This is a genomic window from Pseudomonas sp. MYb541 (assembly GCF_037479595.1).
GTDB classification, from domain to species: Bacteria; Pseudomonadota; Gammaproteobacteria; order Pseudomonadales; family Pseudomonadaceae; genus Aquipseudomonas; species Aquipseudomonas canadensis.
This window is the reverse complement of the sequence record NZ_JBBGYS010000024.1, coordinates 1-94,400: the sequence shown is the minus strand read 5'-3', so window position 1 is coordinate 94,400 and position 94,400 is coordinate 1. Positions and strand designations below refer to the sequence as shown.

The window sequence follows — 94,400 nt, the reverse complement described above, 5'->3', positions numbered from 1 at the left end:
CAGCTCCCACATTTTGATCACTGTTTGCCTGGGAAGTCTTTGTGCAGCTTTTCCAGCAGTTGGTCCTTGTCTTCCCACAACCGATTGATCCACCCCTGGAACGCCAACCGATACGTCCCATCCTGCTCATAATTCTTGCCAATGAACTCAGCCGGAATCAGCACTTCCTCAAAGTGCACCACCACATCCTTCACATTCCCACACAGCAAATCCCAATACCCAGGACGCCCGGCCGGGTAGTGAATGGTCACATTGACCAGTGACTTCAACTGCTCACCCATGGCATCCAGCACAAACGCAATCCCGCCAGCCTTGGGCTTGAGCAGGTAGCGAAACGGCGAGTTCTGCTGGGCATGTTTGCCCGGCGTAAATCGTGTGCCTTCGGCAAAGTTGAAAATGCCCACCGGGTTGTCGCGAAATTTCGCACAGGTCTTGCGGGTGGTTTCCAAGTCCTTGCCTTTCTTTTCCGGGTGTTTTTCCAGGTAGGCCTTGGTGTAGCGCTTCATGAACGGAAAGCCCAGCGCCCACCACGCCAGGCCAATCACCGGCACCCAGATCAGCTCCTGCTTGAGGAAAAACTTCAGCGGGCGAATACGCCGGTTCAGCACGTATTGCAGCACCATGATGTCGACCCAGCTCTGGTGGTTGCTGGTCACCAGGTATGAGTGCTGATAGTCCAGACCTTCCAGGCCGGTGAGGTGCCAGCGCGTGCGCCGCACCAGGTTCATCCAGCCCTTGTTGTTGGTGACCCAGGCCTCGTGGGTGTGGTTCATCAGCCATTCGCTGAAGCGCTTGGCAAACGGCAGCGCCTTGAACAGCGCGACGATGAACAGGAACGAGCACAACAGGATCGTGTTCAGTGCCAACAACAACGAAGCGATCACCCCGCGCACGGCGGCAGGTAAAAAATCCAGCATTTAGATATCCATAGGTCGGTTGGCGGCTTGGATCGCGGTGAGCGCGATGGTGTACACGATGTCGTCTACCTGGGCGCCGCGCGGCAGGTCGTTGACCGGTTTGCGCAGGCCTTGCAGCATTGGCCCCAGGCTCACGCAGTCAGCGCTGCGCTGCACGGCCTTGTGCGTGGTGTTGCCGGTGTTGAGGTCGGGAAACACGAACACCGTGGCCTTGCCGGCGACCTGGCTGTTGGGCGCCAACTGCCGGGCCACGTTTTCGTTGGCGGCGGCGTCGTATTGCAGCGGCCCGTCGATCAGTAGCGAACTTTGCTGCTCGTGGGCAAGCAGGGTGGCTTCGCGGACTTTTTCCACTTCTTCGCCGCTGGCTGAATCGCCACTGGAATAGCTGATCATCGCCACGCGCGGGGTGATGCCGAACGCTGCGGCCGAGTCGGCGCTTTGCAGCGCAATCTCCGCCAACTCCGCCGCGCTCGGGTGCGGGTTCATCACGCAGTCGCCGTACACCAGCACCTGCTCAGGGAACAGCATGAAGAACACCGACGACACCAGCGTGCAGCCCGGCGCCGTTTTAATCAGTTGCAGGGCAGGGCGGATGGTGTTGGCGGTGGAGTGAATGACCCCGGAAACCAGGCCGTCCACTTCGTCCAGCGCGAGCATCATGGTGGCGATCACCACCGTGTCTTCCAGTTGCTGCTCGGCCATCGGCGCGTTGAGGCTTTTGCTCTTGCGCAGCGCCACCATCGGCTCGACGTAGCGTTGGCGAATCAGGTCCGGGTCGAGAATCTCCAGGCCTTCGGGCAGTTCGATGCCCTGTGCGCGGGCGACCGCTTCCACGTCCGCCGGCTTGGCCAGCAACACGCAGCGGGCAATGCCCCGCGCCTGGCAGATGGCGGCGGCTTGCACGGTCAGTGGCTCGCTACCTTCGGGCAATACGATGCGTTTGTTGGCGGCCTGGGCACGCTGGATCAACTGGTAGCGGAACACCGCCGGCGACAGGCGCATTTCCCGTGGTGTACCGCAACGTTGGTGCAGCCAGCGCGCATCCAGATGGCTGGCGACGAAATCGGTGATGATCTCCGCGCGTTCGCGGTCATCAATCGGGATTTCCTTGTTGAGGCTGTTGAGCTGGTTCGCCGTGTCGTAGGAACCGGTGCTCACCGACAACACCGGCAGCCCGGCCTGGAATGCGCCACGGCACAATTCCATGATGCGCGGGTCGGGCAGGGTGTCGCTGGTCAGCAACAGGCCGGCCAGGGGCACGCCGTTGATCGCGGCGAGGCTGACGGCGAGGATGATGTCGTCGCGGTCGCCGGGTGTCACCACCAGTACGCCGGGCTTGAGCAGCTCCACGGTGTTACGCATGGTACGGGCGCAGATGATGATTTTGGTCATGCGCCGGGTTTCGTAGTCGCCGGCGTTGAGGATCTGTGCGCCCATCAGGTCGGCCACGTCGCGGGTGCGCGGGGCGTTGAGTTCCGGTTGATAGGGAATGCAGCCGAGCAGGCGGAAATCGCCGCTGCGCAACAGGGGCGAATGTTCTTTGAGGCGCGCCGCGAAGGCTTCCATGCTTTCGTCGGTGCGCACCTTGTTGAGGATCACGCCGAGTACTTTCGGGTCTTTCGGGCCGCCGAACAGTTGGGCCTGCAATTCCACGCGGCCGGAGAGTTCGGTGAGCACTTCGTTTTCCGGGGCCGAGACCAGGATCACTTCCGCATCCAGGCTCTTGGCCAGGTGCAGGTTGACCCGCGCCGCATAGCTGGCGCTGCGGGTTGGCACCATGCCTTCGACAATCAGCACGTCCTTGCCCACGGCGGCTTGCTGGTACAGCGTGATGATTTCTTCGAGCAGTTCGTCGAGCTGGCCGTCGCCGAGCATGCGTTCTACGTGGGCCAGGCCCAGGGGCTGTGGCGGCTTGAGGCCGTGGGTGCGCGCTACCAGCTCGGTGGAGCGCTCGGGGCCGGTATCGCCGGGGTGCGGCTGGGCAATCGGCTTGAAGAAACCGACTTTCAGTCCGGCCCGCTCAAGGGTGCGCACCAGCCCAAGGCTGATGGAGGTCAGACCCACACCAAAATCGGTGGGCGCGATAAAAAAAGTCTGCATGCGAATTCTCTGAAGGTGCATGGCTTCGGTGAGGTTCTATGGTTGAACGTCTACCGGGAATCAGGCGCCAAGGTTATCGTTATTCGTGTGCTTGCGCACACCAGCCGCAGGCAAAGGGCTGGCCTATTTTTTCAAGGCGTTGCGCGGGGTCGAGTACCCAGGCGCGGGACTGCCAGGGTGGCTGGTGGCGCAGGTGCTGGGTGTGGCCGCAAGAGAGCTCGGCGACCCAGTGTTGATCGTCATCCTGGTGGAACCCGATGATGAAGGATGCCGTTGATCGGTCCCGTCTGTCCGGGTTCTGTTCGCTTTCGGGCAAATCCTTGTTTAGACTTGTCCGTTCTTCATTCTTATGCAAAAGGTCTCGCCCCATGACGATCGCCGCTAACAAGGCTGTCTCCATCGACTATACCCTGACCAACGACGCTGGTGAGGTCATCGACAGCTCCGCCGGCGGCGCGCCGCTGGTCTACCTGCAAGGCGCAGGTAACATCATCCCAGGCCTGGAGAAGGCACTGGAAGGCAAGAACGTCGGTGATGAGCTGACCGTTGCCGTAGAACCTGAAGATGCCTACGGCGAGTACTCGGCCGAACTGGTCAGCACCCTGAGCCGCAGCATGTTCGAAGGCGTTGACGAGCTGGAAGTGGGCATGCAGTTCCACGCTTCCGCGCCGGACGGCCAGATGCAGATCGTGACGATCCGTGATCTGGACGGCGACGACGTGACCGTCGACGGCAACCACCCTCTGGCTGGCCAGCGCTTGAACTTCCAAGTGAAGATCGTTGCCATCCGCGACGCCTCCCAGGAAGAAGTGGCTCACGGCCACGTCCACGGTGAAGGCGGTCACCAGCACTGATTGATGTAGTGATCAGTTGCTAGCAAAAACGCCCCGACTGGTTCGGGGCGTTTTTTTGCCTGTGTTTTTTGGCGGATCGGTTTCCTGTGGCGAGCGGGCTTTTTGTGGTGAGCGGGCTTGCCCCGCGCTGGGGTGCGAAGCGGCCCTAAAACCTGAGATTGAGTTCTGTCTGGAGGGACGCGTTGAATGTATTGGGGCTGCTGCGCAGCCCAGCGCGGGGCAAGCCCGCTCACCACAGAAGCTTCCCAGCACAAGAGGGTTTCTAAGGCACAAACAAAAATGCCCCGGACCTTTCGGTACGGGGCATTTCTTAACTGTTACGCAACCTGGGTTGCGATGCAGTTGTTACCACTTAGGCTGCAGCAGCGACGCTCAGAGCCTTGATGTGGCCATTCAGACGGCTCTTATGACGAGCGGCCTTGTTCTTGTGGATGATGCCTTTATCGGCCATGCGGTCGATAACTGGCACAGCCAGAACGTAAGCTGCTTGAGCTTTTTCAGCGTCTTTGGTGTCGATGGCTTTAACTACATTCTTGATGTAGGTACGAACCATGGAACGCAGGCTGGCGTTGTGGCTGCGACGCTTCTCAGCCTGTTTTGCACGTTTTTTGGCGGAAGGTGTGTTGGCCACCGTCGAGCTCCTCGAAAGACTTTTTAGGAAATAGCAAACAAAATAGGCCGCGAATCATGCCGATGACTTGATGTGTTGTCAAGGGCGGCTGATGCGAACTGCTGAGTGGTCGATCTGAAGAGGCGGGTGATTTATTTCCGGCGCTTGACCTGTAAACTCGCGAGCTTTGGCTCTGTGCTGTTGCAGGCGCGCAGTATCGCATAAGTAGGCGCTTTGTTCGCCTGCTCTTTATCTAAAGGCGCAAACTCTTTCAATGAATCTGCTCAAATCGTTGGCCGCCGTCAGCTCTATCACGATGATCTCCCGGGTTCTGGGGTTTGTACGCGATACGCTGTTGGCGCGTATTTTCGGCGCCAGCATGGCCACGGATGCTTTCTTTATTGCCTTTAAACTGCCCAACCTGCTGCGGCGGATCTTTGCTGAAGGCGCATTTTCCCAGGCATTCGTGCCGATCCTGGCCGAATACAAGACCCAGCAGGGCGAGGAAGCCACCCGCACCTTTATTGCCTACGTCTCGGGCCTGTTGACCCTGGTGTTGATGTTGGTGACCGTGCTCGGCATGCTCGCGGCTCCCTGGGTGATCTGGGCCACGGCGCCCGGTTTTGCCAATACCCCGGAAAAATTCGCGCTGACCACCGACCTGTTGCGCGTGACCTTTCCTTATATATTGCTGATCTCCCTTTCATCCCTTGCCGGGGCGATCCTCAATACCTGGAACCGTTTCTCGGTGCCGGCCTTCGTGCCGACCCTGCTGAACGTCAGCATGATTATTTTCGCGCTGTTCCTTACGCCGTACTTTGATCCACCGGTGATGGCACTGGGCTGGGCGGTACTGGCCGGCGGCCTGGCGCAATTGCTCTACCAACTACCGCACCTGAAAAAGATTGGCATGCTTGTCTTGCCGCGCCTGAACCTCAAGGACACCGGCGTATGGCGCGTGATGCGCAATATGCTGCCAGCGATCCTCGGTGTGTCGGTCAGCCAGATTTCCCTGATCATCAATACCGCGTTCGCCTCGCTGCTGGTGTCTGGCTCGGTGTCGTGGATGTACTACGCCGACCGCCTGATGGAATTGCCGTCCGGCGTACTGGGCGTGGCGCTGGGCACGATTCTGCTGCCAACCCTGGCGCGCACTTACGCCAGCAAGGATCGCCAGGAGTATTCGCGCATCCTCGATTGGGGGTTGCGCCTGTGCTTTGTGCTGGTGCTGCCATGTGCGCTGGCGCTGGGGATCCTGGCCGAACCGTTGACCGTGTCGCTGTTTCAATACGGTCAGTTCGATGCCCATGACGCCTTGATGACCCAGCACGCGCTGGTTGCCTATTCCGTCGGGCTGCTCGGCATCATCGTGATCAAAGTGCTGGCTCCCGGCTTCTATGCCCAGCAAAACATCCGTACGCCGGTGAAAATCGCGATATTCACGCTAATCGTCACGCAACTGCTCAACTTGGTGTTTATCGGCCCGTTGGCCCACGCCGGCCTTGCCCTGGCGATCAGTGCCGGTGCTTGCATCAACGCCGGGCTGTTGTTTTACCAATTGCGTAAGCAGCAGATGTTCCAGCCGCAGCCAGGCTGGGGCCTGTTTGCCCTCAAGTTGCTGGTGGCGGTGGCCATGATGTCGGCCGTGCTGTTGGGCCTGATGCACTTCATGCCGGCGTGGGATGAAGGCCATATGCTGGAGCGCTTCATGCGTCTTGGCGTATTGGTTGTCGCGGGTGTGGTGGTGTACTTCGGGATGTTGCTGCTGCAAGGCTTCCGCCTGAGGGATTTCAATCGCAAGTCCCTGGGTTAGAGAGTTTGCCGCGATAAAACGGTTGTTTTATCGATTCGATCCATTTGGCCTGTGCTGTTGCCTGTCGTCCGGGGCCGGGTGTGGTTATAATCGACCACTTTATGAGCAAGAAGCGCGTTATGCAGCTGGTTCGAGGTCTCCACAACCTGCGCCCCGAGCATCGGGGCTGCGTCGCCACTATTGGCAACTTTGACGGTGTTCACCGTGGCCACCAGGCTATCCTGGCTCGGCTGCGCGAACGCGCGGTCGAGTTGGGCGTGCCCAGCTGCGTGGTGATTTTCGAGCCACAGCCGCGGGAATACTTTACCCCCGAGACCGCGCCGGCCCGCTTGGCCCGCCTGCGGGACAAGCTGCAATTGCTGGCTGAGGAGGGTGTGGACCGTGTCCTCTGCCTGGCCTTCAACCAGCGTTTGCAAAGCCTGAGCGCCGCCGAGTTTGTCGACCGCATCCTGGTTGATGGCCTGGGCGTGCAGCATTTGGAGGTCGGTGACGACTTCCGCTTTGGTTGCGACCGCGTCGGGGATTTCGATTTCCTGCAGCATGCGGGCGTCAACCAAGGGTTTACCGTCGAAGCCGCACAAACCGTCGAACTGGACGGCCTGCGCGTGAGCAGTACCCAGGTGCGTAATGCCCTGGCCGCTGCCGACTTCGCCTTGGCCGAGCGTTTGCTCGGTCGCCCGTTCCGCATTGCCGGACGGGTCCTGCACGGCCAGAAGCTGGCGCGCCAATTGGGCACGCCAACCGCCAACGTGCAACTCAAGCGCCGTCGTGTGCCGCTGACCGGGGTTTACCTCGTCAGCGTCGACATCGACGGCCAATCGTGGCCCGGAGTCGCCAACATAGGCGTCAGGCCCACGGTTGCAGGTGATGGCAAGGCCCACCTGGAAGTACATCTGCTGGATTTTGCCGGTGATCTGTATGACCGGCGTTTGACGGTGGTTTTCCACCAGAAGCTGCGTGAAGAGCAGCGTTTCGCCTCCCTTGAGGCGTTGAAAACGGCGATCAATGCGGATGTCGCCGCCGCCCGTGCACTAGCCGCACCTAGCGCCCATCGCTAACCGAAGAGCCTTAAATGACCGACTATAAAGCCACGCTAAACCTTCCGGACACCGCCTTCCCAATGAAGGCCGGCCTGCCACAGCGCGAACCGCAGATCCTGCAGCGCTGGGACAGTATTGGCCTGTACGGAAAGTTGCGCGAAATTGGCAAGGATCGTCCGAAATTCGTCCTGCACGACGGCCCTCCTTATGCCAACGGCACGATTCATATCGGTCATGCGCTGAACAAGATTCTCAAGGACATGATCCTGCGCTCGAAAACCCTGTCGGGCTTCGACGCGCCGTACGTGCCGGGTTGGGACTGCCACGGCCTGCCGATCGAACACAAAGTCGAAGTGACCTACGGCAAGAACCTGGGCGCGGATAAAACCCGCGAACTGTGCCGTGCCTACGCCTCCGAGCAGATTGAAGGGCAGAAGTCCGAATTCATCCGCCTGGGCGTGCTGGGCGAGTGGGACAACCCCTACAAGACCATGAACTTCAAGAACGAGGCCGGGGAAATCCGTGCCTTGGCCGAAATCGTCAAGGGCGGTTTCGTGTTCAAGGGCCTCAAGCCCGTGAACTGGTGCTTCGACTGTGGTTCGGCCCTGGCTGAAGCGGAAGTCGAATACGAAGACAAGAAGTCCTCGACCATCGACGTGGCCTTCCCGATTGCCGACGACGCCAAGCTGGCCGAGGCCTTTGGCCTGTCTTCGCTGGCCAAGCCAGCCGCCATCGTGATCTGGACCACCACCCCGTGGACCATCCCGGCCAACCAGGCGCTGAACGTGCACCCGGAATTCACCTACGCCCTGGTGGACGTCGGTGACCGCCTGCTGGTGCTGGCTGAGGAGATGGTCGAGGCCTGCCTGGCCCGCTACGAGCTGCAAGGTTCGGTCATCGCCACCACCACCGGCTCCGCGCTGGAACTGATCAACTTCCGCCACCCGTTCTATGACCGTCTGTCGCCGGTGTACCTGGCTGACTACGTTGAACTGGGTTCGGGCACCGGTATCGTTCACTGCTCGCCTGCCTATGGCGTAGACGACTTTGTGATCTGCAAGAAGTACGGCCTGGTCAACGACGACATCATCAACCCGGTGCAAAGCAACGGTGTTTACGTGCCGTCGCTGGAGTTCTTCGGCGGCCAGTTCATCTTCAAGGCCGATCAGCCGATCATCGAAAAGCTGCGCGAAGTCGGTGCGCTGATGCAAACCGCAACCATCCAGCACAGCTACATGCACTGCTGGCGCCACAAGACCCCGCTGATCTACCGCGCCACCGCGCAGTGGTTCATCGGCATGGACAAAGAGCCAACCAGCGGCGACACGCTGCGTGTCCGCTCGCTCAAAGCCATCGAAGACACCCAGTTCGTCCCGGCCTGGGGCCAGGCGCGCCTGCACTCGATGATCGCCAACCGTCCGGACTGGTGCATCTCCCGCCAGCGTAACTGGGGCGTGCCGATCCCGTTCTTCCTGAACAAGGAAAGCGGCGAGCTGCACCCACGTACCGTCGAACTGATGGAACAAGTGGCCCAACGCGTTGAACAGGAAGGCATCGAAGCCTGGTTCAAGCTGGACGCCGCCGAACTGCTGGGCGACGAAGCGCCGCAGTACGACAAGATCAGCGACACCCTTGACGTGTGGTTCGACTCCGGCACCACTCACTGGCACGTGCTGCGCGGCTCGCACCCGATGGGTCACGAAACCGGCCCGCGTGCTGACCTGTACCTGGAAGGCTCCGACCAACACCGTGGCTGGTTCCACTCGTCGTTGCTGACCGGTTGCGCCATCGACAACCACGCGCCGTACCGCGAACTGCTGACACACGGTTTTACCGTCGACGAGACGGGCCGCAAAATGTCCAAGTCGCTGAAGAACGTGATCGAGCCGAAGAAGATCAACGACACCCTGGGCGCCGACATCATGCGTCTGTGGGTTGCGTCGACCGACTATTCGGGCGAAATCGCCGTGTCGGACCAGATCCTGGCCCGCAGCGCCGATGCCTACCGCCGTATCCGCAATACCGCACGTTTCCTGCTGTCGAACCTGACCGGCTTCAACCCGGCCACCGACATCCTGGCGGCTGAGGACATGCTCGCCCTCGACCGTTGGGCCGTGGACCGTACCCTGTTGCTGCAACGCGAGTTGCAGGAAAACTACGGTGAGTACCGCTTCTGGAACGTGTACTCGAAGATCCACAACTTCTGCGTGCAGGAGCTGGGTGGTTTCTACCTCGACATCATCAAGGACCGCCAGTACACCACCGGCGCCAACAGCAAGGCGCGCCGCTCGGCGCAGACCGCGCTGTTCCACATCTCCGAAGCGCTGGTGCGCTGGATCGCGCCGATCCTGGCCTTCACCGCCGACGAACTGTGGGAATACCTGCCGGGCGAGCGCAACGAGTCCGTGATGCTCAACACCTGGTACGAAGGCCTGACCGAACTGCCGGCCGACTTCGAACTGGGCCGCGAGTACTGGGAAGGCGTGATGGCCGTGAAGGTTGCGGTGAACAAGGAGCTGGAAGTGCAGCGTGCGGCCAAGGCCGTCGGTGGCAACCTGCAAGCCGAAGTCACCCTGTTTGCCGAGGAAGGCCTGACCGCCGACCTGGCCAAGCTGAGCAACGAACTGCGCTTCGTGCTGATCACCTCTACCGCGAGCCTGGCGCCATTCGCCCAGGCCCCGGCGGACGCGGTCGCCACCGAAGTGCCGGGCCTCAAGCTCAAAGTGGTCAAGTCGGCCTTCCCTAAGTGCGCCCGTTGCTGGCACTGCCGTGAAGACGTCGGCGTGAACCCTGAGCATCCGGAAATCTGTGGTCGCTGCGTCGACAACATCTCGGGTGCTGGTGAGGTTCGCCACTATGCCTGATACCAGTCGTTTCGGACGTCTGGGCTGGCTCGTACTGAGTCTGCTGGTCCTGGTCATCGACCAGGTCAGCAAGGCTCATTTCGAAGGCTCCCTGCAGATGTTCCAGCAGATCGTGGTGATCCCGGATTACTTCAGCTGGACCCTGGCCTACAACACCGGCGCCGCTTTCAGCTTTTTGGCGGATAGCGGCGGCTGGCAGCGCTGGCTGTTCGCCTTGATCGCCGTGGTCGTCAGTGCGGTACTGGTGGTGTGGCTCAAGCGTCTTGGCCGTGATGACACCTGGCTGGCGATCGCCTTGGCGCTGGTATTAGGCGGTGCGCTGGGCAATCTTTACGACCGCATTGCCCTCGGCCATGTGATCGACTTTATCCTGGTGCATTGGCAGAACCGCTGGTACTTCCCGGCGTTCAACTTTGCCGACAGCGCCATCACCGTCGGTGCAATCATGCTGGCGTTGGACATGTTCAAAAGTAAGAAAACCGGAGAGACCGTCAATGACTGATCAGGTATTGGCTGAGCAACGCATCGGCCAGAACACGGAAGTCACCTTGCATTTCGCACTGCGCCTGGAGAATGGCGATACGGTCGACAGCACGTTCGACAAAGCCCCGGCCACCTTCAAGGTCGGCGATGGCAACCTGCTGCCGGGTTTCGAAGCGGCCCTGTTTGGCTTCAAGGCTGGCGACAAGCGCACCCTGCAGATCCTGCCGGAAAACGCCTTTGGCCAGCCCAACCCGCAAAACGTGCAGATCATCCCGCGTTCGCAGTTCCAGGACATGGACCTGTCGGAAGGCTTGTTGGTGATCTTCAACGATGCGGCGAATACCGAACTGCCTGGTGTGGTAAAAACCTTCGATGACGCGCAAGTGACCATCGACTTCAACCACCCGTTGGCCGGTAAAACCTTGACGTTCGACGTTGAAATCATCGACGTTAAAGCGATCTGACTGACAAAACCGGCGCCTGCGGGCGCTGGCTTGTGTGGGAGCTGGCTTGCCTGCGATAGCATCATCCTGGTGTACCTGATGCACCGAGGTGTCAGCATCGCAGGCAAGCCAGCTCCCACAAGATCCAATTTCTTGCCGAGCAAGACACGAGGCACAGCATGCAAATCAAACTCGCCAACCCCCGTGGCTTCTGCGCCGGCGTGGACCGGGCGATCGAAATCGTCAACCGCGCCCTGGAAGTCTTCGGGCCGCCGATTTACGTGCGTCATGAAGTCGTCCACAACAAATTCGTGGTCGAAGACCTGCGCGCGCGCGGCGCCATCTTTGTCGAAGAGTTGGACCAGGTGCCGGACGACGTCATTGTCATCTTCAGCGCCCACGGTGTTTCCCAGGCCGTGCGTACCGAAGCGGCTGGCCGTGGCCTCAAAGTCTTCGATGCCACCTGCCCGCTGGTCACCAAGGTGCATATCGAAGTGGCGCGCTACAGCCGTGACGGTCGAGAGTGCATCCTGATTGGCCATGCCGGCCACCCGGAAGTCGAAGGCACCATGGGCCAGTATGACGCCAGCAATGGCGGGGCGATTTACCTGGTGGAAGACGAAAAAGATGTTGCCAGCCTGCAGGTGCACAACCCCGAGCGCCTGGCATTCGTGACCCAGACCACCTTGTCCATGGACGACACCAGCCGCGTGATCGACGCGCTGCGCAGCCGCTTCCCGGCGATTGGCGGTCCACGCAAGGACGACATCTGCTACGCCACTCAAAACCGGCAGGATGCGGTCAAGCAACTGGCCGATGAATGCGATGTGGTTTTGGTTGTCGGCAGCCCTAACAGCTCAAACTCCAACCGCCTGCGTGAGTTGGCTGAACGCATGGCAACGCCGGCGTACCTGATCGATGGCGCCGAAGATATGCAACGCAGCTGGTTCGATGGCGTCGAGCGTATCGGTATCACGGCGGGCGCTTCGGCCCCGGAAGTGCTAGTGCGCGGCGTTATCCAGCAGTTGCATGCCTGGGGCGCCACTGGTGCCGATGAGCTGGCTGGCCGTGAAGAGAACATCACCTTCTCCATGCCCAAGGAGCTGCGGGTTCGCTCGCTGCTCTGAGTACCTGTGTGCCGGAGTAGCTCCGGCACAACGCCTGCTCGGCACGCTCGCTGCGCAGGCTGATGCGCCCGCTGGGCGCCAGTACGACCTGATACAGGCTCTGCGCCTGATCTGTGGCGCATACGTGCACGGTGCCAGCGCGAAAACCTCCTCCTGAAAACACCGGTTCGCCTAGTCCGCTGAAGCGCACCTGATTCTTGACAGGCCCATTGCCAACGATCGCCACGCCGCCATTGTCCTGGTGCTCCAGCAGTACTGGGTTGTCGTCATCCAGATAGCCGCGTCCGCTCACATCCACAATGACCCGCCAGCCCTGGCTCCAGTCGTCTTCCCGCGCATGAATGACCACTGGTTGGTTACGGGCGATGGCTTCAGTCCGGGCGTAGCGCAGGCCTGCGGCCAAGGATTGCGCGACGCCCTGTCGCTGCTGTGATTCCAGCAAACCCTTGAAGCTGGGGGTGGCCAGGCTGGCCAGGATGCCGCTCACGATCAGCCCGAGCAGCAGTTCGATCAGGGTGAAGCCTTGTTGGCGCATGTATCGTCCGTCCTTGGATTCAGGTGAAGCACTAGGTATAGCGCCCAGTACGTTGCGCCGAATGATGGCCTTCATGTCCAAAGTATTTCCCTTTGTTCCGGGAGCAGCGCGAGCGAAAAACCGACGCTAGTCTTGGGCCGTACAGCAGATTTCTCCTGCTTTTTTCGGACCTCGACACGGATGACGACGGTAATGCTTGCTTGCCCCAACAGCGGTTTCCCCGAGGATTTTTCTAGGCGCCAAATCGGCATGACGCTGATCGAGGTGCTGGTTGCAGTGTTGATTCTCGCCATGGGCCTGCTGGGTGCGGCGGTGATCCAGCTCAATGCGCTCAAGTACACAGACAGTTCCAGGATGACCAGCCAGGCGAGTTTCATTGCCTACGACATGCTTGACCGAATCCGCGCCAATTCCGCTGTCGACTACTCCTGGGGGCGAGCCGAGCGTGCTCCTGTCAGCAGTGCGTCCACCAGCGTGCGCGACCTGGATTTGCATGATTTCGATGCCAATATCCTCGGTTTTGCCGGGGCGACCGCCAAAGGCTCGGTGTCGGTCAGTGCGGGCGAGGTGACGGTCAGCATCAGTTGGGACGATAGCCGGGGCGCAAACAGACCGGGTGCCCGGGAAACATTCACCCTGACCAGCCGCATCGATGATGAGTCGAGGGGCGCGCAATGAAATGGAGCGTTAGGGGATTCAGCCTGGTGGAGTTGCTACTGGCGTTGGCCATGGGCCTAGTAGTGGTGCTTGGGGTCACCCAAGTGCTGATCAGTTCCAGAGCCACTCACGCCAGCCAGCAGGCCGCCATGTTGCTGCAGGACGATGCACGGTTCTTACTGGGCAAGATGACCCAGGATATTCGCCAGGCGGGCATGTTTGGCTGTTTGGCCACGGCGTCTATCGACAATGCTCCACCCGCTTTTGATCAGCCTGTCAGTTGGAAGGCCGAGGCGGGGGCGAAGTCGCTGTTGCTGGTGACAACTGATGTCGGACTGGAAAGTGGCAAGCCTGACTGGACCGTATTGTCCGACTGCACGGGGACCGCCCAGGCTTATGTTGGCAGTGCGCCAGCGCCTGCCCCCGGACAGATCCGTTTTGCGCTGCGCCAGATCACCTACACCTTCGAAGCCGGCCAATTGAGAGTCAGTACGCCTGCGGCGCCTGCCAAGGCCGTGCTGGTGGATAACGTGCAGGCTTTCGATATCAGCTTTGGCGTGGCTGCCAAACCATCGTCGACGGAGGTGGCGCGTTACGACGCGAGTCCGGCGGACCTTGCCTTGATACGCAGTGTGCGCATCCTGATGACGCTGCAAGACCCAGCCGGACGCGTGAAGGATCAAACCTACAGCGTCGTGGCGGCGCTGCGAAACCGGCTGGGGTAGGGCGGCCATGATGCTTAAAGAGCCTATTCGTCTGCGGCAGGCGGGCATGGTGCTGCTGATCAGCCTGGTGTTGTTGCTGTTGTTGTCGCTGATCGGGCTGTCATCCCAGCAAGGGGCGGTGAGCCAGCAAAAGGTCACCGCTAGCCTCTGGCACCGCAATCAGTCGCTGCAAAGCGCCGAGAGTGGCTTGCGGCGTGGGGAGTCAGTCGTAAAGCGATCATTTGCGATGCTGCCGCCTTGCCGGTCGGTTGTCACCTGCGCACCTCCGGCCGCCGCCTATTCGGTGGTTGGGGCGGGGCTGGACCCTGTTTCGGGGATCACTTGGGCTGCACTGGACGGCGGTCTATACGGCATTCAATCCCTGGGACCCTCGGTGGGGCTGGCGCATTTGCCACCACACACCGTGGCCGACGCGTATCGAGTGACGGCTGTCGGGTTAAGCGGCCAATTGCGCACGGTGCTGGAGAGCGTCTATGCGCATGTAGAAGAGGAGGGCGGCTCGCGTTTCCGGCGGGTGGCCTGGCGGCAACTTCAATAAGGAGCGTTGAAATGGGCATGGACAGCCAGGGCTTTACCTTGATTGAGTTACTGATCGCCGTGGCGATCATTGCGGTGCTGGCCGGGGTTGCTTACCCCGGCTACACCAGCCATATGAAAAAAGTCTATCGCGTGGAAATCGTCGCGTTATTGACCGATCAGGCTCAGCATCTGGAGCGTTTTTATACAAGGAACGGTACTTTTATTGATGCAAGCGGCGTCAGCGAGGGCAATGATCGCTATAGAATCACCGCAGCATTGAACCCTCAGGATTTCCAACTGGTGGCTACGCCTGGCGTCCGCTCGGTGATGACCGGCGATCCTTGCGGCGACTTCAGCCTGGCCAGTACCGGTGCGCGGACCAATCCGGGCGCGGCACCTGAAATGTCGCGCAAGCTGTGCTGGGGGCAATGATGAGGGTGCTGGATGACTGGGCGCCAAGTGCGCGTGTTCCTATTTATCGGCTGGATCAAATGATGGCAGAGCAACAGCAGGTAGTGATTGTCGGTGGTGGGGTCATCGGCTTGTTGACGGCGTTCAACCTGGCGACCCAAGGGCAAGCCGTGGTGCTGCTGGAGCGCGCGGGGTTGGGGCAGGAGTCCTCCTGGGCGGGCGGTGGCATTGTCTCGCCGCTGTATCCGTGGCGCTACAGCCCGGCCGTCACCGCACTGGCCCATTGGTCCCAAGACTTTTATCCTCAGTTGGCACAGCGCCTGTTTGCCCAGACCGGTGTCGACCCGGAGGTGCATACCACGGGCCTGTACTGGCTGGACCTGGACGACGAAGCCGAAGCCCTGGCCTGGGCTGCGCGAGAAGGCCGCCCCTTGAGCAAAGTGGATGTCTCGGCTGCCCATGATGCCGTTCCGGTGCTGGGCGGCGGGTACTCCAGCGCGGTCTACATGGCTGACGTCGCCAATGTGCGCAACCCGCGCCTGGTCAAATCCCTCAAGGCGGCACTGCTCGCGTTGCCCGGCGTGACCCTCCACGAGCAGTGTGAGGTGACCGGATTTGTTCTGGATGCGGGCAATGTCGTGGGTGTGAATACCGCTGATGGGCCGATCTTCGGTGATCAGGTCGTACTGGCGGCCGGCGCGTGGAGCGGCGAACTGCTGGGTACTTTGGGCCTGTCGCTGCCGGTCGAGCCGGTCAAAGGCCAGATGATCCTGTACAAATGCGCCTCGGACTTCCTGTCGAGCATGGTCCTGGCCAAGGGGCGTTATGCGATCCCGCGGCGTGACGGGCACATCTTGATCGGCAGTACCCTGGAGCATGAAGGCTTCGACAAGACCCCTACCGAAACGGCGCTGCAAAGCCTCAAGGCATCAGCGCTGGAGTTGATTCCCGCGTTGGCGGACGCCGAGGTGGTTGGGCACTGGGCCGGATTGCGCCCTGGTTCACCGGAAGGCATCCCCTATATTGGCCAAGTGCCGGGCTTCAAAGGCTTATGGCTCAACTGCGGCCATTATCGCAATGGCCTGGTGCTTGCGCCGGCATCCTGCCAGTTGTTTTCCGACTTGCTGCTGGCGCGTACGCCGATCATCGACCCCGCGCCTTATGCGCCAGAAGGTCGGATCAACGCTGGATAGACTTCGGTCCTTGTTCCAGATGCGCTTGGGTGCAATACCACTCCTGGCGCGAGCTCAGGGCGCGATCCTGTGGCAGGTGTACACCGCAGTGGGCGCAGCGCACCATCAGGGCAGCGTCAGGCTCGCTGGTACGTTGCTGCTTGGCGGCCGGGCTTTTGAATTTGCGCCAGAACCATACTGCGGCGGCAATGACGGCAATCCAGAACAATAGACGAAGCATGATGGGCAGTTTCTCGACAAGGAATGCGCCAGTTTAGCCAAGGACGTGCCAGGCGCACAGCGCAATAAATATCACCCACAAAAAAGGAGCCTCGAAAGGCTCCTTCTTGATGACGCCGGGTGCAATCAGTCGAACACACCGAAGGTCATGTAGCTGAACCACGAACGATCCTGGTTGTTGCCCAGGGCCTGCGGCTCTTCCTCTTCGATCACGTCGCCGTTCTCGTCATGCGGCTTGAGCTCCGAAGGAATGGCGTCCTTGGCGTCCTGGTACTGCTTGATCACGTCCTGGTTGGCGCGGGTTTCGCCCGGCGGCAGCGGTGGACGGGATTCGATCAGGCCCAGGGTGTACTTGCTCAGCCACGAACGGTTGTCGGCTTCAGCAACCTGAGGCACGAACTGGCCGTCTTTCAGGCTTGGGTGATCCGGGTAGTTGAGCTTCAGGGTTTCCAGGCTGGTGCTGGCCAGCTCGTCCAGGTGCAGACGCTGGTAAGCTTCGGTCATCACCGCCAGGCCGTCACCCACAGAAGGGGTTTCCTGGAAGTTTTCTACCACATAACGACCACGGTTGGCGGCGGCTACGTAGGCCTGACGGGTCAGGTAGTAGTGCGCCACGTGGATCTCGTAGGACGCCAGCAGGTTGCGCAGGTAGATCATGCGCTGCTTGGCATCCGGTGCATAGCGGCTGTTGGGGTAGCGGCTGGTCAACTGGGCGAACTCGTTGTAGGAGTCGCGGGCAGCACCCGGGTCACGCTTGGTCATGTCCAGCGGCAGGAAGCGCGCCAGCAGGCCGACGTCCTGGTCGAACGAGGTCAGGCCCTTCATGTAGTAGGCGTAGTCGACGTTCGGGTGCTGCGGATGCAGACGGATGAAACGCTCGGCGGCGGACTTGGCAGCTTCCGGCTCGGCGTTCTTGTAGTTGGCGTAGATCAGCTCGAGCTGGGCCTGGTCGGCATAGCGCCCGAACGGATAACGCGACTCCAGTGCCTTCAGCTTCGCTGTGGCGCTGGTGAAGCTATTATTGTCCAAGTCTTTCTGAGCCAGTTGGTACAACTCGACTTCGCTCAGGTTTTCGTCGACGACTTCCTTTGTTGACGAGCAAGCAGCAGTCATGGCGAGGATGGCGATCAGCAGCAGGTGTTTCACTTGCATGGCGGCTTGCGTCCCTATGACGGCCGCTGTCTTGGGCGGGGCCGTCCTGTTATGATGAGCGCCCCGTTGAAAGCCTCGGGGCAAAAGACGCCGTATTTAACCACAAGCGCGCAGCCGAAACCAAAGGCTACGCCACGCCTAGTCTGAGCATGTCCGATAAAATTGAACTTCGCGCAGAGGTGCCGTCCGAATTGGGCGGCCAACGCCTCGATCAAGTCGCCGCACAATTATTCGCTGAGCACTCGCGCTCGCGCCTTTCCGCCTGGATCAAAGACGGCCGCCTGACTGTGGATGGAGCGGTTATCCGCCCGCGAGACATAGTCCATGGCGGTGCGATTCTTGAGCTGACTGCCGAGCAGGAAGCCCAGGGAGAATGGGTCGCCCAGGACATCGAGCTGGATATCGTCTATGAAGACGACGACATCCTGGTCATCAACAAACCCGCAGGCCTGGTGGTTCACCCGGCGGCCGGGCACGCTGATGGCACCTTGCTCAATGCCCTGCTGCACCACGTGCCGGACATCATCAATGTCCCGCGCTGCGGCATCGTGCACCGTCTGGACAAGGACACCACCGGTTTGATGGTGGTGGCCAAGACCATTCAGGCGCAGACGCAGTTGGTCACACAATTGCAAAGCCGCAGCGTCAGCCGGATCTACGAGTGCATCGTGATCGGCGTGGTGGTAGCGGGTGGCAAGATCAACGCCCCGATCGGTCGCCACGGCCAGCAGCGCCAGCGTATGGCGGTGATGGAAGGCGGCAAGCAGGCCGTTAGCCATTATCGTGTGCTGGAGCGTTTCCGTTCCCACACCCACGTGCGGGTCAAGCTGGAAACCGGCCGTACCCACCAGATTCGCGTGCACATGGCGCACATCAACTTCCCGTTGGTCGGAGATCCGGCCTACGGCGGTCGCTTCCGTATTCCGCCTGCGGCCAGCCAGACCATGGTTGAATCGTTGAAAACCTTCCCGCGCCAGGCCTTGCATGCACGTTTCCTGGAGCTGGACCATCCGACGAGCGGTAAACGGATGAGCTGGGAATCGCCGCTGCCGGACGATCTGGTCTGGCTGCTGTCGCTGCTCAAGCAGGATCGCGAGGCGTTTATCGGATGAGTGACTGGCTGATTCCTGACTGGCCTGCGCCGGCTCAGGTCAAAGCCTGCGTCACCACCCGTGCGGGCGGCGTCAGCCTGACGCCGTTCGACAGCCTCAACTTGGGCGATCACGTCGAGGACAGCCTGGGGGCCGTCCTTGAGAATCGCCGTCGTCTTAGCGATGCCTTCAATATTCAGCCGGCTTGGCTGCGTCAGGTTCATGGTGTGACTGTGGTCGAAGCCGACCCAAATCGCACCGTCGAAGCGGATGGCAGTTGGACCAGCACCCCCGGCATTGCCTGCACCTCCATGACCGCCGATTGCCTGCCTGCGTTGTTCTGCAACCGCGCCGGCACCCGTGTGGCGGCAGCCCATGCCGGTTGGCGTGGCCTGGCGGCGGGCGTGCTGGAAGCTGCCTTTGAAAGCCTGGATACCGATCCGGTTGAAGTGCTGGTCTGGCTTGGCCCGGCGATTGGCCCGCAAGCCTTTGAAGTCGGCCCGGAAGTGCGTGAAGCCTTCATGCAGCAATTGCCGATCACCGCCGAAGCCTTCGTACCCAGCCGTAATCCCGGCAAGTTCATGGCCGACATCTATAAGCTGGCCCGTTTGCGCCTGGCCGCACGTGGCGTCACTGCTGTTTATGGTGGTGGGTTCTGCACCGTGACCGACCCGCGCTTCTTTTCTTACCGCCGTAGCCCACGCACCGGTCGGTTTGCCTCCCTTATCTGGCTGGAACGCTAGACTCATCTGATCTGCGTCAACTGTCCGTAGCTTGAATCTCCCAGAATCCACCCCATCTATAAGGGTATCTGGCAGGTTTCTTCATTCAGGATGTTTTATAGCTCCGGCCTGCTCAAAAGGAAGGTGACTAATGCGTATAGATCGTTTAACCAGCAAATTGCAGTTGGCGTTATCTGACTCTCAATCCCTGGCGGTGGGCCTCGACCACCCAGCCATCGAGCCTGCACATTTGATGCAGGCACTCCTGGAACAGCAAGGTGGTTCTATCAAGCCCTTGCTGATGCAGGTGGGCTTTGACGTCAACAGCCTGCGCAAGGAGTTGAGCAAAGAGCTCGACCAACTGCCGAAAATCCAAAACCCGACCGGCGACGTGAATATGTCCCAGGACTTGGCGCGCCTGCTTAACCAAGCGGACCGCCTGGCCCAGCAAAAGGGCGACCAGTTCATCTCCAGCGAACTGGTGTTGCTCGCGGCCATGGACGAAAACAGCAAGCTCGGCAAGTTGTTGCTGGGCCAGGGCGTGAGCAAGAAAGCCCTGGAAAACGCCATCAACAACCTGCGTGGCGGCGACGCGGTGAACGACCCCAACCATGAGGAGTCGCGCCAAGCCCTTGATAAATACACCGTCGATCTGACCAAGCGCGCTGAAGAAGGCAAGCTTGACCCGGTGATCGGCCGTGACGATGAAATCCGTCGCACCATCCAGGTCCTGCAACGTCGCACCAAGAACAACCCGGTGCTGATCGGTGAGCCTGGCGTGGGTAAAACCGCGATTGCCGAGGGCCTGGCCCAGCGCATCATCAATGGTGAAGTGCCGGACGGCCTCAAAGGCAAACGCCTGCTGTCCTTGGACATGGGGTCGCTGATTGCCGGCGCCAAGTTCCGTGGCGAGTTCGAAGAACGCCTGAAATCCCTGCTTAATGAACTGTCGAAGCAGGAAGGGCAGATCATTCTGTTTATAGACGAACTGCACACCATGGTCGGCGCCGGTAAAGGCGAAGGCTCCATGGATGCGGGCAACATGCTCAAGCCAGCCTTGGCGCGGGGCGAGTTGCATTGCGTCGGTGCCACGACGCTCAACGAATATCGCCAGTACATTGAAAAGGACGCGGCCCTTGAGCGTCGCTTCCAGAAAGTGCTGGTGGAAGAGCCGAGCGAAGAGGACACCATTGCGATCCTGCGTGGCCTGAAAGAGCGTTATGAGGTCCACCATAAGGTGGCGATCACTGACGGTGCGATCATTGCGGCGGCGAAATTGAGCCACCGCTATATCACTGATCGTCAGTTGCCTGACAAGGCCATCGACTTGATCGACGAAGCGGCCAGCCGCATCCGCATGGAGATCGACTCCAAGCCGGAAGTGCTCGACCGTCTGGATCGGCGCCTGATTCAACTGAAGGTTGAGTCCCAGGCCCTGAAGAAAGAAGAAGACGACGCGGCGAAAAAACGCCTGGAAAAACTCCAGGAAGAGATCGTTCGTCTGGAACGCGAGTATTCGGACCTGGAAGAAATCTGGACCTCGGAAAAAGCCGAAGTGCAGGGCTCTGCGCAGATCCAGCAAAAGATCGAGCAGTCCCGCCAGGAGCTGGAAGCCGCGCGCCGTAAAGGCGACCTGAACCGCATGGCCGAGTTGCAGTACGGGGTGATCCCCGACCTGGAGCGCAGCCTGCAGATGGTCGACCAGCACGGCAAGCCTGAAAACCAGTTGCTGCGCAGCAAGGTGACCGAGGAAGAAATCGCCGAAGTCGTCTCGAAGTGGACCGGCATTCCGGTGTCGAAAATGCTCGAAGGCGAGCGCGACAAGCTGCTGAAGATGGAAAGCCTGTTGCACCAACGTGTGATTGGCCAGGAAGAGGCCGTGGTCGCGGTGTCCAACGCGGTACGGCGTTCGCGGGCCGGTTTGTCCGACCCGAACCGTCCGAGCGGCTCGTTCATGTTCCTCGGCCCGACCGGTGTGGGTAAGACCGAACTGTGCAAGGCCTTGGCCGAGTTCCTCTTTGATACCGAAGAGGCCATGGTGCGGATCGATATGTCCGAATTCATGGAGAAACACTCGGTGGCTCGCTTGATCGGTGCACCACCAGGCTATGTGGGCTACGAAGAGGGCGGTTACCTGACCGAAGCCGTGCGGCGCAAGCCTTACTCGGTGATCCTGCTGGATGAGGTCGAGAAGGCGCACCCGGATGTGTTCAACATCCTGCTGCAAGTGCTGGAAGATGGACGCCTGACGGACAGCCACGGGCGTACCGTGGACTTCCGCAACACGGTGATCGTGATGACCTCCAACCTGGGCTCGGCACAGATCCAGGAGTTGGTGGGTGATCGTGAAGGCCAGCGCGCTGCCGTGATGGATGCGCTGACCAGCCACTTCCGTCCGGAGTTCATCAACCGGGTCGACGAAGTGGTGATCTTCGAGCCTCTGGCACGGGATCAGATCGCCGGCATCACTGAGATCCAGTTGGGCCGCCTGCGTGGTCGCCTGGCAGAACGCGAGCTGGACCTGGTGTTGAGCGGCGAGGCGTTAGACAAGCTGATCGCGGTTGGTTACGACCCGGTGTATGGCGCACGGCCTCTGAAACGTGCGATCCAGCGCTGGATCGAGAACCCGCTGGCCCAGCTGATCCTGTCCGGCAGCTTCATGCCGGGCACCAGCGTCGAGGCGACGGTGGAAAACGACGAAATTGTCTTCCACTGATCCCCGTCTGTTGGGTATTAAGAGAAGGCCCCGCATTGCGGGGCCTTTTTTTTTCGATAGGGCGTTGAACTGTAAGGCAAAGGCTTGTAAAGTGCGCCCCGCAGCAACGTCAGCCCACGGGTTTCTTCTCCCCAAGAAGAAATCAGAAACAAGCGCAAATCATTGTCTTAAAAGCAATTTAAAGGGTTGACAGGGGTTTTTAAGATTGTAGAATAGCGCGCCTCAGAGACATGAACGTAGCGATACGGACAAGTCGAAGAGAAGGTAGTAAGCAACAACGTAGTGCTTTGAAATATGTAGTTCCGTGATAGCTCAGTCGGTAGAGCAAATGACTGTTAATCATTGGGTCCCAGGTTCGAGTCCTGGTCACGGAGCCAATTTCAATATCGGGGTATAGCGCAGTCCGGTAGCGCGCCTGCTTTGGGAGCAGGATGTCGGGAGTTCGAATCCCCCTACCCCGACCATATTTGGGTCGTTAGCTCAGTTGGTAGAGCAGTTGGCTTTTAACCAATTGGTCGTAGGTTCGAATCCCACACGACCCACCATTTTTGAGACCAGTTAACGCTGGAATCGAATCTTAAGATCAGAGGCCAAAAGCGCTGATCGAAGAAGGCGACTGAAAGGTCGCCTTTTTTTTACCGGGGTATAGCGCAGTCCGGTAGCGCGCCTGCTTTGGGAGCAGGATGTCAGGAGTTCGAATCCCCTTACCCCGACCATATTAAAAATCCTCGTATCGAAAGATACGGGGATTTTTTTTGTGCGCTTAAAACTCAAGAACACTGGAAATCAAAATGTGGGAGGGGGCTTGCCCCCGATGGCGGTGGACCAGTCACTGATTTGCCGACTGACACACTGCAATCGGGGGGCAAGCCCCCTCCCGCGTTGATTGAGCTCCTGAGGGGCTGTGGTGTTAATGCAATTTAAGACGCGGCTCGGTGCCACGCCCAATCTTGCTCCCCAGCATCAACATCGCCGTACGGAAGAACCCATACAGCGCCATCTGGTGCATGCGGTACAGCGACACATAGAACATCCGCGCCAGCCAGCCTTCGAGCATCACACTGCCGGTGAGGTTGCCCATCAAGTTACCCACCGCCGAGAAGCGCGACAGCGAGATCAGCGAGCCATAGTCGGTGTACTTGTAGCTCGGCAGGTCCTTGCCTTCGATGCGCAGCTTCAGCGACTTGGCCAGCAACGAGGCCTGCTGGTGAGCCGCCTGGGCCCGTGGCGGCACGTTGCGGTCGGTGCCCGGTTGCGGGCAGGCGGCGCAGTCGCCGAAGGCAAAAATGTTCTCGTCGCGGGTGGTTTGCAGCGTCGGCAAAACCTGCAATTGATTGATGCGGTTGGTTTCCAGGCCGTCGATGTCCTTGAGGAAACCTGGCGCGCGAATCCCGGCGGCCCAGACCTTGAGGCTGGCGGGAATCACCTGGCCACTGCTGGTGATCAGCGCATCGGCCGTCACTTCACTGACCGCCGAATTGGTCAGCACGGTCACCCCAAGTTTCTCCAGGGTTTTATGCACAGGCCCGCCGATACGCTCCGGCAGGGCTGGCAGCACCCGTGGGCCGGCTTCGATCAGGGTGATGTGCATGTTTTCCGGCTTGATGCGGTCCAGGCCGTAGGCGGCCAGCTCATGGGCGGCGTTGTGCAGTTCGGCGGCCAACTCGACCCCGGTTGCCCCCGCGCCGACGATGGCGACGCTGATCTTTTCCACCACATCCGTCTGCCCGGCATGGGCGCGCAGGTAGTGGTTGAGCAATTGCTGGTGGAAGCGCTCGGCCTGCTTGCGGGTGTCGAGGAACAGGCAGTGTTGCGCCGCGCCTTCGGTACCGAAGTCATTGGTGGTGCTGCCAACTGCAATCACCAGGCTGTCGTAGCCCAGCACGCGTGCGGGCACCAGCTCACGACCTTCTTCGTCGAGAGTGGCGGCCAGCTGGATTTTCTTCTGTTCACGGTCAAGCCCGCTCATGCGCCCCAGTTGGAACTCGAAGTGGTTCCATTTGGCTTGGGCGACATAATTGAGTTCGTCTTCCGAAGAATTCAGCGAACCGGCGGCCACTTCATGCAGCAGGGGCTTCCAGATGTGGGTCAGGTTGGCGTCTACCAGCGTGATGCTGGCGGTGCCGCGCTTGCCCAGAGTCTTACCCAGGCGGGTAGCCAACTCCAGGCCGCCGGCGCCGCCGCCGACGATAATAATACGATGGGTCATGGGGATATCTCGCAAGGCTAAAAGAAATCGGAGCAGTTACCCCCGCGAGCGCCAGGCAGCTCATAGCGTCAGGTAACTCAAAAGTCGGCTCAGCAAGCCCAGGCCGATCACCACAACAAGCACCACACCCAGGAGCAGCCACGGCCGGAAAGGCTTGCGCTCGACTCGGTTTTGGGAGAGTTGCAGGTACTCTTCGACATGCTGTTGGTCATCGGGGTTCAGGCGGCTGGTCATAAAGGCCTCGTCAGGTAGACGTTGCAAAAGGGCGCCACGTTACAGTCCGGGGGATCAGAGGCTGATGCCCACATCGAACACTATGCTGCGGCCCAGGTTGTTGCGCAAGAAATCCGGTGCGTCGGGGTGAGCGAACAAAACCCGTGCAAAGGTCGGCCCCACCAGCGACAACGAGCGCCAGCCCTGGCGCAGGTATTCGGTCGGCGGCGGAAAATGACTGTTGAGGTCGAGTACTTCGCGCTTGAGGCTGGTGAAGGCGACGATATCCAGCTCCCCCAGGTCCATCCCGCGTTCTTTATAGTTATGCGCCTTCTTGCGCAGTGTAGGTGCCAGGCGCAATAAAAATTCGTGGGCCGGAATGCGCCGCGGCTTGGCTTCGCGCCGCACCAATTGGCTCAGGGAGAAGGCGCTGCGCCGACGCAGCAACTCGTCGCGCCATTCGTCGTTCAGGCGGCGGCCCTCATCCAGTACGAAAAACACCTCGAAGCTGGCATCGCGAAACAGTACGTCCGGCGGCTCTTGCCCGGCGGCATGAAACTCTTCGGCTCGGTAGGGCACGTTCAAGCCTTGCAGCAGGCGCTGGCAGACCCAACGCTCACGCTCCCATTTGCGGGCATTGGACAGGAACGCGTTGGCTTGTTCGGCTGCTACGGTGAGCAGGCGCAAGTAATCTGAGTCATCCATAGCTAGCAGCTTAGCGCTCAAATGATGACCGCAGGAAGTCCCGCTATAAAACGTCGGTGTAGACTGACAATCCGACTGATTTTCCAACATGGAGCGTGCTGCCGTGATCAGTGCCGCGATGCTGGCTCCGACGACCCTGGGCGTCGGCTGGCTGTTATATGCGCCCGTCGTGCTATGGGCGGTCATACGGTCACCTTGGGTCGAATTGTTTGCCGACCGTCGACGCCAACATTTGCTGTTCGGCACCGTCTTCGCGTTGTTCATGCTGTGGCTGGTGCGGCGGGATTTTGATACCGGCGTGTCCTACCACTTCATTGGCATGACCGCCGTGACCCTGCTGCTGGATTGGCCCCTCGCCATCGTCGGCGGCTTTGCCGCCCAGGTGGGCTTGATGGTGTTGGGTCGCCAGGACTTGGCCGCCCTTGGCATCAACGGCCTGTTGCTGATCGGGCTGCCGGTGCTGGTCACCGAGGCCTGCGCGTTGCTGGTGGAGCGAGCGCAACCGCGCAATCCCTTTGTGTATATCTTCTGTTCCGGTTTTTTCGCAGCTGCTCTGTCGGCGCTGCTTTGCCTGCTGTTCGGGCTTGGGCTGCTCTGGTTCGACGGTCGTTTCGCCATGCCGGAATGGCTGGAAGATTTCATCGGCTACCTGTGGCTGATCATTTTCCCCGAAGCCTTTATCAACGGCATGGTCATCAGCGCCTTGGTGGTGTTTTGCCCGGAATGGCTGGAGACCTTCAATCGCACGCGCTACCTCTCGGCACCTTGGAAGGATGACGATTCGCAGCGTTGACCCAGATCAAATCCAGCGCACGCAGCCAGGCCCATGCTTTGCAGAATTTTTCAGGAGCATGAAACATGAGTGTGTACGAGTGGGCGCGGCAGGAGTTGCGCAGAAGCCAGGATGCGGCACAGGAAATCGGTTTTGACCCAGGCCTGACCCTGCGCGCCATGCTCAGCGCAGTGGTGCAGCAGAGCAAGGGAGTGCGCAGTTTCGAAGACCTGGCCGACGAGCTGCAATACCTTGCAGAGAACCTCGACGACCAGCAGGAATACGCCTTTATGCGCCCTTAGTGGCGTGGCGGCAGGTCTTCGGAAAACAGCTCGTCTTCGGCATCCGGGGCCACGGGGATCTTGTGTTCCTCAGCGGCCCAGGCGCCCAGGTCAATGAGTTTGCAGCGGTCCGAGCAGAACGGCCGGTTGAGGTTGGTCGCTTTCCATTCCACGGGTGCGCCGCAGGTTGGGCAGTCGACGGTCAAGGGTTGGCTCATGATCGGCCTCCACGCAAAGTAAGGTAAAAGTGGTGCAGTCGCTCGACCTCGCTGTGCAGCCAGGCAAGGTCCTGGTCATTGGCCAGTACGTCATCGGCATGTTTCAGGCGGTCTTCACGGCTGGACTGCGCCTTGAGAATCGCCTGCACCTGCTGTTCGTTGATGCCGTCGCGCTGCAGGGTACGCTGAATCTGCAGCGATTGCGGCACGTCGATCACCAGGATGCGCTGGGTCATGCTGTACTGGCCCGACTCGATCAGCAGTGGCGACACCAGAATCGCATAAGGCGACGTTGCCCGTGCCAGGTGGCTGCGAATTTCTTCAGCGATCAACGGATGCAGCAGGGCTTCGAGCCAGCGGCGCTCTTCGGGGACTTCAAAGATCAGCGTGCGCAAGGCGGCGCGATCCAGCTGGCCGTCAGGTTGCAGCACGCCGGCACCAAAGTGCTCAGCGATGCGCGCCAATGCCGGGCGGCCAGGCTCGACCACCCAGCGGGCGGCGTGATCGGCGTCCACCAAATCGATACCCAGGTCGATAAAGTGCTGCGCCGCCGCGCTTTTGCCGCTGCCGATGCCGCCGGTGAGGCCGAGAATCCAGGGTGTTGCAACAGAGGTGGTCATCTGAAACCGACAGACTGCAAATAGAAGTCGGTTATTTGACCACCCCAGAGCAATGCAATCCAGCCGGCAATTGCCAGATACGGACCAAACGGCATCGGTGCCGACGCCTGGGCCTTGCGCAGGCGCATCAGGATCAAGCCGACGAACACGCCGACCAACGACGACATCAACAGCGTCATCGGCAGGATCTGCCAGCCGCCCCAGGCACCGAGCAGTGCGAGTAACTTGAAGTCGCCGTGGCCCATACCGTCCTTGCCGGTAGCCAGCTTGAACAACCAGAACACGCTCCACAGGCTCATGTACCCGAACACCGCGCCCCACAGGGCGTCGGGCAATGTCGTCAGCAGGCCGAACCCGTTGACGATCAGCCCCAGCCACAGCAGTGGCATCACCAGCACATCCGGCAACAGTTGATGGTCGGCATCGATCAGGCTCATCGCCAATAAACCCCAGCTCAGCACCAGCACTGCGCCCGCCTGCCAGCCAAAGCCGAAATGCCAGGCGACCCAGGCCGAGATCAGTCCACACGCCAGTTCAGTAAGCGGATAGCGGGCACTGATGGCACCTTGGCAATGGGCACAGCGACCTCGCAGGAACAGGTAGCTGAGCAGTGGGATATTTTCCCACGGACGTATCGGATGGTTGCAGTGCGGGCAGCAGGAATTGGGGTGCATCAGGTTGTAGGTCGGCCCAGCGGGATCGGCGGGTAGACCGAGCACTTCATGGGCCTGGGCGCGCCATTCCCGTTCGAGCATTTTTGGCAGGCGCCATACCAGCACGTTAAGGAAACTGCCGACGATCAGCCCCAGTACACCCGCCATCACGACAAAAGCCCACGGATGCGCAGCCAGTAACAGGCTCAAAACGCGCTCCCCAGCTGGAAGACCGGCAAGTACATGGCGATTACCAGCGCACCGACAATGCTTCCCAGGATCACCATGATCAGCGGCTCCATCAGGCTGGTGAGGTTGTCGACCAGGTTGTCCACGTCGGCCTCGTAATGGTTGGCGACCTTTTCCAGCATGCGGTCCAGTGTGCCTGACTCCTCGCCGATGGCAGTCATCTGGATTGCCATACGAGGAAACAGACCGCTGGCGACCATGGATTGATTTAATGCCATGCCGGTGGATACGTCCTGTCGCATATGCTCGATTGCCTGTTTGAACGGCCCTGAACCGACGGCGCCGGCCACTGAGTCCAATGCCTGAGCCAATGGAACACCCGCTGCGAAGGTCGTGGACAGTGTGCGTGCGTAGCGGGCCACGGCCGATTTTTTCAGCAGTTTGCCTGCGAGTGGAGTTTTCAACAAACCGGCGTCCAGCCAGCGTCGAAAAGCAGGGACGGCGCGATAGGCGTGGCGCAATCCCACGCCTCCCGCGAGAACGCCAAGCGCTACGCCCCACCAGGCCTTCTGCATGAACTCGGACAGGGCGATCACCTGCAAGGTAAAGCCGGGCAGCGTGCCGTCGACGCCGGCAAACAGATTCTGGAATTGCGGCACAACGTGGATCAACAAAACGCCAGTGACAAGACAGGCCACCGCCAGCACCGCGATCGGATAGGTCATGGCTTTTTTGATCCTGGCCCTTAACTGCTCACTCTTTTCCCGATGAATCGCCACGCGCTCCAGCAGGGTTTCCAGTGCACCGGCCTGTTCGCCGGCGGCCACCAGGTTGCAAAACAGCTCATCGAAGCAGCGCGGCTTTTTGCGCAAGGCGTCGGACAGGCTGGAGCCGGAGGCAATCGCTTGTTTCAGTCCTTGCACCAGCTCACGCACAGCGCGGTTGTCGAAGCCTTCGCCGATGATGTCGAAGGCTTGCAGCAGGGGAATCCCGGCCTTCAGCAGCGTCGCCAGTTGGCGAGTGAGCAGGGTGATATCCGTCGATTTGATCGGCGGTGTGAGTCCCCGTAGAACGGAGGATTTCTTGCGCACATGCCCTGGGCTGATGCCCTGTTGGCGCAACTGGGCCCTGACCCAGGCAAGATTGTGCCCCGTGGTTTGCCCGCACACCCTGCGTCCTTTGCGATTGATGCCTTCCCAGGCGTACAGCGTTAAAGCGTCGTCCATGTCACCGTTCCGCACAGAGGTCGTCGAAGATTTATAGCTTAGTCAGGTGACGGATTCGGGCTGGCAGGTGCAGCAGGATAAAATGTCAGAATGTGCGACTTGTACGCGATTGAGCGGCTGCGCATGAGTACACTGGCGCCGCTGCACAACACGGGGCGCAGGACGCGCCTTGTCATGAGTTCTATCCTGGAGAGTGAATGTGATACGTCAAAAAGGTTTTACCCTGATCGAGTTGTTGATCGTCGTGGCAATCATCGGCATTTTGGCCACCATCGGCCTGCCCATGTACACCACCCACCAGGCCAAGGCCAAATTCACCGCCGGCCTGGCTGAAATCACCGCGTTGAAGCCAGGGTATGAAGACACCCTCAACCAGGGCACGGTTCCTACGCTGGCATTGATCGGCGGCACCAGCCCGACAGCCAACTGCAAGATTGGCGTGGCTGGGGACGTTGCCACGGGCGCAGGCTCGATCAGTTGCGAACTAATTGATGCGCCGGCACCGGTGCTGGGCAAGACCATCAGCCTGACGCGCGATGCCACCACCGGTTGGAAATGCACCACCACCGCTGACGCAAAATATGTCGCCAAAGGCTGCGGCGCCGACGGCGCTTAACTGCTAAACCCTCCACAGGGAAGTTGAGGTGGCCGATGGTGTTATCCCTAGAGCAGCGTGGCAGTATTTTTCTGGTGGCGGTGGTGTGCCTGCTGGTTGTCGGGATCTGTGCTCCCTTCAGTGGGCATGATCTGCAGCGGGTGATGCAGATTGCCATCGGGGCTTGCGCGGTGCTTTATGGGCTGTCGGTCGCCCGCGTTGAACGGCTGGTTGACCGGCCCACAGCCTTGGGCCTGATGCTCATCATCGGGTTGGGGCTGGTGTCGTCAATGCGAGCTCACCAGCCGCTGTGGGCACTTGTCGAAGTGGCATTGTTCATCAGCTGCGGCGCGATTGCCGTAGCATTTGCCTTGGCGCGGCGTCAGGGCGGTCAGTCTTTGGATCGCGCCTTGATTGTGTTCGTGGTGCTGCTGTGCCTGATCAAGTCGATTCAATACACCTACGTCGGTGCTCTGGCGTTCATCAATGCGGAGCGGACGCTGGATCCTGACTTGTTGCTGTCTGGCTTTTCCAACAAGCGTTTCTACGGCCAGTTCCAGACACTTACCTTGCCGCTGCTGGCGCTCCCTTTGTTGATCCCCACGCTTTCTCGCCCACTCAAGGCCGCGGTGTTTGCGCTGCTGTGCGCGTGGTGGCTGATTGCAGTGGGGGGCGGCACGCGTGGCACCTGGCTTGGCATGGGGGCGGCCAGTGTGGTGCTGGCGGTGCTAGGACCATGGGGCCGGCGCTGGCTGGGTTGGCAATTGGCCGCAATGCTGGGGGGACTGTTGTTGTATTGGCTGGTGTTCAAGGTGTTGGCGGATTACCTGGGGATCGAAATCGCCAATGCCGCCAGCGATCGCCTCACAACCACGTTGTCGGGACGTGGTCCGATTTGGTGGCAGGCCTGGCATATGCTCGTCGAACGGCCTTTGCTGGGGTTCGGGCCAATGCAGTTCGCCGATATCGCCAACAGTATCGCCGCTCACCCTCATCAGGCCATTTTGCAATGGGCCAGTGAGTGGGGTGTGCCATCCGCGTTGTGCGTCGCCGTGTTGGCATGGCGCGCAGGTTGGGCCACGCTCGGTGTATTGCGTGAGCGCGCACTGAGCACCGAGTGGGCAGACCTGCTGCGGCTCTGTCTGTTTGCGGCGTTGGTCGGTGCATTAGTGCAGTCCATGGTCGACGGCGTGATCGTGATGCCCAACTCCCAGGTCTGGCTGGCGTTGGTGGTGGGCTGGTTGATGGCGCTGCATGTCTGGCGAACCCCGCAAACCGGCCAACTGCCATTGGCCTGGGGCGCTTGGAAAACCCTGGGGCTGCTGGCCGTTGGTCTGTTGATCGTTATCGCCGTGCGTGACGTCCCTCACATCGCGCGAGCCCAGCAGCAGTACCTGAGCAGCCATGACAACATGCTGCAACCACGCTTTTGGGCTCAAGGCGTGATTGCCCGCTGACGGCGGCAAGTTGCCGGACTCCCGATGCGGTGCTAGCTTTAGCCCACCGCCCGTGTAGCTCAGCCGGTAGAGCAGCGCACTCGTAACGCGAAGGTCGCAGGTTCGATTCCTGTCTCGGGCAAAAAGGCAACATCGGCAGCACTGTTTTCCGTTGATCCCAGAATGGTTCTGAAGGCCAGACGAGCTGGCATTTGCGCCCGCTCTTTTGTATCTGCGCAACCTTGATGACCCAGATGCATCCCCATTCCTCGATCTAAGAGAACGACATGACCACGACTGAAATGACCCAGGAAGCTCGGCACGAAGAAGCACTCAAGAAGTACCTTGAGGACACGCCGCAGCTTAAAGAAGAGATCAAGGACCTGAGCGCCGATGATCAGCGCGACCAGATCCAGTGGGCATTCGAGGACGAGGCCGAGAGCCAGAGCCTCCAACCTTGGGAGCTGACCCTCAAGTACACCTCGACCCCGGAAGAGTTCGAAGCGGCACGGCTGGCCTTGCACAAAGAGGCGGCCGAGGTGCTGGGTGTCGAATGGGAAGAGTATTGCGAGATGAACGACCTGGTCGTCTGAAGTTTGTAGTGAGCGGGCTTGCAACGCGCTGGGTGGCGTAGCCGCCCAAAAATCTACCGCCGCGTTCTAATTGATATAACGCTGTGGTTTTATTGGGGCGGCTACGCCACCCAGCGCGGGGCAAGCCCGCTCACTACTGCTTGCAACGGTTTAGATGCTCAGGCGCATCGACAGATCCACCGCCTTCACATCCTTGGTCATCGCACCAATCGAGATGTAATCCACCCCGGTCTCAGCGATGGGCAGCAGGGTGCTTTCATTGATCCCGCCGCTGGCCTCCAGCTTCGCCTTGCCGCCGTTCAGGCGCACGGCTTCACGCATATCGTCCAGGCTCAGCTCATCGAGCATGATGATGTCCGCGCCCGCCGCCAGGGCTTCGCGCAGTTCATCCAGGCTTTCCACTTCGATTTCCACCGGCTTGCCGGGCGCGATCTTGTGGGCGGCGGTGATCGCCTGAGCAATGCCGCCACAGGCAGCGATATGGTTTTCCTTGATCAGGAACGCGTCATACAAACCGATACGGTGGTTGTGGCATCCGCCGCAGGTCACGGCGTACTTCTGCGCCAGGCGCAGCCCCGGCAAGGTTTTGCGGGTGTCCAGCAGCTTGACCTGGGTACTGGCGACAAAATCCGCCAGGAATTGCGCGCGAGTAGCGACCCCGGACAGCAGTTGCAGGAAATTCAACGCACAGCGTTCGCCGCTCAGCAGCGAGCGTGCGGGGCCTTCAAGGTGGAACAGCACTTGGTTGGGGCTGACGCGTTCACCGTCGGCCACCTGCCAATGCACCGCGACCCGTGGGTCCAACTGGCGGAACACCGCATCCACCCAGGCCGTACCGGCGATAACAGCCGTGTCACGGGTAATGATGGTGGCCGTGGCCAGCCGTTCGGCCGGTATCAATTGCGCAGTAATGTCGCCGCTGCCGATGTCTTCCAGCAGTGCGCGGCGCACGTTGGCTTCGATTTCGGCGGTGAGGTCGGCAAGACGGAGATTCGGCATAACAGGCTCCACAGACAAAGTGCCCCGATTATAGGGGCAGTGCGCGTTCGAACCCAGGCTCACCACTCATTTACCGCGCAAAGGCAGAGTTTGCTGGCGCAACCCCCCTCATTTGCAAGATAATCTCGCGCCTTGCAATTGGCGTCATAGCTTTGACGTTCAGACCAATACCGCCGTTTCAGGAGGCCAGGATGCACAATGACGGAAAGGTGGTGCCCTTCAACAAGGCGCCCGCCACGCCATCGCCGCTCGCCCGACTGCCGGTGGTGTTACTGCAGGTCCGCGACAAGGCGGCGCAACAGTTGCAGCAAGGGCTGCAGGACTTGTTCGATAACGCCGACGACACCTTGTTCGAAATGGCCGACAAGGCGCGTAACAACCTGGATCACCATATTTTCTTCGAGGCCATGCGCGACCTGCGCCTCAAGCGCAAGAATTTCGAGCGTGTGTTCATGGAGCGCCTGTTTGAAGCCTTCGCCAGCCTGGGTCAGGCAGGGCGAGGGGAATTGCAGTTGGTGCCGGTGGTTTCCTACGACGCAGCACCAGGTTCATCCAAGGATGACCTGGAAAAAGCCGTTGCGCTTGAAGCCATGCTGGGTCGGGTGCGGCACCGTGATGGCTTGGCCTTGGCGCAACTCACGGCGCGCTTGAGCGCGTTGCTCGGCAATCGCCTGGATGATTGTGAAAACCCACTGGGGCCTGCACTGCTGTGTGAGTTCTTCCTGCGGGCGGGGCGCAGCCTGGGCGTGGAGATTCGCGTCAAACTGATCATGCTCAAGTTGTTTGAAAAGTACGTGCTCAGTGACGCCGACCAACTGTACGGTGAAGCCAATCAATTGCTGGTCGCGACGGGTGTTTTGCCTGAGCTGAAGGCCGTACCGTCTCGTCGGATCGAGGCGCCTGAGTCCCGTGAACTTGCGCGCGAGGAAACCTTGCCGCCTGTCGACGAAAATGGCCAGGAAGCCTTCGCCGCGCTCCAGCCGTTGCTCACCGCGGTCCGCGGTAGCGTGGCGCCGACGCTTGAAGCCAGCGCCGAAACCTTGCCTATTGCCACCCGTGACCTGCTGCGCTTGCTCTCCCATTTGCAGCAGTACGTGCCGGAGCCTGAGGTCGAGGATGATTTTGACCTGCGCAACCAGCTTGAGCAGTTGCTCACTCGCGTCAGCGTCAAGAGTGGTAAATCGCGTGTGGTGGAGGATGCGGACGAAGATGTGATCAACCTGATCGCGCTGCTGTTTGAGTTCATCCTCAACGACCGCGCTGTGCCCGATGCCTTCAAGGCCTTGATCGGTCGCCTGCAGATTCCGATGCTGAAAGTGGCGGTGCTGGACAAGAGCCTCTTCAGTCGCACCAGCCACCCGGCGCGGCGCCTGCTCAATGAAATTGCGGCGGCTGGCATGGGCGGCGGCCAGCGCGACCATCTGTACCTGCGCATTGAACAGGTGGTGCAGCGCTTGCTTAACGAGTTTGTCGAAGACCCGACGATTTTTTCCCAGTTACTCGCTGAGTTCAGTGCGTTTACCGCGGATGAGCGGCGGCGCAGCGACTTGCTTGAACAACACACCCGCGATGCCGAAGCCGGGCGCGTGCGCACTGAAGCGGCCCGCCAGCGCGTGGCCGATGTGCTGAACAAGCGGTTGTTGGGCAAGACCCTGCCGCGTCCGGTCGTACAGTTCCTGCAGCAGGCCTGGAGCCAGGTACTGTTGCTGGCCAGCCTCAAGCATGGCGAGCAGTCGGTGCAGTGGCAGGCGGGGCTGCGCACCATGGACGAACTGGTCTGGAGCGTCGGCCTGCAACAAGACACCGAAGCCGGGCGTCATTTGCTGGAGCAACTGCCGGGCTTGCTCAAGGCCTTGCGTGACGGATTGACCAGTGCCGCGTTCGACCCCTTCAGCACCCGCGAATTCTTCGTGCGTTTGCAGGCCCTGCATGTCCAGGCAGCTGAGGGTGTCGACGAGTGGATCGAAGTGCTTGAACCCTTTGTGTTGACCTCGGCGTCAATCGATCCGGTCCACGGCCTGCCGGACAACGACCCCGACCTGCTGAAAGCGCGACAACTCAAGGTGGGTAGCTGGGTGGTATTCGAGGAAGACGAAGCCACTACGCTGCGCTGCCGGCTGACGGCGATCATGCCGCAGGCCGACACCTATATCTTCACCAGTCGCACAGGACTCAAGGTGTTGGAGAAAAGCGCGGGCCAACTGGCGTTGGCGTTCAAGGGTGGGGCGCTGCATACCCTGGAGGACGGCCCGTTGTTCGAGCGAGCGTTGACCGCCGTGGTGGGCAAGTTGCGTCAACTCAATCGCGGCAAGTGATCGCAACCGGAGGGTCGAACGCGGCATACTGGTCATACGTTGTCTCGTTCAAGGAACCGGTATGCAGTTGGACCCCATCAGCGGTTGGTGCGAGGGCATCCGTCATTGCCCTTCGCCCAACTTCAACGAGCGCCCCGCCGGCGAGATCTCACTGTTGGTGGTGCATAACATCAGCCTGCCACCGGCGCAGTTCGCCACCGGCAAAGTGCAGGAATTCTTCCAGAACCGCCTGGATGTCACGGAACATCCCTACTTTGCAGGGATCGCCGACCTACGGGTGTCTGCGCATTTTCTGATTGAGCGGGATGGTGCGGTGACGCAGTTTGTGTCCTGTCTCGACCGGGCCTGGCATGCCGGGATCTCGCAATTCGAGGGTCGGGAAACCTGCAATGACTTTTCCCTGGGGGTGGAGCTTGAAGGGACGGATGACCAGCCGTTCACTGACGCTCAATATGTGTCATTGACCAATCTGACCCGCCAGTTGCTGGCGGCTTACCCCGGCATTACGCCCCAGCGTATTTGTGGTCACAGCGATATCGCTCCGGGTCGCAAGACCGATCCCGGCCCGGCTTTTGATTGGACGCGCTTTCGCAGCGCCCTGCAGGATGGAGGACACGCACGATGAGTTTCCTGGTGTTGGTGTTGGCCGTATGGATCGAGAAGTTCTCGGCCCTGCGCCAGCGGTTGCAGCGTGATGGCGGTTGGCTGCGTGAACTGGCCAAGCTGGAATCGAGCCCGCGCATGGGCAAGCAGCCCTGGCTGATCCTGGCATTGCTGGTGTTGTTGCCGGTGGCATTGTTGGCGTTGCTGCTGCTGGTGTTGGAGCCGGTGGCTTACGGGCTGTTGGCACTGCCGGTGCACCTGCTGGTGGTGATCTACAGCCTGGGCCGTGGTGATCTGCTCGCCGGACTCGGCCCCTTCCGCGATGCCTGGCGACGTGGCGATCTGCAAGCCGCCGAGCATGTGGCCGAGCGTGACCTGAACCTGAGCGCCGACAGTGGCGAACAACTGCTCGAACGCGTCCAGGGCCATCTGTTGTGGCAGGCCTACCAGAGCTTTTTCGCGGTGATTTTCTGGTACTTCCTGTTGGGCCCGGTTGCCGCGCTGGCTTATCGCCTGCTCGCACTGGCCAGTGAACACAGCAAGAACCCTTTGGTGGCTGAGCGGGCCGGGCAACTGCGCCACGCATTTGACTGGCTGCCGGTGCGTCTGCTAGCGGCCAGTTTTGCCCTGGTGGGCAACTTCGTCGCGGTTGGCCGTGTGATGCTGCACGAACTGCTGAGTTGGGACATCAGCGCTGCCCAACTAGTGGAGAAAGTCGGCCTGGTCGCTGCCGAAATCCCACCACCGGCGGTCGGTCCCGATGGTATCAACAGCCTGGACCGGCTGTGGGAACTGCTGCTGCGCGCAGCGGTGCTGTGGTATGCCGGGTTTGCGATCTGGACGGTGCTGCCCTAACGCCTCAACTCATTAACCTTAAGTTACAAAACTCCCTTTCAAATTGAGCTATACAGATGCTGGCTAACTGCCGCCCTGCGCCTCAATAAAAATAAAAGAAAGGGAGTTCACCTGTGAAGAGCTTGCTCTATCCCGCCGTCGCGCTGATGAATCGCCTGAGCTTCGGCATGAAGTTCAGCTTGATCAGCGTGTTGTTCCTGCTGCCGATGCTGGCGACCAACTATTACCTGGTGCGTGATTCGTGGCGTGAATTCCAGGGAACACGCGTGGAGCTGCAAAGCCTCGACTTGCTTGGGAGCAGCCTGGCCCTGCGCCGTGATCTGGAAACCCTCAACAACCAGGTGCAGATCAACGCCACGCTAGGCCAGTCCGGTAAGGCGGGCGACCTTGAGGGCAAGATCAGCGCGTTGGAACAAAGCGTGTTGAGTCGCCTGCAAAGCCTCAACGCCATGACGACCGAGCCCGAGCAGATTGCCGCGTTTGACGCCAAGCGCGACGAGTTGATCGCCGCCTTCAAGGCCCAGCAGCAGGAAACGTCGCTGCTGAGCAAAAGTGCGCTGATCGGCAAATTGCTCAACAAGGCTCAGATGCTCAGCCAGATCATCGCCAGCCAATCCGGCTTAAGCCGCGATTCGCAAAGCGATCTGCGCCAACTTAGTGAGCTGATCACCAGCGTGACCCCGCAGGTCACCCAGACATTGGGCGAAGGCCGGGCAATGGGCGCTTATTCTCTGGGCCAAGGCTTTCTCAATTCGTCGTCCAGCACACGCTTTGACGAACTGTTGCAGCAATTGGAAAAACTCCAGGCCGAATATGGCCTGAAGTTGCAGGATGCCTTGGGCGCCAGCAAAGCCGCGCATGCGGCCCTCGACAGCCTGGCCAACACCAGCAACGCCAGCCTCAAGCAAGGCAGCGAGTTATTCGAAGAACAGGTGGTGATGGCCGAAACCCTCGACGCGCCCTGGCAGGATTTCTACGACGGGGTCAGCCGGTTGATGGCCCAGACCTACCAGTTGGATGACGCCACGCTGACCTTTCTCGGACAGCAGTTGGAACAACGCCTGGCACAGAACCGCACGCACATGGTGGTGTTGGTCGTGGCCCTGAGCGCGGTGTTCCTGTTGATTTTCTACTTGTATGCAGGCTTCTACGCCTCAACGCGTACCACGTTAAGCCGTCTGGGCGCGATGATGGATAAGGTCGCGGCCGGTGACATGACCGTCACCTTTGTTGCGCATAGCCGCGATGAGCTGGGTGACCTGGGCCAGGTGTTCAACGGCACCGTGGCGAAGATCCATGACTTGATCGAGCGCGTCGGACACACCGTCAGCCAGGTCGAGTTGCAGGCCGGGCAGGTGGAGACGGTCTCGGCCCGGAGCAATCAGGCGGTTTCCGGGCAACGTACGCAGATCGAGCAGGTCGCGACCGCGATGAACCAGATGTCGTCCACCGCCCAGGAGGTCGCGCGAAGCGCGGCAGCGGCGGTCAGCAGTGCCCACAGCGTGAACGCCGAAACCGTCAGCGGCCGTGGCCTGGTGCAGTCTCAGCAGGGCAGCATTGCGCGGCTCGCCACGGAAATCGATCAGTCGGTGCGGGTGATCAACCAACTGGCCACCGACAGCCAGTCCATCAGCAGCGTGCTGGAAGTGATCAAAAGCATTGCCGAGCAAACCAACCTGCTGGCCCTTAACGCAGCCATCGAAGCCGCGCGCGCCGGCGAGCAAGGGCGTGGGTTTGCGGTGGTGGCCGATGAGGTGCGCACCCTGGCGCGACGCACCCAGCATTCCACCGAAGAAATCGAACAGATGATCAGCCGCTTGCACAGCGGCGTAGCGGCGGCCGTGAAGGCCATGGGCAGCAGCCATGAAATGGCCAGTGGCACCGTGGAACAGTCGGAAAAAGTCCAGCAAGCCCTGGAAAATATCCTCGGTGCCGTTGGGATGATCGTCGCTCAGAATCAGCAGATTGCCGCCGCGGTGGAGCAACAAACCGCCGTCGCCCACGATATCGACCAGAACATCGTTGCAATCAATCGAGCTGGTGAGCATGCCGCCGAAGGCGCGCATCAGACCGAAGCGGCGAGTCGACAGTTGTCGCTGCAGGTGATTGAGCTGAAACAGTTGATCGGTGCGTTTCGTGTGTGAGTTCGGAATGTAGGATTTGTCGTTTGCTGGCGTGGTGCTTGTCCTGATATCGCTGCGTCTCTTTTCAGGGGGTTTGAATGAGTGAAAATTGTTTCATTCGATTTAATGTCCTAAGGAGGCACAGCGATGAACGCTGTAATCGGCATCAAGGGGCACTGCGCTCACTGTGATATCACTTTTAATCTCAAGCCTTGGCAACTGAATGCCATCGCCATCGAAGAACCGTTCGATTGTCCTTACTGTCAGTGGATCTTGCAGTTGAACTGCCCTCGCCAGTTGCGTCAATTCAGGTCTCTGGATCATTGGGCACTGGTGCCTCCGAGCATGGTGGTGTTGACCTGCACGGTAATGATCGTGGCACTGGTGGCAGAGTGGGTGGGGCTGATGAGTGTGATCGGCCAATTCAACATCTCGCTGGTGGTGTTGCTCGTGCATTTCCTGGTGTTGCGATACACACGTTACCGCCAGCGCATGACGTTGAATCTGCAGTTGGTCACGCCCGCGCTACCAATTGAACAGCTCGCACGCATTGCGTGTGCTCGCCTCAGCCAGCAATAGAGGGCTGGTATCCATCAGTTCGGCAAGCGCTGTGCAGATAGCCGGCAGGTGTTCGGGGCTGTTGCGTTGGCCGGGATACATGGCGGGCGCCATATCCGGTGAGTCGGTTTCCAGCACTACCGCATCCAACGGCAGGTGGGCGATCACCTTGTGCATGCGCAAGGCCTGAGGCCAGGTGGCGGCGCCGCCCAATCCCAGTTTGAAGCCGAGCTTGATGTATTCACGGGCTTCTTCGCGGCTACCGGCGAACGCATGGATGATGCCGCCACGGGGCAGGCGAATGCGCTTGAGGGTCGCGATGGCGGCGGCGTGGCTGCGACGCACGTGCAGCAACGCCGGCAATTGGAAGTCCACCGCCAGTTTCAGCTGCGCTTCAAACAGGCTCTGCTGGCGTTCGCGGTCCAGTTGTTCGAGGAAGTAATCCAGGCCGATTTCGCCCACGGCGCACAGTTGCCGGTGGCCGTGCAGGCGAGTCAGCCAGTCGCCCAGTTCCGTCAGGTCGGCGGGGCGATGGTCATCGAGGTACACCGGATGCAGGCCAAAGGCAGCGAACAAGCCTTCATCCGCTTGCACCAGATCCCATAACCGCTGCCAATTCTGCTGATACACCCCCAACACCACCATGCGTTGCACGCCCAAGGCTCGGCTGTGGGCGAGGACTTCCCGGCGATCGCTGTCGAAATCCGGGAAGTCCAAATGGGTGTGGGTGTCGATCAGCTCCACGCTCAAGCCTCGCGAATGCGTTGCTTGAACGTCCGGCCGATGGCATGCACGCCGGGTTGGTACTGTTCGTCTTCTACCGCGGCCAGGGCCAGGCGCAGCGCGGTCTCGGCGATCAGTTGATGTTGCTGGGCCATGGCGTTGACCGGCAGCGGCAGGAAATCCAGCAACTGGGTATCGCCAAAGGTGCCCAAGCGCAGCGGCCGTGACTTGAGCGGGAAATCATGCAGTGCGTCGAACACGCCTTGCAGCAGCACGTAGGACGTAGTCACCAGTGCGTCAGGCAAATGCCCCAGTTGCTGCAGAAGTTGCTCCATCAACTGTCGGCCACAGTCGCGACTGAAGGCTTCGCCGTGTTCGACGATCACTTCGCCGGTGAACCCGTGCAGCGCCTCGCGGAAACCGGCGGCACGTTCCTGGCTGATGCTTAGCTCGGGCCGAGCGCCGATCAGCACGATCTGCTTGGGCAGGGGTTGCAACAGGCTGCTGGTCAATTGCTGGCACGCCTGGCGGTCGTCGCTGACCACCGAGCAGAAATGATCTGCGCCCATCACCCGGTCGATAGCGATCACTGGCAGCCCCTTGGCCTGCAACTCGCGGTAACTGTCATCGCTGGCCGGTAAGCAACTGGCGACAAACAACGCATCACAACGACGGGCGCGGAACAGTTGCAGCAGTTGGCGTTCGCTGTCGGCGTCATCGTCGGAGCTGGCGATCAGCAGTTGATAACCGCGTGCCCGTGCGCCTTGCTCCAGGAGCTTGGCGATGCGCGCATAGCTGGGGTTTTCCAGGTCGGGCAGGATAAAGCCCAAGGTGCGCGTGTGCCGACTGCGCAGCCCGGCGGCCTGGGGGTTGGGGGTAAAGCCATGGGCTTCGACCACGGCACGCACCCGTTCGACGGTGGCACTGCTGATGCGTTGCTGTTCAGCCTTGCCATTGATGACGTAGCTGGCGGTGGTCACGGACACACCGGCAAGACGCGCGATATCACTGAGTTTCAAACCGGGATTTCCTTGTTTTCTGGAGCTTGCCCCGACATTTTCTCCAATCGTAACCGATTCCTGTACACGACCAATGTCCTGGCTCAAGCGCCGAGTGGTTCTTCAAGGATGCGCAATTAACGCGTAGTCTTCCATAAGATCTAGATTAAACGTTTCAGCCAGCGTATTTTTACGACGTTCGCGACGGAGTGGCTACTGCCAATTGACTGCTCAGTCAGTATTTCTTGAACACCCTTTACACTGTTTGTTTAAAACAATACCTAGTGCGCCAGCGCACTAACTAGGAGAACGGCATGCTTGAGCTCACTGTAGAGCAGATTTCCATGGGCCAGGTGGCCGTGGACAAATCTGCTGCCTTGCACCTGCTCGCTGAAAAACTGGTGGCCGACGGCCTGGTCGCCGAGGGTTACCTCAGCGGTTTGCAAGCCCGTGAAGCCCAAGGCTCGACCTTCCTTGGCCAAGGTATCGCCATCCCCCACGGCACCCCCGAAACCCGTGACCAGGTGTTCTCCACCGGTGTGCGCCTGCTGCAGTTCCCCGAAGGGGTGGACTGGGGCGACGGCCAGATCGTGTACCTGGCCATCGGCATCGCCGCCAAATCCGACGAACACCTGCGCCTGTTGCAACTGCTCACCCGCGCCCTCGGCGAAACTGATCTGGGCCAGGCCCTGCGCCGTGCCGGCAGCGCCGAAGCGCTGTTGAAACTGCTGCAAGGTGCGCCGCAGGAACTGGCGCTGGATGCGCAGATGATCAGCCTGAGCGTGTCCGCCGACGATTTCGAAGAGCTGGTATGGCGCGGCGCACGCCTGTTACGTCAGGCCGATTGTGTGAGCAATGGTTTCGCCGCGGTGTTGCAGCAGGTGGATGCGCTGCCCCTGGGCGATGGCCTGTGGTGGTTGCACAGCGAGCAGACCGTCAAGCGCCCTGGGCTGGCGTTTGTCACCCCGGACAAACCCATGCGTTACCTCGGTCAGCCGCTCAACGGCCTGTTCTGCCTGGCCAGCCTGGGCGAAGCCCACCAGACGTTGCTCGAACGCCTATGTGCCTTGCTGATCGAAGGTCGCGGCCAGGAACTCGGCCGCGCCACCAGCAGCCGCGCCGTGCTTGAAGTGCTCGGCGGTGAGTTGCCTCCAGATTGGCCCACTGCGCGCATCACCCTGGCCAACGCCCACGGCCTGCATGCGCGCCCGGCGAAGATCCTTGCGCAGTTGGCGAAAAGTTTTGAGGGCGACCTCCGTGTGCGCATCGTCGATGGCCCGGTCGGCGCCGTGTCGGTGAAAAGCCTGAGCAAACTGCTGAGCCTCGGTGCGCGTCGCGGCCAGGTGCTGGAGTTTGTCGCCGAGCCGACCATTGCCGGCGACGCGTTGCCCGCGCTGTTGGCGGCGGTGGAAGAAGGCCTGGGTGAAGAGGTCGAGCCGCTGCCGACGGTGAATATCCAGCCTGAAGTCGTCGATGTCGAGCCAGTGCTCAGCGCACCCTTGGCCGGCAGCCAGATCCAGGCCATCGCCGCCGCGCCGGGCATTGCCATCGGCCCAGCGCACATCCAGGTCCAGCAGGTCTTCGATTACCCACTGCGTGGCGAATCCTCGGCCATCGAGCGCCAGCGCCTGCACAGCGCCTTGGGTGATGTGCGTCGTGATATCCAAGGCCTGATCGAACGCAACCCGTCCAAGGCGATCCGCGAGATTTTCATCACCCACCAGGAAATGCTCGATGACCCGGAACTCACCGACGAAGTCGACACCCGCCTCAAGCAAGGCGAAAGCGCTGAAGCGGCGTGGATGAGTGTGATCGAGGCGGCCGCCAAGCAGCAGGAGTCGTTGCAGGATGCTTTGCTCGCCGAACGTGCCGCCGACCTGCGTGACATCGGTCGCCGCGTGCTGGCGCAACTGTGTGGCGTCGAAACCGCCCAGGAGCCGAGCGAACCTTACATTCTGGTGATGGACGAAGTCGGTCCGTCCGATGTGGCCCGACTGGACCCGGCGCGCGTCGCCGGCATCCTTACCGCCCGTGGCGGCGCGACGGCCCACAGCGCCATTGTCGCCCGTGCGCTGGGTATTCCGGCATTGGTCGGTGCCGGTCCGACGGTGTTGCTGCTGGCCGCCGGTACGCCGTTGTTGCTGGATGGCCAGCGCGGCCGCCTGCATGTGGACGCCGACGCCGCTACCCTGCAGCGCGCAACGGTCGAGCGCGACACCCGCGAACAACGCTTGCAAGCCGCCTCGGCGCAGCGCCATGAACCGGCCCTGACCCGCGACGGGCATGCCGTGGAAGTGTTCGCCAACATCGGCGAAAGCGCCGGGGTTGCCAGCGCGGTGGAGCAGGGCGCCGAAGGCATTGGCTTGCTGCGCACCGAACTGATTTTCATGGCCCACCCGCAAGCGCCGGACGAGGCCACCCAGGAAGCCGAATACCGCCGCGTTCTCGATGGCCTCGCCGGTCGTCCGCTGGTGGTGCGCACCCTCGATGTGGGCGGCGACAAACCGCTGCCGTACTGGCCGATCGCCCAAGAGGAAAACCCATTCCTTGGTGTGCGCGGCATTCGTCTCACCTTGCAGCGCCCACAGATCATGGAAGCGCAACTGCGGGCGCTGCTGCGTTCGGCGGACAATCGCCCGCTGCGCATCATGTTCCCCATGGTCGGCAGTGTTGACGAATGGCGTGCCGCACGCGACATGACCGAGCGTCTGCGCCTGGAAATCCCGGTGGCGGACCTGCAACTGGGCATCATGATCGAAGTGCCGTCGGCGGCATTGCTCGCGCCGGTCTTGGCCAAGGAAGTCGACTTTTTCAGCGTCGGCACCAACGACCTGACCCAGTACACCCTGGCCATCGACCGTGGCCACCCGACCCTGTCGGCCCAGGCCGATGGCCTGCACCCGGCGGTGCTGCAACTGATCGACATCACCGTGCGCGCCGCCCATGCCCATGGCAAATGGGTCGGCGTGTGCGGCGAGCTGGCAGCGGACCCGTTGGCCGTGCCGGTGCTGATCGGCCTGGGCGTTGATGAGCTGAGCGTGTCGGCTCGCAGCATTCCCGAAGTGAAGGCGCGCGTGCGCGAATTCAGTCTGAGCGAGGCCCAGGGCCTGGCGCAACAAGCACTGGCGGTGGGCTCGCCCGCCGAAGTGCGAGCCCTAGTGGAGGCCGTGTAGATGGCAAGGATTCTGACCCTGACGCTGAACCCGGCGTTGGACCTGACGGTACGCCTGGCGCGCCTGGAACCGGGTGAAGTCAATCGCAGCGAAACCCTGCTGACCCATGCCGCCGGCAAGGGTGTGAATGTGGCGCAGGTGCTGGCCGATCTGGGCCATCAGGTGAGCGTGGGCGGGTTTCTCGGTGAAGAAAACCCCCAGGCGTTCGACGCGCTGATTGCCCTCCGTGGATTTGGCAATGCGTTCATTCGCGTGCCGGGTGAAACACGCAGCAATATCAAGATTGCCGAGCAGGATGGCCGGGTCACCGACATCAATGCGCCTGGGCCGTTGGTGAGTGAAGAGGCGCAGAACGCACTGCTCAAACTCATCGCCGTCGTCGGCCCTGAATTCGATGCGGTGGTGGTGGCTGGCAGCTTGCCGCGTGGTATCAGCCCTCAGTGGTTCCAGGGTTTGCTGGAGAAAATCAAGGGCCTGGGCTTGAAAGTCGCCCTGGACACCAGCGGCGAAGCGCTGCGCGCCGGTTTGAAAGCTGGGCCGTGGCTGGTCAAACCCAATACCGAAGAACTGGCCGATGCACTGGGTAATGCCCCGGATGCCATCAGCCAATTGCATCAACAAGGTGTGGAACACGTGGTGGTTTCCGACGGTGCCGCCGGCGTGAGCTGGTACAGCCCAGGCGCATCGCTGCACGCCACACCGCCCAAGGTCGCGGTCGCCAGCACCGTCGGCGCCGGCGACTCGCTACTGGCCGGGATGCTCCACGGTCTGCTCACGGGTGATACGCCGGAGCAAACCTTGCGCCGAGCCACGGCGATTGCCGCGATGGCGGTGACGCAGATCGGTTTCGGCATCAGCGATCACGCGCAGTTGGCGCGCCTCGAAAGCGGCGTCCAAGTGCGCGCGCTGACAGAACAATAAGAGGGTTTGTGATGAAGTTAGCCATTGTTACCGCCTGCCCGAACGGCATGGTCACCAGTGTGCTGTGCGCCCGCTTGTTGGACGCCGCCGCACAGCGCCAGGGCTGGAGCACCAGCGTTGAAGTGGTGGATGTGCAGCGCCCGGAACGCCAGTTGTCCCAAGCCACGATCGACGACGCCGAATGGGTGTTGCTGGTCAGCAGCACCCCGGTGGCTATGCAGCGATTTGTCGGCAAGCGCGTGTTCCAGAGCACGCCGGCCCAGGCGCTGGCGGATGTCGACGCGGTGTTGCGCCGCGGTGCCGAAGAAGCCCAGGTGTACGTTGCTACGCAGCAGGCGGCCAAGAATGCACCGCGTATCGTTGCCATCACCGCTTGCCCAACCGGCGTGGCACACACCTTTATGGCCGCCGAAGCCTTGCAGCAGACGGCCAAGCGGCTGGGCTACGACTTGCAGGTCGAGACCCAAGGCTCGGTCGGTGCGCGCACGCCCTTGAGCCCGCAGGCTATCGCCGACGCCGACGTGGTGTTGTTGGCGGCGGATATCGAAGTCGCCACCGAGCGCTTTGCCGGCAAAAAGATTTACCGCTGCGGCACCGGCATTGCCCTCAAGCAACCCGAAGCCATCCTCAACAAGGCCCTTGTAGAAGGTGCGGTGGAAAGCGCGGCCAGCGGTGCCGTGGCCAAGCAAGAAAAGACCGGCGTGTACAAACACCTGTTGACCGGTGTGTCGTTCATGTTGCCGATGGTGGTGGCGGGCGGGTTGTTGATTGCCTTGTCCTATATGTTCGGCATCACGGCGTTTGAAGAGCAAGGCACCCTTGCTGCCGCGTTGAAAACAGTGGGTAACCAGGCCTTCATGTTGATGGTGCCGCTGCTGGCAGGCTACATCGCCTACTCCATTGCCGATCGTCCCGCTCTGGCCCCCGGTATGATCGGTGGGTTGCTGGCGACGACCCTGGGTGCAGGCTTCATTGGCGGGATATTCGCCGGTTTCCTGGCCGGTTACTGCGTCAAGCTGATCACCCGCGCGGTCAAATTGCCGCAAAGCCTGGATGCGCTCAAACCGATCCTGATCATTCCATTGCTGGCGAGCCTGTTCACCGGCCTGGCGATGATCTATCTGGTCGGGCCGCCGGTGGCGCGCATGCTGGTGAGCCTGACGGGATTCCTCAACAATATGGGCACGACCAACGCCGTGCTGCTGGGTGTGCTGCTGGGCGGCATGATGTGCGTCGACCTCGGTGGGCCGATCAACAAGGCGGCCTATGCGTTTTCCGTCGGCATGCTTGCCGAGCACAGTGGCGCGCCGATAGCCGCGGTGATGGCGGCGGGCATGGTGCCGCCCATCGGCATGGGCATCGCTACCTTCCTGGCACGCCGCAAGTTTGCCCAGACGGAGCGTGAGGCCGGCAAGGCGGCGATCATTCTCGGCATGGTGTTTATCTCCGAGGGCGCCATTCCCTTCGCGGCCAAAGACCCGCTGCGCGTGATCCCTGCCAGTATCGCCGGTGGCGCGTTGGCTGGCGCACTGTCGATGTACTTTGGTTGCAAACTCGCGGCGCCCCATGGCGGACTGGCGGTGCTGGTCATTCCGAATGCGATGAACCATGCGCTGCTGTACCTGCTGGCGATTGTTGCCGGTAGCTTGCTGACCGGCCTGGTGTATGCGCTGATCAAACGTCCGGAAGCTGTTGAGTTGACTGTCGCACCGGTGTCATAACCCCATGCTTAAGTGGCCCTTTTGATAATCAAGAGGGCACCAGCATGAGCCACTTCGATCTTGGCCGCCGCCGCGTGATGCAAGCCGTCGGCGCCGGCCTGTTATTGCCGGGCCTGGCCCCGGCGGTGATCGCCTCGGTCAAGGACCGGCCGCAACTCACCGACGGCGTGCAGTCCGGCGACCTGCTCGGTGATCGCGCCATGATCTGGAGCCGCAGCGACCGCCCGGCCCGCATGGTGGTGGAGTGGGACACCCGCAGCGTCTTCAGCAACCCGCGCCGGTTCATCTCGCCCCTGGCCGACAATCGCACCGACTTCACCGCCCGCGTCGAGCTCACTGGGCTGCCCACCGATCAGGCGATTTTCTACCGCGTGCACTTCGAAGATGCTCAGACCGGCATCGCCAGCGAACCCTGGTTCGGCCACCTGCGCAGCGTGCCGCAACAGCGCCGCGATATCCGTTTTGTGTGGAGCGGCGACACCGTCGGCCAGGGCTTCGGCATCAACCCGGACATTGGCGGCATGCGTATCTATGAAGCCATGCGCCTGCGCTTGCCGGATTTCTTTATCCACAGCGGCGACACCATTTACGCCGACGGTCCGGTGCCGGCACAGCTTACGGTCGAAAACGGGCGCATCTGGCGCAACATCACCACCGAAGCCAAGAGCAAGGTTGCCGAAACCCTGGATGAGTATCGCGGCAATTACCGCTACAACCTGATGGATGAAAACGTCCGTCGCTTCAACGCCGAAGTGCCGCAGATCTGGCAATGGGACGACCACGAAGTGGTGAACAACTGGTCGCCGAGCAAGCAACTGGACGAGCGTTACCAGACAAAGGACATCAACACCTTGGTGGGCCGTGCGCGCCAGGCTTGGCTGGAGTACTCCCCCATGCGCCGGCAAAGCGCCGATAGCGGCGGGCGGATTTATCGCAAGCTCAGTTATGGTCCGCTGCTGGATGTGTTCGTGCTGGACATGCGTAGCTATCGCGGACCGAACGATGACAACCTAGGCGGTGAAAAACCCTTCCTCGGTCGCGAGCAATTGGACTGGCTCAAGCGTGAGCTCAAAGGTTCGCAGGCGCAGTGGAAAGTCATCGCGGCTGACATGCCGATTGGCCTGGGTGTACCCGATGGTGAAGTGAGCCCTGGCGTACCGCGTTGGGAAGCGATTGCCAATAATGACCCAGGCGCACCGCAAGGGCGTGAGCTGGAAATTGCCGAACTGCTGGGCTTTTTAAGGGCGCAGAAGGTGCGCAACCACGTGTGGCTGACGGCAGATGTGCACTACTGCGCCGCGCACCACTATCACCCGGATCGCGCGGCGTTCCAGGATTTCGAGCCGTTCTGGGAGTTTGTCGCCGGGCCGTTGAATGCGGGGAGTTTCGGGCCTAATCCGTTGGATAAGACCTTTGGGCCTGAGGTGGTGTTCGAGAAGGCTCCGCCGGCGCAGAACACGTCGCCGTTTGCCGGGTTTCAGTTTTTTGGCGAGGTGAACATTGATGCGCAGACGGCGGAGTTGGCCGTTACTCTGCGGGACCTGGATGGCGTGTCGGTCTTTGAACAAAAACTCCAACCAGCCTGACTTGGAACGCAATCAAAAACTGTGGGAGCTGGCTTGCCTGCGATAGCGGTGGTGAGTTCACTACAGTCATCGCAGGCAAGCCAGCTCCCACAGTTGCCAGTCAGTAGACGTCCCGGCGATAGCGACCTTGCTCGATCAGACGTTCCACCGCCTCACTGCCAAGTATGTCCACCAACGCCTGGTCCACCCCAGCCGCCATCCCTTGCAAGCTCCCGCACACATAAATCGCCGCGCCGTCGCTTAGCCATCTACGCAGCACCTCGGCCGATTCACGCAGACGATCCTGCACGTAGATTTTTTCCTCCTGGTCGCGGGAAAACGCCAGGTCCAGCAACGCCAGGTCGCCGCTGGCCAGCCAGCCTTGCAGCTCGTCCTGACAGAGGAAGTCATGCTTGATATTGCGTTCACCAAACAGCAGCCAGTTGCGCTGCTGGCCATCGGCAATGCGCGCCTTGAGCAAGCTGCGCAGGCCGGCCAGGCCGGTGCCGTTGCCCAGCAGGATCAGTGGCACGGGTACGTCGGGTAGATGGAAACCACTGTTGCGGCGTAGGCGCAGGCTGATGCTTGAGCCGAGGGCGGCATGTTCGGTGAGCCAGCCTGAACCGAGACCCAGGCTACCGTCGGGGTGGCGTTCCTGGCGCACGATCAATTCGAGTACGCCATCGCTGGCAATCGAGGCGATGGAGTATTCGCGCATGCCCAGCGGTACCAGCGCGTCCACCAGCGCCTGGGCATGCAGGCCGACCAGGTGGGCGCGATGCGTCGGCAATTGGCGAGTGGCCAGGGCTTGATCGAGGGTGTGCGCCATGCCGTCGATCAGCACGCCGTCACTGCCGGCCAGGCCCAGGCCTTCGAGGAAGTGCTCGATGGCCCAGGGGCAGTTGCGCGGCAGTACTTCCACCAGGTCGCCGGCCTGCCAGCTTTGCGGTGAAGGCGAGGTGAGACCCAGTAAATAAACATCCGAGCCTGCGCTGTCGCGGTTGAGCAGGGAGCGTTGGCCGAGTGTCCAGTTTTCGTACTGGGCGGTCGGCCAAGCGGCCGCCGGGGCGTGGCCGGTCAGCTGGCCCAGTTGTTGTTGCCAGTGCAGCAGGGCGGTGGTGTCGCCGCTGTCGACTTCCACCGGGGCAAACAGTGCGTTGCCGCCCTGGTTGGTCAGCCAGAAGTGCAGGCGGCGTGCAAAGCCGCAGAAGTGTTCGTATTGACGGTCGCCCAGGGCCAGGACCGAGTAGTTCAAACCCTTCAGGGGCAGGTCTTGGCCGAGCACACTGCGCTCGAAACCGCGCGCACTGTCGGGGGCTTCGCCGTCGCCGAAGGTGCTGACCACGAACAGCGCATTTTCCGACTGGCGCAGATCCTCCTGGCTGACGCTGCCCAGGGACTGCACCTTCACCGGCAAACCCGCCGCCTGCAATTGGCCTGCTGTTTGCCACGCAAGCTGCTCGGCAAAACCGCTCTGGCTGGCGAAGCCGATCAACCAGGCTGGCGCATCGCTGGCGTTGGCCGAGAGGTCTTTACGCGCATCACGCACCTGGCGTTTCTTGCGACGACGGTCCAGGTAAAGCAGCCAGCCGGTGATGAAGAACAGCGGCATCAGCACCGAGCTGAGCGTGAGGATGATCCGCCCCGCCAGGCCGAAGTAACTGCCGGTGTGCAGCGCGTAGACGCTGGTCAGCAGTTGCGAGCCGAAGGTCTTGCTGGCGTAGCGGTCATGGGATTTCACCTCGCCGGTCGCGGGGTCCAGGTTGATCTGGTTTAGCGCGCGGTCATGGGGCGAATCGTCCAGCAGGTAGTAGACGGTGGCCGGTTGCCCGGCGACGGCCGGCATGCGGATGTTGTAAGCACTCAAGCCTGGGCCGGCGTTGCTGTAGATGCTGCTCCAGATCGCATCGTAATTGGCTACGGGCGCCGGGCCTTCGGGGGCCGGGCCGCGTTTGCGCACCCGTTCATTCTGTGGGGCGTCGGACAGCAGCTTGGTCAGGCCCTGACTGTACCAGTCGTAGGACCAATACAGCCCGGTCAGCGCCGACAGCAGATAGGCCAGCAGGCACCAGGTGCCGAATACCGAGTGCAGGTCCCAGTTGAAGGCCCGGCCCTTTTTGCGCCAGTCCAGGGTCAGCCAGGCACGCCAGCTCGCCACTTGGCGCGGCCAGCGCAGGTACATACCGGACAGGCAGAAGAACACCAGGATCAGTGTGCAGGCGCCGGTGATATTGCGCCCGGTATCGCCCATCACCAGGAAACGGTGAAATTGCAGCAGGAAGCCGAAAACTTCCTGGCCGACCACGTCGCCCATGTAGTCGCCGGTGTAGGGGTCGAAATAGCGCAACTGCCCACGGCGTTCACCGGGTGGCGGGGTGAAGAACACGCGGGCGGCGTTGCCGCTCTCGCTCTCCACGAACAGCATGGCCACGGTCTGGCCTTCGGTGGCTTCCAACTTGCGCACCAGCTCGGCGGGCGGCAGGACGCCGGCTTCGCGTTTTTCCACGGTCAGTACGCTGGGGTTGAGCGCCCGCAGTATTTCATCCTGAAACGAGACCGCAGCCCCGGTGATCCCCATCAAGGCCAGCACCAGCCCGGCGGTAATGCCGAAGAACCAGTGCAACTGGAACAGGGTTTTCTTCAACACGTCTGACCGCCTCGTCTATCCGGATATGTAGGGCACGGCGCGCATTATGCCGTGGCTTGTCGAGAAACATTCTGTTTGACACGCAAAAGCCCCACGCATCCGATGCGTGGGGCTTTTTGCTGCGTGGTGTTGCTGCTTAGAAGTGGAAGTTGGTGGTCAACAGCGCCGTGCGACCCGCCGCCTGGTTGGCGAAGTGTGTCGAGAAGGCTTTGTCGTAATACAGCTTGTCCGTCAGGTTTTGCACGTTCAATTGCAAGTCGACGTTCTTGGTCAGCTTGTAACTGGCCATGGCGTCGTAGCGGGTATAGGACGGTACATAAACGGTGTTGCCCGCATCGCCATAAACCTGGTCGACGTAGAACGCGCCGCCACCGATGGTGAGCTTGGAGGTGACGTCGTAGGTGGTCCACAGGCTGAAGGTGTTCTTCGGCGTGTTGGGCATTTGATTGCCTTTGCTCGAACCCGAGCTGACCACGCCGTTGCGACCGTTCAGGCCGGATTTGACCAACTCGCTGTCGAGGTAGCTGTAGCCGGCGAACACCTGCCATTGGTCGGTGATCTTGCCGCTGGCAGACAATTCCACGCCGTCGACTTGGGACTCACCGGCGTTCTGATAGGTCAGGGCATCGACCAGGATGCGCGTGTTTTTCTTCTCGGTACGGAACACCGCAGCGGTCAGGGACAGGCGATCGTGGAACAGATCCCACTTGGTGCCCAGCTCGTAGTTGACGGTTTCTTCCGGCTGCAGGTCGCTGCTGGCGGCACCGGCAGACAGAGGGTTGCCGTCCGAACCTTCACCGACCAGGCCGCCGGCTGGCGTCGCCGACGTGGCGTAGGAAGCATAGATGCTGGCGTTTTCCACCGGCTTCCAGACCAGGCCGGCCTGCCAGTTGAAGAATTGGCTGTCTTCTTTGATTTTGCTGCGGCCGGTCGCGGAATCGGTGTTGGCAACGGTGTCGAAGGTGTCGTAGCGCAGGCCGACGTTCAGCAACCATTTCGGGTCCAGCTCAATGGTGTCGAACACATAGGCGCCACGGCTGGTGGCCTTGGTGGTGGTGCCGTAATAGTTGCGCGCGATGCTGCCGGTCCAGGCGTCATCCGGGTTCGGGTTGCTCAGGGAGGTGCACTGGCCGCCCAGGCTGCCTTTGGCCACGGTGCAGATCGGGTTGGCGTTGGGGCTGATGGTGTAGCTGCTGACGCGGGTTTCTTCACCGGTGAATTCCAGGCCGGTGGAGTAGCTGTGCTTGAAGCCCAGGGCCTGGAAGCTGCCGAACAGGTCCGTCTGGTTGGTGGTGGTGGTTGTGGTCGAGACCCGGCTGTTGGCGCGACGCCACACGGTGCCGAACCGGTTGACGTTGAATTTGCTGTCGTCCGGCTGCGTCAGGATGTAATCCTGCCCGGTGCTGCCGTGACGCAGGGTGTTTTTAAGCGTCATGGTGTCGTTCAGGTCGTGCTCGATGGAGAACGTGCTGATATCGGCGCGGGTCTTGCGGAAGTCGCGATCCTTGAGGCCGTAGAAGTTGTTGCTGTCGCCGCCGTCGTTGGGTTTGTCATGCACGTGGGCCGTCGCGGTCGACGAGCCGTAACCGTAGGGAATCCCGGAGTCCGGCAGGTCGTTGCTTTCCAGGTGGTAGTAGCTGAGGTTGACGCGGGTCGGGGTGCCCAGGCCAAACGTCAGCGACGGGGCGACACCCCAGCGGTCGTAATTCACCGCATCGCGACCGGCCACGTTCTGTTCGTGGCTCATCAGGTTCAGGCGGAACGCGGCGCTGTCGTCGAGGAACTGACGGTTCACGTCGAGTACATAGCGGCGAGTCTGATCGGAACCGTAGGTGAAGCCGCCGTTGGTGAAGTCCCGCGCTTGTGGGGTCTTGCTCACCAGGTTGAGGCTGCCACCGGCAGAGCCACGACCGCCGAACGAAGAGTTCGGGCCTTTGCTGACTTCGATCGACTCGATGTCAAAGATCTCGCGACTCTGGCCGCCCGTGTCGCGCACGCCGTCCAGGTAGGTGTCGCCTTGGGCGTCAAAACCACGGATGAACGGACGGTCGCCCTGGGGGTTGCCACCTTCGCCGGCGCCAAACGTGATGCCCGGTACGGTGCGCAAGGCGTCCTGCAGCGAGGTGGCGGCGGTGTCCTTGAGCACTTGTTGCGGCACCACGGTGACCGAGCGCGGCGTGTCGACCAGCGGCGCGGTGTATTTCTGTGACGAGGCTTTTTCGACCTGGTAGGAGGTGTTGTCCTGTTCTTCGCCAGTAATGCTGGTGGCGCCGAGGGAGATGCTGTTGCGCTGGCCTTTTTGTTCAGTGTCTTCGGCAGCCTGCGCCAGATGGGCGACAGAGCTGGCGCTGAGGGCAACGCCGATGGCCGAAGCCAGCATGCGTGGTGAACTGGCAGGTATTTTTGTAGTGGTGCGCGACATGACGTGTCCTTTCCCCAAGGATGTGAGGCCGCGGAATATAGTGTTAACAAGTATTTCTATCAATTGCGATACATTGCTAATTGCACTGAATTTACATTCTTTACACTTTTCGCTTACGGTTTTTACGAACTCATACGTCTGCTGCGTTTTACAGGGCGGATAAGAATCAATACCATTGGCACCTCTCCGAATTCAGGTATTGCCCATGCTGCTGCACATCCCCGGCCTGTTCTCTCGTGAGGAAGTGCAGCGCATCCGCCAAGCCCTGGAAACTGCCGATTGGGCCGACGGTAAAATCACCGCCGGGCACCAGTCCGCCAAGGCCAAGCACAACCTGCAATTGCCCGAAGGCCACCCGCTGGCCAAGGAAATCGGCGCGGCGATGCTCGAGCGTTTGTGGCAGAACCCGTTGTTTATGTCGGCGGCGTTACCGCACAAAGTGTTCCCGCCGTTGCTCAACTGCTACACCGCTGGCGGCAGTTTCGATTTTCACATCGACAACGCCGTACGCCAGCCCAAAGGCAGCCACGAGCGCGTGCGCACTGATTTGTCATCCACCGTGTTTTTCAGCGACCCCGATGAATACGACGGCGGCGAACTGGAAATCCAGGACACCTTCGGCCTGCAGCGCGTGAAGTTACCGGCCGGCGACATGGTGCTGTACCCCGGTTCCAGCTTGCACAAAGTCAACGCCGTGACTCGCGGCGCGCGCTACGCCTCGTTCTTCTGGACCCAAAGCCTGGTGCGCGAAGACAGCCAGCGCACCCTGCTGTTCGAAATGGACGGCGCGATCCAGCAACTGAGCGCCGACGTGCCCGACCACCCCGCGCTGATCCAGCTCACCGGCACCTACCACAACCTGTTGCGCCGCTGGGTCGAGGTCTGACATGGGTTTTTTGTTACGTCGTGAAGAAATACTCAACGTCGAACAACTCCAATCCATGCTCGACGACTCTCCGGTGCGTGCAGCCCAGGCCATCCTGATCGCGGCCAAGCAAGGCGTGGTGGATGCCCAGGCGCTGCTCGGGCAAATCCTGCTGGAAGGGCGTGGCATTGCCCGTGATGAAGCGCTGGCGTTGCGCTGGTTCAAGATTGCGGCGAAGAACGGGCATTTGATGGCGCGCAACATGGCCGGGCGCTGTTTGGAGCATGGCTGGGGTTGCGCCATCGACGAAACAGCGGCTGCGCGTGAATACCACATGGCCGCCGAGGCCGGGTTGGATTGGGGCCAGTACAACTACGCCAATCTGCTGGCCACGGGGCGCGGGGTTGCCGAGGAACAGCAGCAAGCACTGGCGTTGTATCGTCAGGCAGCCGAACAGGGGCATGCCAAGTCGATGAACCTGCTGGGGCGTTATCTGGAAGAGGGCCAGTTCTGCCCACGGGATCTGGACGCGGCCGTCGACTGGTACCGACGCTCAGCCGAAGGCGGGGATTTTCGCGGACAGTTCAGTTACGCGGCGGTGCTGGCGGACAGAGGCCAGATCGATGCGGCGCTGGGGTGGTTGCGCAAGGCGTTGGCGGGAGGGAACCTGAAGTTCTTGCGCACGGCGCACCAGGCGCTGTCAGCAGCGAATGATCCACAGATCAGAGCAATGGCAGAGGCCTACCGTGAACGCGCTGGCAGCCTTTCTTAAGGCGTAAAAAAACCCATGACTAGTCATGGGTTTTTATGTGCAGCCGTCTTACACGTAGAACGACTTCAACGGCGGAAAGCCATTGAACTCAACCGCGCTGTAGCTGGTGGTGTAGGCACCGGTCGACAACCAGTACAGACGATCACCAATCGCCAGGTTCAGCGGCAGGCCATACTTGTAGTTTTCGTACATGATATCGGCGCTGTCGCAGGTCGGGCCGGCGATGACCACTTCTTCCATCTCGCCTTTCTTCTCGGTCCAGATCGGGAACTTGATGGCTTCGTCCATGGTTTCGATCAGGCCGGAGAACTTGCCCACATCCGTGTACACCCAACGCTCGACGGCGGTACGGGATTTACGCGCCACCAGCACCACTTCGCTGACCAGGATACCTGCGTTGGCAATCAACGAACGACCCGGCTCCAGGATGATTTCCGGCAGGTCGTCGCCGAAATCTTCCTTGAGGAAGCGGATGATTTCTTCAGCGTAGGTTTCCAGGCTGTTGGTGCGGGTGATGTAGTTGGCCGGGAAGCCGCCACCCATGTTGATCAGCTTGAGGTGAATGCCGTCTTCTTCCTTCAGGCGCTCGAAGATCACTTTGACCTTGGCGATCGCCGCGTCCCACACACTGATGTCACGCTGTTGCGAACCCACATGGAACGAGATGCCGTACGGCACCAGGCCCAGGTCACGGGCGAGGATCAGCAGGTCCATGGCCATGTCGGTCTGGCAGCCGAATTTGCGCGACAAAGGCCAGTCAGCCGTGGTCGAGCCTTCGGTGAGAATACGTACATACACTTTCGAGCCCGGCGCGGCCTTGGCGATGTTGCGCAGGTCGGCTTCGGAGTCGGTGGAGAACAGGCGCACGCCCTTCTCGTAGAAGTAGCGGATGTCCTTGGATTTCTTGATGGTGTTGCCGTAGCTGATACGGTCGGCGCTGACGCCACGGTCCATCACTTTGTCCAGCTCGTAGATCGAGGCGATGTCGAAGCTCGAACCCTTTTCTTTGAGCAGGTCAATGATCTCGACAGCCGGGTTGGCCTTGACCGCGTAATAGACTTTGGCGAATTCGAAACCGGCGCGCAGGTCATCGTAGGCCTGGCTGATCATCGCGGTGTCGATCACCACGAACGGGGTTTCTTGCTTGTCGGCGAACGCCTTCATTTTGTCAAAAGTGGCGCGCGCGAAATAATCTTCGACGTTGATCGACATGCTGGGAACTCCTAAGGGCAAACTGTAGAAATCAATGGGTGCAACTGAACGTCCTCCGTATCCCCACTTTGGTTCGCCTACTTCCCAAGGCATGTCGCCGAAAGCAAAAAGGCCATGGGAATTACCGCTTCCCTTGGCCTTGCTGTCTCGTCGTCAGTACTTGAGCCGGATGGATCGTTTCCAGCATGGACGTTCGGCGCGAACTTTAGGGCGTGAGGGGCTTGAGATCAACTAAAAATGTCGCGTTTTTGCACGCGTTCGTCGCGCGAACCCGTGCAGCTACTTATGTAACCGACAGGTGTGACGGAATGATGTTCCCCGGAGGGGGCAAATCGATGGGATTTGTGGTGCCTGGATCGCGGGCAAGCCCGGCTCCCACAGGGAATGCATTCCATCAGGAAAATACATGGCAACTGTAGGAGCCGGCTTGCCGGCGATGGCGGTTTATCAGGCCAGGGCCGTCTCGGCAGGCGAGACGATGCTGGTCTTGCCCCCACGCGACTTACCAGAGCTCAGGTACTCGGCAATCGACTCCTGGGTCACTTCCCCGAGGAATACCCGCTCCGCATCCATCACCGGCAACCACGACCGGTTGAACTCGTACATGCGCGACAGCAGGATGCGCAAATGCTCGTCGTACGCCGCCGTGGCGTTGAACTGGCGCAGATACTGGCCGCAGGTGCCGGTCTGACGGTGCAGGTCGCGACGTCGTACATACCCCAGCGCCTTGTTCTCGGCACAAGTGACCACCACGTAGCGGCGGTCATGCTCGTCCATCAATTCCAGAGCATCGGCCACCGGCGTTTCAGGGCTCACCGACGGGGCGTTGTCCGCCGCGTCTTCGGCCTTCACCAGCAGCAGGCGCTTGAGGGTGCTGTCCTGGCCCACGAAGTTGCTGACGAACTCGTCGGCCGGGTGCGCCAGCAGCGTGTCCGGATGGTCGATCTGCAACAGCTTGCCGGCGCGGAAAATCGCGATCTTGTCGCCCAGCTTGATCGCCTCGTCGATGTCATGGCTGACCATGATCACGGTCTTGTTCAGCGCGCGCTGCATCTCGAAGAATTCGTTCTGGATCATCTCGCGGTTGATCGGGTCGACTGCGCCGAACGGTTCATCCATCAGCAGCAACGGCGCGTCGGCCGCCAGGGCTCGGATCACGCCGATCCGCTGTTGCTGGCCACCCGACAATTCACGCGGGTAGCGATGCAAGTACTGCTTGGGTTCCAGCTTGATCATGCTCATCAACTCGCGGGCGCGGTCGTGGCATTTTTGCTTGTCCCAGCCGAGCAGCTTGGGCACCACCACGATGTTTTCCTCGATGGTCATATTGGGGAACAGGCCGATCTGCTGGATCACATAACCGATGTTGCGACGCAGGGTCACCTCGTCGAGGTCGGTGGTGTCTTCGCCATTGATCAGGATCTTGCCCGAAGTGGGCTTGATCAGACGGTTGATCATCTTCAGCGTGGTGCTTTTGCCGCAACCGGATGGGCCGAGGAATACGCAAATCTCGCCTTCATTGACGGTCAGGCTTACATCGTTCACGGCGGTGACAGTCTTGCCGTTGCTTTGGAAGGTCTTGGACAGGTTTTGAAGTTCGATCATTTGAGCAATCCTTTTGGAGTCAGCGAGCGTTGCAGCCATTGCAAGAGCAGGTCGGCGAAGATGGCCAGGAGACTGACCAGCACGGCGCCGACGATCAGCATCGACATGTCGCTGCGGCTGATGGAAGCCAGAATAAGTACACCCAGGCCACCGGCACCGATGGTGGCTGCGATGGTCATGACACCGATATTCATCACCACGGCGGTGCGCACACCGGCGAGGATCACCGGCACGGCGATGGGTAACTCGACCATGCGCAGGCGCTGGCCGAAGGTCATGCCGATGCCGCGTGCGGCTTCGCGAATACCCGGTTCCACGCCGGTGAGGGCGAGGTAGGTGTTACGCATGATCGGCAGCAGGGAGTAGAGGAACACGGCGGTGATCGCCGGCATTGGCCCCAGGCCCTGGCCGAACTTGGAGTAGAACGGCAACAGCAGGCCGAACAGGGCGATGGACGGTACGGTCAGCAGCACCGTGGCGCTCGCTTGCAGCGGACCGGCGAGCGTCGGGAAGCGCGTCATCAGGATGCCCAGAGGCACACCGATCAGGATCGCGAGGATCACGGCGATACCGACCAGGGTGATGTGCTGTCCGGTCAGGTGTAGGACTTGGGCCCAATCAAGATGGGAAAAGGCGTTCAGGAATTCCATGTCTTCTCCTCTTATTAATTGATCGGATGTTGGCGCAGGAAGTCGGCGGCAACCGCGGAGGGGCTTTCATGGTCGACGTCGACCCGCGCGTTCAACTGGCGCATGGTTTCGTCGTCGAACAGATCGGCCAATGGCTTGAGGTCAGCGGCCAGTTCCGGGTGAGCGTCGAGATACACCTGACGCACCACGGGGGCGGCGGTGTAGTCCGGGAAATAGTGCTTGTCGTCTTCCAGCAACTTCAATTTGAAGGCGTTCAGGCGACCGTCGGTGGTGTAGACCAGACCGGCAAACACTTGGCCGTTACGCAGGGCGGTGTAGACCAGGCCGGCGTCCATCTGCCGGGTGTTTTTGCGCGTGAGGTTCATGTCATACAGCTTGACCATGCCGCCCATGCCGTCGGAACGGTTGGCGAACTCGGTGTCCAGGGCCACCAGGCGCGTGCCTTTGGTTTTCTCTGCCAGCGCTTGGGTGAGGTCGCTGATGCTGTTGATCTGCGGGAACTCCTTGGCCACATTCTCGGGCAGCGCCAGGGCGTAGGTGTTGCTGAAACGCGACGGCGAGAGCCAGACCAGGCCTTTTTTCGCGTCGAGTTCTTTTACCCGTGCGTAGGACTGTTCGCTGTCGAGCTTTTCGTCGACATGGTTGTAGGCCACCAGCGACACGCCGGTGTATTCCCAGATCAGGTCCAGTTGCCCGCTTTCCTGGGCACTGCGCGCCAGGTTGCTGCCCAGGCCGCCGGTCACACGGGCGTCATAGCCCTTGGTGCGCAGGTACTGGGACGTGATTTCGGCCAGCAGGGTCTGTTCGGTGAACACCCGGGCGCCGATGCGGATCACAGGTTTTTCGGCAGCTTGCGCAATACCTGCAAACAGCAGGACGCAGCTCAATATCAGGGTCAGTCTTTTCATGTGATTTCCTTTGCCAAGCCTTAAGACGGACGCAACCCGCGTTCCAGCCAGAGGCGGCTGGCCATGGTCACCAGACCGTCGAGCAGCAATGCCAGCAACGCGGTGCACGCGGCGCCAAGCAGCAATTGCGGCTGATTGTTCAGGGCGATGCCGGGGAAGATCAGGCTGCCCAGGCTGTTGGCGCCGATCAGGAAGGCCAGCGGCGCGGTCCCCACGTTGATCGCCAGGGCCACGCGCACACCGCCGATGATGATCGGCACGGCGTTGGGCAATTCCACGCGAAACAGCACCTGGCGTGGCGTCATACCGATGCCGGTGGCGGCTTCTTTCAGCGAGCCTTGAACGTTTTTGAGGCCTTCGTAGGTGTTGCGCACAATGGGCAGCAACGAGGCGAGGAACAGCGCGAAGATCGCCGGGCCACTGCCAATGCCGAGGACGCCGAGGGCGATGGCCAGTACGGCCAGGGGAGGGACGGTGTTGCCGATGTTGAAGATCTGCATGAAGCGTTCTGCGCGCCCGACCATGTGCGGTCGGCTGAGCAGGATACCGGCGGGGATGCCCACAATCAGGGCGGCCAGCATGGAGACAAGAACGAGGATCAGATGAGCTTGCAGGTAAAACAACAAATCGTCGCGGTACAGTTCGATCGTGTTGATGCCGATCCAGTGGACCAGCAGGGCCAAGAGGGCGACGACAACCGCTCCTCCTATCAGCCCTTTGCCATAGCGAATAGCCACAGGCGGACTCCTTTTTTCTTCTGTCGGCGAACACATTCCTTCGTGGCATGCCATTCCTGGCTGTCGGCGAATGTGGTCGCGAAATGCAGCTCGCCGATACCGGCAACGCGGTATGCGATCAAGCCATGAGCGCAGCCTCGTCAGGCTAACTTGCTGATTTATCAGCCCCTGTTCCGAGTGCGGCAGCAGGGGAGTGGACGTCTCTACCTTTTAAAAGGTTCCACACTTGGCAGCATTTAGCCACCCCCAATCGGGTGAACGGTGGTCCGGCCCCTGGGGTTTGCGCTATACTCGCCGCCCTTTTTTGACTCACCTGCCAGGCGATTTCCCATGACCCACCAGGCCGCCGAAGTCGCGAAACGCCGCACTTTCGCCATTATTTCCCACCCCGATGCCGGTAAAACCACCATCACCGAGAAACTCTTGCTGATGGGCAAGGCAATCGCGGTGGCCGGCACGGTGAAATCCCGCAAATCCGACCGCCATGCCACCTCCGACTGGATGGAAATGGAAAAACAACGGGGTATTTCCATTACCACGTCGGTCATGCAGTTCCCGTATCGCGACCACATGGTCAACCTGCTCGACACCCCGGGCCACGAAGACTTCTCCGAAGACACCTACCGCACCCTGACCGCGGTCGACTCGGCGTTGATGGTCCTCGACGGCGGTAAAGGCGTCGAGCCACGTACCATTGCGCTGATGGACGTGTGCCGTCTGCGTGACACGCCCATCGTCAGCTTCATCAACAAACTCGACCGCGACATCCGCGACCCGATCGAACTGTTGGACGAAATCGAAGCCGTCCTGAAGATCAAGGCTGCGCCGATCACCTGGCCCATCGGTTGCTACCGCGACTTCAAGGGCGTGTACCACCTGGCCGACGACTACATCATTGTCTACACCGCCGGCCACGGTCACGAGCGCACCGAAACCAAGATCATCGAGAAACTCGACTCCGACGAAGCCCGCGCCCACCTGGGTGACGAGTACGACCGCTTTGTCGATCAGCTGGAGCTGGTGCAGGGCGCCTGCCATGAGTTCAACCAGCAGGAATTCCTCGACGGCCAGTTGACCCCGGTGTTCTTTGGTACGGCCCTGGGCAACTTCGGTGTCGACCATGTGCTCGACGCCGTGGTGGATTGGGCTCCGCGCCCATTGGCCCGTGTCGCCAACGAGCGCACCGTAGAACCGGTCGAAGAGAAATTCACCGGCTTCGTGTTCAAGATCCAAGCGAACATGGACCCAAAACACCGCGACCGTATCGCCTTCATGCGCATCTGCTCCGGCAAATACGAAAAAGGCATGAAGATGCGCCACGTGCGTACCGGCAAGGACGTACGCATCGGCGACGCCTTGACGTTCTTCTCCTCCGAGCGTGAACAGCTCGAAGAAGCCTACGCCGGCGACATCATCGGCCTGCACAACCACGGCACCATCCAGATCGGCGACACCTTCACCGAAGGCGAAGCCCTGGGCTTCACCGGTATCCCGCACTTCGCCCCGGAACTGTTCCGTCGCGTTCGCCTGCGTGACCCGCTGAAATCCAAGCAACTGCGCCAGGGCCTGCAGCAATTGGCGGAAGAGGGCGCCACCCAGGTGTTCTTCCCGGAGCGCAGCAACGACATCATCCTCGGCGCCGTCGGTGTGCTGCAGTTCGATGTGGTCGCCAGCCGCTTGAAAGAGGAATACAAGGTCGAATGCTCCTACGAGCCGATCACCGTGTACTCCGCGCGCTGGATCGATTGCAGCGATAAGAAGAAGTTGGAAGAGTTCTCCAACAAGGCTGTGGAAAACCTGGCGGTCGACGGTGGTGGTCATCTGACTTACCTGGCGCCGACGCGGGTGAACCTGGCGTTGATGGAAGAACGCTGGCCGGATGTGAAATTCCGTGCGACCCGTGAGCACCACTAAGGTCCAAGCGGTCGATAAAGGGCGAAGCTGTAATGGCTTCGCCCTTTTTCATGCTCGCCACAAACCCAACCTGTAGGAGCCGGCAAGCCGGCTCCTACTGAATTGGCGCTAACCCCGTATCCGGTCTAGCGTTCACATATTTCACCGATTCACCGACGGAATAGGAGTTCCTGATGCGTTTAACTCGATGCGCCATTCAACTGGTGCTGCTGGGCGTCTTGGGGTTGTCTGCCTCCTGGGCGATGGCGGGTGCAGGCACCCCCCAGTGGAAGGACACTGGACCGGTCACCAAGCGCAAACAGAACGAGGTCAACTCTGGCAGCTGGCAGCCCCAGGCCCAGCCGGCGCCGAAGGAGGATGAAGAAAACCCTTACAACGAGGGCGAAGACAGCGAAACCTACGATGATGGCGATACCTGAGGCGTAATTGGCGCAAACCCAGGATCGGAACTAGCTTAATCCACAGCGACGGTCGTACGCCGCCGCACGTGATTCACTGACTGGACGGAAATCGACCATGACTATCTTTCAACGTGTAGTGCTGTTGCTGAAAGTGTTGGTGATGTTATCCCTGGGCATCTCGTCCGCATGGGCCAGTGCGGCTGTGCAGAGCCAGGCGCCGGGCTTTGTGGCGGCGAAGACGGTGCAGGCCGGTGGTTTGCAACTGGCCAAGAGCGAGTCGGAACCCGGTGACGAAGATCAGGGCGGCTCAAAGGATGATGACGACCAGCAAACGCCGCCAGATGACGATGACACTGAAGGTGACAGCGACACCTGATACGCCTGGGGCCCCTGCCTGTAATGCCCGCGATCGTTCCCGCGCTCTGCGTGGGAACGCATTCTTTGACGCTCCCCATTACCTTTGATTGCTGAACCGACCTGTCAGGTTTGACAGTAGACGGCCGGCGCTCGCTTCCTTATTTTTCAGGTGTCTTTATCCAGGGGCCGATCAATGCCTGAAACAGGAGAGCACCATGAAAAACAAGGCGACGGGACGGTTTGAATGGAAAGTGGGAGCTCAGGCCTTTGAATCGACCGATCTGGGTTTTGTGGCTGATGACCAAAGCGAGGATTTCGTGGTTCAAGCCCGTTCCACTGCAAGCGATGGTGTAGATGTAGAGCTGACGTTTTATATTCCAGAACGAGACCCGCAACGTAAAAAATACACCTACGGTTCCAATGACGAGTATCAAGCCTCGGTTCATTACACTGTCGGCGGTCGACCTAATAATTGGCAGGGCGGCTACGTGGTTCGGGAAGCGGCGGACTTTTCTTCCAGCGATCCGGGCATTTGGCGCGTTAAGCTCATTTTTGGGATTGAGGTTGCCCTGAACGGCGGTGTTATTTCGATAAAGGGCAAGGGCGAAGTCAAGGGGGCTGCTCCCTGGGGTAAAACCCTGCGCAAGCGTTTTCCATCCAAGCCCAAAAGAAAACCCCTCCCGCCAGGCTGATGCGCAACCTGATGGGAAGGGCTGTAAAACTCGATGGCGATCCTTCCTACGCGCTGCGCGGGAAGGATCTCTGCTTAACAGACTCAGGCCACAAACTGCTCCGCATAATGGCAAGCCACCTGGCGGTTATCCAACGGCCGCAACTGCGGCTCCTCGGTGCTGCACCGTGCTGTCGCATACGGGCAGCGCTTATGGAAGGCGCAGCCAGGCGGCGGGTTCAGCGGGTTGGGCAGCTCGCCGACGATCTTGATCTTCGGCTTGTTCGGGTCCGGATGAATGGTCGGGGTCGCCGACAGCAGCGCCTGGGTGTAGGGGTGCAGCGGGCGTGCGTAGATGTCTTCCTTCGGACCGACTTCAACCGGGCGGCCGAGGTACATCACCATCACGTCGTCGGCGACGTGTTGCACCACCGCGAGGTTGTGGGAGATGAACACGTAGGCGGTGTTGAATTCCTGCTGCAGGTCCATGAACAGGTTCAGCACCTGAGCCTGGATCGACACGTCCAACGCCGAGGTCGGTTCATCTGCCACCAGCACTTTCGGTTGCAGCATCATCGCCCGGGCCAGTGCGATCCGCTGGCGCTGGCCACCGGAGAACATGTGCGGGTAGCGCTGATAATGCTCGGGGCGCAGGCCCACTTGCTTCATCATCGCCTGCACTTTCTCGCGGCGTTCGGCGGCGGACAGGTTGGTGTTGATCAGCAGCGGCTCGCCGAGTTGATCACCGACTTTCTGGCGTGGGTTCAGCGAGGCGTACGGGCTCTGGAACACCATCTGCACGTCTTTGCGCAGTTGCTTGCGCTGGGCCTTGTCGGCACCGGCGACTTCTTGCCCTGCGATTTTCAGCGAGCCGGAAGACGGTTCTTCAATCAGCGTCAGGGCGCGGGCCAGTGTGGATTTGCCGCAACCGGATTCGCCCACGACCGCGAGGGTCTTGCCGGCTTCCAGCTCGAACGACACACCATTGAGCGCACGCACCAGGGCGTGGCCCTTGAACAGGCCACGGGACACTTCGTAGTGACGGGTCAGGTCGCGGGCGGTAAGAACGACGGCCATTACGCCACCTCCTGGTTCAAGGGGTAGAAGCAGCGCGCAAGGCTGTTGGTTTTTGGATCAAGCCCCGGACGCTGGGCACGGCAGGAATCCTGCACATACGGGCAGCGCGGTGACAGCAGGCAACCCTGCGGGCGGTCATAACGACCTGGAACGATACCTGGCAGCGTCGCCAAACGCGTGGCGCCGAGGCTGTGCTCGGGGATCGCCTTGAGCAGCGCTTCGCTGTACGGGTGCGCCGGAATGTCGAACAGTTGCGGCACCTGGCCGACCTCAACCGCCTGGCCTGCGTACATTACGCACACACGCTGGGCGGTTTCCGCCACGACTGCAAGGTCGTGAGTGATCAGCACCAGGCCCATGTTCTGTTCTTTCTGCAAGGCCAGCAGCAGTTCCATGATCTGCGCCTGGATGGTGACGTCCAACGCCGTGGTCGGTTCGTCCGCGATCAGCAGTTTCGGCTCGCCGGCAATCGCCATGGCGATTGCCACACGCTGGCTCATGCCGCCGGACAGTTGGTGCGGGTAGGCATCCATACGGCTGGCAGCGCCTGGGATCTCCACTTTTTCCAACAGTTCGATGGCACGCTTGCGCGCTTGTTTGCCGGACATTTTCAGGTGCAGGCGCAGCACTTCTTCAATCTGGAAACCCACGGTGTAGCTGGGGTTCAGCGCGGTCATCGGGTCCTGGAACACCATCGCCAGGTCTTTGCCGACGATCTGGCGGCGCTGGCGGTTGCTCAGCTTGAGCATGTCCTTGCCGTCAAAGTTCAGCGCGTCGGCGGTGACGATGCCGGGATGCTCGATCAGGCCCATCAGCGCCATCATGGTCACGGATTTACCCGAACCCGACTCGCCAACGATCGCCAGTACTTCGCCTTTGTCGACCGAAATGTCGAGGCCATCGACCACCGGGACGGCGGTCTTGTCGCCGAAGCGCACGTTGAGATTCTTGATTTCTAACAGTGACATGGGAATCTCCTCAGGCGGCGTTCTTGAGTTTCGGGTCCAGCGCATCGCGCAGGCCGTCGCCCATCAAGTTGATTGCCAGCACGCTGAGCAAAATGGTCAAACCAGGCAGGCTCACCACCCACCAGGCGCGTTCGATGTAGTCACGGGCCGAAGCCAGCATGGTGCCCCACTCCGGGGTTGGCGGTTGTACGCCAAGGCCGAGGAAGCCCAGGGCCGCGGCATCGAGGATCGCCGAGGAGAAGCTCAAGGTGGCCTGTACGATCAGCGGCGCCATGCAGTTGGGCAGCACGGTGATGAACATCAGGCGTGGCAGGCCGGCTCCGGCGAGGCGGGCGGCGGTCACGTAGTCACGGTTCAGTTCGCCCATCACCGCAGCGCGGGTCAGACGGACGTAGGACGGCAGCGATACGATGGCGATGGCGATCACGGTGTTGATCAGGCCAGGGCCGAGGATCGCGACAATGGCGACAGCCAGCAGTAGCGACGGCAGGGCCAGCATGATGTCCATCAGACGCATGATGGTCGGGCCGAGCAGACGTGGGAAGAACCCGGCGAACAGGCCCAGCAGGATCCCCGGAATCAGCGACATCACCACCGACGACAAACCGATCAGCAACGACAGGCGCGAGCCCTGGATCAGGCGCGAGAGCAAGTCACGGCCCAGTTCGTCGGTGCCGAGCAGGAATTGCATCTGCCCACCTTCCAGCCAGGCCGGCGGGGTCAGCAGGAAGTCGCGGTATTGCTCGCTCGGGTTATGCGGTGCAACCCACGGTGCGAAGATCGCGCAGAACACGATCAGCAACATGAACAGTAGGCCGGCAACCGCGCCTTTGTTCTTGGAAAAAGCTTGCCAGAATTCTTTGTACGGAGACGGGTACAGCAGGCTTTGATCGACTGCTGACACTTGAGTAGGTGTGGTCATGGTCATGATCTCAGCGCTGGTGACGGATGCGTGGGTTGGCGAAGCCGTAGAGGATATCCACCACGAAATTCACCATGATCACCAGGCAGGCGATCAGCAGGATGCCGTTCTGCACCACCGGGTAGTCCCGCGCGCCAATGGCTTCGATCAGCCATTTGCCGATGCCGGGCCAGGAGAAGATGGTCTCGGTCAAAACCGCGCCGGCCAGCAGGGTGCCGACTTGCAGGCCAACCACGGTCAGTACCGGAATCAACGCGTTACGCAGGCCGTGCACGAACACCACGCGCGCCGGCGACAGGCCCTTGGCCTTGGCGGTGCGGATGTAGTCTTCGCGCAGGACTTCGAGCATCGACGAACGGGTCATCCGCGCAATCACCGCCAGCGGGATAGTGCCGAGTACGATGGCCGGCAGGATCAGGTGGTGCAACGCATCCCAGAACGCGTCCGGCTCGTCAGCCAGCAGGGTGTCGATCAGCATGAAGCCGGTGCGCGGCTCGATGTCGTAGAGCAGGTCGATCCGCCCGGAAACCGGGGTCCAGCCCAGGCTGACCGAGAAGAACATGATCAGGATCAGGCCCCACCAGAAGATCGGCATCGAATATCCCGCCAGGGAGATGCCCATCACCCCATGGTCGAACAGGGATCCTCGCTTGAGTGCCGCGATCACCCCGGCCAACAGGCCCAGGATACCGGCGAACAACAGGGCGGCCATGGACAGTTCCAGGGTCGCCGGGAAGAGGGCGGTGAATTCAGTCCACACGCTGGTGCGGGTACGCAGCGATTCGCCAAGGTCGCCCTGGGCAAGTTTGCCGACGTAATCCAGGTATTGCGCATACAGCGGCTTGTTAAGGCCAAGGCGTTCCATTGCCTGTGCGTGCATCTCGGGGTCGACGCGCCGCTCGCCCATCATGACTTCGACGGGGTCGCCAGGGATCATGCGAATCAACGCAAACGTGAGCAACGTTATGCCGAAAAACGTGGGGATCAGTAACCCCAGTCGGCGGGCAATAAAACTAAACATCTTGTTGTTTACCTCAATCAGCCGGTTAGGCAGGTTCGGCACCGCCAATGTCGACGGTGCCGAGCGTTTCTCTTATTTACTTCACCTGGGTGGTGGCGAAGTTATTTGTACCCAGAGGGCTTTGAATGAAGCCTTCTACGTTCTTGCGCATGGCGGTGAACAGTTTCGGATAAGCCATGGGAAGCCATGGTTGGTCCTTATCGAAAACGTCCTGTGCTTGTTCATAGAGTGCAGCGCGCTGGGCGGGTTCAGCGACAGCGCGGGCCTTGTCGATCAAGTCTTGAAACTCTTTGTTACACCAGCGGGCGTAGTTTTCGCCGTTTTTCGCTGCATCGCAACTCAGGTTTGGCGTCAGGAAGTTGTCCGGGTCGCCGTTATCACCCACCCAGCCCGCCGAAACCATGTCGTGCTCACCGTTTTTGGCTCGCTTGAGCATTTCGCCCCATTCCATGACTTTGATGTTCACTTTCAGGCCAACCTGCGCCAGGTCCGCCTGCATGCGCTGGGCGCCGAGCATCGGGTTAGGGTTGGTCGGGCCGCCACCGTTACGGGTGAACAGGGTGAACTCAGTGCCTTCCGGTACGCCGGCTTCCTTGAGCAGGGCGCGGGCCTTTTCCAGGTCACGGGGTGGGTTTTTAAGCTTGTCGCTGAAGCCCAGCAAGGTCGGCGGATAAGGGCCGGTGCCCACTACAGCATTGCCTTTGCCGAACAGGGCTTCGGTGTAGCCAGCCTTGTCGAACGCGATGTTGATCGCGTGGCGCACCCGCGCATCGCTCATGTATTTGTGGGTGGTGTTCAACGCGGTGTAACTGGTGGTCATCGCCGCCAGCTCATCGACTTTCAGGTTCGGGTCTTTCTTGATGCTTGGGATGTCATCTGGCTTGGGGAACAACGCGATCTGACATTCGTTGGCCTTGAGCTTTTGCAGGCGCACGTTGTTATCGGTGCTGATCGCCAGAATCAGCGGGTCTACCTGCGGTTTGCCACGGAAGTAGTCGGGGTTTGCCTTGAACCGCGCCTGGGCGTCTTTCTGATAACGGGTGAAGACGAATGGGCCAGTACCGATGGGCTTGGCGTTAAGGTCTTCAGTCTTACCGGACTTGAGCAACTGGTCGGCGTATTCCTTCGAGTGGATTGAAGAAAATGCCATGCCCAGATCGGCCAAAAACGGTGCTTCAGGACGGGTCAGGGTAAAGACGACGGTGTGATCGTCCGTCTTTTCTACGCTCTTGAGCAGTTCCTTGAAGCCCATGCTTTCGAAGTACGGGTAGCCCACGAGGGACTTTTTATGCCACGGGTGGTTCGGGTCCAGCTGGCGCTGGAAGCTCCAAAGCACGTCGTCGGCATTCATGTTGCGCGTGGGTTTGAAATAGTCGGTGGTGTGGAACTTGATGTCGTCACGCAGGTGAAAGGTGTAGGTCAGGCCATCGGCGCTGATCTCGGGCAGGTCTTTGGCCAGCGCGGGGATCACTTCGGTGGTGCCGGGCTTGAAGTCCACCAGGCGGTTGAACATGGTTTCAGCGGCAGCGTCAGCGGTCACGGCCGTGGTGTACAGGACCGGGTCAAAACCCTCCGGGCTGGCTTCGGTGCAGACCACCAGTGGTTTGGCCGAAACGCCGATCGCCACGCTCAACAGCGCAGCAGCCATGGCGGCTTGTAGTGGGAGCAATTTCATTCGGAGCCCTCTGCAATCGATGGGACCAGACAAGCGTAAACGGCGAGCTCGTCCTGAGCCCGCCGTCTACCTGGCGCTAATTAAAGGATGTTGAACGGAACAGTGGTCACCAGACGGAACTCTTTGATGCTGCCGTCCGATTGGAACTCGCTGCCACGGTGCTCAACATACGTTGCGCGTACGGTAGTGGCCTTGAGTGGGCCGCTCTGGATGGCGTAAGAACCACCGATACCGTATTCCTGGTGTTTTTCACCGTCTTGTTTCTGGATGCCGTCGTAGGCGAACTTGGCCCGGCCGTTGTTGCCGGTGTAGTGAGTACCGTCGATGTCCCAGCCGCGCGCCGAGTAGATGTTGAACTTGAGGCCTGGCACGCCGTATTCGGCCATGTTGATGGCGTAGGCAACCTGGAAGGATTTCTCGTTCGGGCCGTTGAAGTCAGAGGTCAGGGAGTTGGCCAGGTAGATGCCGTTGGTTTCGTGCAGGTAGTCGAAGTACTCGTTACCGTTCACTTGCTGGTAGGAGAAGGTCAGGCTGTGAGCCTGGTGGGCCAGGCCCAGGGACAGGGAGAAGGTATCGTTGTCGATTTCCCCCATCTCTTTTTTGCCTTCATCGACCGTCTTGTAGTAGTTGAAACCAGTGGTCAGCGCCAGTTGCTGTGCATCACCCAGTTCGTGGGTTGCGCCGAAGTAGTACTGGTTCCAGAAGTCCTTCACGTTGGCGCCGAAGACGCTGACTTTCAGGCTTTTCAGCGGCTGGTAGTTCAGGCCCAGGGTGGACACCTTGTCGGTTTCCGCGCCATTGCCGTATTCGCTACGGAATTTCGACAGGCTCTGTTCGCTACGTGGCGAAACGCGGTCAAACACGCCGCCCTGGAACGACAGGTTGCTGAACTCTTCGCTGTTGAAGCTCACACCTTCGAAGCTCGAAGGCAACGCACGGTTGCCGATGGTATCGACGATGCCGCTGCTGAAGTTCTGACGACCGGCGGTCAAGGTGGTGTTCGACACACGGAACTGCACGTTGGCCAGGCCCAGTTTGCTCCATTGGCCGACTGCATCACCATCGGAGTCAGCCAGGGTACGGTTGGAGCCGCCTTTGATATCACGCTTGCTACGGTCCAGGACCACGGCGTTGTACACCGCCAATTCAGTCTTGACGCCTACGGTGCCCTGGGTAAAACCCGAGCTGGCGTTGATGATGGTGCCTTGTACCCAGTTGGTACGGTTACGGTCGGTCAGGGTTTGGCCGTGCTTCTTGTACTCGAAGGTGCCGCCACGGTATTTGCTTTCGTGGGAGTACCAGTTGCGGGTAGTGCCGCCCAGGCTGAAGTCTTCGATAAAGCCTTTGGCTTCGCTTTGAGCGCTGGTGCCGGCCAGTGTAGTAGGCACGAAGTCCTGGCTGACGGATTCAGCGTAGGCGGTGGCCGTGATGCTGCTGATGGCCAGGGCCAGAAGCGCTTTGCTGCTCAGTTTCATGGATGAAGCTCCTTTGGTTCTCTTTTTAATGCCGGTCTTTTTTGGTGATCCGGCTATTGGGTGTGTAACTCGTTCAAGCCATTGCAAACGTTTGGCGTAGGAAAATTCCCAACAAAAGGCCGCGCGTTTGCAGCAAGGCGGTATTCGCCCTGCGCAATCCGGTTATTTTCTTATGGGGTGATACTGACGCCCGAGAACACGTTGCGGCCGAAGGGGCTCACTTTGAAACCTTCGACTTTGGCGCTTAACGGCTGGTTGACCGTCGAGTGGGCGACTGGCGTGATCGGCACCTGCTGCTTGAGCAGTTGCTGCGCCTGTTTGTACAGAACAGTCCTTTGTTCGCGGTCGGTCACGACCTTGGCTTGCTTGATCAGCTTGTCGTACGCCGGGTCACACCACATGGAGTAGTTGTTCCCGCCGATGGCGTCACAGCTGTAGAGGGTGCCCAGCCAGTTGTCCGGGTCACCGTTGTCACCGGTCCAGCCGATCAGGCTTACATCGTGCTCACCGTTCTTGGTGCGCTTGATGTACTCGCCCCATTCGTAGCTGACGATCTTGACCTTGAGGCCGATCTTGGCCCAGTCGCTTTGCAGCATCTCGGCCATCAGCTTGGCGTTAGGGTTGTACGGACGTTGTACCGGCATCGCCCACAGGGTGATTTCGGTGCCTTCTTTCACGCCGGCGGCCTTGAGCAATTCCTTGGCTTTTTCCGGGTTGTAGGCGGCGTCCTTGATGCTGTCGTCGTAGGACCACTGCGTCGGTGGCATGGCGTTGACCGCCAATTGCCCCGCGCCCTGGTACACGGCGTTCAGGATGCTCTGCTTGTTCACCGCCATGTCCAGCGCCTGGCGCACTTCGAGCTGGTCGAAGGGCTTGTGGCGCACGTTGTAGGCGATGTAGCCCAAGTTGAAGCCGGGCTTGGTCAGCAGTTGCAGGTTCGGGTCGGCCTTGAGGGCATCGACGTCAGCCGGGCGCGGATGCAGGGTCACCTGGCATTCGCCGGCCTTGAGCTTTTGCACTCGCACCGAAGCGTCGGTGTTGATGGCGAAGATCAGTTGGTCCAGCTTGACCTTGCTCGGGTCCCAGTACTGTTTGTTGGCCACATAGCGGATCTGCGAATCTTTCTGATAGCGCTGGAACACGAAGGGGCCAGTGCCGATCGGCTTCTGGTTGATATCACTCGGTTTGCCATCCTTGAGCAACTGCTCGGCGTATTCGGCCGAGAGGATCGCGGCGAAGCTCATGGCGATGTTCTGGATAAACGCGGCGTCGACCGTGTTCAGGGTCATTACCACGGTGTGCGCGTCGGTTTTGGCGACCTTGGCAATGTTCTTGTTCAGGCTCATCCCGTTGAAGTACGGAAACTCCGTGGGGTAGGCCTTGCGAAACGGATGGTCGGGGTCAAGCATGCGGTTGAAGGTGAACAGCACGTCGTCGGCGTTGAACTCCCGCGTCGGCTTGAATTCCTTGTTGCTGTGGAATTTCACCCCTTCACGCAGGTGAAAGGTGTAGGTCAGGCCGTCTGGCGAAATATCCCACTTGGTTGCCAATGCAGGTACGACACCGGTCTCACCCTTTTCAAACTCAACCAGGCGGTTGTACAGCGGCTCGGCCGCATCGTTATCGGTGGCGGTGGTGTATTGCGCAGTATCAAAACCGGCTGGGCTGCCTTCCGAGCAGAACACCAGGCTCTGCTTGTCGGCGGCGTGACCCATCGTGGCCACAGCCAGCAGGCTGGTGGCAAACATTGCGGATAGTACGGTGGTATGGCGCATGACGATCCCGATCCTTGTTTGTAGTTGTCATCAGCGAACAACCACCCCGGCGTTTGGCCAGGGTGACATCGCTGATCCCACACGCAGCAAGTGCCTTTCCGCATTCGGAGCCTCTGCTGTCCTACAACGTTATGGGTCGCGGACCACGCAGTAAATGCGCCAAATCGGATTGACCTTGTAGGTAACGGCGTCACGCATCGCAGTTCGTTGCTGTAGGACGCAACGATTGCGGGCGTGGTCTGTTTCCTACGGTCCAGGCGGATGCAATAACGGCGACGTTAGGAAACGTCGCCGTCAATGATCCTTACTTGCCGCTGACGCTCACGCCGTAGAAGGAGTTCAAGCCAAACGGGCTGATCTTGAAGTCCTGCACGGTGGAACGCATGGGTTGATACACCGTCGAGTGCGCGATAGGTGTCATCGGGACAGCATCTTTGAGGATGTGTTGCGCCTGCTTATACAGCTCGGTGCGTTTGGCGACGTCCGACGTGGCCTTGGCTTCTTTTACGATGCCGTCGAATTTCTTGTCGCACCATTTGGAGAAGTTGTTACCAGACAGCGAATCACAGCCGAACAGCACGTTCAGCCAGTTGTCCGGGTCACCATTGTCACCGCTCCAGCCAATGATCATGGCCTGGTTCTCGCCACCTTTGGAGCGCTTGATGTACTCGCCCCACTCGTAGCTGGTGATCTTCACGTTGAGACCAATCTTCTTCCAGTCGTTCTGCAGCATTTCAGCCATCAGCTTGGCGTTCGGGTTGTACGGACGCTGAACCGGCATGGCCCACAGAACGATTTCGGTACCTTCCTTGACGCCGGCTTCCTTGAGCAGCGACTTGGCTTTCTCAGGGTCGTACTTGGCGTCCTTGATGGTGGTGTCATACGACCATTGGGTCGGTGGCATGGCGTTGACGGCCAGTTGGCCGGCGCCCTGGTACACGGAGTCGATGATTTGCTGCTTGTTCACCGACATGTCCAGCGCCTGGCGTACGCGCAGGTCAGCCAGTGGGTTTGGCTGGTCGCTGCCCTTGACCTTGTCCATGACGTTGTAGGCGATGTAGCCCAGGTTGAAACCGGCTTGGTGCGGCAGTTTCAGGTCCTTGTCATCGCCCAGCGCCTTGAGGTCGGCTGGACGTGGGAACAGGGTGATCTGGCATTCGTTTTTCTTCAGCTTCTGGATACGCACCGATGGGTCGGTGGTGATGGCGAAGATCAGGTTGTCGATCTTCACGTCGTCAGGTTTCCAGTAGTCCTTGTTGCCGGTGTAACGGATGTTCGAGTCTTTCTGGTAGCTCTTGAACACGAACGGGCCAGTGCCGATCGGCTTCTGGTTGATGTCGGCAGGCTTGCCTTCCTTGAGCAGTTGGGCGGCGTATTCAGCCGACTGGATCGACGCGAAGCTCATCGCCAGGTTCTGGATGAAAGCGGCGTCCACGGTACCAAGGGTGAACTTGACGGTGTGTTCGTCGACTTTTTCGATGTTCTTGATGTTGGTGTCCATCCCCATGTCCGTGAAGTACGGGAACTCGGTGGGGTAGGCTTTGCGGAACGGATCGTCCTTGTTGATCATGCGATTGAACGTGAACAGCACGTCATCGGCATTGAAGGTACGGGTCGGCTTGAAGTACGAGGTGGTGTGGAACTTGACGCCGTCACGCAGGTGGAAGGTGTAGGTCAAGCCATCCGGGGACACGTCCCAGCTGGTGGCCAGCCCAGGAATCACAGCGGTGCCGCCGCGTTCGAACTGGGTCAGACGGTTGAACATGGTTTCGGCCGAGGCATCGAAGTCTGTTCCGGTGGTGTACTGGCCTGGGTCGAAACCGGCCGGGCTCCCTTCGGAGCAGAACACCAGGTTAGTCGCCGCTTGGGCGAAAGGAGCTGCGGCCATAAGGCCAGCGCTAACAATTAACGGAATGACTGCGTGTTTAAGCATGTTGGCCTCATGATTTGTTGTCATTTTTGGTGGTGAGGGCGACCTCGTGAGTCGGCCTGCGGATACTTATGCAGGCGCCATACCCATTGCAAGATGCTGAACCGTTGTGAGGGTGAAACAGTGGTACGAACGTACAGGAATGTCGCAATTATGAAAGTTTGTACATATTTGCGCATATTTTGAGGGTTTTTTCGGTGCAACTGGCGCACCAAAAATGACCAACCGAGGCGTCTAGCGCACTCGGTTGGGGCGTTGCTGTTACTTATCTAGACTCACGCCGTAGAACGGTGTCAGCCCAAACGGGCTGATCTTGAAGTCTTTCACTTCCTTACGCAGTGGCTGGAAAACCGTCGAGTTCGCAATAGGCGTTATAGGTACTTGATCCTTAAGGATTTTCTGAGCCTGTTGATACCACTTGATGCGCTGCTCGCGGTCATTGCTGACCTTGGCTTGCTGCACCAGCTTGTCGTAGGCCGGGTTACACCATTTGGCGTAGTTGCTGCCCTTGACTGCGGCACAACTGTAGAGCACGCCCAGCCAGTTATCCGGGTCGCCATTGTCACCGGTCCAGCCATAAATCATGGCGTCGTGCTCACCGTTTTTGGCCCGTTTGATGTACTCGCCCCATTCATAACTGACGATATTGGCCTTGATACCGACCTTTTCCCAATCCTGCTGGATCATTTGTGCGGACATGCGCGCGTTGGGGTTGGAGGCGCGTTGCACGGTCATTGCCCACAGGTTGATGGTGGTACCTGGTGCAACCCCTGCTTCTTTTAGTAGCGCCTTGGCCTTCACCGGATCGTGAGGCGCGTCCTTGATGCTGGGGTCATAAGACCACTGCGCAGGCGGCAATGCGTTTTGCGCCAATTGTCCGGCGCTCTGGTACACGGCCTTGATGATCGCCGGCTTGTCGATGGCCATGTCCAGCGCCTGGCGCACCTTGAGCTGGTCCAACGGCGGATGGGTCACGTTGTAGGCCAGGAAACCCAGGTTGAAACCGGCTTGTTGCAGGACACGCAGGTTCGGGTCCTGTTTCATCACCTCGATATCCGCAGGGCGCGGGTAGCCGCTGACCTGGCATTCGCCGGCCTTGAGCTTTTGCAGGCGCGACGCCGCATCTGGCGTGATGGCGAACACCAGGTTGTCGAGCTTCACATCTTCGGGTTTCCAATACTGTTTATTGGCCACGTAGCGGATCTGCGAATCCTTCTGGTAGCGTTTGAACACGAACGGCCCGGTGCCTACCGGTTTCTGGTTGATCTCTTCGGCCTTGCCTTGCTTGAGCAGTTGCGCGGCGTATTCGGCGGACTGCACCGAGGCGAAGCTCATGGCCAGGTTCTGCACAAACGACGCATCGACGTTATTCAGGTTGAAGCGCACGGTGTGTTCGTCGAGTTTGTCGACGCGCTTGATCGTGGTGTTCAAGCCCATGTCGGTGAAGTACGGCGACTCGGAAGGGTAGGCCTGGCGAAACGGGCTTTGCGCATCCAGCAGGCGATTGAAGGTAAACAGCACATCATCCGCGTTGAAGTCGCGGGTAGGGGTGAAGAAATCGGTGGTGTGGAACTTGACGCCATCGCGCAGGTGGAAGGTGTAGGTCAGGCCGTCTTGGGAGATGTCCCAGCTCGTCGCCAGGCCAGGTTCGACTTCGGTGCCGCCGCGCTTGAACTGGGTCAGGCGGTTGAACACGGTTTCGGCCGAGGCGTCGAAGTCAGTGCCGCTGGTGTACTGGCTGGGGTCGAAACCGGCGGGGCTGGCTTCGGAGCAGTAGACCAGGGTGCTGGCGGCGTGGGCCATTGGCATAAAAGCCAGCAGGCCGGCAGCGAGGAGGAGCGGTTTTAAGGCGATTCTTTCCATGGAGACCCCTGAAGTGGCAGACATATATAAGCTGCCCAAACGAAAACGGCGCTACCGAGGGTAACGCCGTTCAGGTTTATCAGGTAGGGGTCACGGCATCTGCACTTCAATCATGCCATCGGCGATCATATTGACCTGGCTGGTGCCAGCCTCCACTTCAGGCGTCGGGGCTGAATCCGCCATGGCGGCTTTCATCATCATCCCGCCACGGGCGTAGGGCTGTGGATAACCATTGGTGTTGAAGTTCAGGTTGACGATCTTGTAGCCCTTGCCACCCAGCGCATCCGTTGCCAGTTGCGCGCGTGCTTTAAACGCGGTGACCGCATCCTTGAGCAGCGCATCTTCGCTGGACTTGCGCGTGGCGTCGGCGATAGCGAAGTCCATGCTGTCCATTTTCAGGGTATTCAGCAGTTCGCCGGTAAGCTTGGACAGTGCCGGAAAGTCCGCGCTTTCCAGGCGCAGTTCGGCGCGCTCACGCCAGCCGGTGATCTTCTGGTTTTTGCTGTCGTAGATCGGGTAGCTGTTGCGGCTGCCTTGGCGCAGGGTCACGCCTTTGACTTCGCGCGCCTGGCCGAGCGCCTTGTTCATGGTGGTGGTGATTTCAGCGGCGAGCTTGGCTGGGTCGCTGTTCTGGGATTCGGTGTACAGCGTCACGATCATCTTGTCGCGGGCCACCTCCTGGCTGACCTCGGCGCGCAGGGAAATCTGGTTGTAGTTCAGTGCGTCAGCGGCCAGTGCTGGCAGGCTGACCAGGGTGCCGACGCTAAGGGTGAGGGCGGCTGCACTGCGAGTGAAACGAGACATGGAAGCTCCTTGAGATAGTCGTGTTGGGTATGACTGTAGACGGTGGTATCGGGTTCTTCGGGTTTACACATTAGCTACAAGTTGTGGTGAGGCCGACGAACGGTCATTGGTCCGGCCTGCGGCAAAGAGCCACACACGCCGTGCCAGCCGGCCTGCTTCGTTTATACTCCTGCCGATCCGCCTGCAGCGCTCACCGGGAGAGCACATGCTCGCCGCCGTAAAACTGACTTCCGCCACTCGCCAGAACCTCTGGCGCCTGACGTTCATCCGTACCCTGGTCCTGGCCGCACAGGCTGGCTCCGTCGGGCTCGCCTATTGGTTCGACCTGCTGCCGCTGCCGTGGCTGCAACTGGGCGTGACCCTCGGTTTCTCCACCGTGCTTTGTGTGTTTACCGCGATCCGATTGCGTACCACCTGGCCGGTGACCGAGCTGGAATACGCCCTGCAATTGGCCTGCGACCTGTTTATCCATAGTGTGTTGCTGTATTTCTCCGGTGGTTCTACCAATCCGTTTGTTTCGTATTACCTGGTGCCACTGACCATCGCTGCCGTGACCTTGCCGTGGCGCTACTCGGTGGTGCTGTCGGGTATCGCCTTGACCCTTTACACCCTGCTGCTGGCGCGGTTCTACCCGCTGCAAACCTTCCCGATCGCTCGGGAAAACCTGCAGATCTACGGGATGTGGCTGAGTTTTGCGCTGTCCGCTGCGGTAATCACCTTCTTCGCCGCCCGCATGGCCGAAGAACTGCGCCGCCAGGAAGAACTGCGCGCCATTCGCCGTGAAGAAGGCCTGCGCGACCAGCAACTGTTGGCCGTCGCCACCCAAGCCGCCGGCGCCGCCCATGAGCTGGGCACACCCTTGGCCACCATGAGCGTGCTGCTCAACGAAATGACCCAGGACCACCACGACCCGGCACTGCAAGAAGACCTCGGTGTGCTGCGTGAACAGGTCAAGCAGTGCAAGCAGACCTTGCAGCAACTGGTGCGCGCCGCCGAAGCCAATCGCCGCCTGGCGGTGGAAATGCAGGACGTGACCCAGTGGCTCGACGAAGCCCTGAATCGCTGGCACCTGATGCGCCCCGAAGCCAGCTACCGCTTCCACCTGTTGGGCCAGGGCAGCGTGCCGCGCATGGCGCCGCCACCGGACCTGACCCAAGCCCTGCTCAACCTGCTGAACAACGCCGCCGACGCCTGCCCTGAAGGCCTGGGCGTACAGTTGGATTGGGACGCCGAAGACGTGACCATCAGTATTCGTGACCACGGCGCGGGCGTACCGTTGGCCATTGCCGAGCAGATCGGCAAACCCTTCTTTACCACCAAAGGCAAAGGCTTCGGCCTCGGCCTGTTTTTGAGCAAGGCCAGCGTGACCCGCGCGGGCGGCTCAGTGAAGCTCTATAGTCATGAGGAAGGTGGCACGCTCACCGAGCTGCGCCTGCCCCGTGTCGCACGAGGAGATATCGATGAGTGACGAGATCCAAGTCGAAGGCGAAGAACTGCCGCACCTGTTGCTGGTAGATGACGACGCCACCTTTACCCGCGTGATGGCGCGCGCCATGAGCCGTCGCGGTTTCCGCGTCAGCACCGCAGGGTCGGCCGAGGAAGGCCTGACCATCGCCCAGGCCGACCTGCCGGACTACGCCGCGCTCGACCTGAAGATGGACGGCGACTCCGGCCTGGTGCTGCTGCCCAAGCTGCTGGAACTCGACCCGGAAATGCGCGTGGTGATCCTCACCGGTTACTCCAGCATCGCCACCGCCGTCGAGGCGATCAAGCGCGGCGCCTGTAACTACCTGTGTAAGCCGGCGGATGCCGATGACGTACTGGCCGCCTTGCTCTCCGAACACGCTGACCTGGACACCCTGGTGCCGGAAAACCCAATGTCGGTGGACCGACTGCAGTGGGAACACATCCAGCGCGTGCTGACTGAGCACGAAGGCAACATCTCCGCCACTGCCCGCGCCCTGGGCATGCACCGCCGTACCTTGCAGCGCAAGTTGCAGAAGCGCCCGGTACGCCGCTGAGGCTGATCTGAACAACAGCTGAACAATCTGCTTCAGGCCGCACGGAGCCTCGAACTGATCAACTATGATCGGTTCGAACGCCTGTCACATTTTCTTACAGAGCCTGAACGATGAATCAGAACGCTGAGTATTCCGCGGTCAACGATGCGGTGCGTGGGCAATTTTTACGGCGGGTGTGGGGGTTGATCACGCCTTACTGGCGCAGCGAAGAAAAGGCTAAGGCCTGGCTGCTGCTGTTGGTAGTGCTGGGGTTGTCGCTGTTCAGTGTCGCCGTGTCGGTGTGGTTCAACAGCTGGAACCGCGATTTCTACAACGCGCTGGAAAACAAGGACTACGACGCCTTTACCCATCTGCTGATGTACTTCAGCGTAATTGCGGTGGTGTCGATAGTGACCGGCGTGTTTACGTCCTACCTGCAACAGATGCTCACCATCCGCTGGCGCCGCTGGCTGACGGAAACCTATTTCGCCCAGTGGCTGGGCCACAAGAATTACTACCACCTGGAATACGGCGGCTACACCGACAACCCCGACCAACGTATCTCCGAAGACCTCAATGCCTTTACCAGCAGCACCCTCACGCTGGGCTTGGGCTTTATCGCCAATCTGGTGAGCCTGGTGTCGTTCTCGGTGATCCTGTGGGGCGTGTCTGGCAGCATCGAAATCTGGGGCATTACCATTCCCGGCTACATGTTCTGGGCGGCGCTGATCTACGCGGTGATTGGCAGTTGGTTGACCCACTTGATCGGTCGAAAACTGATTGGCTTGAGCAACCGCCAACAACGCTTTGAGGCTGACTTGCGTTTCAGCCTGGTGCGCGTGCGGGAGAATGCGGAAAGCATCGCGCTGTTCAATGGCGAACCCAACGAACATCAGCAATTGAGCGCACGGTTCGGACGGGTGTGGAGCAACTTCTGGAACATCATGCAGCTCAAGAAACGCCTGAATTTTTTTACTAGCGGTTACTCCCAGATTGCGATCATCTTTCCCTTTGTGGTCGCGGCGCCACGTTACTTTTCCGGCAAGATCGAATTGGGCGTGCTCATGCAGGTGGCTCAGGCATTTGGCAGTGTGCAGGGCAGCCTGAGTTGGTTTGTCGATGCCTATACGCTGTTGGCCAGTTGGCGCGCCACCTGTGATCGTCTGCTGAGTTTCGGCCAGGCTATGCAGGACAACGAATGCCGCACCATGGGCATTGGTTTGCAGCATCAGGGCGACGACTTGCAGGTCAAGGACCTGAGCCTGGACCTGGCGGACGGTCGGCATTTGTTGCAAGGCGCCGACCTGACGGTGGCGGAAGGCGAGCGCCTGATGCTCAGTGGGCGTTCCGGCAGTGGCAAGTCGACCTTGCTACGCGCCATGGGCAACCTGTGGCCCAACGGCCACGGCAATATCCGCCTGCCGGCCGAACGTTATCTGTTCCTGCCGCAAAAACCTTACCTGCCGATTGGCACGCTAAAGGCGGTATTGAGTTATCCACAGGCCGACAGCGTTTACCCGGCCGAACGTTATGCACAGGTCCTGGAAACCTGCCGCCTGCCGCATCTGGTGGGCCGGCTGGAGGAGGCCAATCACTGGCAACGCATGCTCTCGCCGGGCGAACAGCAACGCCTGGCCTTTGCCCGCGCGTTGCTGTTCGCACCGCAATGGCTGTACATGGACGAAGCCACGTCGGCCATGGATGAAGAGGATGAAGCGACGCTGTATCAGGCGCTGATCGATCAGTTGCCGGGGCTGAGCATCGTCAGCGTCGGCCATCGCAGCAGCCTCAAGCGTTTCCATGGGCGGCATGTGCGGATCGAGGGTGGGATTTTGCAAGAACAGCCGATGGTCTGACGCGGTCCCTGTAGGCGGTGGTGTATGAGGGATCGTGACCCAACAAAAAGCCCGGCTGATCATCGATCAGCCGGGCTTTTTAGTGTTTGAAGAGTGAGTTACTTCTTCAAACCGTAATGCTCATCCAGCATGCCGGGGGCGTTCGGCGTCTTTGGCGCGTAGTCCCGTGGTGGCTCCTGGTTTTCCCGTGGCGGGGTCAAGCGCTCCCGTGGGGTTTGCGGTGCATCAGAATGCAACGCAGCCAGCAGGCGCTGGCGGGTGATGTCGTCGAGGGCCAGGCGGTTGGCGCCATCGGCGAGGTGATCCTGTACTTCCTGGTAGCTCTGGGTGAGCTTCTTGACCAGGGTCGCGGTGCTGTTGAAGTGGGTAACAACCTCGTTCTGATAACTGTCAAAACGTTCCTGAATGTCATCCAACTGACGCTGCGTGCGGTTAGGCGCGGCATTCGGCAGCAAGCGAGCAACCAGGAAACCAATGGCGACACCGGCAACCAGGGCAAGAGTCGGCAACAACCAAACTAAGAGCGAGTGTTCCACGAGTCCTTCCTCTATAAACGGCTTTGCTTTACGTTAACGGCTCAAACCTGCGCTGTATACCGCGATTAAGCTCGCAATGATGCCAAGCACAGACTTTTAGCTAGACGAGTCGACCCTTTGTGAGGTCACGGAGTTCATCTCTTGCTCATGCGTGAAACCCCCGTTTTGATCGATGGCCCGGTAGGCCAATTGGAAGCCCTGTACCTGGATCACCCCGAGCCACGTGGCCTGGCGCTGATCTGCCACCCGAACCCGGTGCAGGGTGGGACCATGCTCAATAAAGTGGTATCGACCCTGCAACGCACCGCCCGCGATGCCGGATTGATTACCTTGCGTTTCAATTACCGTGGCGTTGGCGCGAGTGCCGGCACCCACGACATGAGCACCGGTGAAGTGGATGACGCCGAAGCGGCCGCCACCTGGCTGCGGGAAAAACACCCGGACTTGCCGATCACCTTGCTCGGCTTTTCCTTCGGTGGTTACGTCGCTGCCAGTCTCGGCGGTCGCCTGGAAGCCAAGGGTGAAAAACTGTCACATTTGTTCATGGTTGCCGCAGCGGTGATGCGTCTGCGCGATACCGATGCGCTGCCACAGGGTTGCCCACTGACCCTGATCCAACCGGAAACCGACGAAGTGGTCGACCCACAGACCGTCTACGACTGGTCTGCAGCCCTGAAACGCCCCCATGAGCTGCTGAAAGTGGCAGAATGCGGACACTTTTTTCACGGCAAGCTCACCGATCTGAAGGATCTGGTGCTGCCGCGACTTTCGAATTGATAGCAGTCTGATAAGCGATTACCCATGACGACTCGTACCCGTATCCTCACCGGCATCACCACCACCGGCACGCCGCACCTGGGCAACTACGCCGGTGCGATCCGCCCGGCGATCCTCGCCAGCCAGGACGCCAATGCCGACTCCTTCTACTTCCTGGCCGACTACCACGCCCTGATCAAGTGCGATGACCCGCAGCGCATCCAGCGCTCGCGCATGGAAATCGCCGCGACCTGGCTGGCCGGTGGCCTGGATGTGAACCGGGTGACCTTCTATCGTCAGTCGGACATCCCGGAAATCCCCGAGCTGACCTGGCTGCTCACCTGCGTTGCCGCCAAGGGCCTGCTCAACCGCGCCCATGCGTACAAGGCCTCGGTGGACAAGAACGTGGAAGCCGGCGAAGACCCGGATGCGGGCATCAGCATGGGCCTGTACAGCTACCCTGTGCTGATGGCGGCGGACATCCTGATGTTCAACGCACACAAGGTGCCGGTCGGTCGCGACCAGATCCAGCACGTGGAAATGGCCCGTGATATCGGCCAGCGCTTCAACCACCTGTTCGGTAACGGTAAAGAATTCTTCACCATGCCCGAGGCGTTGATCGAAGAAAGCGTCGCTACCTTGCCGGGCCTGGATGGCCGCAAGATGTCGAAAAGCTACGACAACACCATCCCGTTGTTCACCAGCGCCAAGGACATGAAGGACGCGATTTCGCGCATCGTCACCGACTCCCGTGCGCCGGGCGAAGCCAAGGACCCGGACAATTCGCACCTGTTTACCCTGTACCAGGCGTTTGCCAGCAAAGCCCAGGAAGAAGAATTCCGCGCCGAACTGCTGCAAGGGCTGGGCTGGGGCGAGGCGAAGAACCGTCTGTTCCAACTGCTGGATGGCCAACTGGGCGAAGCCCGCGAGCGCTACCATCAATTGATGTCGCGCCCATCCGACATGGAAGACCTGCTGCTGATCGGCGCCAAGAAAGCGCGTGCCGTGGCGGCGCCGTTCCTGGCCGAGCTGCGTGAGGCGGTGGGCCTGCGTTCGTTCGTCAATCAAGCCGCAGCGCCAGTCGCGACCAAGAAGAAAGCCGCAAAAGCTGCGCGCTTCGTGAGCTTCCGCGAGGACGACGGCAGCTTCCGCTTCCGCCTGCTGGCGGCCGATGGCGAGCAACTGCTGCTGTCGCGCAACTTTGCTGACGGGAAAGCGGCGGGCGCGGTAACCAAGCAACTGCAAAACGGCGACGCCCTGGACGTACGCACCGAAGCCTTGGGCTTCAGCGTTTGGCTGGACGGTGCCGTGGTAGCCGACAGCGCCGAGTTCGTTGACGCCGCTTCCCGCGATGCGGCCATCGAAGCCTTGCGCGTTGCGTTGACCCCCCTCGAGGATTAACCCGACCAAGGGTTGATTGCCATTATCCAGGGCCGTCGTTACAGTGACGGCCCGTTTTTGTTGCCTTGCTAACGAAATTATGACGCCCCTAGAACGATATCAAGCTGATCTGAAACGCCCTGAGTTCTTCCATGACGCGGCCCAGGAAAACGCGGTGCGTCATTTGCAGCGCCTGTACGACGACTTGCTCGCGGCCTCGCAAAGCAAGCCTGGGATGTTCAGCAAGCTGTTTGGCAAGAAAGACCACACCCCGGTCAAAGGCCTGTACTTCTGGGGCGGCGTGGGGCGCGGCAAGACTTATTTGGTCGACACCTTCTTCGAAGCGCTGCCGTTCAAGGAAAAGGTGCGGACGCACTTCCACCGCTTCATGAAGCGCGTGCACGAAGAGATGAAGACCCTGCCGGGCGAGAAAAACCCGCTGACCATCATCGCCAAGCGTTTCTCCGAAGAGGCGCGGGTGATCTGCTTCGATGAATTCTTCGTCTCCGACATCACCGACGCCATGATCCTCGGCACCCTGATGGAAGAGCTGTTCAAGAACGGCGTGACCTTGGTCGCCACCTCGAACATCGTGCCCGACGGCTTGTACAAGGACGGCCTGCAACGCGCGCGCTTCCTGCCGGCCATCGCGCTGATCAAGCAGAACACCGAAATCGTCAACGTCGACAGCGGCGTCGACTACCGTCTGCGCCATCTGGAGCAAGCGGAGCTGTTCCACTTCCCGCTGAACGAAGCGGCCCACGAAAGCCTGAAAAAGAGCTTCCGCGCCCTCACGCCGGAATGCACCCAGGCGGTGGAAAACGACAAGCTGATGATCGAGAACCGCGAAATCATCGCGTTGCGTACTTGCGATGACGTGGCGTGGTTCGAATTCCGCCAACTGTGCGACGGCCCGCGTAGCCAGAACGACTACATCGAGCTGGGCAAGATCTTTCACGCGGTGATCTTGAGCGGTGTGGAGCAGATGAGCGTCACCACCGACGACATCGCGCGCCGTTTCATCAACATGGTCGACGAGTTCTACGACCGTAACGTGAAGCTGATCATCTCGGCGGAAGTCGAGTTGAAGGACCTGTACACCGGCGGGCGCCTGAACTTCGAGTTCCAGCGCACCTTGAGCCGCTTGTTGGAAATGCAGTCCCACGAATTCCTGTCGCGTGGGCACAAGCCGTAAGCAAATCTTCAGAAAAATGGAGATCAAAATGTGGGAGCTGGCTTGCCTGCTCCCACACTAGATTTGTGTTTGCCTCTGGTCAGGCAGCCTGCTGAAACTGCTGGCGATACTGGTTCGGCGACAACTCCGTGTGCTGCCGGAACAGCCGCGCAAAGAAACTCGCATCGTCGTAACCCACCTCATAACTGATGGTCTTGATGCTCTTGCGGCTGCCTGAGAGCAGGCCCTTTGCCGTCTCGATGCGCAGCCGTTGCAGGTAATGCAGCGGCTTGTCACCGGTAGCGGTCTGGAAGCGGCGCATGAAGTTGCGGATGCTCATGCCGTGTTCCCGGGCCACGTCTTCGAAGCGGAATTTGTCGGCGAAGTGTTCTTCGAGCCAGTGCTGGATCTGCAGGATGATCACGTCCTGATGCAGCTTCTGCCCGCCAAACCCGATGCGTCCCGGTGAATAGCTGCGCTGCACTTCATAGAGGATATCGCGGGCCACGGCTTGGGCGATGTTGGCGCCGCAGAAACGTTCGATCAGGTAGATATAGAGGTCGCACGCCGAGGTGGTGCCGCCGGCGCAATACAGGTTGTCGGCGTCGGTGAGGTGCTTGTCCTGGTTGAGCTGCACCTTGGGAAAGCGTTCGCTGAAGGCGTTGAAGAAGCGCCAGTAGGTGGTCGCTTCCTTGCCGTCGAGCAGACCGGCTTCGGCCAGCCAGAACACCCCGGTGGCTTCGCCGCACAATACGGCGCCGCGTGCGTGTTGCTCACGCAACCATGGCAGCACTTGTGGGTAGCGAGTGCACAAGGCGTCGAAGTCATCCCAGAAGGCCGGTAGCACGATGATGTCGGCGTCTTCCAGGCCGCCGTCCACCGGCATGATCACATCACTGAAGCTGCGTACCGATTGCCCGTCGGGGCTGACCAGGCGCGATTCGAACGCGGGAGTAAGGCCCAATCCTTGTTGCTTGCCGTAACGCAGGCTGGCGAGGTGGAAGAAATCCTTGGCTTGCATGAGGGTTGAAGCGAATACCCGATCAATGGCCAAAATGCTGACGCGCCGCAACGGCGTGGAGATTTGGTTAGACATAATTTCATTTATTCTTATAGGGGAAAGTGGTCACCAGACGGCTGGATCGTCTTATTTTTTGTCGCATGTGTCCAGTGTCCCGTGCTGCCTTCGCGGCATAGTCTCTGTGGGCTCGTCCTTGTCCGACAATCCACGCAGGTGACCCATGATTCCCAGAACCTTGTTCAGCCCGGAACACGAACTCTTCCGCGAGAGCGTGCGCACCTTCCTCGAAAAAGACGCCGCGCCGTTCCATGGGCAATGGGAGAAACAGGGCTACATCGACCGCAGCTTATGGAGCAAGGCGGGGGAGGCGGGGATGCTGTGTTCCCACCTGCCAGAAGAATATGGCGGGCTGGGCGCGGACTTTTTGTACAGCGCGGTGGTGATCGAGGAGATCAGCCGGCTGGGGCTGACCGGCATCGGTTTTTCCCTGCATTCGGATATTGTTGCGCCATATATCCTGCATTACGGCAGTGAGGCGTTGAAACACAAATACCTGCCCAAGTTGATCTCCGGTGAGATGGTCACGGCCATTGCAATGACCGAGCCGGGCGCCGGTTCCGACCTGCAAGGGGTGAAAACCACGGCAGTGCTGGACGGCAGTGACTACGTGATCAATGGCTCCAAAACCTTCATCACGAACGGCTATCTGGCCGAGCTGGTGATCGTGGTCGCCAAGACCGATCCCAAGGCGGGCGCCAAGGGCACCAGCCTGTTCCTCGTGGAAGCCGACACGCCGGGCTTCGACAAGGGCAAGCGCTTGGAAAAGGTGGGCATGAAGGCCCAGGACACCTCGGAGCTGTTCTTCCAGGATGTGCGGGTGCCCAAGGAAAACCTGCTCGGCCAGGCGGGCATGGGCTTCGCTTACCTGATGCAGGAGTTGCCGCAGGAGCGCCTGACCGTGGCGATTGGCGCGTTGTCGTCAGCCGAGGCGGCGTTGCAATGGACCCTGGAATACACCCGTGAGCGCAAGGCGTTTGGCAAGGCGATTGCGGACTTTCAGAACACGCGCTTCAAGCTGGCGGAGATGGCCACCGAGATTCAGATCGGCCGAGTATTCGTCGACAGGTGCATGGCGTTGCACCTGGAGGGCAAGCTGGATGTGCCCACGGCGGCGATGGCCAAGTACTGGGCCACCGACCTGCAATGCAAGGTGCTCGATGAGTGCGTGCAACTGCACGGCGGCTACGGCTTCATGTGGGAGTACCCGATTGCCCGGGCGTGGGCGGATGCGCGCGTGCAGCGCATTTATGCGGGGACCAATGAGATCATGAAGGAGATCATTGCGCGGGCGCTTTGAGCTTGTGGGGCTTTTAAGGGCGCCATCGCAGGCAAGCCAGCTCCCACATTTTGGCGCGTGAACACCGTGAGATGTGGGAGCTGGCTTGCCTGCGATAGCGATCTAACGGTCAATCAAGGCGCTGGGTTTGGGTGATCCTTCTGAATCGCTTCAATCCCTTCCAATACCTCTTTCGACAGTTTCAGATCAGCACTGGCAATGTTGCTGTCCAGCTGCTCCAGGCTGGTGGCGCCAATGATATTGCTGGTCACGAATGGCTGCTGGGTCACGAACGCCAGCGCCATTTGCGCCGGGTCCAGGCCGTGTTCGCGTGCCAGTGCCACATACCTGCTGCACGCCGCCTCCGACTGCGGGTTGAAGTAGCGGCTGAAGCGGCTGTATTCCGTCAGGCGTGCCTTTGCCGGGCGCGCGCCGTTTTCGTACTTGCCGCTGAGCATGCCGAACGCCAGTGGCGAGTAGGCCAGCAAACCGCACTGTTCACGGATCGCGACTTCCGCCAGGCCCACTTCAAAGCTGCGGTTGAGCAGGTTGTAGGGGTTCTGGATCGACACCGCGCGGGTCCAGCCACGGGCTTCAGCCAGGGCCAGGAATTTCATGGTGCCCCACGGCGTTTCGTTGGACAGGCCGATGTGGCGGATCTTGCCGGCCTTCACTTGCTCGTCCAGCGCTTCGAGGGTTTCTTCCAGCGGGGTGAGGTCGTCTTCGTCCTTGTGCTTGTAGCTCAGTTGGCCGAAGAAGTTGGTGCTGCGTTCCGGCCAGTGCAGTTGGTAGAGGTCGATCCAGTCGGTCTGCAGACGTTTGAGGCTGGCATCCAGGGCGTCGACGATGTGCTTGCGGTTGTGGCGCAGGTGGCCATCGCGGATGTAGTCGATGGTGTTGCCGGGGCCGGCGATCTTGCTGGCCAGGATCCAGTCGGCACGGTCGCCACGGCTTTTGAAGTAATTACCGATGTAGCGCTCGGTGGTGGCATAGGTGTCGGCCTTGGGCGGCACCGGGTACATTTCGGCCGTGTCGAGGAAGTTGATCCCCGCGCCTTTGGCCCGCTCGATCTGCGCGAAGGCCTCTGCCTCGCTGTTCTGCTCGCCCCAGGTCATGGTGCCCAAGGCTATCGCGCTCACGTTCAGATCCGTACGGCCCAGCTGTCGATAATCCATCGGGTACTCCTTCAGGGAAAACAATCATAAAAGCAGGTTGAATTTTTTTTCGCAATCTGCATAATTGCCCACCTCTTTCTGCAGTGGAAGTGATGCGCCGCCTGCCGAAGAATCTTGCCGTTGAACGGACGCGCCGACCCGAGCCCCCGATAGCGTCTGTATCCGGCTGCCTTTGACTTGTCAAAGTACGCACTATTCAGTAAGATCCGCCGTCTAATTTACAGGGCGGCCCCTGAGGCTATTAAAGAATGACAACTTTTACTGCAAAACCGGAAACAGTTCAGCGCGACTGGTTTGTCGTCGACGCCGCTGGTCAGACCCTGGGTCGTCTGGCCACTGAAGTCGCCAGCCGTCTGCGTGGCAAGCACAAGCCTGAGTACACCCCTCACGTTGATACCGGTGACTACATTGTCATCATCAACGCTGAGCAGGTTCGTGTAACCGGCAACAAAGCAAGCGACAAAATGTACTACCGTCACTCCGGTTTCCCAGGCGGTATCAAGTCTTCCAACTTCGAAGGCCTGATTGCCAAGAAGCCTGAAGCCCCGATCGAAATCGCGGTCAAAGGCATGCTGCCTAAGGGCCCACTGGGTCGCGATATGTTTCGCAAGCTGAAAGTCTATGCGGGCGCTGTACACCCTCATGCTGCTCAGCAGCCCCAAGAACTGAAGTTTTAACGGAATAGTTCATTATGTCGGCGACTCAAAATTACGGCACTGGCCGTCGCAAAACCGCAACCGCTCGCGTTTTCCTGCGTCCGGGTACTGGTAACATCTCGATCAACAACCGCTCCCTGGACAACTTCTTCGGCCGCGAAACTGCCCGCATGGTAGTTCGTCAGCCGCTGGAACTGACCGAGACCGTTGAAAAGTTCGACATCTACGTCACCGTTATCGGTGGCGGTGTAAGTGGTCAAGCTGGCGCAATCCGCCACGGTATCACTCGCGCTCTGATGCAGTACGACGAAACCCTGCGTGGCGCTCTGCGCAAAGCTGGCTTCGTGACTCGCGATGCCCGTGAAGTTGAACGTAAGAAAGTCGGTCTGCGTAAAGCGCGTAAGCGTCCGCAGTACTCGAAGCGTTAATTCGCTTTACGTTCCACAAAAACGCCCAGCCTCCTCACGGAGCTGGGCGTTTTTTATTGCCTGCGATTTATGCATAAAAATCGCCGTGACAACTTGCCACATCCGTAGACCCCCTATACTACAAGGCCTGGAGGCTGAGCTCCCGGCAATTCCCTTGTCAGACGTGGGGCTTTTCATTACCATTCGGCAAAATTTTTATAAGTAAAGATTCAACACTTAGTAGACGCCTGATTTAACAGGCCAAAAAGCTGATGGGAGAGGACTGAATGAGCAATGACGGCGTGAATGCAGGCCGGCGTCGCTTCTTGGTAGCAGCCACATCCGTGGTGGGTGCTGCAGGAGCGGTGGGGGCTGCGGTCCCGTTCGTGGGGTCATGGTTTCCCAGTGCCAAGGCGAAAGCCGCAGGTGCACCGGTGAAGGTGAATATCAGCAAGATCGAGCCAGGGCAGCAGATGATTGCTGAATGGCGCGGCCAGCCGGTCTTCATTGTTCGTCGTACTGAGGAAATCCTGGGGAATCTCAAAAAGATTGAAGGCCAGTTGTCTGACCCCAAATCCGAGAAGTCCGACCAACCCGCCTACGCCAAGAACGAAGTGCGTTCGATCAAGCCGGAGATCCTGCTGCTGGTCGGTCTCTGTACTCACCTGGGGTGCTCGCCTACCTTCCGCCCGGAAGTGGCCCCTGTCGATCTGGGCAAGGATTGGGTCGGCGGTTATTTCTGTCCGTGCCACGGCTCGCACTACGACCTTGCTGGTCGCGTCTACAAATCCCAGCCAGCGCCTTTGAATTTGCCGGTTCCTCCGCACAACTACGAATCTGACGACATCATTGTCATTGGCCTCGACAAGGAGAACGCGTGATGAGCAAGTTCATGGATTGGGTGGATGCGCGCTTCCCCGCTACTAAAATGTGGGAAGACCATCTCAGCAAATATTACGCGCCGAAAAACTTCAACTTCTTCTACTTCTTCGGCTCCCTGGCGCTGCTGGTGCTGGTCAACCAGATCGTCACCGGCGTTTGGTTGACGATGAGCTACACCCCGTCGGCGGAAGAGGCGTTTGCCTCCGTCGAGTACATCATGCGGGACGTCGAGTACGGCTCGATCCTGCGCCTGTTGCACTCTACCGGCGCCTCGGCGTTCTTTATCGTCGTCTACCTGCACATGTTCCGCGGCCTGCTCTACGGCTCCTACCAGAAGCCTCGTGAGCTGGTGTGGGTGTTTGGCATGCTGATCTACCTGGCGCTGATGGCCGAAGCCTTCATGGGTTACCTGCTGCCGTGGGGCCAGATGTCGTACTGGGGCGCCCAGGTGATCATCTCGCTGTTCGGTGCGATTCCGGTGATCGGCAATGACCTGACGCAGTGGATCCGTGGTGACTACCTGATCTCGGGCATCACCCTGAACCGCTTCTTCGCCCTGCACGTGGTGGCCTTGCCGATCGTGATCCTGGGCCTGGTGGTATTGCACATCCTGGCGCTGCACGAAGTGGGTTCCAACAACCCGGATGGCGTGGACATCAAGAAGCACAAGGACGAAAACGGCATCCCGCTGGATGGCATTCCGTTCCACCCCTACTACACCGTGAAAGACATTGTCGGCGTGGTGGTGTTCTTGTTCGTGTTCTGCTCGATCGTGTTCTTTTTCCCGGAGATGGGCGGGTATTTCCTGGAGAAGCCTAACTTCGAACAGGCCAACGCCTTCAAGACACCTGAGCACATTGCCCCAGTCTGGTACTTCACGCCGTTCTACGCGATCTTGCGGGCGATCCCGGACAAGCTCATGGGCGTGATCGCCATGGGCGCGGCCATCGCGGTGCTGTTCGTGCTGCCTTGGCTCGACCGAAGCCCGGTCAAGTCCATGCGCTACAAGGGCTGGCTGAGCAAGATCTGGCTGTGGGTGTTCTGCATTGCGTTCGTGATCCTGGGTGTGCTGGGCGTATTGGCGCCGACCCCTGAGCGTACGTTGCTGTCGCAGGTCTGCACCTTCCTGTACTTCGCCTACTTCATTCTGATGCCGTTCTACACCCGGCTCGAGAAGACCAAACCGGTTCCGGAAAGGGTGACTGGCTGATGAAAAAGTTATTCGTTGCATTGATGCTTGCGGCCTTGCCGCTACTGTCCTTCGCTGCCGAGCACGGCGGACCGGAACTGGAAAAAGTCGATATCGACGTATCGGACAAGGCTGCCATGCAAGACGGCGCACGCACGTTCGCCAACTACTGCATGGGCTGTCACAGCGCCAAGTTCCAGCGTTACGAACGGGTTGCCGATGACCTCGGCATCCCCCATGAAACGATGCTGGAGAAGCTGGTGTTCACCGGCGCCAAGATCGGCGACCACATGACCATCGGCATGAAGCCTGCGGACGCCAAGACCTGGTTCGGCGCAGCACCGCCTGACTTGACCCTGGTGGCTCGTGTACGCGGCACCGACTGGCTCTATGGCTACCTGAAATCCTTCTACGAAGACCCGGCACGTCCGTATGGCGTGAACAACCGTGTGTTCCCGAACGTCGGTATGCCTAACGTTCTGGTCGGCCTGCAAGGCAAGCAAGTGGTAGGATGCAAGCAGATCCAGGTCGTTGAAGACGGCAAGAAGCAATACGATCCGTTGACCGGCACGCCTTTGACTCATGAAGCGTGCGATCAACTGAAGATAGAAACCCCAGGTTCGTTGACAGACGAGCAGTTTGACGAGAAGGTCAAGAACCTTGTGACCTTCCTGGCCTACTCGGCCAACCCGGTCAAACTGGAGCATCAGCGCATCGGCACCTATGTGTTGCTGTACCTGGCCTTCTTCTTCGTATTCGCCTATCTGCTCAAACGCGAATACTGGAAGGATGTGCATTGATCCAACCGTAAGCAATTGCTGTTAATCTTGCGCGCCCAGCGGCATCTCTGAATACGTAGCGACCTGGTTGAACCGGTTGTTACAGAGATGCTCTCTGGGCGCGCTCGTTTTTGAGCTTTCGATAATTTCAACAAGCGAGGAGGACCGCCATGGGCGTGACCAATCGGTTGGCCTGTTACTCCGACCCCGCCGACCACTATTCCCACCGAGTACGCATCGTGCTCGCAGAGAAGGGTGTCAGCGCCGAGATCATCAGTGTGGAGGCGGGCCGTCAGCCGCCAAAACTGATCGAAGTGAACCCTTACGGCAGCTTGCCCACCCTGGTCGATCGTGACTTGGCGTTGTGGGAGTCAACCGTGGTGATGGAATACCTGGATGAGCGTTACCCGCATCCGCCTTTGCTGCCGGTGTACCCGGTGGCGCGTGCCAACAGTCGCCTGCTGATCCATCGGATCCAGCGTGACTGGTGCGGGCTGGTGGATGTGATTCTGGATTCGCGTACAAAAGAAGCGGTTCGGGTGCAGGCGCGTAAGGAATTGCGCGAGAGCCTGACCGGCGTTTCGCCATTGTTCGCTGATAAGCCTTTTTTCCTCAGTGAGGAACAAAGTTTGGTGGATTGCTGCCTATTACCGATACTCTGGCGCTTGCCGATTCTCGGTATTGAACTGCCGCGGCCTGCCAAGCCGCTGCTTGATTACATGGAGCGCCAGTTTGCGCGTGAGGCTTTCCAGGCAAGTCTGTCTGGTGTCGAACGCGATATGCGCTAAGGCTTAAGGAGCCGCTGATGAACTCCAGTCGACCCTACTTGGTCCGCGCGCTCTATGAGTGGATTGTGGACAACGATTGCACCCCGCACATGCTGGTCAATTCCGAATTTCCTGCGGTTCAGGTGCCGGAGGGTTTTGCCAGTGATGGGCAGATTGTGCTGAACGTATCGCCGAGTGCCGTGCGCAGCCTGCACATGGACAACAAAGTCGTGAAGTTCGAAGGGCGTTTCGGCGGCGTGCCGCATACGCTGTCCGTGCCGATTGGCGCCATCCTCGGCATCTATGCCCGGGAGAACGGCCAAGGCATGGTGTTCGATCTGGAGTCGCCTTTCGAGGGTGACGAATCGATCGAAAACGAAGACGGCGATGATCAGCCGCCACCGGATTCCGAGCCACCGCGCCCTAGCGGTCGGCCGAGTCTTAAAGTGGTGAAGTAATGAGCTTCCCCTCTGGGGCGAGCTGAAAAAATACCTCGACGTGTGTCGGGGTATTTTTTTGCGCGAAGGATAGGGATGAAAGTCGCGCCTGGACGGTGATCGTACAACCACCATGGGCTATGATGCGTGCTCAAGCTCACCGAGAAAGATGATCCATCATGGAAAACGCCAACACCGCCCCTCGTCTTCCCCGCAAGCGCCGCAGCCTTGCCCAGGAATTGGTCACGGTGTTGTCCGAGCAGATCCGCGACGGCCAGCTCAAGCGAGGCGACAAGTTGCCCACCGAGTCGGCGATCATGGACGCCCATGGGGTGAGCCGAACCGTGGTGCGAGAAGCGATCTCGCGCTTGCAGGCGGCGGGGCAGGTGGAAACCCGGCACGGTATCGGCACCTTTGTGCTGGATACGCCAAGCCCGAGCGGTTTCCGTATCGACCCGGCCACCGTGGTGACCCTGCGTGATGTGCTGGCGATCCTGGAGTTGCGGATCAGCCTGGAGGTGGAGTCCGCAGGTCTAGCCGCATTGCGCCGCAGCGATGAACAACTGGCCGCCATGCGCGCAGCGCTCGATGCCCTGAATGAAAGCGCGGCTCACGCCGGTGACGCAGTGGCCTCCGACTTTGCATTCCACCTGGAAATTGCCCTGTCCACCGGCAACCGCTACTTCACCGACATCATGACCCACCTGGGCACCAGCATCATTCCACGCACCCGCCTGAATTCGGCGCGCCTGGCCCATGATGACCAGCAGCACTACATGGGACGCTTGAGTCGTGAGCATGAAGAGATTTACGAGGCGATTGCGCGTCAGGACTCGGACGCGGCGCGGGCGGCGATGCGGTTGCATTTGACCAATAGCCGCGAGCGGCTGCGCCATGCCCATGAAGAGGCAGAAGCGCAGCGCG

At 60.2% G+C, this 94,400-nt stretch carries 87 protein-coding genes, 5 tRNA genes and 1 pseudogene; 56 read left to right on the top strand and 37 right to left on the bottom strand.

Translation table 11 applies throughout. The features are described 5' to 3' along the window. Window positions 1-17 precede the first annotated feature (17 nt). From WH299_RS16560 to WH299_RS16550, 3 genes are all read right to left on the bottom strand, one after another. Complete coding sequence (locus tag WH299_RS16560) at window positions 18-917, bottom strand: acyltransferase (protein WP_123478077.1); 900 nt, start codon at window positions 915-917, stop codon at window positions 18-20. Then, the gene (gene pta, locus WH299_RS16555; RefSeq protein WP_033896986.1) at window positions 918-3,017 is read right to left on the bottom strand and encodes a phosphate acetyltransferase; all 2,100 of its coding nucleotides are present in this window, start codon (window positions 3,015-3,017) and stop codon (window positions 918-920) included. Window positions 3,018-3,096: 79 nt separating this feature from the next. After that, entirely contained in the window at window positions 3,097-3,387 is a 291-nt protein-coding gene (locus WH299_RS16550) for a DUF3565 domain-containing protein (protein ID WP_033896987.1), read from the bottom strand. Between WH299_RS16550 and WH299_RS16545 the strand changes: the two genes are divergently transcribed. Next, window positions 3,386-3,871, top strand: a complete 486-nt coding sequence (locus tag WH299_RS16545) for an FKBP-type peptidyl-prolyl cis-trans isomerase (protein WP_016976314.1) — start codon at window positions 3,386-3,388, stop codon at window positions 3,869-3,871. The two genes, WH299_RS16550 and WH299_RS16545, sit on opposite strands and share 2 nt — an antisense overlap. A 352-nt stretch (window positions 3,872-4,223) precedes the next feature. Here the strand turns inward: WH299_RS16545 and rpsT are convergent, their stop codons facing one another. Next, window positions 4,224-4,502 (bottom strand): 30S ribosomal protein S20, encoded by a 279-nt coding sequence (rpsT, locus tag WH299_RS16540; RefSeq protein WP_016976313.1) that lies wholly within the window; start codon window positions 4,500-4,502, stop codon window positions 4,224-4,226. A 253-nt stretch (window positions 4,503-4,755) separates the two neighbouring features. Here rpsT and murJ point away from each other — a divergent pair, with 253 nt between their 5' ends. The 6 genes from murJ to ispH all read left to right on the top strand — a co-directional run bounded on the left by murJ (window position 4,756) and on the right by ispH (window position 12,251). Further along, a complete protein-coding gene (gene murJ / locus WH299_RS16535; RefSeq protein ID WP_038844672.1) occupies window positions 4,756-6,294 on the top strand; it encodes a murein biosynthesis integral membrane protein MurJ in 1,539 nt (512 codons plus the stop codon). A gap of 119 nt (window positions 6,295-6,413) precedes the next feature. Then, a complete protein-coding gene (gene ribF / locus WH299_RS16530) occupies window positions 6,414-7,352 on the top strand; it encodes a bifunctional riboflavin kinase/FAD synthetase (RefSeq protein ID WP_010213269.1) in 939 nt (312 codons plus the stop codon). Between the two features lie 14 nt (window positions 7,353-7,366). Further along, complete coding sequence (gene ileS, locus WH299_RS16525; RefSeq protein ID WP_123478081.1) at window positions 7,367-10,198, top strand: isoleucine--tRNA ligase; 2,832 nt, start codon at window positions 7,367-7,369, stop codon at window positions 10,196-10,198. Continuing rightward, a complete protein-coding gene (gene lspA, locus WH299_RS16520) occupies window positions 10,191-10,700 on the top strand; it encodes a signal peptidase II (protein ID WP_028618779.1) in 510 nt (169 codons plus the stop codon). The genes ileS and lspA overlap by 8 nt, the downstream gene beginning before the upstream one ends. A gap of 7 nt (window positions 10,701-10,707) precedes the next feature. Beyond that, window positions 10,708-11,145 carry an FKBP-type peptidyl-prolyl cis-trans isomerase gene (gene fkpB, locus WH299_RS16515; protein ID WP_173390393.1) on the top strand — a complete coding sequence of 146 codons (438 nt, stop codon included), beginning with the start codon at window positions 10,708-10,710 and terminating at the stop codon, window positions 11,143-11,145. Window positions 11,146-11,303: 158 nt separating this feature from the next. Next, window positions 11,304-12,251 (top strand): 4-hydroxy-3-methylbut-2-enyl diphosphate reductase, encoded by a 948-nt coding sequence (gene ispH, locus WH299_RS16510; RefSeq protein ID WP_016976308.1) that lies wholly within the window; start codon window positions 11,304-11,306, stop codon window positions 12,249-12,251. Here ispH and WH299_RS16505 read toward each other — a convergent pair. After that, window positions 12,205-12,786, bottom strand: coding sequence for a GspH/FimT family pseudopilin (locus tag WH299_RS16505; protein WP_122723682.1), 582 nt, complete (start codon window positions 12,784-12,786; stop codon window positions 12,205-12,207). The two genes, ispH and WH299_RS16505, sit on opposite strands and share 47 nt — an antisense overlap. A gap of 192 nt (window positions 12,787-12,978) precedes the next feature. Here WH299_RS16505 and pilV point away from each other — a divergent pair, with 192 nt between their 5' ends. From pilV to thiO, 5 genes are all read left to right on the top strand, one after another. Then, complete coding sequence (gene pilV, locus WH299_RS16500) at window positions 12,979-13,464, top strand: type IV pilus modification protein PilV (protein ID WP_339550803.1); 486 nt, start codon at window positions 12,979-12,981, stop codon at window positions 13,462-13,464. Further along, entirely contained in the window at window positions 13,461-14,168 is a 708-nt protein-coding gene (locus WH299_RS16495; RefSeq protein ID WP_126570454.1) for a PilW family protein, read from the top strand. Before pilV ends, WH299_RS16495 begins: the two co-directional genes overlap by 4 nt. A gap of 7 nt (window positions 14,169-14,175) precedes the next feature. Further along, window positions 14,176-14,706 (top strand): pilus assembly PilX family protein, encoded by a 531-nt coding sequence (locus WH299_RS16490; RefSeq protein ID WP_339550801.1) that lies wholly within the window; start codon window positions 14,176-14,178, stop codon window positions 14,704-14,706. An 11-nt stretch (window positions 14,707-14,717) separates the two neighbouring features. Next, entirely contained in the window at window positions 14,718-15,119 is a 402-nt protein-coding gene (locus tag WH299_RS16485) for a type IV pilin protein (RefSeq protein ID WP_339550799.1), read from the top strand. A 62-nt stretch (window positions 15,120-15,181) separates the two neighbouring features. Then, entirely contained in the window at window positions 15,182-16,291 is a 1,110-nt protein-coding gene (gene thiO, locus WH299_RS16480; RefSeq protein ID WP_339550798.1) for a glycine oxidase ThiO, read from the top strand. Here the strand turns inward: thiO and WH299_RS16475 are convergent. Continuing rightward, window positions 16,278-16,511, bottom strand: coding sequence for a PP0621 family protein (locus tag WH299_RS16475; protein WP_028618786.1), 234 nt, complete (start codon window positions 16,509-16,511; stop codon window positions 16,278-16,280). The genes thiO and WH299_RS16475 overlap by 14 nt on opposite strands. A gap of 125 nt (window positions 16,512-16,636) precedes the next feature. Then, window positions 16,637-17,662 (bottom strand): outer membrane protein assembly factor BamD, encoded by a 1,026-nt coding sequence (locus tag WH299_RS16470; protein ID WP_028618787.1) that lies wholly within the window; start codon window positions 17,660-17,662, stop codon window positions 16,637-16,639. Between the two features lie 149 nt (window positions 17,663-17,811). Here WH299_RS16470 and rluD point away from each other — a divergent pair, with 149 nt between their 5' ends. The 7 genes from rluD to WH299_RS16435 all read left to right on the top strand — a co-directional run bounded on the left by rluD (window position 17,812) and on the right by WH299_RS16435 (window position 22,907). Continuing rightward, window positions 17,812-18,774 (top strand): 23S rRNA pseudouridine(1911/1915/1917) synthase RluD, encoded by a 963-nt coding sequence (gene rluD, locus WH299_RS16465; protein ID WP_016976299.1) that lies wholly within the window; start codon window positions 17,812-17,814, stop codon window positions 18,772-18,774. After that, window positions 18,771-19,496, top strand: a complete 726-nt coding sequence (gene pgeF / locus WH299_RS16460; protein WP_339550797.1) for a peptidoglycan editing factor PgeF — start codon at window positions 18,771-18,773, stop codon at window positions 19,494-19,496. The genes rluD and pgeF overlap by 4 nt, the downstream gene beginning before the upstream one ends. A gap of 130 nt (window positions 19,497-19,626) precedes the next feature. Next, window positions 19,627-22,191: an ATP-dependent chaperone ClpB gene (clpB, locus tag WH299_RS16455; protein ID WP_028618789.1), complete on the top strand. Its 2,565-nt coding sequence runs from the start codon at window positions 19,627-19,629 to the stop codon at window positions 22,189-22,191. 301 nt (window positions 22,192-22,492) lie between these two features. After that, window positions 22,493-22,568: transfer RNA gene (locus WH299_RS16450), tRNA-Asn, on the top strand. Between the two features lie 10 nt (window positions 22,569-22,578). Further along, window positions 22,579-22,655 (top strand) — tRNA-Pro (locus WH299_RS16445). Window positions 22,656-22,660: 5 nt separating this feature from the next. Further along, window positions 22,661-22,736: transfer RNA gene (locus WH299_RS16440), tRNA-Lys, on the top strand. Between the two features lie 94 nt (window positions 22,737-22,830). Then, window positions 22,831-22,907, top strand: a tRNA-Pro gene (locus tag WH299_RS16435). A 194-nt stretch (window positions 22,908-23,101) separates the two neighbouring features. Here WH299_RS16435 and WH299_RS16430 read toward each other — a convergent pair. The 3 genes from WH299_RS16430 to WH299_RS16420 are packed head-to-tail and all read right to left on the bottom strand — an operon-like array spanning window position 23,102 to window position 25,318. After that, window positions 23,102-24,400 (bottom strand): NAD(P)/FAD-dependent oxidoreductase, encoded by a 1,299-nt coding sequence (locus WH299_RS16430; protein ID WP_016976296.1) that lies wholly within the window; start codon window positions 24,398-24,400, stop codon window positions 23,102-23,104. A gap of 60 nt (window positions 24,401-24,460) precedes the next feature. Then, on the bottom strand, window positions 24,461-24,634 hold the full coding sequence (locus tag WH299_RS16425; RefSeq protein ID WP_016976295.1) for a DUF3094 family protein: 174 nt from the start codon (window positions 24,632-24,634) through the stop codon (window positions 24,461-24,463). A 54-nt stretch (window positions 24,635-24,688) separates the two neighbouring features. Continuing rightward, on the bottom strand, window positions 24,689-25,318 hold the full coding sequence (locus tag WH299_RS16420) for a DUF1780 domain-containing protein (RefSeq protein WP_010213242.1): 630 nt from the start codon (window positions 25,316-25,318) through the stop codon (window positions 24,689-24,691). A 103-nt stretch (window positions 25,319-25,421) separates the two neighbouring features. On the opposite strand from WH299_RS16420, the gene WH299_RS16415 reads away from it, so the two are divergent. After that, window positions 25,422-26,111, top strand: a complete 690-nt coding sequence (locus WH299_RS16415) for an energy-coupling factor ABC transporter permease (protein ID WP_122724561.1) — start codon at window positions 25,422-25,424, stop codon at window positions 26,109-26,111. A 65-nt stretch (window positions 26,112-26,176) separates the two neighbouring features. Further along, window positions 26,177-26,392, top strand: coding sequence for a hypothetical protein (locus tag WH299_RS16410; protein WP_003171680.1), 216 nt, complete (start codon window positions 26,177-26,179; stop codon window positions 26,390-26,392). Here the strand turns inward: WH299_RS16410 and yacG are convergent. The 4 genes from yacG to WH299_RS16390 are packed head-to-tail and all read right to left on the bottom strand — an operon-like array spanning window position 26,389 to window position 29,277. Then, window positions 26,389-26,589, bottom strand: a complete 201-nt coding sequence (gene yacG / locus WH299_RS16405) for a DNA gyrase inhibitor YacG (RefSeq protein ID WP_003188437.1) — start codon at window positions 26,587-26,589, stop codon at window positions 26,389-26,391. The genes WH299_RS16410 and yacG overlap by 4 nt on opposite strands. Continuing rightward, window positions 26,586-27,209: a dephospho-CoA kinase gene (gene coaE, locus WH299_RS16400; protein ID WP_323623496.1), complete on the bottom strand. Its 624-nt coding sequence runs from the start codon at window positions 27,207-27,209 to the stop codon at window positions 26,586-26,588. Before coaE ends, yacG begins: the two co-directional genes overlap by 4 nt. Next, window positions 27,206-28,072, bottom strand: coding sequence for a prepilin peptidase (locus WH299_RS16395; RefSeq protein ID WP_323623495.1), 867 nt, complete (start codon window positions 28,070-28,072; stop codon window positions 27,206-27,208). The genes coaE and WH299_RS16395 overlap by 4 nt, the downstream gene beginning before the upstream one ends. Then, complete coding sequence (locus WH299_RS16390) at window positions 28,069-29,277, bottom strand: type II secretion system F family protein (protein ID WP_122723692.1); 1,209 nt, start codon at window positions 29,275-29,277, stop codon at window positions 28,069-28,071. Before WH299_RS16390 ends, WH299_RS16395 begins: the two co-directional genes overlap by 4 nt. Window positions 29,278-29,479: 202 nt before the next feature. Here WH299_RS16390 and WH299_RS16385 point away from each other — a divergent pair, with 202 nt between their 5' ends. The 4 genes from WH299_RS16385 to WH299_RS16370 all read left to right on the top strand — a co-directional run bounded on the left by WH299_RS16385 (window position 29,480) and on the right by WH299_RS16370 (window position 31,901). Then, window positions 29,480-29,893, top strand: a complete 414-nt coding sequence (locus WH299_RS16385; RefSeq protein ID WP_122724563.1) for a pilin — start codon at window positions 29,480-29,482, stop codon at window positions 29,891-29,893. A 35-nt stretch (window positions 29,894-29,928) separates the two neighbouring features. Further along, window positions 29,929-31,329, top strand: a complete 1,401-nt coding sequence (locus WH299_RS16380; protein WP_339550791.1) for an O-antigen ligase family protein — start codon at window positions 29,929-29,931, stop codon at window positions 31,327-31,329. Window positions 31,330-31,377: 48 nt separating this feature from the next. Further along, window positions 31,378-31,450: transfer RNA gene (locus tag WH299_RS16375), tRNA-Thr, on the top strand. A gap of 145 nt (window positions 31,451-31,595) precedes the next feature. Next, window positions 31,596-31,901: a DUF6388 family protein gene (locus WH299_RS16370; RefSeq protein ID WP_122723694.1), complete on the top strand. Its 306-nt coding sequence runs from the start codon at window positions 31,596-31,598 to the stop codon at window positions 31,899-31,901. A gap of 150 nt (window positions 31,902-32,051) precedes the next feature. Here the strand turns inward: WH299_RS16370 and nadC are convergent, their stop codons facing one another. After that, entirely contained in the window at window positions 32,052-32,900 is an 849-nt protein-coding gene (gene nadC, locus WH299_RS16365; protein ID WP_028618799.1) for a carboxylating nicotinate-nucleotide diphosphorylase, read from the bottom strand. A 191-nt stretch (window positions 32,901-33,091) separates the two neighbouring features. Between nadC and WH299_RS16360 the strand changes: the two genes are divergently transcribed. The 6 genes and pseudogenes from WH299_RS16360 (at window position 33,092) to WH299_RS16340 (ending at window position 39,375) form a co-directional block, all read left to right on the top strand. Next, on the top strand, window positions 33,092-35,215 hold the full coding sequence (locus tag WH299_RS16360) for a DUF1631 domain-containing protein (RefSeq protein WP_339550790.1): 2,124 nt from the start codon (window positions 33,092-33,094) through the stop codon (window positions 35,213-35,215). Window positions 35,216-35,276: 61 nt separating this feature from the next. Continuing rightward, window positions 35,277-35,840 (top strand): 1,6-anhydro-N-acetylmuramyl-L-alanine amidase AmpD, encoded by a 564-nt coding sequence (gene ampD / locus WH299_RS16355; RefSeq protein ID WP_122723697.1) that lies wholly within the window; start codon window positions 35,277-35,279, stop codon window positions 35,838-35,840. Next, on the top strand, window positions 35,837-36,673 hold the full coding sequence (gene ampE, locus WH299_RS16350) for a regulatory signaling modulator protein AmpE (RefSeq protein ID WP_028618802.1): 837 nt from the start codon (window positions 35,837-35,839) through the stop codon (window positions 36,671-36,673). The genes ampD and ampE overlap by 4 nt, the downstream gene beginning before the upstream one ends. A gap of 146 nt (window positions 36,674-36,819) precedes the next feature. Beyond that, window positions 36,820-37,911: pseudogene (locus WH299_RS29685) on the top strand (methyl-accepting chemotaxis protein); the annotation flags it as partial. Further along, entirely contained in the window at window positions 37,888-38,817 is a 930-nt protein-coding gene (locus WH299_RS29680; RefSeq protein WP_445262712.1) for a methyl-accepting chemotaxis protein, read from the top strand. The pseudogene WH299_RS29685 and the gene WH299_RS29680, both read left to right, overlap by 24 nt. A gap of 126 nt (window positions 38,818-38,943) precedes the next feature. After that, window positions 38,944-39,375, top strand: a complete 432-nt coding sequence (locus WH299_RS16340; RefSeq protein ID WP_122723699.1) for a hypothetical protein — start codon at window positions 38,944-38,946, stop codon at window positions 39,373-39,375. Here WH299_RS16340 and WH299_RS16335 read toward each other — a convergent pair. Beyond that, window positions 39,322-40,098, bottom strand: a complete 777-nt coding sequence (locus WH299_RS16335; RefSeq protein ID WP_126570446.1) for a TatD family hydrolase — start codon at window positions 40,096-40,098, stop codon at window positions 39,322-39,324. The two genes, WH299_RS16340 and WH299_RS16335, sit on opposite strands and share 54 nt — an antisense overlap. 2 nt (window positions 40,099-40,100) lie before the next feature. Then, window positions 40,101-41,096 carry a catabolite repressor/activator gene (gene cra / locus WH299_RS16330; RefSeq protein ID WP_122723701.1) on the bottom strand — a complete coding sequence of 332 codons (996 nt, stop codon included), beginning with the start codon at window positions 41,094-41,096 and terminating at the stop codon, window positions 40,101-40,103. Between the two features lie 293 nt (window positions 41,097-41,389). On the opposite strand from cra, the gene ptsP reads away from it, so the two are divergent. The 4 genes from ptsP to WH299_RS16310 are packed head-to-tail and all read left to right on the top strand — an operon-like array spanning window position 41,390 to window position 48,476. Continuing rightward, window positions 41,390-44,248: a phosphoenolpyruvate--protein phosphotransferase gene (ptsP, locus tag WH299_RS16325; RefSeq protein ID WP_339550787.1), complete on the top strand. Its 2,859-nt coding sequence runs from the start codon at window positions 41,390-41,392 to the stop codon at window positions 44,246-44,248. Continuing rightward, entirely contained in the window at window positions 44,249-45,169 is a 921-nt protein-coding gene (pfkB, locus tag WH299_RS16320; protein ID WP_339550786.1) for a 1-phosphofructokinase, read from the top strand. 11 nt (window positions 45,170-45,180) lie between these two features. Next, complete coding sequence (locus tag WH299_RS16315; protein WP_122723704.1) at window positions 45,181-46,890, top strand: PTS fructose-like transporter subunit IIB; 1,710 nt, start codon at window positions 45,181-45,183, stop codon at window positions 46,888-46,890. 44 nt (window positions 46,891-46,934) lie between these two features. Then, a complete protein-coding gene (locus tag WH299_RS16310; RefSeq protein ID WP_126570442.1) occupies window positions 46,935-48,476 on the top strand; it encodes an alkaline phosphatase D family protein in 1,542 nt (513 codons plus the stop codon). Between the two features lie 100 nt (window positions 48,477-48,576). Here WH299_RS16310 and WH299_RS16305 read toward each other — a convergent pair whose 3' ends face one another. Together WH299_RS16305 and WH299_RS16300 are read right to left on the bottom strand one after the other, a co-directional pair. Further along, a complete protein-coding gene (locus WH299_RS16305; protein ID WP_339550785.1) occupies window positions 48,577-51,102 on the bottom strand; it encodes a sulfite reductase flavoprotein subunit alpha in 2,526 nt (841 codons plus the stop codon). A gap of 136 nt (window positions 51,103-51,238) precedes the next feature. Then, a complete protein-coding gene (locus WH299_RS16300) occupies window positions 51,239-53,524 on the bottom strand; it encodes a TonB-dependent receptor (RefSeq protein ID WP_339550784.1) in 2,286 nt (761 codons plus the stop codon). Between the two features lie 205 nt (window positions 53,525-53,729). On the opposite strand from WH299_RS16300, the gene WH299_RS16295 reads away from it, so the two are divergent. Together WH299_RS16295 and WH299_RS16290 are read left to right on the top strand one after the other, a co-directional pair. Beyond that, the gene (locus WH299_RS16295) at window positions 53,730-54,410 is read left to right on the top strand and encodes a Fe2+-dependent dioxygenase (protein WP_068936030.1); all 681 of its coding nucleotides are present in this window, start codon (window positions 53,730-53,732) and stop codon (window positions 54,408-54,410) included. Window position 54,411: 1 nt separating this feature from the next. Beyond that, window positions 54,412-55,161, top strand: coding sequence for a tetratricopeptide repeat protein (locus WH299_RS16290; RefSeq protein WP_339550783.1), 750 nt, complete (start codon window positions 54,412-54,414; stop codon window positions 55,159-55,161). A 48-nt stretch (window positions 55,162-55,209) separates the two neighbouring features. Here the strand turns inward: WH299_RS16290 and WH299_RS16285 are convergent, their stop codons facing one another. The 5 genes from WH299_RS16285 to WH299_RS16265 form a co-directional block, all read right to left on the bottom strand. Next, window positions 55,210-56,373, bottom strand: a complete 1,164-nt coding sequence (locus tag WH299_RS16285) for a type III PLP-dependent enzyme (RefSeq protein WP_010213203.1) — start codon at window positions 56,371-56,373, stop codon at window positions 55,210-55,212. A 447-nt stretch (window positions 56,374-56,820) separates the two neighbouring features. Continuing rightward, window positions 56,821-57,978, bottom strand: coding sequence for an osmoprotectant ABC transporter ATP-binding protein OsmV (locus WH299_RS16280; RefSeq protein ID WP_123478135.1), 1,158 nt, complete (start codon window positions 57,976-57,978; stop codon window positions 56,821-56,823). Continuing rightward, the gene (locus WH299_RS16275; protein ID WP_016971596.1) at window positions 57,975-58,628 is read right to left on the bottom strand and encodes an ABC transporter permease; all 654 of its coding nucleotides are present in this window, start codon (window positions 58,626-58,628) and stop codon (window positions 57,975-57,977) included. Before WH299_RS16275 ends, WH299_RS16280 begins: the two co-directional genes overlap by 4 nt. A 14-nt stretch (window positions 58,629-58,642) precedes the next feature. Beyond that, window positions 58,643-59,536: a glycine betaine ABC transporter substrate-binding protein gene (locus WH299_RS16270; RefSeq protein WP_122723710.1), complete on the bottom strand. Its 894-nt coding sequence runs from the start codon at window positions 59,534-59,536 to the stop codon at window positions 58,643-58,645. 20 nt (window positions 59,537-59,556) lie between these two features. Further along, window positions 59,557-60,309, bottom strand: a complete 753-nt coding sequence (locus tag WH299_RS16265) for an ABC transporter permease (protein ID WP_371923940.1) — start codon at window positions 60,307-60,309, stop codon at window positions 59,557-59,559. Window positions 60,310-60,603: 294 nt separating this feature from the next. On the opposite strand from WH299_RS16265, the gene WH299_RS16260 reads away from it, so the two are divergent. The 4 genes from WH299_RS16260 to WH299_RS16245 all read left to right on the top strand — a co-directional run bounded on the left by WH299_RS16260 (window position 60,604) and on the right by WH299_RS16245 (window position 63,637). Next, window positions 60,604-62,187: a peptide chain release factor 3 gene (locus WH299_RS16260; RefSeq protein WP_010213196.1), complete on the top strand. Its 1,584-nt coding sequence runs from the start codon at window positions 60,604-60,606 to the stop codon at window positions 62,185-62,187. Window positions 62,188-62,360: 173 nt separating this feature from the next. Continuing rightward, on the top strand, window positions 62,361-62,606 hold the full coding sequence (locus tag WH299_RS16255) for a hypothetical protein (protein WP_122723711.1): 246 nt from the start codon (window positions 62,361-62,363) through the stop codon (window positions 62,604-62,606). Between the two features lie 97 nt (window positions 62,607-62,703). Next, the gene (locus tag WH299_RS16250; RefSeq protein WP_122723712.1) at window positions 62,704-62,964 is read left to right on the top strand and encodes a hypothetical protein; all 261 of its coding nucleotides are present in this window, start codon (window positions 62,704-62,706) and stop codon (window positions 62,962-62,964) included. A 196-nt stretch (window positions 62,965-63,160) separates the two neighbouring features. Beyond that, window positions 63,161-63,637 carry a hypothetical protein gene (locus WH299_RS16245; protein ID WP_339550781.1) on the top strand — a complete coding sequence of 159 codons (477 nt, stop codon included), beginning with the start codon at window positions 63,161-63,163 and terminating at the stop codon, window positions 63,635-63,637. 83 nt (window positions 63,638-63,720) lie between these two features. Here the strand turns inward: WH299_RS16245 and WH299_RS16240 are convergent, their stop codons facing one another. From WH299_RS16240 to WH299_RS16195, 10 genes are all read right to left on the bottom strand, one after another. After that, window positions 63,721-64,692, bottom strand: a complete 972-nt coding sequence (locus WH299_RS16240; protein WP_248486130.1) for a peptide ABC transporter ATP-binding protein — start codon at window positions 64,690-64,692, stop codon at window positions 63,721-63,723. Continuing rightward, a complete protein-coding gene (locus WH299_RS16235) occupies window positions 64,692-65,660 on the bottom strand; it encodes an ABC transporter ATP-binding protein (protein ID WP_028618822.1) in 969 nt (322 codons plus the stop codon). Before WH299_RS16235 ends, WH299_RS16240 begins: the two co-directional genes overlap by 1 nt. Before the next feature lie 10 nt (window positions 65,661-65,670). After that, window positions 65,671-66,582: an ABC transporter permease subunit gene (locus WH299_RS16230; protein WP_003188486.1), complete on the bottom strand. Its 912-nt coding sequence runs from the start codon at window positions 66,580-66,582 to the stop codon at window positions 65,671-65,673. Between the two features lie 10 nt (window positions 66,583-66,592). Then, a complete protein-coding gene (locus WH299_RS16225; RefSeq protein WP_084376347.1) occupies window positions 66,593-67,603 on the bottom strand; it encodes an ABC transporter permease subunit in 1,011 nt (336 codons plus the stop codon). A gap of 76 nt (window positions 67,604-67,679) precedes the next feature. Beyond that, window positions 67,680-69,278: an ABC transporter substrate-binding protein gene (locus WH299_RS16220; protein WP_123478142.1), complete on the bottom strand. Its 1,599-nt coding sequence runs from the start codon at window positions 69,276-69,278 to the stop codon at window positions 67,680-67,682. 80 nt (window positions 69,279-69,358) lie between these two features. Next, entirely contained in the window at window positions 69,359-70,753 is a 1,395-nt protein-coding gene (locus tag WH299_RS16215; protein ID WP_339550780.1) for an OprD family outer membrane porin, read from the bottom strand. A gap of 170 nt (window positions 70,754-70,923) precedes the next feature. After that, on the bottom strand, window positions 70,924-72,501 hold the full coding sequence (locus WH299_RS16210) for an ABC transporter substrate-binding protein (RefSeq protein WP_371923943.1): 1,578 nt from the start codon (window positions 72,499-72,501) through the stop codon (window positions 70,924-70,926). A gap of 331 nt (window positions 72,502-72,832) precedes the next feature. Beyond that, complete coding sequence (locus WH299_RS16205; protein WP_122686084.1) at window positions 72,833-74,461, bottom strand: ABC transporter substrate-binding protein; 1,629 nt, start codon at window positions 74,459-74,461, stop codon at window positions 72,833-72,835. Window positions 74,462-74,719: 258 nt separating this feature from the next. Beyond that, a complete protein-coding gene (locus WH299_RS16200) occupies window positions 74,720-76,321 on the bottom strand; it encodes an ABC transporter substrate-binding protein (RefSeq protein ID WP_122723717.1) in 1,602 nt (533 codons plus the stop codon). A gap of 90 nt (window positions 76,322-76,411) precedes the next feature. Further along, entirely contained in the window at window positions 76,412-77,125 is a 714-nt protein-coding gene (locus tag WH299_RS16195; protein ID WP_122723718.1) for an SIMPL domain-containing protein, read from the bottom strand. Window positions 77,126-77,330: 205 nt separating this feature from the next. Between WH299_RS16195 and WH299_RS16190 the strand changes: the two genes are divergently transcribed. From WH299_RS16190 to WH299_RS16180, 3 genes are all read left to right on the top strand, one after another. After that, entirely contained in the window at window positions 77,331-78,593 is a 1,263-nt protein-coding gene (locus WH299_RS16190) for an ATP-binding protein (RefSeq protein WP_016976240.1), read from the top strand. Next, the gene (locus tag WH299_RS16185; protein WP_003171731.1) at window positions 78,586-79,146 is read left to right on the top strand and encodes a response regulator transcription factor; all 561 of its coding nucleotides are present in this window, start codon (window positions 78,586-78,588) and stop codon (window positions 79,144-79,146) included. Before WH299_RS16190 ends, WH299_RS16185 begins: the two co-directional genes overlap by 8 nt. A gap of 110 nt (window positions 79,147-79,256) precedes the next feature. Then, window positions 79,257-80,981 carry an SbmA/BacA-like family transporter gene (locus WH299_RS16180; RefSeq protein ID WP_122723719.1) on the top strand — a complete coding sequence of 575 codons (1,725 nt, stop codon included), beginning with the start codon at window positions 79,257-79,259 and terminating at the stop codon, window positions 80,979-80,981. Between the two features lie 98 nt (window positions 80,982-81,079). On the opposite strand, the gene WH299_RS16175 is transcribed toward WH299_RS16180, so the two are convergent. Next, on the bottom strand, window positions 81,080-81,517 hold the full coding sequence (locus WH299_RS16175) for a YhcB family protein (RefSeq protein ID WP_003171734.1): 438 nt from the start codon (window positions 81,515-81,517) through the stop codon (window positions 81,080-81,082). Between the two features lie 147 nt (window positions 81,518-81,664). On the opposite strand from WH299_RS16175, the gene WH299_RS16170 reads away from it, so the two are divergent. From WH299_RS16170 to zapE, 3 genes are all read left to right on the top strand, one after another. Further along, window positions 81,665-82,294, top strand: coding sequence for an alpha/beta hydrolase (locus WH299_RS16170; RefSeq protein ID WP_016976238.1), 630 nt, complete (start codon window positions 81,665-81,667; stop codon window positions 82,292-82,294). Between the two features lie 24 nt (window positions 82,295-82,318). Next, window positions 82,319-83,674 carry a tryptophan--tRNA ligase gene (locus WH299_RS16165; protein WP_028618832.1) on the top strand — a complete coding sequence of 452 codons (1,356 nt, stop codon included), beginning with the start codon at window positions 82,319-82,321 and terminating at the stop codon, window positions 83,672-83,674. Window positions 83,675-83,753: 79 nt separating this feature from the next. Next, window positions 83,754-84,848: a cell division protein ZapE gene (gene zapE, locus WH299_RS16160; RefSeq protein WP_016976236.1), complete on the top strand. Its 1,095-nt coding sequence runs from the start codon at window positions 83,754-83,756 to the stop codon at window positions 84,846-84,848. Between the two features lie 79 nt (window positions 84,849-84,927). Here zapE and WH299_RS16155 read toward each other — a convergent pair whose 3' ends face one another. Then, entirely contained in the window at window positions 84,928-85,848 is a 921-nt protein-coding gene (locus WH299_RS16155) for a GlxA family transcriptional regulator (RefSeq protein WP_174890977.1), read from the bottom strand. Window positions 85,849-86,068: 220 nt separating this feature from the next. Between WH299_RS16155 and WH299_RS16150 the strand changes: the two genes are divergently transcribed. Next, entirely contained in the window at window positions 86,069-87,205 is a 1,137-nt protein-coding gene (locus WH299_RS16150; protein ID WP_339550778.1) for an acyl-CoA dehydrogenase family protein, read from the top strand. Window positions 87,206-87,318: 113 nt separating this feature from the next. On the opposite strand, the gene WH299_RS16145 is transcribed toward WH299_RS16150, so the two are convergent. Continuing rightward, window positions 87,319-88,359, bottom strand: a complete 1,041-nt coding sequence (locus WH299_RS16145; RefSeq protein WP_122723722.1) for an NADP(H)-dependent aldo-keto reductase — start codon at window positions 88,357-88,359, stop codon at window positions 87,319-87,321. 248 nt (window positions 88,360-88,607) lie between these two features. Here WH299_RS16145 and rplM point away from each other — a divergent pair, with 248 nt between their 5' ends. The 8 genes from rplM to WH299_RS16105 form a co-directional block, all read left to right on the top strand. Next, a complete protein-coding gene (gene rplM / locus WH299_RS16140) occupies window positions 88,608-89,036 on the top strand; it encodes a 50S ribosomal protein L13 (RefSeq protein ID WP_003188508.1) in 429 nt (142 codons plus the stop codon). 14 nt (window positions 89,037-89,050) lie between these two features. Then, window positions 89,051-89,443 carry a 30S ribosomal protein S9 gene (gene rpsI, locus WH299_RS16135; RefSeq protein ID WP_002555064.1) on the top strand — a complete coding sequence of 131 codons (393 nt, stop codon included), beginning with the start codon at window positions 89,051-89,053 and terminating at the stop codon, window positions 89,441-89,443. A 266-nt stretch (window positions 89,444-89,709) separates the two neighbouring features. After that, window positions 89,710-90,303, top strand: a complete 594-nt coding sequence (gene petA / locus WH299_RS16130) for a ubiquinol-cytochrome c reductase iron-sulfur subunit (RefSeq protein WP_038844905.1) — start codon at window positions 89,710-89,712, stop codon at window positions 90,301-90,303. After that, window positions 90,303-91,514 (top strand): cytochrome b, encoded by a 1,212-nt coding sequence (locus WH299_RS16125; protein ID WP_003171746.1) that lies wholly within the window; start codon window positions 90,303-90,305, stop codon window positions 91,512-91,514. The genes petA and WH299_RS16125 overlap by 1 nt, the downstream gene beginning before the upstream one ends. After that, window positions 91,514-92,293: a cytochrome c1 gene (locus tag WH299_RS16120; RefSeq protein WP_122723723.1), complete on the top strand. Its 780-nt coding sequence runs from the start codon at window positions 91,514-91,516 to the stop codon at window positions 92,291-92,293. Before WH299_RS16125 ends, WH299_RS16120 begins: the two co-directional genes overlap by 1 nt. Window positions 92,294-92,442: 149 nt before the next feature. After that, window positions 92,443-93,060 (top strand): glutathione S-transferase N-terminal domain-containing protein, encoded by a 618-nt coding sequence (locus tag WH299_RS16115; RefSeq protein WP_016971566.1) that lies wholly within the window; start codon window positions 92,443-92,445, stop codon window positions 93,058-93,060. 17 nt (window positions 93,061-93,077) lie between these two features. Continuing rightward, entirely contained in the window at window positions 93,078-93,497 is a 420-nt protein-coding gene (locus tag WH299_RS16110; protein WP_122723724.1) for a ClpXP protease specificity-enhancing factor, read from the top strand. 158 nt (window positions 93,498-93,655) lie between these two features. After that, window positions 93,656-94,400, top strand: a 745-nt coding sequence (locus WH299_RS16105) for a FadR/GntR family transcriptional regulator (protein WP_339550777.1), incomplete at its 3' end; no start/stop codon positions are given.

Excerpts from the sequence above, each read along its gene's own strand:
- WH299_RS16560 (WP_123478077.1), bottom strand. The coding sequence starts at position 917 with ATGCTGGATTTTTTACCTGCCGCCGTGCGCGGGGTGATCGCTTCGTTG.
- pta (WP_033896986.1), bottom strand. The coding sequence starts at position 3,017 with ATGCAGACTTTTTTTATCGCGCCCACCGATTTTGGTGTGGGTCTGACC.
- WH299_RS16545 (WP_016976314.1), top strand. The coding sequence starts at position 3,386 with ATGACGATCGCCGCTAACAAGGCTGTCTCCATCGACTATACCCTGACC.
- WH299_RS16550 (WP_033896987.1), bottom strand. The coding sequence starts at position 3,387 with ATGGGGCGAGACCTTTTGCATAAGAATGAAGAACGGACAAGTCTAAAC.
- murJ (WP_038844672.1), top strand. The coding sequence starts at position 4,756 with ATGAATCTGCTCAAATCGTTGGCCGCCGTCAGCTCTATCACGATGATC.
- ribF (WP_010213269.1), top strand. The coding sequence starts at position 6,414 with ATGCAGCTGGTTCGAGGTCTCCACAACCTGCGCCCCGAGCATCGGGGC.
- ileS (WP_123478081.1), top strand. The coding sequence starts at position 7,367 with ATGACCGACTATAAAGCCACGCTAAACCTTCCGGACACCGCCTTCCCA.
- lspA (WP_028618779.1), top strand. The coding sequence starts at position 10,191 with ATGCCTGATACCAGTCGTTTCGGACGTCTGGGCTGGCTCGTACTGAGT.
- ispH (WP_016976308.1), top strand. The coding sequence starts at position 11,304 with ATGCAAATCAAACTCGCCAACCCCCGTGGCTTCTGCGCCGGCGTGGAC.
- WH299_RS16505 (WP_122723682.1), bottom strand. The coding sequence starts at position 12,786 with ATGCGCCAACAAGGCTTCACCCTGATCGAACTGCTGCTCGGGCTGATC.
- pilV (WP_339550803.1), top strand. The coding sequence starts at position 12,979 with ATGCTTGCTTGCCCCAACAGCGGTTTCCCCGAGGATTTTTCTAGGCGC.
- WH299_RS16495 (WP_126570454.1), top strand. The coding sequence starts at position 13,461 with ATGAAATGGAGCGTTAGGGGATTCAGCCTGGTGGAGTTGCTACTGGCG.
- WH299_RS16490 (WP_339550801.1), top strand. The coding sequence starts at position 14,176 with ATGATGCTTAAAGAGCCTATTCGTCTGCGGCAGGCGGGCATGGTGCTG.
- WH299_RS16485 (WP_339550799.1), top strand. The coding sequence starts at position 14,718 with ATGGGCATGGACAGCCAGGGCTTTACCTTGATTGAGTTACTGATCGCC.
- thiO (WP_339550798.1), top strand. The coding sequence starts at position 15,182 with ATGGCAGAGCAACAGCAGGTAGTGATTGTCGGTGGTGGGGTCATCGGC.
- WH299_RS16475 (WP_028618786.1), bottom strand. The coding sequence starts at position 16,511 with ATGCTTCGTCTATTGTTCTGGATTGCCGTCATTGCCGCCGCAGTATGG.
- WH299_RS16470 (WP_028618787.1), bottom strand. The coding sequence starts at position 17,662 with ATGCAAGTGAAACACCTGCTGCTGATCGCCATCCTCGCCATGACTGCT.
- rluD (WP_016976299.1), top strand. The coding sequence starts at position 17,812 with ATGTCCGATAAAATTGAACTTCGCGCAGAGGTGCCGTCCGAATTGGGC.
- pgeF (WP_339550797.1), top strand. The coding sequence starts at position 18,771 with ATGAGTGACTGGCTGATTCCTGACTGGCCTGCGCCGGCTCAGGTCAAA.
- clpB (WP_028618789.1), top strand. The coding sequence starts at position 19,627 with ATGCGTATAGATCGTTTAACCAGCAAATTGCAGTTGGCGTTATCTGAC.
- WH299_RS16430 (WP_016976296.1), bottom strand. The coding sequence starts at position 24,400 with ATGACCCATCGTATTATTATCGTCGGCGGCGGCGCCGGCGGCCTGGAG.
- WH299_RS16425 (WP_016976295.1), bottom strand. The coding sequence starts at position 24,634 with ATGACCAGCCGCCTGAACCCCGATGACCAACAGCATGTCGAAGAGTAC.
- WH299_RS16420 (WP_010213242.1), bottom strand. The coding sequence starts at position 25,318 with ATGGATGACTCAGATTACTTGCGCCTGCTCACCGTAGCAGCCGAACAA.
- WH299_RS16410 (WP_003171680.1), top strand. The coding sequence starts at position 26,177 with ATGAGTGTGTACGAGTGGGCGCGGCAGGAGTTGCGCAGAAGCCAGGAT.
- yacG (WP_003188437.1), bottom strand. The coding sequence starts at position 26,589 with ATGAGCCAACCCTTGACCGTCGACTGCCCAACCTGCGGCGCACCCGTG.
- coaE (WP_323623496.1), bottom strand. The coding sequence starts at position 27,209 with ATGACCACCTCTGTTGCAACACCCTGGATTCTCGGCCTCACCGGCGGC.
- WH299_RS16390 (WP_122723692.1), bottom strand. The coding sequence starts at position 29,277 with ATGGACGACGCTTTAACGCTGTACGCCTGGGAAGGCATCAATCGCAAA.
- WH299_RS16380 (WP_339550791.1), top strand. The coding sequence starts at position 29,929 with ATGGTGTTATCCCTAGAGCAGCGTGGCAGTATTTTTCTGGTGGCGGTG.
- WH299_RS16370 (WP_122723694.1), top strand. The coding sequence starts at position 31,596 with ATGACCACGACTGAAATGACCCAGGAAGCTCGGCACGAAGAAGCACTC.
- nadC (WP_028618799.1), bottom strand. The coding sequence starts at position 32,900 with ATGCCGAATCTCCGTCTTGCCGACCTCACCGCCGAAATCGAAGCCAAC.
- WH299_RS16360 (WP_339550790.1), top strand. The coding sequence starts at position 33,092 with ATGCACAATGACGGAAAGGTGGTGCCCTTCAACAAGGCGCCCGCCACG.
- ampD (WP_122723697.1), top strand. The coding sequence starts at position 35,277 with ATGCAGTTGGACCCCATCAGCGGTTGGTGCGAGGGCATCCGTCATTGC.
- ampE (WP_028618802.1), top strand. The coding sequence starts at position 35,837 with ATGAGTTTCCTGGTGTTGGTGTTGGCCGTATGGATCGAGAAGTTCTCG.
- WH299_RS29680 (WP_445262712.1), top strand. The coding sequence starts at position 37,888 with ATGACCGTCACCTTTGTTGCGCATAGCCGCGATGAGCTGGGTGACCTG.
- WH299_RS16340 (WP_122723699.1), top strand. The coding sequence starts at position 38,944 with ATGAACGCTGTAATCGGCATCAAGGGGCACTGCGCTCACTGTGATATC.
- ptsP (WP_339550787.1), top strand. The coding sequence starts at position 41,390 with ATGCTTGAGCTCACTGTAGAGCAGATTTCCATGGGCCAGGTGGCCGTG.
- pfkB (WP_339550786.1), top strand. The coding sequence starts at position 44,249 with ATGGCAAGGATTCTGACCCTGACGCTGAACCCGGCGTTGGACCTGACG.
- WH299_RS16315 (WP_122723704.1), top strand. The coding sequence starts at position 45,181 with ATGAAGTTAGCCATTGTTACCGCCTGCCCGAACGGCATGGTCACCAGT.
- WH299_RS16310 (WP_126570442.1), top strand. The coding sequence starts at position 46,935 with ATGAGCCACTTCGATCTTGGCCGCCGCCGCGTGATGCAAGCCGTCGGC.
- WH299_RS16300 (WP_339550784.1), bottom strand. The coding sequence starts at position 53,524 with ATGTCGCGCACCACTACAAAAATACCTGCCAGTTCACCACGCATGCTG.
- WH299_RS16295 (WP_068936030.1), top strand. The coding sequence starts at position 53,730 with ATGCTGCTGCACATCCCCGGCCTGTTCTCTCGTGAGGAAGTGCAGCGC.
- WH299_RS16290 (WP_339550783.1), top strand. The coding sequence starts at position 54,412 with ATGGGTTTTTTGTTACGTCGTGAAGAAATACTCAACGTCGAACAACTC.
- WH299_RS16285 (WP_010213203.1), bottom strand. The coding sequence starts at position 56,373 with ATGTCGATCAACGTCGAAGATTATTTCGCGCGCGCCACTTTTGACAAA.
- WH299_RS16280 (WP_123478135.1), bottom strand. The coding sequence starts at position 57,978 with ATGATCGAACTTCAAAACCTGTCCAAGACCTTCCAAAGCAACGGCAAG.
- WH299_RS16275 (WP_016971596.1), bottom strand. The coding sequence starts at position 58,628 with ATGGAATTCCTGAACGCCTTTTCCCATCTTGATTGGGCCCAAGTCCTA.
- WH299_RS16270 (WP_122723710.1), bottom strand. The coding sequence starts at position 59,536 with ATGAAAAGACTGACCCTGATATTGAGCTGCGTCCTGCTGTTTGCAGGT.
- WH299_RS16265 (WP_371923940.1), bottom strand. The coding sequence starts at position 60,309 with ATGTGTTCGCCGACAGAAGAAAAAAGGAGTCCGCCTGTGGCTATTCGC.
- WH299_RS16260 (WP_010213196.1), top strand. The coding sequence starts at position 60,604 with ATGACCCACCAGGCCGCCGAAGTCGCGAAACGCCGCACTTTCGCCATT.
- WH299_RS16255 (WP_122723711.1), top strand. The coding sequence starts at position 62,361 with ATGCGTTTAACTCGATGCGCCATTCAACTGGTGCTGCTGGGCGTCTTG.
- WH299_RS16250 (WP_122723712.1), top strand. The coding sequence starts at position 62,704 with ATGACTATCTTTCAACGTGTAGTGCTGTTGCTGAAAGTGTTGGTGATG.
- WH299_RS16245 (WP_339550781.1), top strand. The coding sequence starts at position 63,161 with ATGAAAAACAAGGCGACGGGACGGTTTGAATGGAAAGTGGGAGCTCAG.
- WH299_RS16240 (WP_248486130.1), bottom strand. The coding sequence starts at position 64,692 with ATGGCCGTCGTTCTTACCGCCCGCGACCTGACCCGTCACTACGAAGTG.
- WH299_RS16235 (WP_028618822.1), bottom strand. The coding sequence starts at position 65,660 with ATGTCACTGTTAGAAATCAAGAATCTCAACGTGCGCTTCGGCGACAAG.
- WH299_RS16230 (WP_003188486.1), bottom strand. The coding sequence starts at position 66,582 with ATGACCACACCTACTCAAGTGTCAGCAGTCGATCAAAGCCTGCTGTAC.
- WH299_RS16225 (WP_084376347.1), bottom strand. The coding sequence starts at position 67,603 with ATGTTTAGTTTTATTGCCCGCCGACTGGGGTTACTGATCCCCACGTTT.
- WH299_RS16220 (WP_123478142.1), bottom strand. The coding sequence starts at position 69,278 with ATGAAATTGCTCCCACTACAAGCCGCCATGGCTGCTGCGCTGTTGAGC.
- WH299_RS16215 (WP_339550780.1), bottom strand. The coding sequence starts at position 70,753 with ATGAAACTGAGCAGCAAAGCGCTTCTGGCCCTGGCCATCAGCAGCATC.
- WH299_RS16210 (WP_371923943.1), bottom strand. The coding sequence starts at position 72,501 with ATGTTTGCCACCAGCCTGCTGGCTGTGGCCACGATGGGTCACGCCGCC.
- WH299_RS16205 (WP_122686084.1), bottom strand. The coding sequence starts at position 74,461 with ATGCTTAAACACGCAGTCATTCCGTTAATTGTTAGCGCTGGCCTTATG.
- WH299_RS16200 (WP_122723717.1), bottom strand. The coding sequence starts at position 76,321 with ATGGAAAGAATCGCCTTAAAACCGCTCCTCCTCGCTGCCGGCCTGCTG.
- WH299_RS16195 (WP_122723718.1), bottom strand. The coding sequence starts at position 77,125 with ATGTCTCGTTTCACTCGCAGTGCAGCCGCCCTCACCCTTAGCGTCGGC.
- WH299_RS16190 (WP_016976240.1), top strand. The coding sequence starts at position 77,331 with ATGCTCGCCGCCGTAAAACTGACTTCCGCCACTCGCCAGAACCTCTGG.
- WH299_RS16185 (WP_003171731.1), top strand. The coding sequence starts at position 78,586 with ATGAGTGACGAGATCCAAGTCGAAGGCGAAGAACTGCCGCACCTGTTG.
- WH299_RS16180 (WP_122723719.1), top strand. The coding sequence starts at position 79,257 with ATGAATCAGAACGCTGAGTATTCCGCGGTCAACGATGCGGTGCGTGGG.
- WH299_RS16170 (WP_016976238.1), top strand. The coding sequence starts at position 81,665 with ATGCGTGAAACCCCCGTTTTGATCGATGGCCCGGTAGGCCAATTGGAA.
- WH299_RS16165 (WP_028618832.1), top strand. The coding sequence starts at position 82,319 with ATGACGACTCGTACCCGTATCCTCACCGGCATCACCACCACCGGCACG.
- zapE (WP_016976236.1), top strand. The coding sequence starts at position 83,754 with ATGACGCCCCTAGAACGATATCAAGCTGATCTGAAACGCCCTGAGTTC.
- WH299_RS16155 (WP_174890977.1), bottom strand. The coding sequence starts at position 85,848 with ATGCAAGCCAAGGATTTCTTCCACCTCGCCAGCCTGCGTTACGGCAAG.
- WH299_RS16150 (WP_339550778.1), top strand. The coding sequence starts at position 86,069 with ATGATTCCCAGAACCTTGTTCAGCCCGGAACACGAACTCTTCCGCGAG.
- WH299_RS16145 (WP_122723722.1), bottom strand. The coding sequence starts at position 88,359 with ATGGATTATCGACAGCTGGGCCGTACGGATCTGAACGTGAGCGCGATA.
- rplM (WP_003188508.1), top strand. The coding sequence starts at position 88,608 with ATGACAACTTTTACTGCAAAACCGGAAACAGTTCAGCGCGACTGGTTT.
- rpsI (WP_002555064.1), top strand. The coding sequence starts at position 89,051 with ATGTCGGCGACTCAAAATTACGGCACTGGCCGTCGCAAAACCGCAACC.
- petA (WP_038844905.1), top strand. The coding sequence starts at position 89,710 with ATGAGCAATGACGGCGTGAATGCAGGCCGGCGTCGCTTCTTGGTAGCA.
- WH299_RS16125 (WP_003171746.1), top strand. The coding sequence starts at position 90,303 with ATGAGCAAGTTCATGGATTGGGTGGATGCGCGCTTCCCCGCTACTAAA.
- WH299_RS16120 (WP_122723723.1), top strand. The coding sequence starts at position 91,514 with ATGAAAAAGTTATTCGTTGCATTGATGCTTGCGGCCTTGCCGCTACTG.
- WH299_RS16115 (WP_016971566.1), top strand. The coding sequence starts at position 92,443 with ATGGGCGTGACCAATCGGTTGGCCTGTTACTCCGACCCCGCCGACCAC.
- WH299_RS16110 (WP_122723724.1), top strand. The coding sequence starts at position 93,078 with ATGAACTCCAGTCGACCCTACTTGGTCCGCGCGCTCTATGAGTGGATT.